This is a genomic window from Paraburkholderia sartisoli, from assembly GCF_900107685.1.
GTDB lineage: Bacteria > Pseudomonadota > Gammaproteobacteria > Burkholderiales > Burkholderiaceae > Paraburkholderia > Paraburkholderia sartisoli.
On sequence record NZ_FNRQ01000012.1, the window covers coordinates 1 to 110,077 of the forward strand.

Annotated in this window: 101 protein-coding genes; 53 read left to right on the plus strand and 48 right to left on the minus strand. The window is 64.8% G+C overall.

Annotated elements, in window-relative coordinates; genetic code table 11:
- The 5 genes from BLV45_RS24975 to BLV45_RS24995 all read right to left on the minus strand — a co-directional run.
- Window positions 1–390, minus strand: a 390-nt coding sequence (locus BLV45_RS24975) for an amidohydrolase family protein (RefSeq protein WP_176954246.1), incomplete at its 3' end; no start/stop codon positions are given.
- Window positions 391–455: 65 nt separating this feature from the next.
- A complete protein-coding gene (locus tag BLV45_RS24980) occupies window positions 456–1,805 on the minus strand; it encodes an MFS transporter (protein ID WP_090537681.1) in 1,350 nt (449 codons plus the stop codon).
- Window positions 1,806–1,957: 152 nt separating this feature from the next.
- Window positions 1,958–3,259, minus strand: a complete 1,302-nt coding sequence (locus BLV45_RS24985; RefSeq protein WP_090537683.1) for a gallate dioxygenase — start codon at window positions 3,257–3,259, stop codon at window positions 1,958–1,960.
- Window positions 3,260–3,901: 642 nt separating this feature from the next.
- Window positions 3,902–4,384: an OsmC family protein gene (locus BLV45_RS24990; RefSeq protein WP_090537686.1), complete on the minus strand. Its 483-nt coding sequence runs from the start codon at window positions 4,382–4,384 to the stop codon at window positions 3,902–3,904.
- A 42-nt stretch (window positions 4,385–4,426) separates the two neighbouring features.
- Entirely contained in the window at window positions 4,427–5,359 is a 933-nt protein-coding gene (locus BLV45_RS24995; protein ID WP_090537688.1) for a 2-hydroxyacid dehydrogenase, read from the minus strand.
- Between the two features lie 301 nt (window positions 5,360–5,660).
- On the opposite strand from BLV45_RS24995, the gene BLV45_RS25000 reads away from it, so the two are divergent.
- Both BLV45_RS25000 and BLV45_RS25005 read left to right on the plus strand, forming a co-directional pair.
- Window positions 5,661–6,338, plus strand: a complete 678-nt coding sequence (locus BLV45_RS25000) for a heavy metal response regulator transcription factor (RefSeq protein ID WP_090537691.1) — start codon at window positions 5,661–5,663, stop codon at window positions 6,336–6,338.
- Window positions 6,338–7,753 carry a heavy metal sensor histidine kinase gene (locus BLV45_RS25005; protein WP_090537693.1) on the plus strand — a complete coding sequence of 472 codons (1,416 nt, stop codon included), beginning with the start codon at window positions 6,338–6,340 and terminating at the stop codon, window positions 7,751–7,753. Before BLV45_RS25000 ends, BLV45_RS25005 begins: the two co-directional genes overlap by 1 nt.
- Here BLV45_RS25005 and BLV45_RS25010 read toward each other — a convergent pair.
- From BLV45_RS25010 to BLV45_RS25020, 3 genes are read right to left on the minus strand one after another with little or no spacing between them, the layout of a single operon-like run.
- Complete coding sequence (locus tag BLV45_RS25010; protein WP_090537695.1) at window positions 7,728–9,182, minus strand: efflux transporter outer membrane subunit; 1,455 nt, start codon at window positions 9,180–9,182, stop codon at window positions 7,728–7,730. The two genes, BLV45_RS25005 and BLV45_RS25010, sit on opposite strands and share 26 nt — an antisense overlap.
- 12 nt (window positions 9,183–9,194) lie before the next feature.
- Window positions 9,195–10,427 carry an efflux RND transporter periplasmic adaptor subunit gene (locus BLV45_RS25015; RefSeq protein WP_090537697.1) on the minus strand — a complete coding sequence of 411 codons (1,233 nt, stop codon included), beginning with the start codon at window positions 10,425–10,427 and terminating at the stop codon, window positions 9,195–9,197.
- 9 nt (window positions 10,428–10,436) lie between these two features.
- Window positions 10,437–13,631 carry an efflux RND transporter permease subunit gene (locus BLV45_RS25020; RefSeq protein ID WP_090537699.1) on the minus strand — a complete coding sequence of 1,065 codons (3,195 nt, stop codon included), beginning with the start codon at window positions 13,629–13,631 and terminating at the stop codon, window positions 10,437–10,439.
- Between the two features lie 375 nt (window positions 13,632–14,006).
- On the opposite strand from BLV45_RS25020, the gene BLV45_RS25025 reads away from it, so the two are divergent.
- Both BLV45_RS25025 and BLV45_RS25030 read left to right on the plus strand, forming a co-directional pair.
- Window positions 14,007–14,333 (plus strand): DUF4148 domain-containing protein, encoded by a 327-nt coding sequence (locus BLV45_RS25025; protein ID WP_090537701.1) that lies wholly within the window; start codon window positions 14,007–14,009, stop codon window positions 14,331–14,333.
- A 213-nt stretch (window positions 14,334–14,546) separates the two neighbouring features.
- Window positions 14,547–16,037 carry a sensor domain-containing diguanylate cyclase gene (locus tag BLV45_RS25030; RefSeq protein ID WP_090537703.1) on the plus strand — a complete coding sequence of 497 codons (1,491 nt, stop codon included), beginning with the start codon at window positions 14,547–14,549 and terminating at the stop codon, window positions 16,035–16,037.
- A 52-nt stretch (window positions 16,038–16,089) separates the two neighbouring features.
- Here BLV45_RS25030 and BLV45_RS25035 read toward each other — a convergent pair whose 3' ends face one another.
- Both BLV45_RS25035 and BLV45_RS25040 read right to left on the minus strand, forming a co-directional pair.
- Window positions 16,090–16,419, minus strand: coding sequence for a VOC family protein (locus BLV45_RS25035; protein ID WP_090537705.1), 330 nt, complete (start codon window positions 16,417–16,419; stop codon window positions 16,090–16,092).
- A gap of 112 nt (window positions 16,420–16,531) precedes the next feature.
- Complete coding sequence (locus BLV45_RS25040) at window positions 16,532–17,449, minus strand: AraC family transcriptional regulator (RefSeq protein ID WP_143130477.1); 918 nt, start codon at window positions 17,447–17,449, stop codon at window positions 16,532–16,534.
- 342 nt (window positions 17,450–17,791) lie between these two features.
- On the opposite strand from BLV45_RS25040, the gene BLV45_RS25045 reads away from it, so the two are divergent.
- Together BLV45_RS25045 and BLV45_RS25050 are read left to right on the plus strand one after the other, a co-directional pair.
- On the plus strand, window positions 17,792–18,844 hold the full coding sequence (locus BLV45_RS25045; RefSeq protein ID WP_090537708.1) for an NAD(P)-dependent alcohol dehydrogenase: 1,053 nt from the start codon (window positions 17,792–17,794) through the stop codon (window positions 18,842–18,844).
- 333 nt (window positions 18,845–19,177) lie between these two features.
- On the plus strand, window positions 19,178–20,143 hold the full coding sequence (locus BLV45_RS25050; RefSeq protein ID WP_090537710.1) for a LysR family transcriptional regulator: 966 nt from the start codon (window positions 19,178–19,180) through the stop codon (window positions 20,141–20,143).
- A 132-nt stretch (window positions 20,144–20,275) separates the two neighbouring features.
- Here BLV45_RS25050 and zwf read toward each other — a convergent pair whose 3' ends face one another.
- The 5 genes from zwf to BLV45_RS25075 form a co-directional block, all read right to left on the minus strand.
- On the minus strand, window positions 20,276–21,751 hold the full coding sequence (gene zwf / locus BLV45_RS25055; RefSeq protein ID WP_090537712.1) for a glucose-6-phosphate dehydrogenase: 1,476 nt from the start codon (window positions 21,749–21,751) through the stop codon (window positions 20,276–20,278).
- A 220-nt stretch (window positions 21,752–21,971) separates the two neighbouring features.
- Window positions 21,972–22,904 (minus strand): bifunctional Delta(1)-pyrroline-2-carboxylate/Delta(1)-piperideine-2-carboxylate reductase, encoded by a 933-nt coding sequence (gene lhpI / locus BLV45_RS25060; RefSeq protein ID WP_090537714.1) that lies wholly within the window; start codon window positions 22,902–22,904, stop codon window positions 21,972–21,974.
- A gap of 38 nt (window positions 22,905–22,942) precedes the next feature.
- Entirely contained in the window at window positions 22,943–23,950 is a 1,008-nt protein-coding gene (gene lhpH / locus BLV45_RS25065) for a trans-3-hydroxy-L-proline dehydratase (protein WP_090537716.1), read from the minus strand.
- A gap of 90 nt (window positions 23,951–24,040) precedes the next feature.
- Window positions 24,041–25,132 carry a potassium channel family protein gene (locus BLV45_RS25070; RefSeq protein ID WP_090537718.1) on the minus strand — a complete coding sequence of 364 codons (1,092 nt, stop codon included), beginning with the start codon at window positions 25,130–25,132 and terminating at the stop codon, window positions 24,041–24,043.
- Window positions 25,133–25,276: 144 nt separating this feature from the next.
- Window positions 25,277–25,531 carry a hypothetical protein gene (locus BLV45_RS25075; RefSeq protein ID WP_245753540.1) on the minus strand — a complete coding sequence of 85 codons (255 nt, stop codon included), beginning with the start codon at window positions 25,529–25,531 and terminating at the stop codon, window positions 25,277–25,279.
- Window positions 25,532–25,633: 102 nt separating this feature from the next.
- On the opposite strand from BLV45_RS25075, the gene BLV45_RS27320 reads away from it, so the two are divergent.
- Window positions 25,634–25,840, plus strand: a complete 207-nt coding sequence (locus tag BLV45_RS27320; RefSeq protein ID WP_143130474.1) for a hypothetical protein — start codon at window positions 25,634–25,636, stop codon at window positions 25,838–25,840.
- A 15-nt stretch (window positions 25,841–25,855) separates the two neighbouring features.
- On the opposite strand, the gene BLV45_RS25080 is transcribed toward BLV45_RS27320, so the two are convergent.
- Both BLV45_RS25080 and BLV45_RS25085 read right to left on the minus strand, forming a co-directional pair.
- Window positions 25,856–26,506 carry a C39 family peptidase gene (locus BLV45_RS25080; RefSeq protein WP_090537720.1) on the minus strand — a complete coding sequence of 217 codons (651 nt, stop codon included), beginning with the start codon at window positions 26,504–26,506 and terminating at the stop codon, window positions 25,856–25,858.
- Between the two features lie 123 nt (window positions 26,507–26,629).
- A complete protein-coding gene (locus tag BLV45_RS25085) occupies window positions 26,630–27,970 on the minus strand; it encodes an NAD(P)/FAD-dependent oxidoreductase (protein ID WP_090537723.1) in 1,341 nt (446 codons plus the stop codon).
- A 476-nt stretch (window positions 27,971–28,446) separates the two neighbouring features.
- On the opposite strand from BLV45_RS25085, the gene BLV45_RS25090 reads away from it, so the two are divergent.
- A complete protein-coding gene (locus BLV45_RS25090) occupies window positions 28,447–29,301 on the plus strand; it encodes a helix-turn-helix domain-containing protein (protein WP_090537725.1) in 855 nt (284 codons plus the stop codon).
- Window positions 29,302–29,317: 16 nt separating this feature from the next.
- On the opposite strand, the gene BLV45_RS25095 is transcribed toward BLV45_RS25090, so the two are convergent.
- The 3 genes from BLV45_RS25095 to BLV45_RS25105 are packed head-to-tail and all read right to left on the minus strand — an operon-like array spanning window position 29,318 to window position 33,353.
- Window positions 29,318–31,171 (minus strand): ATP-binding response regulator, encoded by a 1,854-nt coding sequence (locus tag BLV45_RS25095; RefSeq protein ID WP_090537727.1) that lies wholly within the window; start codon window positions 31,169–31,171, stop codon window positions 29,318–29,320.
- Window positions 31,141–31,635 (minus strand): molybdopterin-dependent oxidoreductase, encoded by a 495-nt coding sequence (locus tag BLV45_RS25100; RefSeq protein WP_090537729.1) that lies wholly within the window; start codon window positions 31,633–31,635, stop codon window positions 31,141–31,143. The genes BLV45_RS25095 and BLV45_RS25100 overlap by 31 nt, the downstream gene beginning before the upstream one ends.
- A gap of 56 nt (window positions 31,636–31,691) precedes the next feature.
- Window positions 31,692–33,353 (minus strand): ATP-binding domain-containing protein, encoded by a 1,662-nt coding sequence (locus BLV45_RS25105; protein WP_090537731.1) that lies wholly within the window; start codon window positions 33,351–33,353, stop codon window positions 31,692–31,694.
- A 140-nt stretch (window positions 33,354–33,493) separates the two neighbouring features.
- Here BLV45_RS25105 and BLV45_RS25110 point away from each other — a divergent pair, with 140 nt between their 5' ends.
- Together BLV45_RS25110 and BLV45_RS25115 are read left to right on the plus strand one after the other, a co-directional pair.
- A complete protein-coding gene (locus BLV45_RS25110; RefSeq protein WP_090537733.1) occupies window positions 33,494–34,123 on the plus strand; it encodes a glutathione S-transferase family protein in 630 nt (209 codons plus the stop codon).
- An 88-nt stretch (window positions 34,124–34,211) separates the two neighbouring features.
- The gene (locus BLV45_RS25115) at window positions 34,212–34,775 is read left to right on the plus strand and encodes a Fur family transcriptional regulator (protein WP_245753547.1); all 564 of its coding nucleotides are present in this window, start codon (window positions 34,212–34,214) and stop codon (window positions 34,773–34,775) included.
- 120 nt (window positions 34,776–34,895) lie between these two features.
- Here BLV45_RS25115 and BLV45_RS25120 read toward each other — a convergent pair whose 3' ends face one another.
- Both BLV45_RS25120 and BLV45_RS25125 read right to left on the minus strand, forming a co-directional pair.
- A complete protein-coding gene (locus tag BLV45_RS25120) occupies window positions 34,896–35,306 on the minus strand; it encodes a response regulator (protein WP_090537735.1) in 411 nt (136 codons plus the stop codon).
- A 535-nt stretch (window positions 35,307–35,841) separates the two neighbouring features.
- Window positions 35,842–36,594: a TetR/AcrR family transcriptional regulator gene (locus BLV45_RS25125; RefSeq protein ID WP_090537737.1), complete on the minus strand. Its 753-nt coding sequence runs from the start codon at window positions 36,592–36,594 to the stop codon at window positions 35,842–35,844.
- A 90-nt stretch (window positions 36,595–36,684) separates the two neighbouring features.
- Between BLV45_RS25125 and BLV45_RS25130 the strand changes: the two genes are divergently transcribed.
- From BLV45_RS25130 to BLV45_RS25140, 3 genes are all read left to right on the plus strand, one after another.
- Window positions 36,685–38,223 (plus strand): MDR family MFS transporter, encoded by a 1,539-nt coding sequence (locus BLV45_RS25130; protein ID WP_090537739.1) that lies wholly within the window; start codon window positions 36,685–36,687, stop codon window positions 38,221–38,223.
- A gap of 307 nt (window positions 38,224–38,530) precedes the next feature.
- Complete coding sequence (locus tag BLV45_RS25135) at window positions 38,531–39,919, plus strand: tetratricopeptide repeat protein (protein WP_143130475.1); 1,389 nt, start codon at window positions 38,531–38,533, stop codon at window positions 39,917–39,919.
- Between the two features lie 136 nt (window positions 39,920–40,055).
- Complete coding sequence (locus tag BLV45_RS25140; RefSeq protein ID WP_090537743.1) at window positions 40,056–41,150, plus strand: TAXI family TRAP transporter solute-binding subunit; 1,095 nt, start codon at window positions 40,056–40,058, stop codon at window positions 41,148–41,150.
- A gap of 11 nt (window positions 41,151–41,161) precedes the next feature.
- On the opposite strand, the gene BLV45_RS25145 is transcribed toward BLV45_RS25140, so the two are convergent.
- Complete coding sequence (locus BLV45_RS25145; protein WP_090537745.1) at window positions 41,162–42,583, minus strand: aminotransferase-like domain-containing protein; 1,422 nt, start codon at window positions 42,581–42,583, stop codon at window positions 41,162–41,164.
- Window positions 42,584–42,695: 112 nt separating this feature from the next.
- Between BLV45_RS25145 and BLV45_RS25150 the strand changes: the two genes are divergently transcribed.
- Entirely contained in the window at window positions 42,696–43,586 is an 891-nt protein-coding gene (locus tag BLV45_RS25150; protein WP_090537858.1) for a DMT family transporter, read from the plus strand.
- Window positions 43,587–43,670: 84 nt separating this feature from the next.
- On the opposite strand, the gene BLV45_RS25155 is transcribed toward BLV45_RS25150, so the two are convergent.
- Window positions 43,671–43,964 (minus strand): hypothetical protein, encoded by a 294-nt coding sequence (locus BLV45_RS25155; RefSeq protein WP_090537748.1) that lies wholly within the window; start codon window positions 43,962–43,964, stop codon window positions 43,671–43,673.
- Window positions 43,965–44,049: 85 nt separating this feature from the next.
- The gene (locus BLV45_RS25160) at window positions 44,050–44,532 is read right to left on the minus strand and encodes a Spy/CpxP family protein refolding chaperone (protein ID WP_176954247.1); all 483 of its coding nucleotides are present in this window, start codon (window positions 44,530–44,532) and stop codon (window positions 44,050–44,052) included.
- Window positions 44,533–44,769: 237 nt separating this feature from the next.
- Between BLV45_RS25160 and BLV45_RS25165 the strand changes: the two genes are divergently transcribed.
- Window positions 44,770–45,342 carry a GNAT family N-acetyltransferase gene (locus tag BLV45_RS25165; protein WP_090537752.1) on the plus strand — a complete coding sequence of 191 codons (573 nt, stop codon included), beginning with the start codon at window positions 44,770–44,772 and terminating at the stop codon, window positions 45,340–45,342.
- 79 nt (window positions 45,343–45,421) lie between these two features.
- Here the strand turns inward: BLV45_RS25165 and BLV45_RS25170 are convergent, their stop codons facing one another.
- The gene (locus BLV45_RS25170; protein WP_090537754.1) at window positions 45,422–45,979 is read right to left on the minus strand and encodes a putative glycolipid-binding domain-containing protein; all 558 of its coding nucleotides are present in this window, start codon (window positions 45,977–45,979) and stop codon (window positions 45,422–45,424) included.
- A gap of 152 nt (window positions 45,980–46,131) precedes the next feature.
- Here BLV45_RS25170 and BLV45_RS25175 point away from each other — a divergent pair, with 152 nt between their 5' ends.
- From BLV45_RS25175 to BLV45_RS25195, 5 genes are all read left to right on the plus strand, one after another.
- Window positions 46,132–47,037, plus strand: a complete 906-nt coding sequence (locus BLV45_RS25175) for an urea transporter (RefSeq protein ID WP_090537860.1) — start codon at window positions 46,132–46,134, stop codon at window positions 47,035–47,037.
- A 271-nt stretch (window positions 47,038–47,308) separates the two neighbouring features.
- Entirely contained in the window at window positions 47,309–48,721 is a 1,413-nt protein-coding gene (locus BLV45_RS25180; RefSeq protein WP_090537755.1) for a cytochrome ubiquinol oxidase subunit I, read from the plus strand.
- Between the two features lie 28 nt (window positions 48,722–48,749).
- Window positions 48,750–49,751, plus strand: a complete 1,002-nt coding sequence (gene cydB / locus BLV45_RS25185) for a cytochrome d ubiquinol oxidase subunit II (RefSeq protein WP_090537756.1) — start codon at window positions 48,750–48,752, stop codon at window positions 49,749–49,751.
- Between the two features lie 95 nt (window positions 49,752–49,846).
- Entirely contained in the window at window positions 49,847–50,023 is a 177-nt protein-coding gene (locus tag BLV45_RS27675; protein ID WP_090537757.1) for a hypothetical protein, read from the plus strand.
- Between the two features lie 332 nt (window positions 50,024–50,355).
- Window positions 50,356–51,093: a response regulator transcription factor gene (locus BLV45_RS25195; RefSeq protein ID WP_090537759.1), complete on the plus strand. Its 738-nt coding sequence runs from the start codon at window positions 50,356–50,358 to the stop codon at window positions 51,091–51,093.
- A 64-nt stretch (window positions 51,094–51,157) separates the two neighbouring features.
- On the opposite strand, the gene BLV45_RS25200 is transcribed toward BLV45_RS25195, so the two are convergent.
- Window positions 51,158–53,002, minus strand: a complete 1,845-nt coding sequence (locus tag BLV45_RS25200) for an ATP-binding response regulator (RefSeq protein WP_090537761.1) — start codon at window positions 53,000–53,002, stop codon at window positions 51,158–51,160.
- Window positions 53,003–53,279: 277 nt separating this feature from the next.
- Here BLV45_RS25200 and BLV45_RS25205 point away from each other — a divergent pair, with 277 nt between their 5' ends.
- Together BLV45_RS25205 and BLV45_RS27680 are read left to right on the plus strand one after the other, a co-directional pair.
- Complete coding sequence (locus BLV45_RS25205; RefSeq protein WP_090537763.1) at window positions 53,280–54,071, plus strand: hypothetical protein; 792 nt, start codon at window positions 53,280–53,282, stop codon at window positions 54,069–54,071.
- Between the two features lie 15 nt (window positions 54,072–54,086).
- Window positions 54,087–54,350 (plus strand): hypothetical protein, encoded by a 264-nt coding sequence (locus BLV45_RS27680; protein WP_176954248.1) that lies wholly within the window; start codon window positions 54,087–54,089, stop codon window positions 54,348–54,350.
- A gap of 14 nt (window positions 54,351–54,364) precedes the next feature.
- On the opposite strand, the gene BLV45_RS25215 is transcribed toward BLV45_RS27680, so the two are convergent.
- Window positions 54,365–54,562, minus strand: a complete 198-nt coding sequence (locus BLV45_RS25215; RefSeq protein WP_090537765.1) for a type II toxin-antitoxin system VapB family antitoxin — start codon at window positions 54,560–54,562, stop codon at window positions 54,365–54,367.
- Window positions 54,563–54,903: 341 nt separating this feature from the next.
- On the opposite strand from BLV45_RS25215, the gene BLV45_RS25220 reads away from it, so the two are divergent.
- Both BLV45_RS25220 and BLV45_RS25225 read left to right on the plus strand, forming a co-directional pair.
- Window positions 54,904–55,779, plus strand: coding sequence for a sulfite exporter TauE/SafE family protein (locus tag BLV45_RS25220; protein WP_143130476.1), 876 nt, complete (start codon window positions 54,904–54,906; stop codon window positions 55,777–55,779).
- A gap of 133 nt (window positions 55,780–55,912) precedes the next feature.
- Complete coding sequence (locus BLV45_RS25225; RefSeq protein WP_090537769.1) at window positions 55,913–59,284, plus strand: alpha/beta fold hydrolase; 3,372 nt, start codon at window positions 55,913–55,915, stop codon at window positions 59,282–59,284.
- 33 nt (window positions 59,285–59,317) lie between these two features.
- Here the strand turns inward: BLV45_RS25225 and BLV45_RS25230 are convergent, their stop codons facing one another.
- Complete coding sequence (locus tag BLV45_RS25230; protein WP_090537771.1) at window positions 59,318–60,721, minus strand: FAD-binding oxidoreductase; 1,404 nt, start codon at window positions 60,719–60,721, stop codon at window positions 59,318–59,320.
- Entirely contained in the window at window positions 60,718–61,704 is a 987-nt protein-coding gene (locus BLV45_RS25235; RefSeq protein WP_090537773.1) for an isopenicillin N synthase family dioxygenase, read from the minus strand. Before BLV45_RS25235 ends, BLV45_RS25230 begins: the two co-directional genes overlap by 4 nt.
- A gap of 256 nt (window positions 61,705–61,960) precedes the next feature.
- On the opposite strand from BLV45_RS25235, the gene BLV45_RS25240 reads away from it, so the two are divergent.
- From BLV45_RS25240 to hutC (BLV45_RS25260), 5 genes are all read left to right on the plus strand, one after another.
- Window positions 61,961–62,791, plus strand: coding sequence for a transporter substrate-binding domain-containing protein (locus BLV45_RS25240; protein WP_090537775.1), 831 nt, complete (start codon window positions 61,961–61,963; stop codon window positions 62,789–62,791).
- Window positions 62,792–62,890: 99 nt separating this feature from the next.
- The gene (locus tag BLV45_RS25245; protein WP_090537778.1) at window positions 62,891–63,541 is read left to right on the plus strand and encodes an amino acid ABC transporter permease; all 651 of its coding nucleotides are present in this window, start codon (window positions 62,891–62,893) and stop codon (window positions 63,539–63,541) included.
- A gap of 10 nt (window positions 63,542–63,551) precedes the next feature.
- The gene (locus tag BLV45_RS25250; protein WP_090537780.1) at window positions 63,552–64,214 is read left to right on the plus strand and encodes an amino acid ABC transporter permease; all 663 of its coding nucleotides are present in this window, start codon (window positions 63,552–63,554) and stop codon (window positions 64,212–64,214) included.
- A 26-nt stretch (window positions 64,215–64,240) separates the two neighbouring features.
- Entirely contained in the window at window positions 64,241–65,110 is an 870-nt protein-coding gene (locus tag BLV45_RS25255) for an amino acid ABC transporter ATP-binding protein (protein WP_090537782.1), read from the plus strand.
- Window positions 65,107–65,886 (plus strand): histidine utilization repressor, encoded by a 780-nt coding sequence (gene hutC / locus BLV45_RS25260; RefSeq protein WP_090537784.1) that lies wholly within the window; start codon window positions 65,107–65,109, stop codon window positions 65,884–65,886. Before BLV45_RS25255 ends, hutC (BLV45_RS25260) begins: the two co-directional genes overlap by 4 nt.
- 27 nt (window positions 65,887–65,913) lie before the next feature.
- Here hutC (BLV45_RS25260) and hutC (BLV45_RS25265) read toward each other — a convergent pair whose 3' ends face one another.
- The 8 genes from hutC (BLV45_RS25265) to BLV45_RS25300 all read right to left on the minus strand — a co-directional run bounded on the left by hutC (BLV45_RS25265) (window position 65,914) and on the right by BLV45_RS25300 (window position 73,591).
- Entirely contained in the window at window positions 65,914–66,606 is a 693-nt protein-coding gene (gene hutC / locus BLV45_RS25265; RefSeq protein WP_090537862.1) for a histidine utilization repressor, read from the minus strand.
- 161 nt (window positions 66,607–66,767) lie between these two features.
- Window positions 66,768–68,396, minus strand: a complete 1,629-nt coding sequence (locus BLV45_RS25270; RefSeq protein WP_090537786.1) for an HAL/PAL/TAL family ammonia-lyase — start codon at window positions 68,394–68,396, stop codon at window positions 66,768–66,770.
- An 8-nt stretch (window positions 68,397–68,404) separates the two neighbouring features.
- Complete coding sequence (locus BLV45_RS25275) at window positions 68,405–69,196, minus strand: ABC transporter ATP-binding protein (protein ID WP_090537787.1); 792 nt, start codon at window positions 69,194–69,196, stop codon at window positions 68,405–68,407.
- A 39-nt stretch (window positions 69,197–69,235) separates the two neighbouring features.
- Entirely contained in the window at window positions 69,236–69,988 is a 753-nt protein-coding gene (locus BLV45_RS25280) for an ABC transporter permease (RefSeq protein ID WP_090537789.1), read from the minus strand.
- 16 nt (window positions 69,989–70,004) lie between these two features.
- On the minus strand, window positions 70,005–70,727 hold the full coding sequence (locus BLV45_RS25285) for an ABC transporter permease (RefSeq protein ID WP_090537791.1): 723 nt from the start codon (window positions 70,725–70,727) through the stop codon (window positions 70,005–70,007).
- A gap of 153 nt (window positions 70,728–70,880) precedes the next feature.
- On the minus strand, window positions 70,881–71,741 hold the full coding sequence (locus BLV45_RS25290; protein ID WP_090537793.1) for a transporter substrate-binding domain-containing protein: 861 nt from the start codon (window positions 71,739–71,741) through the stop codon (window positions 70,881–70,883).
- 330 nt (window positions 71,742–72,071) lie between these two features.
- The gene (locus BLV45_RS25295) at window positions 72,072–72,749 is read right to left on the minus strand and encodes a methyltransferase family protein (protein ID WP_090537795.1); all 678 of its coding nucleotides are present in this window, start codon (window positions 72,747–72,749) and stop codon (window positions 72,072–72,074) included.
- Window positions 72,746–73,591: an arylamine N-acetyltransferase family protein gene (locus BLV45_RS25300; RefSeq protein WP_090537797.1), complete on the minus strand. Its 846-nt coding sequence runs from the start codon at window positions 73,589–73,591 to the stop codon at window positions 72,746–72,748. The genes BLV45_RS25295 and BLV45_RS25300 overlap by 4 nt, the downstream gene beginning before the upstream one ends.
- Window positions 73,592–73,623: 32 nt before the next feature.
- Here BLV45_RS25300 and BLV45_RS25305 point away from each other — a divergent pair, with 32 nt between their 5' ends.
- The 7 genes from BLV45_RS25305 (at window position 73,624) to BLV45_RS25335 (ending at window position 82,116) form a co-directional block, all read left to right on the plus strand.
- On the plus strand, window positions 73,624–73,872 hold the full coding sequence (locus BLV45_RS25305; protein ID WP_090537799.1) for a hypothetical protein: 249 nt from the start codon (window positions 73,624–73,626) through the stop codon (window positions 73,870–73,872).
- A 302-nt stretch (window positions 73,873–74,174) separates the two neighbouring features.
- Window positions 74,175–75,617, plus strand: a complete 1,443-nt coding sequence (locus BLV45_RS25310; protein ID WP_245753550.1) for a carbohydrate porin — start codon at window positions 74,175–74,177, stop codon at window positions 75,615–75,617.
- A gap of 79 nt (window positions 75,618–75,696) precedes the next feature.
- Window positions 75,697–76,848 carry an NHL repeat-containing protein gene (locus BLV45_RS25315; protein ID WP_407671057.1) on the plus strand — a complete coding sequence of 384 codons (1,152 nt, stop codon included), beginning with the start codon at window positions 75,697–75,699 and terminating at the stop codon, window positions 76,846–76,848.
- Between the two features lie 5 nt (window positions 76,849–76,853).
- The gene (efeB, locus tag BLV45_RS25320; RefSeq protein WP_090537805.1) at window positions 76,854–78,152 is read left to right on the plus strand and encodes an iron uptake transporter deferrochelatase/peroxidase subunit; all 1,299 of its coding nucleotides are present in this window, start codon (window positions 76,854–76,856) and stop codon (window positions 78,150–78,152) included.
- A gap of 85 nt (window positions 78,153–78,237) precedes the next feature.
- On the plus strand, window positions 78,238–79,260 hold the full coding sequence (locus tag BLV45_RS25325; protein WP_090537806.1) for an iron ABC transporter substrate-binding protein: 1,023 nt from the start codon (window positions 78,238–78,240) through the stop codon (window positions 79,258–79,260).
- A gap of 10 nt (window positions 79,261–79,270) precedes the next feature.
- The gene (locus BLV45_RS25330) at window positions 79,271–80,944 is read left to right on the plus strand and encodes an ABC transporter permease (protein WP_090537808.1); all 1,674 of its coding nucleotides are present in this window, start codon (window positions 79,271–79,273) and stop codon (window positions 80,942–80,944) included.
- An 80-nt stretch (window positions 80,945–81,024) separates the two neighbouring features.
- A complete protein-coding gene (locus tag BLV45_RS25335; RefSeq protein ID WP_090537810.1) occupies window positions 81,025–82,116 on the plus strand; it encodes an ABC transporter ATP-binding protein in 1,092 nt (363 codons plus the stop codon).
- On the opposite strand, the gene BLV45_RS25340 is transcribed toward BLV45_RS25335, so the two are convergent.
- Window positions 82,101–82,973 (minus strand): LysR substrate-binding domain-containing protein, encoded by an 873-nt coding sequence (locus tag BLV45_RS25340; protein WP_090537812.1) that lies wholly within the window; start codon window positions 82,971–82,973, stop codon window positions 82,101–82,103. The genes BLV45_RS25335 and BLV45_RS25340 overlap by 16 nt on opposite strands.
- Before the next feature lie 105 nt (window positions 82,974–83,078).
- Between BLV45_RS25340 and BLV45_RS25345 the strand changes: the two genes are divergently transcribed.
- Window positions 83,079–84,011 (plus strand): DMT family transporter, encoded by a 933-nt coding sequence (locus tag BLV45_RS25345; RefSeq protein ID WP_090537814.1) that lies wholly within the window; start codon window positions 83,079–83,081, stop codon window positions 84,009–84,011.
- A 68-nt stretch (window positions 84,012–84,079) separates the two neighbouring features.
- On the opposite strand, the gene BLV45_RS25350 is transcribed toward BLV45_RS25345, so the two are convergent.
- The 3 genes from BLV45_RS25350 to BLV45_RS25360 form a co-directional block, all read right to left on the minus strand.
- On the minus strand, window positions 84,080–84,382 hold the full coding sequence (locus BLV45_RS25350) for a Txe/YoeB family addiction module toxin (protein ID WP_090537815.1): 303 nt from the start codon (window positions 84,380–84,382) through the stop codon (window positions 84,080–84,082).
- Entirely contained in the window at window positions 84,339–84,632 is a 294-nt protein-coding gene (locus BLV45_RS25355; protein ID WP_090537818.1) for a type II toxin-antitoxin system Phd/YefM family antitoxin, read from the minus strand. Before BLV45_RS25355 ends, BLV45_RS25350 begins: the two co-directional genes overlap by 44 nt.
- A 298-nt stretch (window positions 84,633–84,930) precedes the next feature.
- Window positions 84,931–86,229, minus strand: coding sequence for an MFS transporter (locus BLV45_RS25360; RefSeq protein WP_176954249.1), 1,299 nt, complete (start codon window positions 86,227–86,229; stop codon window positions 84,931–84,933).
- A 249-nt stretch (window positions 86,230–86,478) separates the two neighbouring features.
- On the opposite strand from BLV45_RS25360, the gene BLV45_RS25365 reads away from it, so the two are divergent.
- From BLV45_RS25365 to mdcH, 8 genes are read left to right on the plus strand one after another with little or no spacing between them, the layout of a single operon-like run.
- Window positions 86,479–87,249 carry a GntR family transcriptional regulator gene (locus tag BLV45_RS25365; RefSeq protein WP_090537822.1) on the plus strand — a complete coding sequence of 257 codons (771 nt, stop codon included), beginning with the start codon at window positions 86,479–86,481 and terminating at the stop codon, window positions 87,247–87,249.
- A 21-nt stretch (window positions 87,250–87,270) separates the two neighbouring features.
- Window positions 87,271–88,962, plus strand: a complete 1,692-nt coding sequence (gene mdcA / locus BLV45_RS25370) for a malonate decarboxylase subunit alpha (protein WP_090537824.1) — start codon at window positions 87,271–87,273, stop codon at window positions 88,960–88,962.
- 4 nt (window positions 88,963–88,966) lie between these two features.
- Window positions 88,967–89,911, plus strand: coding sequence for a triphosphoribosyl-dephospho-CoA synthase (locus BLV45_RS25375; RefSeq protein ID WP_090537826.1), 945 nt, complete (start codon window positions 88,967–88,969; stop codon window positions 89,909–89,911).
- Complete coding sequence (locus BLV45_RS25380) at window positions 89,899–90,204, plus strand: malonate decarboxylase subunit delta (RefSeq protein ID WP_090537827.1); 306 nt, start codon at window positions 89,899–89,901, stop codon at window positions 90,202–90,204. Before BLV45_RS25375 ends, BLV45_RS25380 begins: the two co-directional genes overlap by 13 nt.
- Window positions 90,201–91,082, plus strand: coding sequence for a biotin-independent malonate decarboxylase subunit beta (locus BLV45_RS25385; RefSeq protein ID WP_090537829.1), 882 nt, complete (start codon window positions 90,201–90,203; stop codon window positions 91,080–91,082). Before BLV45_RS25380 ends, BLV45_RS25385 begins: the two co-directional genes overlap by 4 nt.
- Window positions 91,079–91,891 carry a biotin-independent malonate decarboxylase subunit gamma gene (mdcE, locus tag BLV45_RS25390; protein ID WP_090537831.1) on the plus strand — a complete coding sequence of 271 codons (813 nt, stop codon included), beginning with the start codon at window positions 91,079–91,081 and terminating at the stop codon, window positions 91,889–91,891. The genes BLV45_RS25385 and mdcE overlap by 4 nt, the downstream gene beginning before the upstream one ends.
- Window positions 91,891–92,601 carry a malonate decarboxylase holo-ACP synthase gene (locus tag BLV45_RS25395; RefSeq protein ID WP_090537864.1) on the plus strand — a complete coding sequence of 237 codons (711 nt, stop codon included), beginning with the start codon at window positions 91,891–91,893 and terminating at the stop codon, window positions 92,599–92,601. Before mdcE ends, BLV45_RS25395 begins: the two co-directional genes overlap by 1 nt.
- The gene (mdcH, locus tag BLV45_RS25400) at window positions 92,601–93,539 is read left to right on the plus strand and encodes a malonate decarboxylase subunit epsilon (RefSeq protein WP_090537833.1); all 939 of its coding nucleotides are present in this window, start codon (window positions 92,601–92,603) and stop codon (window positions 93,537–93,539) included. Before BLV45_RS25395 ends, mdcH begins: the two co-directional genes overlap by 1 nt.
- A 94-nt stretch (window positions 93,540–93,633) precedes the next feature.
- Here the strand turns inward: mdcH and yjfF are convergent, their stop codons facing one another.
- The 5 genes from yjfF to BLV45_RS25425 form a co-directional block, all read right to left on the minus strand.
- A complete protein-coding gene (yjfF, locus tag BLV45_RS25405) occupies window positions 93,634–94,749 on the minus strand; it encodes a galactofuranose ABC transporter, permease protein YjfF (RefSeq protein WP_090537835.1) in 1,116 nt (371 codons plus the stop codon).
- On the minus strand, window positions 94,746–95,777 hold the full coding sequence (locus BLV45_RS25410; RefSeq protein WP_090537837.1) for an ABC transporter permease: 1,032 nt from the start codon (window positions 95,775–95,777) through the stop codon (window positions 94,746–94,748). The genes yjfF and BLV45_RS25410 overlap by 4 nt, the downstream gene beginning before the upstream one ends.
- On the minus strand, window positions 95,774–97,360 hold the full coding sequence (locus tag BLV45_RS25415) for a sugar ABC transporter ATP-binding protein (RefSeq protein ID WP_090537839.1): 1,587 nt from the start codon (window positions 97,358–97,360) through the stop codon (window positions 95,774–95,776). Before BLV45_RS25415 ends, BLV45_RS25410 begins: the two co-directional genes overlap by 4 nt.
- Before the next feature lie 105 nt (window positions 97,361–97,465).
- Window positions 97,466–98,443 (minus strand): ABC transporter substrate-binding protein, encoded by a 978-nt coding sequence (locus BLV45_RS25420; protein ID WP_090537840.1) that lies wholly within the window; start codon window positions 98,441–98,443, stop codon window positions 97,466–97,468.
- Between the two features lie 190 nt (window positions 98,444–98,633).
- Window positions 98,634–99,224: an alpha-ketoglutarate-dependent dioxygenase AlkB family protein gene (locus tag BLV45_RS25425; RefSeq protein ID WP_090537842.1), complete on the minus strand. Its 591-nt coding sequence runs from the start codon at window positions 99,222–99,224 to the stop codon at window positions 98,634–98,636.
- A gap of 132 nt (window positions 99,225–99,356) precedes the next feature.
- Here BLV45_RS25425 and BLV45_RS25430 point away from each other — a divergent pair, with 132 nt between their 5' ends.
- On the plus strand, window positions 99,357–99,941 hold the full coding sequence (locus tag BLV45_RS25430) for a malonic semialdehyde reductase (RefSeq protein WP_090537844.1): 585 nt from the start codon (window positions 99,357–99,359) through the stop codon (window positions 99,939–99,941).
- 59 nt (window positions 99,942–100,000) lie between these two features.
- Here BLV45_RS25430 and BLV45_RS25435 read toward each other — a convergent pair whose 3' ends face one another.
- Window positions 100,001–100,348 carry a hypothetical protein gene (locus BLV45_RS25435; RefSeq protein ID WP_407671059.1) on the minus strand — a complete coding sequence of 116 codons (348 nt, stop codon included), beginning with the start codon at window positions 100,346–100,348 and terminating at the stop codon, window positions 100,001–100,003.
- Between the two features lie 405 nt (window positions 100,349–100,753).
- Between BLV45_RS25435 and BLV45_RS25440 the strand changes: the two genes are divergently transcribed.
- The 7 genes from BLV45_RS25440 (at window position 100,754) to BLV45_RS25465 (ending at window position 109,701) form a co-directional block, all read left to right on the plus strand.
- A complete protein-coding gene (locus BLV45_RS25440; RefSeq protein WP_090537848.1) occupies window positions 100,754–101,920 on the plus strand; it encodes a metallophosphoesterase in 1,167 nt (388 codons plus the stop codon).
- Window positions 101,921–102,031: 111 nt separating this feature from the next.
- Window positions 102,032–102,202 (plus strand): hypothetical protein, encoded by a 171-nt coding sequence (locus BLV45_RS27685; protein WP_176954250.1) that lies wholly within the window; start codon window positions 102,032–102,034, stop codon window positions 102,200–102,202.
- Window positions 102,203–102,363: 161 nt separating this feature from the next.
- Window positions 102,364–104,559 (plus strand): glycogen debranching protein GlgX, encoded by a 2,196-nt coding sequence (glgX, locus tag BLV45_RS25445; RefSeq protein ID WP_090537850.1) that lies wholly within the window; start codon window positions 102,364–102,366, stop codon window positions 104,557–104,559.
- 140 nt (window positions 104,560–104,699) lie between these two features.
- Window positions 104,700–105,767 (plus strand): AI-2E family transporter, encoded by a 1,068-nt coding sequence (locus BLV45_RS25450; RefSeq protein WP_090537866.1) that lies wholly within the window; start codon window positions 104,700–104,702, stop codon window positions 105,765–105,767.
- Window positions 105,768–106,270: 503 nt separating this feature from the next.
- Window positions 106,271–106,978: an MgtC/SapB family protein gene (locus tag BLV45_RS25455; protein ID WP_090537852.1), complete on the plus strand. Its 708-nt coding sequence runs from the start codon at window positions 106,271–106,273 to the stop codon at window positions 106,976–106,978.
- A gap of 648 nt (window positions 106,979–107,626) precedes the next feature.
- Window positions 107,627–109,021, plus strand: coding sequence for a selenium-binding family protein (locus BLV45_RS25460; RefSeq protein WP_090537854.1), 1,395 nt, complete (start codon window positions 107,627–107,629; stop codon window positions 109,019–109,021).
- A gap of 83 nt (window positions 109,022–109,104) precedes the next feature.
- Window positions 109,105–109,701: a hypothetical protein gene (locus tag BLV45_RS25465; protein ID WP_245753552.1), complete on the plus strand. Its 597-nt coding sequence runs from the start codon at window positions 109,105–109,107 to the stop codon at window positions 109,699–109,701.
- Window positions 109,702–110,077: the final 376 nt, after the last annotated feature.

The window sequence follows — 110,077 nt, forward strand, 5'->3', positions numbered from 1 at the left end:
TCTGACGAGTTCGGGAATGCAGGTGGCGACGTCCACGCCGGGGCTTTGCGGCAGCATCGCGGCGGGCACGAAGTGCTCGGGAAACAGCTGGCTCACGCGGTAACACAGCTCGTTGCAGATCGCGGCCCACGTGCTCGAGACCTGGAAGTCGCCGATGTGATGCGCCATGAAGCTCGCGCGCGGGCTGAAGATGGTCAGGTCGAGGCCGCGCTCGCGCATGAGCTTCAGCTGGTTGCTTTCGATCGACTCGCACAGCGCGTCGTCGCTGATCTGCAGCTCGGAGACCTTCGGCGTCTCCGAAGGACTGCCGATGCCCGCGATCTGGCGGTTGCGCCACGCCTCCAGCGCTTTTGGCGCGGTGGTGTAGTGGCCGTGAATATCGATGATCATCGTCGCTCCTGACAACTGGGTTGGTTACCGGCGCGATGTCACGAATGCCGTGCGCGCCGCCTTCTTCAATGTGCCGCGGTGGGTTGAGCGCTCGTTTCCCCTGCTCTCACGCGCTGTGCGAGCAGAATGGCGATCGCGGCCAGCGTGGCGGGAACGGCCAGCATCGCGAGGATCGCGCCGAACTGCCAGCCGAGCCCGAGCAGCGCGCCGCCAATCGCCGAACCAAAGATGCTGCCGAAGCGGCCCATGCCGAGCATCCAGCTGACGCCGGTGGCGCGCGCGACCGTCGGGTAACGGCTCGGCGCAAAGGCGTTCAGGCCGGTCTGCGCGCCGCTCATGCAGAAGCCCGCGGCGAAAACGAGCAGGGTCAGCGACGAGGACAACGCGCCGATCCAGCCCAGCGCGAGCACGCACAGGCCGCCGCCCACATAGGCCGCGCTGATCACGGGTGCCGGACGGACCTTGTCCATCAGCCAGCCGACGCAGATCGCGCCAATCGTGCCGCCGATCTGGAACATCGCCGTCACGTTCGCGGCCGTGGTGACCGTGAGCCCGGCGTCCTTCATCAGCGTCGGCAGCCAGCCGGTCAGCAGATAGATGACGAGCAGGCCCATGAAGTACGTGACCCACAGCGCGCCCGTCATCAAGCCGTATCCCTGCGAGAACAGCACGCCAATAGGCTTGCGCGTCGGCAGCGGCGGTTCGCTGGAGACGAACACTTCGTCACCGGCAAAACGGGCGCCGCTCACCCGGCCGAGCACCGCGCCAATCCGCGCGGGGGACGCACCGCGCACCGCCAGCAGACGCGCCGACTCGGGAAGCAGCCAGATTTGCAGCGGGATCAGCACAAGCGGCAACGCGCCGCCAAAAATCAGCACCGAGCGCCAGCCATGTGCCGGAATCAGCCAGCCGGCGGCAAAACCGATCAGGGCCGAGCCCAGGTTGAAGCCGGTGAACATGATGGTGATCAGGAGCGCGCGCTTGCGCTGCGGCGCGTATTCCGAGAGCAGCGTCGTCGTGTTCGGCATGGCGGCGCCGAGGCCGATGCCCGACAGCAGTCGCAGTACCGCCATCTCCATCGGCGAGTGCGTCGATGCCGTCATGATCGTGAAGACGCCGAACAGAAACACCGAGGCAATCAACACCCACTTGCGTCCGATGCGGTCCGAAGCGGGGCCGGCCACCAGCGCGCCGATCACGAGACCGAGCGGCGCCGCGCTCATCACGAGGCCGAACTCAGGACGCGAAATCCCCCAGTCGTGAATGATCGACGGCGCGACGAAGCCCATGATGGCGACGTCCATGCCATCCGCCATGACGATGAGAAAGCACAGCGCCACCAGCAACCACTGGTACGGCGAGATGCCGCGTGCGTCGATAAAAGCCTTGATATCAATTGTTTTTCCACTTGTCATCGCTGTTCTCCTGTCTCCCTTGTTCTGGTTTCATGGCGCGACTGTGATCGTCGTTGCCGGGTGCATGCGTCCCCGCGCACTTGTTGCGCTCTCGTTGCCTTTCAGGCCCAAACCGCACGACGAACGAAACGCGCCCGGAATCGATCCGCCAGTCAGCGCTTCTCTTTTTCTCCGCTGTCCCAGTCCAGCTTTCCGGCCGTCTTGCCCGCCACCGAATACAGCGCGCCGGGCGCATTACGCGTGCGCTGAAACGCTTCCAGCGTTTCGCCGCGCATCGCTGCGTAGATGTGCAGGTTCGACACGCCGGTCACGGCGCCGAGCTTCTCGAGCATGAAGAAGATCACGCCGTAGTGCAGAAGGCCGCGCCAGTCGCGTCGGCGAACCAGGTCCCGCTCTTCTTCGGTCAACGCCGCCGCCTCGAAGCTCGCTTCCGGATCGCGCAGGAACGCCTCGCGATGCGCCGGCTCGATCATGCGATGCAGGTAGTCGTTGATCCGGTAGGCGCGGACCGCGACTTCGATCGTGAACGGATACGTGCCTTCGAGTTTCCCGATGCCGTCCAGCTCGCTCGCCATATGACGCCGGTGACGCTCGAGCGCGGCGGGTGCCGTATCGCTGCCCTCGCCTTCGTAGATGGCGGTTGCGATGCCGGCCATCGAAGGCAGGTAGTAGCTGCGATGCGTACACACGACGTTCGCCGACAGCGCGCCGCGCATCGTCAGCCACATCACCACCTCCGAGCCCTCGTAGCCGCCCAGCTCCGCGTATTCGGCGATCGTCATCCCGGCGAGCTGCTCGGGGTCGCGCTCCAGCAGGTCGAGAAAGCGCTGGTCCCATTCCGTGTTGTTGAAACCGGCGCGCTCTCCATGCACCTGATGCGACAAGCCACCGGTCGCGACAATCGCGACCTTGAGATCTTCCGGATAGCTTTCGATGGCACGCCGCAGCGCCTGCCCGAGCCTGTAAAACCGGCGGGCAGACGGGACCGGCATTTGCAGCACGCCCATCTGCAGCGGCACCAGTTTCACGGGCCATTCGGGCTTGTGCGGGCACAGCATCGACAGCGGCGAAAAGCAGCCGTGATCGAGCGCCTTGTTCTGGAAGAAGGACATGTCGAACTCGTCGGCCATCAGCGATGCGCCGATGTGCGCGGCAAGCGCCGGATGCCCGTTGACTGGCGGCAGGTCGCGCGCGCCGCCGCCCTCGTCGGCGACCTGCCATTGCTGCCCGACGCCCAGCGTGAACGCCGAATAGTGGTCGAAGAAAAACGAGGTAACGTGATCGTTGTAGATCAGCAGGATCACGTCGGGCTTGCGGTCGGCGAGCCAGTCCGCGAGCGGTGCGAAATTCTCGAAGATCGGCGCCCATACGGGGTCGTCACGCTTGTTCTTGTCGAACGCAAAGCCGATGGTGGGGGTGTGCGAGGCCGCAATGCCTCCGATGATTCGTGCCATGCCTCTACTCCTTAAAGCGCATTCATACGTTCGGGCCAACTCACCCGTCAGCCCTGGGCAAACCACCGATGCGCGTGATCTCCGCATGCGTGTTGAAACCGCGATGCCTGTCATGAACGCCGCTTCGCGCGCCAGCGTCATCGTGGATTTCGATCGGGCTGTGCCGTTACGTGCCTGGGCCGAATGTAGTCAGACGGCCTCATCGCCGGAAGGGCGGGTTAACGAGATGCGTTGGCGAAAATGAGCTGTTTCCGGCTCATCCACCTATCGCGGCAGAGGATCGTGAATCTCGCTGGAGCCCCACGCATCAAGGCTTCAAGGCAGGTTCAGATATCTGAAGGATAAAATTTGCCGCGTCATCGCTGAAACACCAGCCGATAAACAGAACAGATGGGATGGAAATCAAGTCGCAACAGGACGGGCGCGCGCCAGCGCGGCGATGCCGGTGGATGGTGGAAGGATGTAGCGGTGAGGTAATGGCCGATGGACCATCAAGCCAGCGAACGAGCGCGGCCTGTGCGCTTTGCACGCGGGGATCCAGCGTGAAGCGTGGATTCATCGGGGGAAACCGGGCTATCGCAACCCAGGAGCAATCGCCAGCCCGGATCGGGCTGGCAGCGTGGGCGCGCCTTAAGTAAGGCTTTAACGGGCCGTGTCGTACGCCCAGGTCCCCTCGACGTCGATCCGCGTCTTGACCGAGTTCGCCAGATAGCACGCATCGTGTGCGGCGTGATGCAGTTGATGCAGCGCGTCGTCGGTGGGCATTTTTTCGCCGGTAAACGTGACGAGCGGCTTCAGCACCACGCGCGTGACGACTTCCTTGCCTTCGTCGTTTTTCGCCATCGCGCCTTCTGCTTCATCGCGATACGCCGCGACCGCATAGCCCCGTTGCGCCGCGATCGACAGAAACCACAGCATGTGACAACTCGACAGCGCGGCCACATAAGCCTCTTCCGGATCGACAGCAGCGGGATCCGAAAACGGCACGCGCACGACATGCGGTGAACTCGACGCAGGCACGACCGCACCGCCGTCGAACGTCCAGCGATGCGCGCGGCTGTAGCGATTATCGGTAAACGTGCTGCCGTTACCGTTCCATTCGACGACTGCTGTATGCAAGGTCATGTGAGCAATTCCCAGGGTCGGAAACCAGAGCAGCGAAACCGGTCAGATCGGCGTGAGCACCGGTTCGCCCGCGAAATGGCGCGTGGCGTTGTCGATGAAGTTGCGCACCGTCGCCGCGACCGATTCCGGCGAAGTCCCGCCGACGTGCGGCGTCAGCACGACGTTCGGCAATGCGATCAGCGCCTCCGGCGGTTGCGGCTCGCTTTCGTAGACGTCGAGCCCGGCGCCGGCAATCGCGCCCGTCTTCAACGCCGCCGCGAGCGCGGCCGTATCGACCACGCTGCCGCGCGACACGTTGACGAGAAAGCCCGCCGGCCCGAGCGCATCGAGCACGGTCCGGTCGATCAGATGACGGGTCGACGCGCCGCCCGGCGTCGTCACGACGAGGTAGTCGCTCCACTGCGCGAGCGACAGCACGCTGTCGAAATAACGGCACGTCGCGCCTTCACGCGGTTTGCGATTGTGATAACCGGTTTCGAGATCGAAGCCGGCCGCGCGCCGCGCGACCTTCTCGCCGATGTTGCCGAGACCGACAATGCCAAGCCGCTTGCCGGACACCGTCGGACGCATCGGCAGCACGTCGCGCCACACGCCCTCGCGGGTGGCGCGATCGCGCCGCGGCACGTCGCGCACGGCCGCCAGCAGCAGCGCGAACGCGTGATCGGCGACGCAGTTGTCGTTGGCTCCCGCGCCGTTCACCGTCACGATGCCGCGTGTACGCGTATGATCGAGCGCGACGTTTTCGTAGCCGGCGCCGAGCGCGCTGACGAATTCGAGTTGCGCGAGCCGGTCGATTTCGTCGGCGGTCAGCCCCGTCGTGCCGTTGGTCAGCACAGCCCGGATCGCGTCGCCGTGACGGGCGATGGCCTCGGTGCGCTGCGCCGGTGTGGGTGCGTGGATGAGATCGAACGATGCGGAGATGTCCGCGAGACTCTCCCCGTCAAGGGGAATCAGGACCAGCAAGGAAGGCTTCATGACCCGGCGGCGATCGTGGTTGAAAACGCTGGTTGAGAAAGCTGTGGCTGGAGAAGTATACCTGCGTCACCGCGCAGGGAGCCGGCGGGTCTTTCGCCGGATGCTCGAACGCGGGCATCCCCCCGACGACTGGGCGCGACTCCTGTCCGACGGACTGACAGCGTCTTCACGCCTGCAACAGGTCACGGATCAAAGTGCCGGAAAGCGTTGACGATTGAACGCCGACCCGCGCGGCGTGCGGGCATTGAACGTACGATGCCCGTAAAATTGGTCGATTGATCCATTGCCGCCGGAGCCTGTCATGCGAATCCTGGTTGTCGAAGACGAACCGAAAACGGGCGCGTACCTGAAGAAGGGACTCGAGGAGTCGGGGTATTCCGTCGACGTCGCCAGCGACGGCGCCGATGGCCTGCTGCTCGCGCAGGAACAGAACTACGACGTGATCGTGCTCGACGTGATGCTGCCGACCATGGATGGCTGGGCCGTGCTGAAAGCGTTGCGCGCCACGCACGCCACGCCCGTGCTGTTCCTCACCGCGCGTGACGACGTCAGCGATCGTGTGCGCGGCCTCGAACTGGGCGGCGACGACTATCTCGTGAAGCCGTTCGCCTTCGTCGAACTGCTCGCGCGGGTGCGCACGCTGGCTCGGCGCGGCCCACCGCGCGAGAGCGAATTGCTGAAGGTGGGCGATCTGGAAGTCGACGTGAACCGCCGGCGCGTGCGGCGCGGCAACACGCGCATCGATCTGACGCCGCGCGAATTCTCGCTGCTGCAACTGCTCGCGCGCCGTCAGGGTGAAGTGCTGAGCCGCACGCAGATCGCGTCGTATGTGTGGGACATGAACTTCGACAGCGACACGAACGTGGTTGAAGTGGCGATTCGCCGGCTGCGCGCGAAGATCGACGACGACTTCCCGGTCAAGCTGATCCAGACGGTGCGCGGCGTCGGCTACGTCATCGAAGTGAAAGAGGCCGATTGATGGTCGCGCGCTCGCTGACCACGGCGCTTGCGCTTGCCTTCGCCGGGACGACGCTGGTGGTGTTCGCGCTGGTGGGCAGCGTGCTGTATTTCGCGATCGACCGCCAGGTGAAGCAGCAGGACGACCTCGACATCGTGCTGATCTCACGCCATACCCGACGTCTCGCGCAGGAGCTCGGCACGCTTGCCGATTTGCGCGGCCATGCGGACCGGTTGACGAGCCAGGTGCTGGGCAACCTCGCGATGTCGATGGCCGTGCGCGACCAGGACCGCAACCTTGTGTTCGAGCACAACACGGCGGGCATCGCCGACCCGGGGGTGCCTTCGCCCGCACTGGCGAGCCGCCTCGGCGCGTCGCAGCGCATCACGGAGAGCGACATCGTCGAATGGCACACCGCGCTGGGCGTGCCGGTGCGCGGGCTGGCAGCCGATACGGTGCTGCGCGACGGCACGCCCGTCACGCTGGTCATCGCGCGCAACATGACGGACCGCTGGCGGCTGCTCGATCGCTATCGCGAGCGTCTGTATGGCGCGGGTTTTGCCGGCGTGCTGCTTGCGTTCCTGATGAGCTGGATGCTGGTGCGCGAATCGCTGCGGCCCTTGCGCAACATGGCGGGCAGCGCCGCGACGATCACCGTCGACAGGCTCGACACGCGTATACCGGCCGATAACGTGCCGAATGAACTCGCCGCGCTGGTCGTCTCGCTGAACGCGATGCTCGACCGTCTGCATGGCGGCTTTCAACGCATGTCGCAATACACGGCCGATCTCGCGCACGATCTGCGCACGCCGCTAGGCAACCTGCGCGGCTCAACGGAAGTGGCGCTCGCGCGTCCGCGCTCCGCCGACGAGTATCAGTCGCTGCTGGCGTCGAACCTCGAAGAATGCGAGCGGATGTCGCGAATGATCGAAAGCGTGCTGTTTCTCGCGCGCGCCGAACATCCGCGGTTCGTCACGACGCTGAGCGAACTGGATGCCGCGAAGGAACTCGAGCGCATCGCCGAATACTTCGAAGGCGTGGCCGACGATGCAGGCGTGCGCCTGCAGGTGACGGGCGGCGGCCGTCTGCGTGCCGACGTCGAACTGTTCCGCCGCGCGCTCGGCAATCTGCTCGCCAACGCGATCCGCTATACGCCGCGTGGCGGCACGATCACCCTGGGCGCGGAAGAAACGCCGCACGGGCTGCGCGTGACCGTCGCGAACCAGGGCGCGCCGATCGATCCTTCGTTGCTCGAGCGGGTTTTCGACCGCTTTTATCGCGCCGACCCTTCGCGCAGGAGCGATCCGAAGGCGACGGGTTCGACCGGACTCGGGCTCGCGATCGTCCGCACGATCATGGACCTGCACGGCGGCACGGCACACGCCGAAAGCGACGCGGCCAGCACGCGCTTCATTCTGACGTTCGTGCGTCGGTAAGCGTCGCGCGATCCCAGCCGCCGCCCAGTGCCTTGAGCAACTGCACGCTCGCATCGACGCGGCGCGCGTCGATCTGGTCGGCCGTGCGCTCGTTGGTGAGCGCGATGGTCTGCGCGGTGACGACGTCGAGATAGCTGACCGCGCCGGCCTGATAACGGTTCATCGTGAGCTTCAGCGACAGTTCTGCCGCCGACGTCGCACGCTGCTGGCTATCCGCTTCACTCGCGAGCGTGGTGATCGCGCAGAGGTTGTCCTCGACCTGTTGAAACGCAACCAGCACCGTTTGCCGGTAACCGGCGACCGCGCCGTCGTACTGCGCGTTTGCGCCTTTCAGCGCGGCGTCGCGGCGACCGCCGTCGAACAGCGTGCCGGCCAGTTGCGCGCCGATCGACCAGAACAGGCTCGGCGCGGTGAGCCACGGTGCGAAGAACGTGCTCTCGAGCCCCGCTGTGGCGGAGAGCGTCAGGTCGGGATAGAACGCCGCATGGGCCTCGCCGACCTGCGCGTTGGCCGCCGCGACGCGCCGCTCGGCAGCGGCGATGTCCGGCCTGCGTTCGAGCAGTTGCGACGGCAGGCCCACGGGTATCCGCGGCAACGCGATGTCGCGTACCTGCTGCCGAAGCGCGAACGACGAAGCGGGCACACCGATTAGCGTCGCGATCGCGTGTTGCAGCTGGGCGCGTTGCACGTCGATGTCGCTGTCCATCGTGCGCGTGCTTTCGAGCTGCGTCTGGGCTTGCGCGACGGCGGAGGCATCGATTGCGCCGTCTTTCAGCTGCTGTTGCACGATGTTCAATGCGGCGGCGTACGCGGTGACGGAATCGTCGAGCAGTTTCTTTTGCCGGTCGAGCGAGCGCAGGTCGAAGTAGTCGAGCGCGAGATCGCTCGCGACCGACAGGCGCACCGATTCCAGATCGGCCTCGCTTGCCTGTGCGTTGTCGCGCGCGTTGACGGTTGCATCCTTCACGCGGCCGAACAGGTCCGGCTCCCAGCTCGCCGATACACCCACGGAATAATCGGGCACGGTCTGGCCAGCAAGCGAATGGCCGAGCACGTTCTGCGACAGGCGCGTGCGCGACTGCGCGGCGCCGGCGGCGATCACGGGCGCGTAGCCCGAGCGCTGATAGTCGACCATGGCACGCGCGGCCTGCAATTGCGCGACCGCTTTGGCCACGGTCTGGTTGGACACGTCGATGCGGGCTTCGAGACGGTTCAGCTCGTCGTCGTTGAATAGCGTCCACCAGGGGCCGCGCGGCTGCGCGTCGGCGGGCACGGCGACGGTCCAGCCAGGCGCGGCCGTGCCCGCATAGTGGTCGGGCACGGCGACATCGGGCTTCGTGTACGAAGGCAGTGTGGAGCACGCTGTCAGCGCGCAGGCAACGCCGGCCGCGAGCGTCTTGCGAAGGAACGGAACGGACAGGGTTAGCATGACCGGCCTCGCCTAGCGGTGGAGCGCAGCGATGCGCACCGCTTCGCCGCTGCTGATCGCGTCGCCGGGATTGTTGATTACCCGGTCCGTTGCATCGACGCCTGTCGCCACTTCCACATACGTGCCGAAGTCGCGGCCGATCGTTACCGTTTTCAGCTGCACTGTGTCGTTCTGGCCGACCACCGCGACAGTCACGCCATCGGGCCTGAACAGCAACGCGCTGACGGGGAGCTCGAGTGCGGGATGTGCGGTCCGCAGCGCGAGATGCACCTGCGCATACGCGCCCGGCATTAACGCACCGTTGTGATTGTCGACGTCGACCTCGACGCGCAACGTCCGGCTGACGGGATCGATCGCATCGGCGGTGCGCGCCACGGTGGCGGTGAACCGGCGCCCGGGATATTGCTGCGTCGTCAGATAGACCTGCGTGCCGACCGGGATGTTGCTGGCGTCGTCCTGGGGCACGTTGACGAAGATGCGCAGGCGGCCGGTCTGTTCGATATGGAAGAGTTCGCCCGGCATGCCCGCGAGCCCAGGCGAGCCACCCGACGTCACCAGTGCGCCCACGTCGACGTTGCGTATCGTGACGACGCCGTCGAACGGCGCGGTGACTTTCTCGTACGACACCATTTCGGCGAGCCGCGCGACGTTCGCCTGCGCGGCCTGCAGCGCCGCGCGCTTTGCCTCGCTGTCGCTCGTCTTCGCATCGGTGTCCTGCTGCGAAACAGACTGTGTTTTCAGCATCGTCTGCCAGCGCTGCGCGGTGCTGTTCGCGAACGCGTAGTTGGCTTTTGCCGTGGCTTCGTCGGCGCGCGCCTGCTTCAGCTGCGCGTCGAGCTCGGGCGTTTCGATGTCCGCAAGCGTCTGACCGGCCTTGACCTTCGTGCCAATGTCCGCGTACCAGTGCTGGATATAGCCGCTCGTGCGCGCATAGATCGACGCGTCGGCGTACGGCATCACGGAGCCGGGCAACAACAGTTCCTGCGAAACCGGTGCGCGTGCCGGCGTGACCGTTTCGACGGTCAGTTCGCGCTGCGCGTCGACCTGCTGCGTGAGCGCCGTGCCTGCATGCAGACGCGGCACGATGCCGATGGCCAGCAACGCGGCGACGACTGCCGCGAGCGCGACCGGCAACATGAAGCGGCGGCGCTTCACGGGCTCCGTGTTCGCAGCGGCGGGCGAAACGGGCACGACGTCCGTACACGTGGACGCGTCGCGCTTCGACGACAGATCGGGCGTAGTCATGGCGGTTCCTTATTGAGCGTGTGTGGTCAGCGATGCATCGGCGGGACGGTGCGCGTGGCGCTTTGCTAGCCACGCATGCACCATCCCGAACACGACGGGCACGAACATCAGCGTCGACAGCGTGCCGATCGCGAGGCCGCCGATCACCGCGCGTCCGAGCGGCGCGTTCTGCTCGCCGCCGTCGCCGAGGCCGAGCGCCATCGGCAGCATGCCGATCAGCATCGCGAGCGCCGTCATCAACACGGGACGAAAGCGGTTGAAGCCCGCATCGAGCGCGGCCGCGAGCGGCTCGACACCGCGTTGCAGCGACTCGCGGGCGGTGTTGATCACGAGGATGCTGTTCGCCGTTGCGATGCCGATGCAGAGGATGGTTCCCGTCAGCGCGGGCACGCTCAACGTCGTGTGCGTCACGAACAGCATCCACGCAATGCCCGCCAGCGAGCTCGGCAGACCGCTGATGATGATCAGCGGATCGAGCCACGACTGAAAGTTCACGACCATCAGCAGGTAGACGAGCGCAATCGCGAACGCAAGCCCTGCGCCGAGACCAGCGAACGATTCGTTCATCGATTGCACCTGCCCGCGAATCACGATCGACGAGCCGGGCGGCAACTGCGCGCGCGCCTCATCGACGAGCTTCGTGACGTCGGACGCGACGCCGCCCAGATCGCGTCCTTGCGTCGACGCGAAAATGTCGAGCACGGGTTGCACGTTGTAGTGCGAGACGACGGCCTGTTGCGAGCCGCGCGACATCGTGCCGAGCGCGCCGAGCTGGTTTTGCGGACCGGCCGTGACCTGGCGGGTCGTCAACGGAATGTTCGAGAGCGTTTGCAGCGAATGAATGTCGTATTGCGGCACTTCGGCCATCAGCGGATAGCTGACGCCGTTTTTCGGGTCGAGCCAGAAGTTCGGCGTGGTCTGCGAGCTGCCGGAGAGCGCGATCAACAGGTTCTGCGCGACGTCGCGCTGCGTGAGGCCCGCCTGCATCGCCTTCGTACGGTCGACGTCGACGTTGATGGCTGGTTCGTCGCCGGGCTGCTGGATACGCGCGTCGACAAGGCCGCGCACGCCGCGCAGTCGTGCCAGCAGACGGTTGGCGACAACACGGTTTTCCGCGAGCCTGTTGCCGACGATCTGCACGTCGATCGGCGCGGGCAGCCCGAAGTTCAGGATCTGGCTGACGATGTCGGCGGGCAGGAACGCGAACGTCACACCCGGAAATGCCGCGGACAGCATGTTGCGCAGTTGCGCGACATATTGCGCGGTGGGTTTGTGGTTCGGCTTCAGCGTGATCATGATGTCGGCGTCTTCGGAGCCAATCGGGTCCGACGAGTCGTATGTCAGGTTGATGCCGCTCACCGGCACGCCGATGTTGTCGAGCACGGCGGCCTGCTCCGACTTCGGAATCACCGTGCGGATCTTCGCTTCGACCTGATCGGTCAGGCGCGCGGTTTCCTCGATTCGCGTGCCTGTCGGTGCGCGCAGATGCAGACGGATTTCTCCCGTGTCGACAGCGGGAAAGAAGTCGCGGCCCGCGAACGGAATCAGCGCGAGCGAAGCAAGACAGAGCGCGAAATAGATCGGGAGAAAGCGCCGGCGCGTCGTGATCGCACGTTGCAGCACGGTGCGATAGCGGTTGCGCAGCGCCTCGAAGCGATGCTCGAAGCGGACCTGAAAGCGGGCAAACGCGTTGCGGCGGCGCGGCGCCGGAACACCAGATTTCGATGGCGCGCGCATCAGATACATCGCGAGCGTCGGCACCAGCGTGCGCGAGAAAAAGTACGACGCGCACATCGCGAACACGACTGCCTCGGCCATCGGCACGAACAGATAACGCGCAACACCGGATAGCAGGAACATCGGCACGAACACGATGCAGATCGACAGCGTCGAAACGAAAGTGGGCACCGCGATTTCGCCGGAACCGTTCAGAATCGCGTCATGCAGCGACTCGCCCTTTTCGAGGTGATGCGTGATGTTTTCGATCGCGACGGTCGCGTCGTCGACCAGAATGCCGACCGCGAGCGCGAGTCCGCCGAGCGTCATGATATTGATGGTCTGGCCGAGCGCGGCCAGTGCGATCAGCGACGTCAACACCGCGAGCGGAATCGACACGGCGATGATGAGCGTCGCGCGCCAGCTGCCGAGAAACAGCAGGATCATCGCGGCCGTGAGACACGCGGCGATCAGGGCTTCGCGCACGACTCCGGAAATCGCGGCCTTCACGAACACCGACTGGTCCGACAGTGGCGTGATTTTCAGGGCCTTCGGCAGACCGGCCGCGATCTTCGGCAGCATGGCCTTGACCTGCTGGATAATCGTCAGCGTCGACGCGCTTCCCGTTTTTTCGACCTGCAGCAAAGCTGCGCGCTTGCCGTCGCTGCGCACGATGTTGGTCTGCGGCGCGTAGCCGTCGATCACGTGCGCGACGTCGCGCACATACACGACGCCACCCTTGACCGTCTTGATGGGCAGATCGTTGAGCTTCGCGACCGTGTCCGGGCTGCCGTTCATCTCGACGTTGTATTCGCGCGAGCCGATCTTCGCGGTGCCTCCCGGCAGTATCAGGTTTTGCGCGTTGACTGCGTTGACCACGTCGATGGGAGCCAGCCCCTTTGCCTGCAGCGCTTTCGGGTCGAGCTCGACCATGATCTGACGGATCTTGCCGCCGAACGGCAGCGGCACGGCGGCGCCCTGAACCGTGGCGAGCTGCGTGCGGATGAAACTGTTGCCGAGATCGTAGAGCGACTGTTCGGGCAGCGTGTCGCTGGAGAGGCCAAGCTGCAGCACCGGCACGGTCGATGCGTTGTACGTGATGATGTTGGGCGGCAGCGTGCCGGGCGGCAGCACGCGCAGAATCGACGCGGAGTTCGACGCCGCTTCCGCGATGGCGCGGTTGATGTCGGCGCCCGGGTGAAAGAATATCTTCACCACCGACACGCCGTTCAACGACTGCGATTCGATGTGCTCGATGTCGTCCACGTCGGAAGTCAGCGCGCGCTCGTAGTTCGACGTGATCCGACGCGCCATGTCTTCGGCGGAAAAGCCGTTGTACGACCAGACGATGCTGACGACGGGGATGTCGATGTTCGGAAAGATGTCCGTCGGCGTGCGCATGATCGCGAGCGGCCCAAGGATGAACAGCAGCACGGCCAGCACGATGAACGTGTAAGGCCGCTGCAGCGCGAGTCTGACGATCCACATGACGTTTCCCCTGGACGATGGGTGGTCCGGATGCCCCGTGCGAAAAGATGCAACGGGGCTTCGTGATGGGGGGCAGTGTGACGGGCGGGCACTTACCCGCGAGTAACGAACGCATTACAAGTCCGTCATCTGCGCGGATGAGAAAACCGCAACCCACGGGCCGGATTTTCGATCGCCTGGCGTTGCAACAAGGGTTTTGACCGGGTGCGTCGGATTCGATGAAAGGGAAAAGATAACAAGCATGTAATGCGCGGGACAGCATCGGGTCAGCAGCGGTTGCACAGAATGGCATCAACCCTTCCCGATTAGCGATGAAGGGCGCCAAGGCTGCGTTCATCGTGAACGCAGCCGCTACTCAACAATGGGTGAATCATCATGAAAGCACTGCTCAAGGCTGTCCTCGTCTCCTGTGCCCTCGCCGCACCTGCGCTTGCCTTTGCGCAAACCACCAATGGTCCCGTCACGCGCGCCGAAGTGCGGGCCGATCTCGTGCGTCTCGAACAGGCGGGTTACCGGCCGGCCGCCACCGATCCGCACTATCCCGCCGCCATCCAGGCTGCCGAAGCGAAAGTCGCCGCGCAGGATTCGGCGGCCGGCCAGACGTCGGTGGGCGGCGTTGCGATGAACGGCTCGTCGCAGTCGGGCATATCGGCCGCCCCCCTTTCATCGGGCAACGATAATTCGATCTACTTCGGCCATTGAAAACGGCGCGGGACTCGGGGCGGCCCAGCCGGTCAGCATGACAACCGCGAAGAACGGAGTCCGTCCGGAGCCATCCGCTGAAACCCGCCGATGCGGCTAAAGACACCCCCGCCCCGTGCCCTGATCACGCATCCGGCCTTGTATCCGCCTGCCGGACTACTGGCGACGCCGAACTCGCCTTAAAATAGGCGCACTTTCGACTACGGATGCGTCATGCCGGATAACCTCAGTAAGCAAGGTGAATTGCGCGATCGCCCGCTCGCGAGCGACGACACCGAAATGTTCGAGCTGGCGCCGGTTTCGCTATGGCTCGAGGACTTCAGCGGTGTGCAGGCGCTCTTCGACGGCTGGAAAGCGGAAGGCGTCACCGATCTGCGGGCATTTTTCGCGGAAGATCTCGCGCGCGTGGCGCAATGCTCGTCGTGCATACGGGTAATCAAGGTCAACCGGCGCACGCTGGCGCAATTCGAAGCGGCCGACCTGGACGCGCTGACCGACAACCTCGCCAGCGTGTTTCGCGACGACATGCTGAAAACCCATATCGAGGAGCTATGCCAGTTGTGGGACGGTCAAACCCACTTCGTGAGCAAGACGGTCAATTACACGCTGGGTGGCCGCCGGCTCGACGTGCTCGTGAAGGGCAACGTGCTGCCGGGCCACGAGGCGCGTCTCGACCGCGTGCTGGTGGCCGTCGAGGACATCACCGAACTGGAAGGCGCGCGCCGCCGCATCGCCGACGGCGAACTGTACGCGCGCGGCCTGTTCGAGCATTCGCCGGTCTCGCTGTGGGTCGAGGATTTCAGCGCGGTCAAGCGCCTGCTTGACGGCGCGCGCGCGGCGGGCATCGTCGATTTTCGTGTGTTCACGGATGTGCATCCGGAGTTTGTCGAGCGCTGCATGCAGGAAATTCACGTGATCGACGTGAACCAGCACACGCTCGAAATGTTCGTCGCGCCCGACAAGAAAACGCTGCTCGCGCGCCTGCAGGACGTGTTTCGCGACGACATGCGCCCGCATTTTCGCGACCAGCTGATCGATCTGTGGGAGAACAAGCTGTTCCAGCAACGCGAGGTGCTCAACTATTCGCTGGAAGGCAACGAGCTGCACGTACACCTGCAGTTTTCCGTGTTGCCGGGCCACGAACAGAAATGGGACCTCGTGCTCGTCGCGCTGACCGATATCACCGCGCGCAAAAAGGCCGAGGCCTACCTCGAGTTCCTCGGCAAGCACGACGTGCTGACGAAGCTGCGCAACCGCTCGTTCTATGTCGATGAACTGAACCGCCTCGAGCGCAAGGGGCCGTTCCCGGTGACGGTCATCATGGCCGACCTCAACGGCCTGAAACGCGTCAACGACCAGCTCGGCCATGCCGCCGGCGACGCGCTCTTGCGCCGCGCCGGCGAAGTGCTGGCGAAGGCGCTTGAAACGCCGTTTCACGCGGCGCGGATCGGCGGCGACGAATTCGCGATCCTGCTGCCCGCCACCGACGAACGCGGCGGCGCGGCGATGATCGACACGATCCGGCAACTCGTCGACCTGAACAACCAGTTCTATCCGGGCTCGACGCTGAGTTTCTCGATGGGCATGGCGACGTGCCCGCAGGGCGACCGGATCGAAGCCGCCGTGCAGCGCGCGGACCTGCTGATGTACGAGGAGAAACGCGCGCACTACGCGAACCAGAACGGCGATACCCCGGCGACCTGACGAGCGCCCTGAGCGCCACGCGACGCCGCCGTTCAGCGGCTCGCGCGCACCGTTATGTCCGTGAATCCGGCATGCGGACCGCTTCGCCATAGGTGCTGACGATCCGGCGGTCCTGCTCGGCTGCGGAGAACAGTTCCCACTCGAGCCCGTTGACGTCCGCGCTCTTCGCGTAGCCGTCAAAGGCATCGTTTTCGAAGCCGACATGGCGTAACTGCCCGGCTTTTTCCGGCGTCTCGTTGATCGAGAAGTTGAGCAGGTCGGTGCGCCACATGGCGTAGAGGCCGGGCACGACGGCCGTCGGCGGCTGGCCGAGGCGCTCGCTGTAGTCGGCGATCGAGGCGTCGAGGTTCGCCACGGCAAGCGCGATGTGAAAACGTTTCATGATCAGGGTCTCCGTTCGAAAAGCGTGACGCCATCGTATCGGCGCTTTGCGACCGTAACCAGTTGCCGGATCATGCTGGTATCCGCATTACCCGTATCGCGAACGCGCGCGCTTACGCCGCCGTCACATGCCGCAGCGCCGGCGTGGGCACGCGCGGCGGCGACACTTCGAACGTCGTGCGCATGCGCCGCACTTCTTCCACGGGACTGCACCCGAACAGCCGCTTGAATTCGCGACTGAACTGCGACGCGCTTTCATACCCGACGCGCGCCGCCGCCGCGCCCGCGTTCAGGTTGTCCTGCACCATCAGAAGACGTGCGTGATGCAGCCGCGTCGCCTTCACGTACTGCATCGGCGACGTCGACGTGACCTGCTTGAACTGCGCATGGAATACCGCGAGGCTCATGCCGGCTTCGCGCGCGAGCATGTCGACGTCGAGATCGCCCTGGTAGTCCACATGAATCAGCCGGAGCGCTTTCGCGATGCGGCCGAAGTGGTGCTGATGCGTGAGCGCCGCGCGCAGCGCGTCGCCCTGCTCGCTTTTCAGCACGCGATAGAAAATCTCCCGCACGATCGACGCACCCAGAATGCGCGCATCGAGCGGCGAGCCGAGCGCTTCGAGCAGACGCAGCACCGCATCGCTTAATGGCTGGTCGAGCGCGGTCGAATAGATGCCCTTCGGCTCGATACGCTGCGTGCCGCGCGTATCGTTCAACGCCATCAGCAACTCGGCGATGGTGGTGAGATCGACGCGGATCTTGATGGCGAGCATCGGTTCCTGCTCGCTCGCCTCGGTCTCGCTTTCGAACGGCAGCGGCACGGACAGCACGAGAAACTGCTGCGCGTCGTAGACAAAAACTTCGTCGCCAAGATAACCGCGCTTGCGTCCCTGACAGACGATCACGATGCACGGTTCGTACATCACGGGCATGCGGGGAATCGACCGGTTCGAGCGCATGAAGCTCACGCCTTCGAGGCACGAATGGGTATAGCCTTCGGCGGGCGCGAGCGTGCCAAGCAACCCGACCATGCGCTTCTGCGCGGGGCTGATGAATCCGCCGCACGGGGCGGTTGCCGGTTGGGGTGTCGACGGGGTTTTTGACGGGGTTTTTGATTGAGTCAGATTCATGACGGTGCCTGTCCAGAGCAGCCTGGCGGGTTCGATGCCCGTCAGGAGAATAAGGCTCCGAATCTAGCACCAATCCACCGCCAACGTGCATGTCCAGGAGAATCAGGCAAACCTTCAAGACGATCAGGTCTATCCCCGAGTGACCGCGAGCCCTACGATGGGAACCCTGCCGGCACGCCCGGCAACCCATCGGCACTCCCCCTCGACACCCGCTGTCGCGCTTACATTTTTCCTGGAGGTCTTGTGAACACGACTCATGCCTACGCCGCGCACGACGCCACATCGAAGCTCGCTCCGTTCGAGCTACAGCGCCGCGCGCTGCGCGATCACGACGTGCAGATGGACGTGCTGTTCTGCGGAGTGTGTCACTCCGACCTGCATACAGCGCGCGATGAATGGAAGAACACCGTGTATCCGGCCGTTCCGGGTCACGAGATCGTCGGCTGCGTGACGGCCGTCGGCCCGCAGGTTTCGAACTACAAAGTCGGCGACCTGGTGGGCGTCGGCTGTCTCGTCGATTCGTGCCGCACGTGTCCGAGTTGCAAGGAAGGTCTCGAGCAGTACTGCGAGGTCGGCTTTGTCGGCACGTATAACGGCCAGGATCGCGTGACTGGCGAAAACACGTACGGCGGCTATTCGACGGCCATCGTCGTCGATGAAGCATTTGTGCTGCGCGTGCCGAAGAATCTCGATCCCGCCGGCGTCGCGCCGCTGCTGTGCGCGGGCATCACCACGTATTCGCCGCTGCGCCAGTGGGGCGCGGGCCCGGGCAAGAAGGTCGGCATCGTGGGCCTCGGCGGGCTCGGCCACATGGGCGTGAAGCTCGCGCATGCGATGGGTGCGCACGTCGTGCTGTTCACGACATCGACATCGAAGATCGAAGACGCGAAGCGCCTCGGCGCCGACGAAGTCGTGATCTCGCGGAACCCGGACGAGATGGCGGCGCATGCGAACAGCTTCGACCTGATCGTCAACACCGTGGCCGCGCCGCACGACCTGAACCCGTTCATCAACCTGCTCAGGCGCGACGGCACGATGACGCTGGTCGGCGCACCGGAGCACGATCACCCGTCGCCGCAGGTGTTCAACCTGATCATGAAGCGTCGCCGTCTTGCGGGCTCGCTGATCGGCGGCATCGCGGAAACGCAGGAAATGCTCGACTTCTGCGGCGAGCACGGCATCACGTCCGACATCGAGATGATCCCGATGCAGAAGGTCAACGAGGCGTATGAGCGCATGCTGAAGAGCGACGTGAAATACCGCTTCGTGATCGACATCGATTCGATGCGCAAGTAATCGCGCAACTGAAGCGGCAGTCTTGCGGCTCGATGCAGGCCGCGCGGTTCGATCGCGCGGCCTGCTGCTTTTGGTGGTCATTCGCCTCCGCGATGACACCGTTGTCCCCTTTTCGTTCTAAACGCATGTGATGCACCCGCATCACGTCCCTGTCTTTAGCGCTTCAACGCTGTTTCTCCTGAATCCAGGAGAAACAGGCAAATCGTCCGGAGTCTTGGCCATTCCCTGAAGCACGGCGGGCCCGTACGATATACACACTGCCCGAGCATCCGTATTGCGTCACACGGCTGGTCTTTGGCACGTCCCTAGTCCGTCTTGACCAGGAGATTGCCCGTGATTGATCGTATTCAGGCGATGCGTACTTTTATCCGCATCGTCGATACCAATAGTTTTACCCGCGCGGCCCAGTCGCTCGACATGCCGCGCGCCACTGTCACCACCACTGTCCAGAATCTCGAAGCGCTACTCGGCACACAACTACTCGTGCGTACGACGCGGCGTCTCAGCCTGACCGTCGAAGGCGCGGCGTACTACGAACGTTGCGCGCAGATTCTTGCCGACATCGACGAAATGGAAGCGAGCCTGCATCAGGCAACCGACCGGCTCAGCGGCCGTCTGCGCGTCGAGATGCCGGGCACCGTGGCGACCGCGCTCGTGCTACCCGCGCTCGACGATTTTCATATGCGCTATCCGAACGTCGATCTCACGATCGGCGTGAGCAACCGCGCGGTCGATCTCGTCGGCGAAGCGGTGGATTGCAGCATCCAGCTGGGCGAGCTGCCCGACTCGGGGCTCGCCGCGCGCCGGCTCGGCATGCTCGAACACGTCACCTGCGCGAGCCCGGCGTATCTCGAACGCCATGGCATGCCGGCGAGCCTCGACGAGTTCGACAACCACGTCGCGGTCAATTGCATGTCGGCGCACAACGGCCGCGCGGTGGATTTCGATTTCGAGGTGGGCGGCAAGGCGCTCAACGTGAAGGTCAACGGCTTCGTCAAGGTGACCGACGAGCTGGCGTATCTGACCTGCGGCCTGCGCGGGCTCGGCATGATCCAGCCCGCACGGATCGCCGCGCAGCCGTATCTCGACTCCGGCCAGTTGCGCGAGATACTGCCGCAATGGAAGCCTTCGCCGATGCCGGTTTCGGTCGCGTATGTGAAGAACCGCCAGGTGTCGCCGCGCGTGCGTGCGTTCGTCGACTGGCTCGCCGAGCTGTTCGAACGCACGGAGCACGCAAGCGAGGACATGTCGCGCGTGCGTCAGCTATTGCGTGGCGTGCATCCCGACGAAGTGAGGTGATGAAGAGGACAGACACGGTGGCCGCGCGCATGGCGGCTCACCGAAGGCACGAAACACGGTCGCTGTAACGGAGCGTGTCTGCATCGACGGCCGGACTGCCGCATGCGCGGGCAGTCCGGCGTTTAACCGCGATTACGACTCTTCCGACCACGCGTTGTTTTCACGCGCCATCAACGCCGACGACGCCGCGGGCCCGAACGTTCCCGCGGTGTAGTTGCGCGGCCTGTCGCCCGAGCGCTGCCAGCCCTCGATGATCGGCTCGACCCACGTCCATGCGGCTTCGAGTTCGTCGCGACGCATGAAGTGCGTGAGGCGGCCACGCACCACGTCGATCAGGAGACGCTCATACGCTTCCGCGCGACGCTCGGTGAACGCCTGTTCGAGATCGAGGTTCAGGTTCACCGGCAGCATCTTGAGACCGCTGCCCGGTTCTTTCGCGAGCATCTGCAACTGGATCGACTCAGCCGGCTGCAACTGGATCACGAGACGGTTGCCATAGTTGCGTGGGCCGGCCGGAATGATCGCGAACGGCAGATCGGCAAACTCGATGACGATTTCCGACACCTTCTTCTGCATGCGCTTGCCGGTGCGCAGATAGAACGGCACGTTCGCCCAGCGCCAGTTGTTGATATGCGCGCGCAACGCGACGAAGGTTTCCGCGCGGCTGTCGGCCGGCACGTTGTCTTCCTGCAGATAGCCCTTCACCGGCTCGCCGCCGACCGCGCCCGCGGTGTACTGGCCACGCACCGTGTCGCGTGCGATGTCCTCATCGGTCATGCGGCGCAGCGAGCGCAGCACCTTCAGCTTCTCGTCGCGCACCGCGTCGGGATCGAGCGACACCGGCGGCTCCATCGCGACGATGCACAGCAGTTGCAGCAGGTGGTTCTGCACCATGTCGCGCAGCGCGCCGGTTTCATCGTAGAAGCCCGCGCGGCTGCCCACGCCGACGTCTTCCGCCACCGTGATCTGCACGCTCTTGATGTATGGCGCCTGCCACAGCGGCCCGAAAATCGCGTTGCCGAAGCGCAGCACCATCAGGTTCTGCACCGTTTCCTTGCCGAGGTAATGGTCGATGCGATAGATCTGCGTTTCCGCGAAGTGCTGGCCCACCGAATGGTTGATCGCCCGCGCCGAAGCCAGATCGTGACCCAGCGGCTTTTCCAGCACGACGCGCGAATGTTCGTCGACGAGACCGACCGCGGCGAGGTTGTCGCAGATCGTCGTGAAGAGCGCGGGCGCGGTGGCGAGATAGAACACGCGGCGCACGCCCGCGCGCGACGCTTCGGCGAGACGCGCGTAATCGGCGGCGGAGTCGACGTCGATGCGCACGTATTCGAAGAGCGACAGGAATTTGTCCCATGACGTCGGGTCGAGCGCCTTGTGTTCGACGAACGGCTTCGAATGCTCTTCCATGAACGCGAGATAGTCGTCGCGCGTCCAGTTTTTACGGCCGATCGCCAGAATGCGCGTGTTCGCGGGCAGATTGCAGTGCTGGTGCGCCATGTACAGCGCGGGCAGCAGCTTGCGGGCCGACAGGTCGCCGCCGCCCCCGAAGATGATCATGTCGAGCGGCAATTCGGGCGAGGCCTGGGTGGTCTGGTTCGTCATAGCGCAATGCACCGGTAAGAATGTCGGTCAGAAGCGGAAAAAAGCACGGTGTGCCGGGCGTTTTTTCGCAAACGCCTATGGTGCAACGTTTTGAGATTGTTTGCACGCGCGGCGCGCCCCGGTCGTGGTCGCGGGTCCTCGGTTCGGCACGCTTTGCCGCGCTTTGTCACGATTCGCCCTGGCGCGAACGGAATCGCGGGCGCCTGGCGTGAAAGATTTGTCAGCCGTCGCTTAACGCGGCCCGTGCGACGCGGCAGGCTGCCAGATCCCACGCCGCGCAGCCCACCGTCTTGAACACGACCGGCGTGCCGCTCGCGACCCTCGCGACCGGAGAAGTTCCGGCGGCCAGCACGGATGCAATCGCCGTCACCGCGTTCCAGTCGACGCCGGCCTGGATGTAATCGCCGGCTTCGTGCTTCGCGCCCACGAGGTCATCGACGAAGAGCGCGCTGCCCAGCACCGTACGCGCGCCGATCTCCACCGCATCCGGCGTGAACGCGCCGACGCCGATCACGAGCCGGTCCGCGCGCGGCCCTTCGTCGTAGACCGCTGTCTTGCTGGTGGTCAGCGTGATCACGAGGTCGACGGAATCCGGCACGTGCGCGTCCTGCTGCGGCTGCGCGCGCGGCGCCACGGCACGGTGTGCGTCGCAGAACGCCTGCGCGCGCGCCGCGGAACTGCCGCGCACGCGGATGAGCGCATCCGGAAACAACTCTGCGATCGCCTCCAGATGATTCGCCGACTGCGTGCCCGCGCCGATCAGAAGGACGTCGCGCGGCGCGGCGGGCAGAAACGTCTGGATGCCGAGCATCGTCATCGCGGCGGTGCGGCGGCCGGTGACCGTCGGGCCGTCGAGAATGAAGCGCGTCTCGCCCGTATCGGCGTCGCTTGCCATCACCTGGCCGTGAATGGTCGGCAACCCGCGCGTGCGGTTCGCCGGGCACACGTTCACGAGTTTGTGAATCGCGAGGTCGGGCGCGGTGGCGGGCATCGACAGCATCACGCCCCCCGCGTTCAACGGCACGACGAGCCGCTCGGGGCTCGCGATGCGGCCCTGCGCGTAATCCGCCGCGGCCGCTTTCAGCGCGTCGACCAGCGAAGCGTACGGCGTAAGCCGCGCGGTCTGCGCGGCGTCGAAAATGCGGGTCATCATTTGATTGGGGTCCTTTGCGTCGAGGCATGCGGCGCGCGTTAGCGCACGAGGAAACCGTACGTCAGCGGATCGCGTTCGTCGATGATCCAGTTCGCGAAGCCGCAGATATAGGCTTCGCCGGCAATCTCCGGAATCACGGCGTCGAAGCGGTCGAGTTTCGTTTCCGACAGCACGCGCCCGCGAAAGATCGTGCCGATCACCGATTCGTTGACGAGCGTTTCGTCGCGGCCCAGCTGGCCGCGCAGATACAGTTGCGCGACGCGGCCGGCCGTGCCCGAACCGGTCGGCGAGCGATCCACTTCGCGATCCGCGAACACACAGCAGTTCGCCTGCGTCGAGCCGGCGAAACGCGGTTCGTTGTCAATGATCGTGCCGTAGATGTGATTGATTTCGGGGATGTGCGGATGTTCGACCTTGAACGCCTCGTTCGCCGCGCGCTTCACTTCCGCGCCGAACTGGATCAGCCGCTCGACGTCTGCCTCGCGCACCGCCAGCCCGAACGGCTTGCCGGACGTATAGAAATAAAACGCGCCGCCGAACGCGATATCGCCCGTGACCTCGCCGAACGACGGCGTGCTGACCGTCACGTCGCGCTGCCAGATGAACGACGGCACGTTGACAAAGCGCACGCCGCCCGCATGATCGCCGTCCCATTCGACGAACGCTTCGATAAAGCCGCACGGCGCGTCGATGCCGACGCGCGTCTCCGGCTCCGTGCGCTCGACCCAGCCAAGCGAGACGGCAGCTGTCGCGAGTGCGATCACGCCGTGGCCGCAATGGTCGCTGTAGCCTTCGTTGTGAACGAAGATGATGCCGAAGTCGGCGCCTTCGCTCACCGGCCCGGTCAGATAGCCGCCGTACATGTCGGCGTGGCCGCGCGGTTCGAACATCAGTGCGCGGCGCAGCGGTTCGCCATGTTCCTTCAGCCACGCACGGCGCTCGACGATCGTCGTGCCGGGAATCTTCGGCAGTCCGCTCGTGACGATCCGGAACGGCTCGCCGCCGGTATGGACTTCAACGGTGCTGATCACGCGATTCAACTTCATGATGCAAACGCACTCCTCTTTGCGATCAACGCCTGTGCAGCTGTCATCCTGTTCTCCTCCAGACTGTTTTATCGATGTGCCAATCTGCCCTCAACCCCGCGTGCCGCCCGTCGGGCGGGTCGACTGGATCAGGAACAGCAGATCCCCTGTCTCGATCAGACACGGTGGGTCTTCATAAAACGACCGCACGTGCCCTTCGCGCGCGAGGCCGATCACCAGCGCGCCGGGCACCGTGTTGCTCTGGCATCCCACTTCGTGCGGCTGCGCGAGCCGCTCCACCAGATTCACCCGCCCCCGCGACGACAGCAGGTCGCTCACGAACGGCACGATGTAATTGCTGCCGATGGCGTCGGCCATCAACAGGCCGCCGATCTTCGTCGACGAAATGATGACGTCGGCGCCGGCCTGACGCAATTGCCGCTGAAACGTCTGCTCCTGGATGCGCGCGACGATCTTCGTTTCCGGCGCCACGCTGCGCACGGTCAGCGTCAGCAGGATCGCGGTGGCGTCATCCTGCACCGCGATGATCACGGCTTTCGCGAGACGCGCATGCACCTGCTGCAGCAGGTCCTCGCGCGACGGATCGCCGAGCAGCCCCGCCACGCCAAGCGTGATCGCCGCCTCGAGTGCCTGTTGCTGCGGATCGATCACCACGATCGAATCCGGATCGACGCCGCTTTCAAGCAGCTCGCGCACGGCAACCGACCCGCACAGGCCAAACCCGCACACGACGATGTGATCGCGCAACTGTCTTTGCAGGCGTTTCATGCGGTATTCCTCGATGACGCGTTGAATGACGAACTGGTACGCGGTGCCCAGAAAGATAAACCAGATGATGATGCGAATCGGCACGATAAAGAACGCATCGATGAGCCGCGCGCGGGCGGTCACGGGCACGATGTCGCCGTAGCCCACTGTCGCGACGGTGACCATCGTGAAGTACATCAGATCGACGACGCCGAGCACCTGCTTGGTCGCATCGCGCAGGCCGGTGCGATCGAGATACAGCACGGTGAACGCGAGCACGCAGAGCGCCGCGACGAGGCAAAGCCGCCGCAGGAGCACGCGTTGCGGCGAAGCGGCCGGACGGGTGAAGAGCGTGCGGACGCGCGGCGGCTGCCACGCGAGACGGGCGCGCCGCGACAGACGGAAGCGGGATGGGTTGCGTCGCTTTTCGGGCACGCCGCGCTCCAGAACCAGGGACACTGATTCTACGACGACTGCCGGCCCGAACGGTACACCCGGGGTCGGATCGCTATCCGGGATCACGCGCCGCTCATTGCCGGCGAAGCGTACACCGCCCGAAAACGCGATGAAACCTGAGCGTTATTGATCGCCGGTGTCCTGCTTTTTGCCTTCGTCGAACATCGCCCTGCATCCCGGAGTCAATTCGGACATGTGCTGCTTCATGCAGGCGATGATCTTCTGCCTGCTCGGAATTTCCGCCTTGCAGAAATGAAGGGCGTCGCCGCGACAGGCCTTTGCCTGATGGTCGCCCGACGTGGCGGCGGCCGCGTTCGTGGCGCAGAGCGTGACCAGCATGGACACGCCAGGGCTCAGCAGGATGGAATGCCGGTTCATGTTCTTGTCTCCTGATTCCTGACTCCTGATGACCGCCAGCGGCGGGCGCGCTGCCGTCGTATAATGGTTAACACTTAGGTATTAACCACTAGTTAATCGATCATGTCCACCCAGTCCGTTTCTTCCCGTTCCACGCCTGCTGCCCGTCCTGCCGTTTCGTCGTTCAAGGCGGCGTTCCTGAGTTTTGCGCAGGACATGTGGCATTCGTACATGCGCCACAGCCAGTATCAGATGCTGCTTTCGTCCGGCAATTCGCATCGCACACCGCAGGAAACCGCCCGCCAGGGGCGCCGCGCCAGCCAGCGTTAAGCGGCGCGAGCCGGTTCAATCCGCGGCGCGGGCCGGGCGCCTGAGCGTCAGGCCACGCCCGGCGTAGAACCGCTTCACCGTATCGAACGGCAACCAGGCATCCGCCTGAAACGGCGCCACGCCCGACGGGTTGTGAAACCACACCCCACGCTCGTCCCGTCCGTGCAGCAGGATCAGATGCCCGCCGCGCGTTTCGTTGTGCCGGTCCGGGTAGCGGATTTCCGGGCTGACGGAGACGATCGCCAGCGTGTCGGCGTCGATGCGCGCGGCGATCTCCTCGATCCCGATTCGCGGCAGCACATCGACGTGCAAACCGAAAGCCTCCCCAGCCCACTGCGCAAACGGACGGTATATCAAGCCATCGACACCGCCGTCGTCGCGCATCTTGTACACGTCGTGGCGCAATGCTTCGTCCAGCAACGCCGCGCGGCCCGCGTGCCCGATTCCCCAAAAGTCCAGCGCCGATTCGAGGCAGGTCAGCCCGCATAACCGCTTCGCCCAGAACCGGTAGCGCTCCGGCTCGGTAAAGCCGCTGCGACGCCAGGCGGGGTCGTCGCAGGGATCGGCGGCGTCCTCGACGATCGCGCGCACCCACTCCGGGCTGCCCCATTGCGTGTAATACGGCACGCCAGAATGGCGTAATGCCGTTACTGGTTTTTCACTCATGCGCATGATTCCCGTATTTCGACAGCGGATCACCCGATCTTAACCGCGGCCACGCATCCTTTATGATGCCGGCCCAGATCGCAGCCAGCCGGACGCGCCGCCACAAGCAGCGTGCGCGGCGCTTCACAGCATGCTGCGCGGCCGTTTCATCGTCCCGTCGACAAACCGCTGCAGGCGGAATGCCGCGAGATCGAGCGACGGCCTGCCTTCATCGATCCACTCGGCGAGCAGCTTGCCGGCAATCGGCCCCATCGCGAAACCGTGGCCGCAAAAGCCCGTCGCGATCATCAGGCCGCGCACGTCCGAAGGCGCATCGATGACGGGAATGCCGTCGGGCAGCACGTCGATGAGACCGGCCCATGCCTCGGTGATCTGCGCGTCCTTCAGTGCGGGAAACAGCGCCTTGAGCTTGCGCAGCGCACGCGGCGCATGACTGCGCTCGGGCTGCGGCTGCGGGTCGCGCGGATGCAGCACGCGTTCGGCATCCGGCACGCCGCCGGGCAGACGCTCGCGCAGGTCGCGCAACATCGCGCCGTTCAGATGAAAGCTGAATTTCTCGCGCTGCTTCCACAGTTCCGGCAAGAACCACTTCAGCGCCCGCAGATGACCGAGCGTCATGTCGACGTCGACCTGCATGTCGTCGGCGAGATTGATCATGCCGTTCGCCCGCTGACGGATGCCGAGGCCATGGCCCCAGAACGTCGCCGCCGTCACCTGCGGCAGCGCGTTCGTGCGCATGCAGGTGCCGCGCACCGCCTGCTGCGGCAGTTCGAGACCGAGCGTCTTCAGGAGCCGCCAGCTGCTCGCGCCCGCCGCGCAGATCAGCCGCGACGTGCGAATCGTGCCACGTTCGGTCACGACGCCCGTGATCGCGCCCGCCGCCCGTTCGATCGCCACCACGCTGCATCCTTCGAAAAAACGCGCGCCGCTTTCGATCGCGCGCGCGGCGAACGCCGCCGCGACGCGGCGCGGTTCAGCCTGGCCGTCGGTCGGCGTGTAGAGGCCGCCCAGCACCGCGCCCTGCATGCCGTGTACGTGTGTGTCGATCTGCGCGCGGTTCAGCACGCGCGTATCGAGCCCGTACTGGCGCGCGACGTCGGTCCATTGCTGGAACGACGCCCAGTCGCGCTCGTCGCTCGCGACGTACATGCATCCGCCCTGGCGCCATTCGAGGTCGAAATCGAGTGTGCGTTCGAGCTGTTCCCATAGACGCATGCCGGCCATCATCAGCGGCACTTCGGCGGCTTCGCGCCCCTGCTGGCGCACGAATCCCCACGCGCGCGACGACTGCTGGCCGGCGATCCGGGACTTGTCGAGCACCACCGCCTTCAGGCCGCGCCGCGCGAGGTAATACGCCGCCGCGCAGCCCATGATGCCGGCGCCGGCAATCACGACGTCGGCTTCGGCGGAAAAGGGTTCGTCGGCGCGGGTCAGCCCGGCGTGCAGCGGATAGGTTGTCGTCATCGTGTGAGTCGGGAGAAAAAGGCGTGCGGCGGCATCTTCGCAGGCGCGCCGCCCGGCCGCAACCCTGAATGCGCGCCGGCGTGGCCTTCGTGGCTAGCCCGGTTCTTCCTGCGCCTTTCGAACTCCCGATGCCTTTCGGCGTCAACCAAAGAACCCACTGACATCTTACGTTTATGCGGTTTAGATATTTTCATCGGTAAAATGGCGCCCTTGACCGAGCCGGTGCCAGGGCCCGGCAAGCGCGCGCGGATGACCGGAACGCCTCGCTTTACGCGGTGTCCGGGGATAGCGGATACTCACAGGCCAGCCGCATGACGGTCGGGGCGCGCCCGGGCAGGCAGGCGGACGAACCTGACAGTTCCCTGCCAGCCCGTGCGTCCGCGCTGTCTCCGCACTGTAATCCCGCCGGATTGTCCGGCACCCGTAGCGTCCATCATCCTGTTACGACAACCTACATCGACGGATACGCACGCAGCATGCCCAACGACGCAACCTCCCCCGACTCGATCGCCGTCGCCGAACGTGTGCGCGAACTGATGAGCCGGCACGGCATCGGCAAGCGCCAGCAGACAACCGAACTGTGTCGCATCCTCGATCTGAGTTTTTCGCAGGGGCACCGCAAGCTGCGCGGCAACAGCCCGTGGACGCTCTCGCAGATCAAGAAAGTCGCCGAGGCCTTCGGCGAGCCCGCCGCGCAGCTGTTTGGCGCGCAGTCGCTCGATCCGGGCATGGTCGGCGCGATCGCCCGGGAAGCGGTGTTCTCGATCGGCGCGATCGATCTCGCGTGTACCGCTTGGGTCGGCGCCGCGCTCGAAGCGGGCAGCCGCCCGGAGTTCATCGCGTTTTCGAAGCTCGGCCAATGGCGCGTCGTGCGGCACGACGGCGCGCTCTATCAGAACGCGTTCGAGGTTCACAAGATCGAGATTTACCCGCGGCGCGCGGAAACGGACAAACCGCTGATCGCGGTCGTCGACGACGATCAGGCTTCCGCCGACAACCTGCGCGACTATCTGGAGCGCAGCGGCTTCTGCGCGACGGCGTTTTACGGCCTGAGTGCATTCGCGGATGCGTTGCAGACCCAGGTGTTCGACGGCGTTGTGATCGACTGGCTGTTCGGCACGCAGACATCCGCTGCGGCGATCCACGCGGTGCGTGCATCGGAAAACCCGGATGCGCAGATCTTCGTGCTCACGGGCGAGCTGCTGACGGGCAAGGCCAGCGAATCGGAAATCAGTGACGTGATCCGCAACTTCAACGTCGCCTGTTACGAGAAGCCCGCGCGCATGGCGATTCTCGTCGCCGATCTGTCGAAGCGGCTGAACCGCATCTAGGCGTGGTCCGTATGCGTCACGCCGTGTGACGCGCCGCCAGCGCGCGCTGCACCACGACGCGCAACTCCTCGAAATGCACGGGCTTCGACAGGCAGTCGAAGAACGGCGCGCGCGCATCGGCGGCTGGCGCGTCGGCGCTGACCGCGATCACGGGTGCGTGGCCCGTGGGCACGTCGCGCGCGGCGAACGCTTCGACGAACGCATAGCCATCCTTGCCCGGCATCGACAGATCGAGCAGGATCACGTCGCAGCGGTGCGTGTCGAGCCAGACCAGCGCGGCGTCGACGGTCGCGCAGGAGGCCGCTTCGCACTGCAGGTGCATGATCATTTCGCTCAGCGATTCGCGCACGAGCGGGTTGTCGTCGACGATCAGCACGCGGGCCGGCGCGCCGCCGGCGGGTATGCTGGCTTCGGTATCGGCCGCGGCGGCGGGCGCCACGGAAACGACCGGAATCGTCACGCGAAACGTCGTGCCCTCGCCGACGCGACTCTCGACCTGAATGCTGCCGCCGAACAGGTCGACGAGCCCCTTCACGATCGACAGCCCCATTCCCGCGCCCTCGAAACGTCGCGCGCGTGAAGCATCGAGCTGCGTGAATTCCCTGAAGATCAGCGGAATCTGGTCCTCGTGTACACCCGGCCCGGTGTCGCGGACGAAAATCGACAGCAGCGTCGGCCCCTGCACGAGCTGCAGGCGCACGCCACCCGTCTCCGTATAGCGGATCGCGTTGGTCACGAGGTTGTTCACGATCTGCCGGATGCGATGCGGATCCGACTCGACGAGACCGGTATCGCCGACCGCGTCGCTTTCGAACGCGAGACCTTTCGCGCCTGCCGCGGGTGCATGCTGGTCGGCAATCGAGCTGATCAGCTCGCGCGGATCGAACCGCTCGTGCCGCAACTCGAGCCTGCCCGCGCCGAGGCGCGCGTAGTCGGTCAGATCCTTCATCTGCGCTTCGAGCTGGCGCGCGGCGGTTTCGAGCCGGCGGATCACGTTGCGATCGGCCTCCGAATGCACATTCAAACCGAGCAGCTCGATCGACGACACGATCGCGTGCAGCGGCGTGCGCAACTCATGGCTGATCATGCCGAGAAAAGCGTCTTTCGCGAGACCCGATTCGCGCGCGGCGCGACTCGCCTGATGTTCCGCGGCCAGCGCGGCGCGCTGCTGGCGGATCAGCCGCGTTCGACGATATCCGTTCAGCACGAGCAGCACCGTCGCCGCCGCCGAAAGCAGCAGCAGCATCATCCCCGTTGCAAAAAGCAGACGCCGCTTGGCGAGGAAATCGTGATTCATCGCCTCGCGATCGTAGACGTCCGCGTCACGACGGCTGAGCGCGAGACCGTTGACCTCCTCCCAGTGCGCGCGCAGCGTGCCCACGATGCCGTCGGCGCGGCCCGGATCGTGTTCCAGCGCCTCGATATCCGGATCGAGCAGCGCGAGCAGCGCCGTGATTTTCTGGATCTCGTTCTTCTGGTGCCCGGCCAGCGTGGGCCGCGACGCGAGCATGCGCGTGGAACCGTCCATCACGTGCAGCTTCGACTGCAGCACCTGATAGCTCAGCTGGAGCGCCGCGTAATCGGGGTCCTCGCCGGTCTGGTAAAGCAGCAACTGCGTCTGGAAGCGCGAATACGCGATCTGCAACTGCGCGGCGTCCCAGTAGAAACCGTCATACGTGCCGCTTGTCTGAAGCGTGATCTGCGGATTGAGCAGGTTGACGCAGAGAAAATAGCCGACCGCCGCGACCGGCGGTGCGAGCGCGGCCAGCCAGATCAGGACGAGCAGGAAGCGCCGCCACGAACGCCCCGGCATGGCCATTTCATGCGGCGGTGGCGTTTTCATTTGACGATGATCGACTTGATCTGCCATGCGAATTTCGCGTCGCCGGCCGCGCCGTCGAGCTCCGCCGGGAACGCATCGCGCGGATAGATGAGAAACAGCGGGCCAAAATCGCTGACCTTCAGGCGCTTGCCGTTCATGTCGTACGCGACGATCACGCCATATCGGGCTGCGTCCGCCACGGGAACCGTGCAGACGTAATCATCCAGCGTGTGGATTTCCAGCATCGTGCCGTGTGCGCCGACCTTCGCGAGAACGTCCGACAGCGACGGCCCGGTGAACGTGGATTGCGGCGTCCATGCGGTGGAGGTCGTGATGGAATGCACCGGCAACGCGAGCAGCTGGGCTTCCGAGAAATGAAAGACGGTGTGCGCGGCGTCGTTCGTCTGCGTGATCGCGCCCATGACGTCGAGCGTCAACGGCGCGGCCCACGCGGCGTTCGCAGCCGTAGCCAGTACAAGGAAGGCCCACAGCAGGGCTCTCGGGTAACGCATGGTCAACGATCCTTTTGTTTTTTACGGTTCCGGCCGCGTGCGCCGGCCGTCAACGCTCAGTCGGTCTGCGGCGCCTTCAGGTGCCGCGCCGCGCGCCCTGTCGCGACGACCATCAGTTTCATCGTCGCGCGCGTCGCGCCGACAAACAGTTTGCGCGCGATGCGCTCGTCGAACCGGTCGAAATCGACTTCGGTGAGAATCACGCACGGCGCGGATTGTCCCTTGAAACGGTAGATCGACTCCAGCAGCACGTCGCCTTCGCGATATTCCGGATTGCCGAACAGGTCGTAGCGGCCCGTGAAACTGCGCAGACGGTGCGGGCCGAGTTGATCGAGCGACGTCATCGCCGAGCCTTCACGCCCGCGAAACGACAGCACCGCGATGTCCTGCCTGCGAAAGCCGAGCCCGAGCGCGTGCGTGATCGCGCGCTTGGTCGCGTCGATGCTGCCCTCGGTTGCGTTGGTTTCGTCGTAGGTGGAAAACGAAATGTCCGAGCCGTCGAACGGACTGCCGGCCGTCAGTCCGGCCGCGAGCGGCGTCGTGGTGCCGACGAGCTCACGCACATAATCGAGGATATCGCGCGGGCTGCGGTAGTTCGTGGTTTCCTTCAGCGTCGTCCAGCCGGGCAGCTCGACCGGCGCGCGCATGTACAGGTTCTGCAGCGGGTCTTCGAGCCACCACCAGGCGGCCCCCGGCCGCAGCAGACGTTCGAGCGCCGCGACCCACGGCTGCTGGAAATCCTGCCCTTCATCGACGATCAGCACGTCGAACTGCCAGCGCGCATCGACCGGCGATTGCGCGAACGTGGCTTCGAGCTGTTCGAACACGTTCGGCGCATCGAAGTCCGGCGCGCGGCCCGCGTCGCGTGCGATCCAGTCGCAGAGCTGATGGTAGTTCGCGACCTTCGCCCCGGGCGGCGCCACGCGCGCGATGTGATCCGCGAGCGGCCGGTTGAAGCACACGTATAACGTGCGCCTGCCTTCGGCGAGCGCGTCTTTCATCACCTGCACCGCGAGCTGCGTCTTGCCGGAGCCCGCCGTGCCCGTCACGCGCAAACGGAATGGCGTGAATTCGAGCCGCCGGGCCCACGTCGCAAGACCGCCCGCGAGTCGCGTGACCAGCGTGCCGGCCTGGCCGACGAGCGCGCTCGCGTCGGGCGTCAGCGCGAGTTCGTCGGCGAGAAAGTGGTGGATTTTCGCCGCGCACGCGAGACGCGGCTCATCCGCGGGAAGCGCCTCGCGGATGATCGCGGCGAGGCGATCCTTGCGCGTTGCGTCGACGATACGGGCCGGGGCCACGCCGGCAATCGCGGCATCCTTCACGACGTGGTCGGGGCAATACAGCAGTTCCTCGATGAAAAACGAGTTCGCGCCGAGCGCCGCGGTGAAACGGCGGTGCATGCCTTCGACGGTGCGCGCAAGCGCGATCGCGACGTTGCGCTCGGTCTGCATGTGAACTTTCACGAGCCCCTTGGGCGTCTCGCGCAGAAAGCCGGTTTTCTGCTCGACGATCATCACGCGGCCCGACGGGCTCACGATCACGAAATCCGCTTCGCCGAACACCGAAAAGCCCTGGTTCAGGCGCGTCCAGTGAACGCCGTGATACACGGTGTAATCGTCGGGCAACGCGTGTTCGAGCAACGCGAGCGTTTCGCGCTCGCGCGAAGCGGCACCGGTGGCAGCGAGATTTTTCCAGTCGTCGGGGGCGATGCGGGCCATGCGATGCCTCGTCACGTTGAAGTGGGCATATTGTACGCAGCGATCTGGCTGTAGCCGGTAAAAAACGCCTTCTTCGTGTATCGTTTACGGTTCGACGCCGCGACCATGCGCGGCGCTTTGCTTTCCAGGAGAACCGCCGAATGATCACGATCTGGGGACGCGCCAATTCCGTGAACGTCCAGAAAGTCCTGTGGTGCTGCGATGAGCTGTCGCTGCCCTACGAGCGCATCGATGCCGGCATGCAGTTCGGCCGCAACAACACGCCCGACTATCTGGCGATGAATCCGACCGGCAAGGTCCCGACGCTCGTCGACGGCGATTACGTGCTGTGGGAGTCGAACTCGATTCTGCGCTATCTGACGATGCAGTACGGGCCGCCGTCGCGCATCCTCTATCCCGTCGACCCGAAAATCCGCGCGGGCATCGACCGCTGGCTCGACTGGGCGCTGAGCACCCTGCAACCGGCCGAGCGCCCGGTGTTCTGGTCGCTCGTGCGCACGCCGGCCGCCGCGCGCGACCTCGCCGCGCTCGAACGGGACGTCGAGGCCGTGGGCGTACTCTGGAAACAGCTCGACACGCATCTGGTGGGCCGCTTCTTCCTGGAAACCGACCACTTCACGCTTGCTGACATCGTGCTCGGCGCGTACGCGAAACGCTGGTTCGGCCTGGAAGGCATCGAACGCGGCTCGATGCCGAATCTGGAACGCTGGTATTCGCGGCTCGAAACCCGTCCCGGATTCCAGAAGTACATCGATCTGCCCCTGACGTGACCGGCCCGGCTGCGCGGCATGGCGAAACGGGAATGGGGCCTCGACGGCCCGTTCGATCGAAGTTCGCGATGCCCCGTATAATCGACGCATGAAGAACGCTTCCCCCACGACCGCGCACCACCACCACGCCGACCCTGCGCCCGCCGGCGCGGGTTCGCCGGAGGCCGCGCTCGCACTGGCAGAAGAATATTGCCGCGAACGCGGCGAGAAGCTGACTCCGATCCGCCGCAAGGTGCTGGAACTGCTGCTTGCTTCGGGCCGGGCAACGAAGGCGTATTCGCTGCTCGACGACATGCGCCAGATTCATCCCGGCTCGGCGCCGCCCACGGTGTATCGCGCGCTCGATTTTCTGCTGTCCGCGGGGCTGGTTCACCGGATCGAATCGATCAACGCGTTCACGGTGTGCCATGACCTGACGCAATGTCAACATGGCATCCTGGTCGTCTGCCAGCAGTGCGGCAACGTCACCGAACTGCATCAGCCGAAGCTGCGCCAGGCGCTCGTCGCGCAGATCGAAGACGCGGGCTACAGCCTCGCCAGCGATGAAATCGAGCTGAAAGGTCTGTGCGCTGCCTGCCAGGCGGAAAACGCAGCGAAAAACGCCTTACCTGAAGGCAAACCTGCGAAGAGCGCGGAAGTCGCCCGCGGCTGATAACGCACCTCATCGATCACGCGCAGGCTTTGCGCGTGATTTCCTGCACTGCACGCATGGTGGCACCGCGTCCGCAGCGCGGGTGGCCACATCGCCGTACCCCCCTCTCATCTCCACGATTCAACCTGCCGCGCGCGCCTCGATCGCATCGCGCAACAGCGTGACGAGCGCGTCTGGCCGTGCCGGTTTCGTCATGAAGTGCTGAAAACCTTCGCCGATGCTTCGCAGGCGGTAGGCGTCGTCGGTGTGGCCGGTGAGCGCCACCGCCACCGAAGGGGCGTGGTCGCCGCGAATCTCGTGGTCGCGCAATCGCTGGATCAGGTAGAACCCGTCCATGGTGGGCAAATCGATATCGCAGACGATGGCGTCCGGTAACAACCGGACCGCCGCCTCGACACCTTCTTCCGCGTCCGCGACCGCGACGACGCGTGCCCCTTCTGATTCAAGCAGGCTCGCCAGCGATTCCCGACTCTGCGGGTCATCCTCGACGAGTACGATGGTTGCCTGATCGAGTCTCAACTCTCCGTTCATTTTGCTTTGTGGCTTATAGAAAGGTTAGGCGGTCACGCGCAGCTGTTATCTGGGCGAACCGGTGCGCTACGTTCGGGTAGACCTCGTTTCGCGCGACGGGTTGCAGCCATTTTGCGTTGCGCGGCGTGTGAACTGCATCGCGTTATCCACCGTTGCCGGCCGGAGCCGGCACTGCGCCGCTGTGTCAGGCGCAGCGGACAATAGCGCCGGATCAAGACGAAGACATGAAAACGCGGTGGAAATCCCGCGTGAAAAAAAGACGCACTGTACGCGTTTTTACAAGGTCTCGTGTCGTCGTGACATCCCTCTCACAGATCGCCGTCGCGATGATCCGGCTGTGCAAAAAGGCACGTCCGGTCTCTTTCAGTACGCCGATCCGTTCGAACTCCGCGCCAGCCCGCAGTTGCAATGCGGGCCCGAGCAAACGGCCACCGGATACGCACCCGGCGCCATGCGAATCGACGTTCTGAATTCAATCCTGTCGAGCACAATGCGTGCCGAATCGGGCTACGGATCCGAGCTGCTGCGTCCGCGCTCAGCGTGTGACGTCGTGTGGTCCGACGCCCTGCACAAGCAGCGCGATGGCATGGCGCGCGATATCGTCGCCAGTGATCTGACGACGGACCGGATCGTTGCGCCATTCTTTAGACGTCGCGAGCGGGAGGATCGTCAATCCAAGTAACGAAAGAAACACGAGCGACGGCTCCAGCCCAGCGTTGAGCCGCCCCGCTTTCTGCCACTTCGCGATGCAGTCGATCGACGCCAGTTGCTGCGCATTGCCAAACCGTGCGTGCATGCGCTGCTTGAGCAGCCCGCCCTCGCTGATCACTTCGCGTACCCACAGCGGCGGGAACCACGGATATTCGATCGAAATATCCACGAGCCGCCGCGCCAGGTGCGTGATGGCGGCAACGGGATCGTCCGGATTGGCCTGGAACGCGCCGCCCAGCGCGGTACGCAACGGCATGAAGCGCTCGTCGATCAGTACGTCGAGCAGCTGGTCGCGCGTCTTGAAGTAGTAATGGACCATCGCTGGCGTGACGCCCGCTTCACGCGCGATCGCGCCGAGCGTCGTATCGACGATGCCCTGGCGTGCGAACAGCGCGAGCGCCACGTCAAGCAGCCGCGTGCGCTGCCCGGGCCCGCCGTGCGTACTGCCCGCGGGCCGGCCTGGGCGGCGCGGCGCGGCGCCGGCGGGCGCAGGGCCATCAGCGGGTGTCGCCGTGACGGCCGCCCCCACCCGGAGCGCGCCACGCGCCCGGCCATCATCCGTTTTTCTCTGTGCCATATCCGTATCAACGATTCCCGTTTGACGATTCGTTCGTTATCGCATATATTAATCTCCTTGTTAATTAATATCAAGCAACCCCACTCACACATGGATCAGCCTCCTTCACTGAGCGCAGACGAAAGCGGCTTCGGCGAACCCCACATCGATTCGCCCGCGTCCGCGCATCCGCCGCTGCGCATCCTGTTTCCCGCGCTGCTGCTTGTCATGCTGCTCGCCGCGCTCGACCAGACGATCGTCTCGACCGCCCTGCCGACCATCGTCGGCGAACTGGGGGGTCTCGACAATCTGTCGTGGGTGGTCACCGCGTATCTGCTCGCCTCGACGATCGTCGTGCCGCTGTACGGCAAGTTCGGCGACCTGTTCGGCCGCAAGATCGTGCTGCAGACGGCCATCGTGCTGTTCCTCGTCGGCTCCGCGCTGTGCGGCGCGGCGCAGAACATGACGCAGCTGATCGTGCTGCGCGCGCTTCAGGGTCTCGGCGGCGGCGGTCTTCTGGTCGTCACGATGGCCGCCATCGGCGACGTGATTCCGCCGGCCGACCGTGGCCGCTATCAGGGCATGTTCGGCGGCGTGTTCGGTCTCGCGACGGTCATCGGCCCGCTGCTCGGCGGCTTTCTCGTCGAGCATCTGTCATGGCGCTGGATTTTCTACATCAACCTGCCGCTCGGCATCGGCGCGCTGCTCGTGATCGCCGCGGTTTTCAAACCGCATACGAAGCACATCAAACACGCAATCGACTACATGGGCGCCGGATTCCTCGCGACCGCGCTTGTCTGCATCATCCTGTTCACCAGCCAGGGCGGCACGATACTGCCGTGGAGCTCGCCGCAACTGTGGTTCACGCTCGCGGTGGGCCTCGTGTGCATCGGCGGCTTTATCTATGAGGAACGTCTTGCCGAAGAGCCGATCATGCCGCTCGGGCTCTTCAAGGACCGCACGTTCCTGCTGGCCTGTCTGATTGGTTTCATCGTCGGCGTGTCGCTGTTCGGATCCGTCACGTTTTTGCCGGTGTACCTGCAGGTCGTCAAGAATTCGACGCCCTCTGAAGCCGGCATGCAGATGCTGCCGATGATGGGCGGGCTGCTCGTGATGTCTGTCGTCACGGGCCGCGTGATCAGCAGGATCGGCCGGTACCGGATGTTTCCGGTTGCCGGCACGTTTCTCGTTGCCGTCGCGATGATCCTGCTGGCACGCATCGGGATTTCCACGCCGCTCTACGTGATGTATCTGTACATGGGCCTGCTCGGCTGCGGCCTCGGCATGGTCATGCAGGTGCTGATTCTCGCCGTGCAGAATGCGGTCGAATTCCGGCACATGGGCGTGGCGACGTCCGGTGCGACGCTCTTTCGTTCGATTGGCGGCTCGGTGGGTGTCGCGGCGTTCGGCGCGGTGTTTTCAAGCCAGCTTCATTCGCGCCTGAGCCAACTCATTCCGGCCGGAACGGAGTTGCCGCAGTCGCTCGGACCGGCCACGATCCACGCGTTGCCCCCTGCGTTGCGCGACGATTATCTGCAGGCGTTCGCGGGTGCGCTGCACACGGTGTATTTCGTCGCCGCCTGCGTGGTCGTGCTGGCGTTCGTGCTCGCGTGGATGCTCAGGGACATCCCGCTGCGCAAGCATCATTGACGAACGTCTGCCCTCTTTCTTCCTGACTGTCGCGCGACTGGACGCACGCCGCGTCCGGTCGCGCAGTCAGTCGACATTCATCTGACCAGACAGTCGAAATCCGCCCCATTGCGATGGAGTGCGTACAAAAATCGTCTGTATAAATCGTTCTCCTCACGTGTGCGCAACCAATGTCTACATTAGACAAGAACGGCGATTGACGTTGGCGCGGAAACGACACATATTGCATTCAGGCGCCCTCCCGAAACTGCTTCGGCAAGGCCGCTGACCAGTGCGTATGTACCGTGAAGTATCGTGAGTCACGCAGGTGCGGGTCGTCCTGACGGCGATCCGTAACGTGCCGTCCAAAGGCACCGCGTATAACTGGTGGGTTGAACGCATGTCCACCCAGACGAGTCCCGGCCGGACGTTCCCGACACCCTGCAAACGGTGCGGCGGCGCACTGTATCCGCCTGACGAAACCTGTCCGTGGTGCGGCGCGAGTCATGCCGTCGCCTACGGCGTGCGGTTGAAGGCTGCTCCCCATGCGCAGGCCCACGCGCCGGTTCCGCCCGAGGTCGCGCCGGACATGCCCGCCGATGTCGCGCAGCCCGCTGGACACGCGCAGCCGCTCATGCTGCCCGATACACCCATTCCTCCGCTCGATATGCCCGAGCCCGTCTGGCGCAGCGTGGGTCGATGGATTTTCAGCAAGGGGCTCGTGCTGACGTTCTTTCTATTCGCGCTCGGCTATGCGGGCTATACGCTCTTTAGCGAACACAAGTCCGATACGGCCAGCGACGAGCCGGCCGCCACCAGTACGAGTGGCAGCATCCAGCCGTATCAGGGCGCGCCGTCAGCGCGGCCTTCACAAGGCGTCACTTCGATCGCCCCTGTGACACCCGCGCCCGCTGCACCCGTTGCACCCGTTGCACCGGCACCGTCGACGCGGCGCCAGGCAGCCGCTGCCTCGCCATCGATACCGCCGATTCCAACGCTGCCGCCGTTGCCCGACGCTGCTGTCGCGGTGACACCCGTCGTGCCTCCGGTGCCACCATTCCCCACGCGCACACTCACGCGCAATCGCGATGTGCCCGGAAGCCTGCAGGCGGCGCGCGCCAGCCTGCAGACAAACGATCTGGCAAGCGCGCAGGCCGCGCTCTCGGAAGCGCTCGCCACACAACCCGACAACGCCGATGCGCGACTCATGCAGCAGGATCTGCTGCAACGTCAGCTCAAGCGCGATGCGTTTGTGCGCGCGGCCAACGTCTGCGTGCAGGACCGGCTGTGGAGTTGCGTGCAGCACAACGCATCCGATGCACTCGCCGTCGATTCATCCAGTAACGGCGCGAAAACCCTGCTCGAACGTTCGATCCGCGAGGCTGGCTGGAACTCGCCCGCGCTGCCGACGGCGCGCGGCGGCGCGCAGGCCACCGCACCCGGCGCGGCAGTCGCGGCTGCGGCGCCTCCCGCGCGCACGCCGCGTCCCGCTGCACCGCGCGCGCCCGCCGCCGCGGTTGCGCCACCGGCACCGGCACCGGTGAATGTGCCCGCGCCCGCAGCGGCAAGAACACCCGCACCGCCGTCGCCCGCTGCGACCCAGGCAACGGACGCGAACAGCATCGACGCGCGGGAACGCGCGATCCGCGAATCGGGCTGGAGTCATCCAGCAACGCGTGGCGCGTCCGCGACCTCAACGACCTCGCCGACCCATTGACACGATCACGTCATGACACGACACACCCGACACATCGGACAGCACGCATCGTTCAGGACACTTCGCTAACGACATCACAAACCTGATTCAACGCTACGCGAGTATCAGTTACAACCACGAAGAAAAGGTGGAGACCATGTTCAAGATCATTCTGGCGGGATGTGTCGGGCTGGTACTGGCGTCGTCGGCGGCGCTGGCGGATAACGCGCACTACAAGATCGTTACCGGACCGGAGCGCGGCACGTACATCCAGATCGGCGCGGACCTCGCGAAATGGGTCGCGCCGCAGGCGGGCATCGACCTCGAAGTCATGCCGTCCAAAGGCTCCGCCGAAAACGTGCAGCGCATGCGCTTCGAACCCGGCGTGAAGCTCGCCCTCGTGCAGTCGGACGTCTATCAGGCTTACGTCGACATGGCGAACAGCGGCAACGCCGATGCGGGCACGACGATCCGTCCGCTGCGCCTCATCATGCCGCTCTATGACGAAGAGATCTATTTCGTCGTGCGCGCCGATTCTCCGCTGAAGACCATCAACGAGATCAAGAACCAGAACATGAGCGTCGGCCTGATCGGCAGCGGCACCGCGCAATCCGCCACCACGCTGTACCGGCTGATGTTCGGCACACCGGTTCCCGATCAGTACGCGCAGCACCTGTCGAACGAAGACGCGCTTGCCGCATTGATCGTGAAGAAGATCGACGTCGCGGTGATCGTCGCGGGGCAGCCGGCCAGGCTCTTCACCGATATGAATCCCGAACTGCTGCAACAGATCCGCGTGCTCAGACTCGATCCCGCCGCGCCCGAAACGGCGCGCGCGAAACAGACGTATTTTCCCGCGACGATCCGCGTGTCGAGCTATCCGAACTGGCTCAAGCAGGACGTGCCGACGCTCACCGTGAAAGCCTTCCTTGTCACATACGACTACAACCTGCGCGGCACCGTCGGCAATCTCAACCGGTTCGCGGATTCGCTGTGTACAAACTTCGACAACCTCCAGGAACACGGCCATCCGAAGTGGAAACAGGTGAAGATGGAACTGCCGAATCTCGGCAAGGGATGGAAGTACTATCCGCCGGTCGAAAAGCGCCTGCGCGCGTGCTTCGCGCACAAGACCGCCGTCGCGGCAACGAACGGTCCAGGCCCCGCCACAACGGATGATCCGGCGAAATCGCCAAAGCGCCCCTGTACCGACGAGGAACGGCTGCTGCTCCTCTGCGGAGGAAAGCAGTGACGCGCGCAGCGTCACGTATCGCGTGATGCTCGCTCCATCGCGCGTTGCAATGCTTCGTAGACCCTGGGCCGCGTGCATTGCGACGCGTTGAACCGCAGAAAACCCGTCGCCGATTGCGATGCGCTGAACACGTTGCCCGGTGCGAACACCACGTTCTCCGCCAGCGCATGACGCGCGACCCGCGCGGCGTCGAGCGAATCGGGCAACTGCGCCCAGATGAACATGCCGCCGCGCGGCCGCGTCCAGATGTGCAAGCCTGCCTGCGCGAGACGCCGCGCGGTGTCGCCCATCGCATCGGCGAGCCGCGTGCGCATGGTTTCGAGATGGCGCCGGTACGTGCCGTCCACCAGCAGGCGATGCACGACGCCCGCGGCGAGTTCGCCGTTGCCGAACGACGTCGCGAGCTTCAGGTCGATGAGCGGTTCGACCCAGTCGCCGCGCGCCGCGATATAGCCGCAGCGCACGGCCGCCGACAGCGTCTTCGAATAGCTGCCGATCGACACCACGCGCGCAAGGCCGTCGAATGCGGCAAGCCGCGGCGCGGGTTCGTCTTCGAAGTCGGCGAAGATGTCGTCCTCGACGATCAGCAGATCGTGTTCGCCCGCCAGCTTGAGCAGACGATGCGCGATTGCCGGCGCGAGCGTCGCGCCCGTCGGATTGTGGATCGCGGAGTTCGTCACATAAAGCCGCGGACGATGCGTGATCAGCGCCTGCTCGAACTGCGCAAGATCGGGCCCCGACGACGTATACGGCACGCTCACCATCCGCACCCGGTGAGCCCGCAGTAGCGCCTGAAAATTGAAGTAACAGGGATCGTCGATCAACACTGTGTCGCCGGGTTCGAGCAGGAAGCGGCATACGAGATCGAGCGCATGCGTGCCGCCATCGGTGAGCACGATCTGCTCGGGCGGCGCGTCGACGCCGTTTTGCGACAGCCGCCATGCGATCTGCTGGCGTAGCGCGGGCAGGCCGCGCGGCGACGCGTATTCGACGAGCGGCCCATGCGCGTCGCGCGCGACGGCGCGTAGCGCACGGCGCACGCCCTCCTCGGGCATCCACGCGGCCGGCATCCAGCCGCAGCCGGGGCGCAGCGCTTTCGCGTCGCTTTCGAGCGACTGACGCGTGAGCCACAAGGGGTCGACATCGCGATCGCGCGGCGGCCCGATATCCGCGAGCGCGAATGGCGGCGCGTGGCCGGAGACGAAAAACCCCGAGCCACGCCGCGCCACGATCGCGCCTTCGGCAACCAGCCGGTCATACGCGTCGACCACCGTCGACTTCGACACGCCGAGCGTGTCGGTCATCGAGCGGATCGACGGCACGCGCGCGCCCGGCATCAGCGCGCGGCTCGCGATGCGCTCGCGCAATGTGTTCATGACCAGCGCGACGCGCGTGCCGGTGGCCACTGAACTGATCCTGTCATCTTCCGCCATCCGTACTGCTCCTTGACCGGTACAGTTTGTCTGAATTGTACTGATCCGTAGCTTACTCTTTTCCGGGTAACGGAGGATGCTCGACGTTTTCATGCGGCATCGGACACTCTTCATGACGAAAACAGGCAACGGCTGGCTGAGCGGACTGGCCGGCGTACTTATTTTCAGCGGCTCGCTGCCCGCGACGCGCATCGCCGTCCAGGGCCTTGATCCGTTCTTTTTGACCGTCGCGCGCGCGTCGATTGCCGGCACGCTCGCGTTCGCGTTGCTGCTGCTGTTTCGCGAAACCCGCCCTTCCCGGCGCGACCTGCTGCCGCTCGTCGTGGTCACGCTCGGCGTGGTGGTCGGTTTTCCGCTACTGACCGCGTTTGCGCTGGAGCACATCACGGCCGCGCACGCGGTGGTGTTCATCGGCCTGCTGCCGCTTTCGACGGCGATCTTTGGCGTGCTGCGCGGCGGCGAACGGCCGCAGCCCGCGTTCTGGCTCTTTTCCGCGATCGGCAGCGCATCGGTCGTGGCGTTCGCGCTGCGCAACGGCGTTCATGCTTCACCGCTCGGCGACACGTTGATGGTGGCCGCGATCGTCGTCTGCGGGCTGGGCTATGCGGAAGGCGCGCGACTGTCGTGTCATCTCGGCGGCTGGCAGGTGATTTCGTGGGCGCTCGTGCTGGCGTTGCCGGTGATGCTGCCGCTCACGTGGTGGGCGTCGCCCGCATCGTTTGCGGGTGTGAGTCACGCGGCGCTCTGGGGGCTCGCGTACGTCTCGCTCTTCAGCATGCTGATCGGCTTCGTGTTCTGGTATCGCGGGCTGGCGCTGGGCGGCATCGCGGGCGTCGGACAGTTGCAGCTTCTGCAGCCGTTCTTCGGACTCGTGCTCGCCGCGCTGCTTCTGCACGAACAGGTGCCGCCCGCGATGATCGCGGTGACGGTCATCGTGGTGGCGTGCGTGGGCGGCGCGCGACGCTTCGCGAAAAGCGCGCCGGTGCAGCGGCGCGCGACCTGAACAGGCATCGCGTGCCGTACCGGACTACGTGTTCACACAGATAAAGCGCGTCGCCAACGCGTCGACGCGCCGATGTGCCGGACGCTAGTGACGCCGTGGCGGCGGCGGACGATGTGGACGCGGCGGAGGCGGCGGTGGACGCCGGTAAGGCCGGTGGTAATGCGGCGGCGGCCGGTTCCATCCGGGCCCGTAATAGCCGTTGTAGACGACAGGCGGCGGCACGTAGTACCCAGGCGGCACATACACCACCGGCGGCGGTGGCGCGGCGACGAGACCAGGCAGTCCGATCACGACGTTCACGTCGGTGCGCGCCTCGGCACCCTGAACGGCTGCCAGCACGCTCAATCCGGCGATCACCGCGGCAACATGATGTTTCATCGAGATCCTCCGTGATCGCGGGTTCAGGATGACGCGACCTGTCCGCGCATCCCGCTTCGTAACGCATCGAGCACGCTACGCCCGCTCACTTCTTCTTCGACGGTTTGTGCGCCGGCCGGTGCGTTTCGGGACGCCGGAAAACCTGATCGGCGATTTTCTTCTGCACGTCGGGCATGCCGTCATAAAGCGGCTGGAACGCCGCGAGCAGCGCCTTGTTGCCGTCGGCGTGCGCCTGCGCGATATCGCCCCACGACTTCAGGTTTTCGACCGCCGTTTCGCTCGCCATACCGCTATGCCGCGCTTCAAAGAGATCGTGCATCGTGCGCGCGTTGTCCCGCATCGAGTCCGCGACCTTTGCCCATTGCGTCTCCTGATCAGGGGTGATCTTGAGTTCTGAATGGAGTTCGCTGATGCGTGCCTCGACATGACTGTCGCGCGCGGCCGGCTTCGCGCCGACCGTGCCCGAGGCCACGTTGGGACTGGCCGCGCTGGCTGGCGATGCGGCCGGCGTCTGGGCGCCCACGTTCGTTGCAAGCGCAAGGATTGTTAAGGCAAGGACAGATTTCATGCATGCTCCCGTCAGGTTCATGAATTACATCTCGTACGAAGGTATATACCACGCGGATGACACGCGCAAACGCCACGTGTCCCGCCGGCTATGCGCCATGGCTTACGTTTTCATGCTTTTCATGCACACGCTGGCTCATCGCAAGCCGTGCTGTTTTTTTGAGCAGCTTCAAATTCGTGCGCACTACGGGCATAGTAAAAGCTCGCACCCGGCCTCCCCATTTCGTTCCGGACACGCATGAACACCACATCCCGTATCGAGCCCAACGCCGCCCCACACGTGCGCGACGCAACCGAAGCCGATCTGCCCACGATCCAGGCCATCTACGCGCACCATGTGCTGACAGGCGTCGCGTCGTTCGAGGAAACGCCGCCTTCGGTCGACGATCTGCGCGCCCGTCGCGAATCGGTGCTCGGCCATGGCCTGCCTTACATGGTGGCGGAAATCGACGGCGTCGTGGCCGGCTACTGCTACGCGACGCCCTACCGGCCGCGTGCCGCGTATCGCCACACGATCGAAGATTCGATCTATGTCGACGATGCGTTTCGCGGGCGCGGCATCGGCCGCACCCTGCTCAGCGCGCTGATCGAGCGTTGCGAATCGGGACCGTGGCGACAGATGATCGCCGTGATCGCCGATGGTGGAAGCGGCGGCTCGATGTCGCTGCACGGCAGCCTCGGCTTTGAGCTGACCGGTACGCTCAAGGCCGTCGGTTTCAAGCACGGCCGATGGCTCGATACAACGCTCATGCAACGCACGCTCGGCCAGGGCGCCGACGCCCCTCCGCAGGACTTCGGCGGCAAGGAATAAGCACCCGCTCGCCAGGCCGGAAAGAAAGAACGCAAAACGTCGTGCATTAAACCCGAAGACGACGCGCGCCACGCCGTGTTCAACGATCCGGAATCGGCAGACGTCTGAATAGCGACGGATAGTCGATGACGAGACCGTCTTCATCGATCGTCATGGCCGCCGTGAAATTGCGGAAGATGCCTTCGTAGCGATACTCGCGATCGGGTTCGATGCATGTGTACGCCTGCTCGACGTGGCTCACCACGAGATCCGGCGTCGAAATATAAGCGACGGAAATCGGCAGACGTACGCCCTTTGCCAGTTGCAGCCGGCGGATCGGCAATGTGTTCGTAAACGGCGTGGCGGCGATGTCGATGTCGATACAACCTTCGATTTCGTCCAGCGCGCGGCCGTTGCCGTCGCGCCAGTGGCCCGCGCCATCGCCGCGCAGTTCCAGCTCGCCGCCGCCCACGATCTTCAGCCACGCATGCGTCGCGCGCCACTGCACGTCGCAGGTCATGCTGTAGAAGAGGCCATAGGAACGCCCATATCGCTGCCCGACGACGACGCTCTCGACATGGAACCCGTCACCGCGCGCATCGAACGCGAGGTGCTCGATGCCGTCTCCTTCTTCCGATGCCCAGCGGACTTCACGCATATCGATGCCTCCTGTGAGTCGACTTCAACGATGACGCTGCAAATAGCCATTATCAACGCCGGCGCATGCCGCGTGCAGCGCGGCTGGCCTATGCTCGCGGTTTCAATCCGCCAGTCGCGCCGGTGCTTCGCGCGATCTTCTCATCATCCCGTATGTACGCGACAACCACGCCGACCGGATTCACGGCGCTACGCACCCTGCTGCGCAGTCTGGGGCAGATCGTCCTGCAAGGGAACGCCGCGACGGGCGCGTGCGTGCTCGCGGCGCTCGTCATCTGCGATCCCAGGCTTGCCTGCGCGGCGCTCATCGGTGTCGTCAGCGCGAACATCAGCGCCGTGCTCGCGGGCTGTGAAGAGCAGGATACACGCGCAGGCCTGCACGGTTTCAACGGCGCGCTCGCCGCACTGGCCGCCTTCACGTTCATCGCCGACAATGCGACCGCCGCCGCCATCGCCATTCTTGCCGCGACCGCCACGGCATGGATGCTCGATCCGTGGTCGCGATTCCTGCAAAGGTTTCACTTCTGCGGCTACTCGAGCCCCTGTCTGATCGTGACGTGGATATGGCTTGCACTGGTCGGGCCTGTCGCGCATACGGCTGCACCGCATGGCGCCAGTGCCACAACAAGCGTGATTTCGTCGATGGACGTGCTGCATGGCGTGCTCGCCGGCGTCGCGCAGACGACGTTCGCTTCGGGCGCGTTGCCGGGCATGCTGGTCGTCGCGGGCATCGCGGCCTCGTCGCGACGACGCGCCTGCTGGACGCTCGCTGGCGCCGCGCTCGCAACGGTCGGGCAGGTGTTGTCCGGCGTGACGCTCTCTTCGCTCGACGCGGGTCTGCCAGGTTTCAACGGCGCGCTCACCGCGCTTGCGGTGGCGGACTGCGGCGCCATCGCCACCATCGCGGCCGTCGCGCTATCGGTGCTGCTGCAACAGCTTGCGAGCCACTTCGGCTGGCCCGCCATGACCGCGCCGTTTGTGATCGCGGCTTGGTGCGCACATGGGATTACGCGCGTCACGACCCGTCAAGGCAGCACTTCACACATCCCCTCGATCTAGTGCGACGACCCGCGCTCAAACAGCGCGGTCGATTGCCGCACATCCCCCTGCGACAGCACGCCGCGGCGCACAAACCCACGCCGCAAAAACTCCAATACTGATCAACGGTTTATCGCGATAACGTCCGTGTGTTGTGCCACACACGCGCCGCCGCGTGCCGTTCCGCGTCGCAGCAAATCCGCGCGCATTCCCCTACGCTTCCATCCATCTGCATATCGCGGTGCGTTTCGACAGCGGTCGACGCGCGTAGTCTGATTTTCGCAACGAGCCCATGAACACTGCACTCTCGGCATTCGACCTCGCCCGGCTTCAGTTCGCATTCACGATTTCCTTTCACATCATCTTTCCGGCGCTCAGCATCGGGCTTGCCAGCTTCATCGCCGTGCTCGAATGGCGCTGGCTCAAAACCGGCAAGACGTACTACAAAGACCTTTGTCTCTTCTGGTCGAAGATCTTTGCGGTCGCCTTCGGCATGGGCGTCGTTTCCGGCGTCGTGATGAGCTACGAGTTCGGCACGAACTGGTCCGGCTTCTCCAGTTTCGCGGGCCCTGTCACCGGCCCGCTTCTGATGTACGAAGTGATGACCGCGTTCTTTCTCGAAGCGGGCTTCCTCGGCATCATGCTGTTCGGCTGGCAGCGCGTCAGCGCGCGTGCGCACTTCGGCGCGACGCTGATGGTCGCGCTCGGCACGCTGATCTCGACGTTCTGGATTCTCGCGTCCAATAGCTGGATGCAGACGCCGCAAGGCTTCGAGGTCGTCAACGACCAGGTCGTGCCGCTCGACTGGTTCAAGATCATCTTCAACCCGTCGTTTCCGTACCGGCTCGCGCATATGTCGATCGCCGCGTTCATCGTCGGCGCGCTCGTCGTCGCGGCCGTGGGCGCGTGGCATCTGCTGAAGGGCCGGCGCGACGCGGGTATCCGGAAGATGTTCTCGATGGCGCTCTGGATGCTGCTGGTTCTCACGCCGGTTCAGGCGTTTGTCGGCGACCAGCACGGCATCAACACGCGTGAATATCAACCGGCGAAGATCGCCGCGATCGAGGGCCTGTGGGACACGGAGAAAGGCGGCACGGCGCTCAACCTCTTCGGCCTGCCCGACATGAAGGCGGAAACGACCCGCTACGCGGTGTCGATTCCGCACCTCGGCAGCCTGATCCTCACGCATAGCTGGGACGGCGAGATTCGCGGACTCAAAAGCTTCCCCCCGCAGGACCGGCCGAATTCAACGATCGTGTTCTGGAGTTTTCGCGTGATGGTCGGGCTCGGCGTGCTGATGATCCTGATGTCGCTGATCGCGTGGGCACTGCGACGCGGCGACCGTCTCTATGAATCAAAGTGGTTCCTGCGCTTTGTCGTCGCGATGGGGCCGACGGGGTTCGTCACGCTGCTCGCGGGCTGGATCACGACCGAAGTCGGACGCCAGCCATGGGTAGTCTACGGCGTGATGCGTACGGTGCAAGCCGTTTCGCCATTGACGGCGCAACAGGTCGGCATCTCGCTGATGGCATTCGTGATCGTCTATTTTCTCGTGTTCGGCACCGGGGTCTATTACATCCTGAAGCTGATGCGCGCCGGCCCCACGCTGCCGGGTCACACGCATGACGCGTTGCCGGGCAGCACACCCGATCACACCGCACGCAGGCCGCTTTCGGCCGCGGACGCGATGATCGACGCCGCATAAAACCCCTGTATTTCAAGGCTGAAACGAAATGGACGTTACCGTAGTGTGGGCCGGGATCATCGCACTGGGCCTCTTCATGTATGTCGTGCTGGACGGCTTCGATCTCGGCATCGGCATTGTGTTTCCGTTCTTCCCCGACGGGAAGGAACGCGACCTGATGATGAACACCGTCGCGCCCGTGTGGGACGGCAACGAAACGTGGCTCGTGCTCGGTGGCGCCGGCCTCTTCGCGGTGTTCCCGATCGTCTATTCGACGGTGCTCTCGGCGCTGTATCTGCCGCTCGTGTTCATGCTTGCGTGCCTGATTTTTCGTGGCGTGTCGTTCGAAATCCGCTCGAAGGCGAACCGCACGAAGCATCTGTGGGACCTCGCGTTCATCGGCGGCTCGGCGGGCGCGGCGTTCTTTCAGGGCATTGTTCTTGGCGCGTTCCTGCAGGGCATTCCCGTCGTGGACGGCAGCTACGCAGGCGATGCGTTCGGCTGGCTCACGCCGTTCAGCCTGCTGACGGGTCTCGGGCTGGTTGCCACGTATGCGCTGCTCGGCTGCTGCTGGCTCGTCGCGAAGACCGAGGGCGACCTGCAGCGGCGCCTGCATCGCGTGGTCTGGCCGCTCACCGTGGTGCTGCTCGGGTTCATCGCCGTGGTCAGCCTGTGGACGCCGCTGCAAGACCCGACGATCGCCGCGCGCTGGTTCCATGACGGGCTCTTTTATCGCCTGCTGCCGGTGCCGTTCCTCGTCGCGATCTGCGCGTTCTTCATGCGGCGCGCCGTGCGGGATCGTCACCACAACACGCCGTTCGCGCTCGCGCTCGGGCTCGTGCTGCTCGGCTACGTCGGCTTGCTGGTGAGCCTGTGGCCGTATGCGATCCCGTCGAGCATGACGCTCTGGGAAGCCGCCGCGCCGCGTTCGAGCCAGGTGTTCACGCTGGTGGGCGCCGCGGTGATCCTGCCCGTCATCCTCGTGTATACGACGATGGGATATTGGGTATTTCGCGGCAAGGTTCGCCACGGCGACACCCACTACCACTAAGCCACTGAGCCACCCGGCCACCGAAAACCGGGAACCGCCACCGGGTATCCGCTGGCGAAACCGGAACACACGTCGCACCCATCATCGTCCACCCTATGCGCCTCATTGCCCCGCCCCGTTTCCGCGCCCGTGAGCGCGGCGCCACACGCTCCCGTCTGCCAGGCTGGGTCTGGTTCGTGCTGCTGTGGGGTGGCGGCGTTGCGGCCGCCGTGTCGCTCGGTTTCGTGTTCCGGATCTTCATGAACGCGACGCTCTTCGCGGTCTCGCAGTAACGCGATAACGCGGGAAAACAGGCGGCCAGCGCCACGAAAAGCGTCGCTTTGAAGCGTGCCGCATATTCTGCAATGCCAGGTGTGGAACGCTTCAAAATCGCTTCAATCTGCTCGTCTACCTGGTAAGCCATGCGAGGATGTCCGCGTGGCCTGTTGCGCGCGTTGCCGGGGTCACGCCTCGCGCTGATGCAACCAGGCGACATAGGGAGAAGACGGACGCGCATTGGCTCGCCGCATCGGGCAGAATAACCCTACTGCGGCGCTGACCGGTTCCGGCCGTCGGACAACAACAGTAGCAGCACAAACCGGCTGGGCCCACACGCGGAGACATCATGAAGTTTCTTGTGGCCGACGACCATGAACTGATCCGCCAGGGCGTCAAGGGCCTCCTGCGCGGACTCGATGCCGATGCCCAGTTCGACGAGGCCGATACGTGGGAGACGCTCGCCGCCGCCGCGCGGCCCGACGCCAACCATGACCTCGCGATTGTCGATCTGCACATGCCTGGCATGGAGGGAGCGGGATCGCTGGAAATCCTGCTCAAGGCAAATCCGGCGTTGCCGGTGGTCGTGCTTTCCGCCGAGGAGTCGCCCGACGAGATGCGCGCCGTGCTCGCGGCCGGCGCGCTCGGTTTCGTGCCGAAGCGTCAGCCCGCGAGCGTGATGTTGAAGGCGATCGAACTGGTGCTGTCCGGCGGCGCCTATGTGCCGATGGAAGCGCTCAGCCTGCTCGGCACGCGCGAGGCGGCCGGCGCGACGGCCGCGCGTTCTCCCGCCGGCGCCGAGGCGGGCGCCGCGGTTGCGACGCCCGTCCTCGAAACCGTGCCGCCCGCGCATCAGTTGCAGCCGCATCAGCGGCATCTGCTGGAAAACCTGTCGCCGCGCCAGCAGGACATCATGCGGCTCGTGCATCGCGGCTGGACCAACAAGATGATCGCGCGCGAACTCGGTGTCGCCGAAGGAACCGTGAAGGTGCATCTGTCGGTGATTTTCCGCGCGCTGGGCGTGCATAACCGGTCCACCGCGATCGCCGTGATCAACGGCTGGCTCGAAGCTGGCAAGACGCTTTAAAGCAGGGATCGTACATATCGCGGCCCATACGGCCCATGCGGCGCCGCGATCGCGCGCAGTGCGTTCAGTGCTGTCCGTCGACGGCGACAGGGGGCTGTGCACCAGCGGACGCTCCGCCGCCTGTCGTGGCCGATCCGGCGCCGCTTTTCGCCGCGGGCTGCTGCCACAGGCTTTCGAGCGTGCGACGCAGGCGCGCCGGCGTCACCGGTTTGTGCAGCACCGGAATACCCTTCGCCGAAAGCGCCTCCAGATCGGGCGAAGCCATGTCGCCGGTAATCAGCAGCGTGACGACCTCGCCGTGCCCCGCGTGGCGCAGCGCATCGCGCACGGCGGAGAGCGCCTGCGCGCCCGTTCGATGGTTCGCCAGCTGATAGTCGCACAGCACGGCATCCGGCACGAACCCTTCGTCGACCGCCTGCAGCGCCTGGATTTCGTCCGGTACACCGCGCACGACGCAGCCCCAGCGACCGAGCAACGCCGACAGCCCTTCGAGAATCGACGGATCGTCGTCGATGCACAGCACACGCCGCCCTTCGGTCGTGGAACTGTTCGCCACGGTGTCGCCGAGACTCGACACGATCCGCGCCGGGTCACCCGCCTGGACGAGGAACCGGAACGTCGAGCCGCGCCCCGGCGCCGAGTTCATCTGCAATTCGCCGCCGAGGAGACCCACCAGCCGGCGCACGGTCGGTAGCCCGAGGCCGTGCCCCTGGCGCGCGTCGCGTTGCGGATTGGCGACCTGATAGAACTCCTCGAAAACGCGCTCCTGTTCGGCGCGCGGAATGCCGATACCCGAATCGCGCACTTCGACATAGCCGCCCGAGCGACGCCCCGCGCGACGAAAACCCAGCCAGATCGCGCCCTCCTCGGTATAACGCACCGCGTTGGACAGCAGGTTGCTCAGCACGCGTTCGAGCAGCACCGGATCGTCATGCACCACCACGGAAGTCGGCGCGATCCGCAGCGCCAGCCCTTTCGCGGCGGCCTGCGGCCGGTACTGGCTGCCGATGCGCTCGAACAGCTCGTCGAGCCGGAAATGCAGCCGGATCACCTGCGTCACCCCGCTCTCGAGCCGCGCGAGGTCGAGCACCTGGTTGAACAGCTGGTTGAGCGCCTCGACGTTGCGCACGATATGGTCGGCGGTTTTCGCGTGCTGCGCGGGCGCGACGGTGCCGTCGTTGAGCGACGCCGCGAGCAGCCCGATCGCGTGCAGCGGCTGCCGCAGATCGTGACTTGCGGCCGCGAAAAACCGTGTCTTCGCGAGGCTCGCCTCCTCGGCGACCAGCTTCTGAGCGGCGAGCGATTCGGCCAGATACTGCTGATCGACGCGCGCCTCGACCACCCGGCGGAACAGCTTCCGGTAACTCAGCGCATACACGTTGATCGCGCAGAAGAAAAACGCGAGGACGATCGCGAGTATCGTGCGGTCGAACGTGTGGACGCTGAAGTGGAGCGCGATGGCCGGCAGCAGCAGGAACGGGATCGCGGTCACGAAGTTGAGGAAATCGAAACCGTTCGACATGAACACGCCGGCTGCGAGCGTGACGAGCATCACCGTGTGCAGCAGCGGCAGGTCGGCATGGACGCTCTGGAACGCGAACCAGATCGCGGCGCCCGGCGCCGCGTAAAGCAGCGCGCCGCGCAGCGCGTGCAGGTTGATCCACGCGCGTGGCGAAAACGCCGTGGGCCAGCGGCGGTTGCACAGCCACAGTGCGAGCCCCGCGCAGTTGGCGACGCCGTAAAAGCCGAAACACAGCGCGAACAGATGGGGAGACGGGATGTCGGGCCAGTAGATCGCGACCAGCACGACGATCGAAAACCAGTGCGACACGAAGGCAATCGGATCCTGCGCATACAGGACCGGCACGAGATCTTCGTCAATGGCGCGCTGGATGGGATCGGCCCGCATCGTGCGGTCTCCTTGCCGGAAGCCGGCGGTCTGGACGGCGAACCGTGCGGGTTGCACGCCCCGTCATGCCATTTCGTAGCGATGGTTTACCCGACAGTTTACCCATCAGCTAACACTTAATCCATATAGGCGAAGCCGCCGGCAAAAATCATACTGGTTGCAACTTACCAGCGCGGCCAAAGCCTTTCGGGGCTTTTCAGACAGCCTGATCCAGGGCTTCCCGGCGGATTATCCGCCTCCCCGCGCTCCACGCCCCAAACAATCGACGGAGGCTTTCATGGGCGCCATTGCGGGCTGCGAACTGGCACGACATCTTGACGACGCGATCCTGCCCGATCTGTGGCGGCGTCGCACCCAACTCTCGCACGACGAAATGGCATCGATGTACGACCTCGTGCGGCGCGCGCTGCGGACCTATCATCCCGTCGAGCTGCAGGCGCTCGGCGAAGACAAGGAAGAACTCGTCGCGCAGTTCATCTATACGAAGGTGCTGCGTCTCGCGCCGGGGCACACCGAATCGCAGGCCTGCCCGGAAAGCGCGCCTTCGAGCAGCTATGCGCTCTGTGCGTACTTCCGCCGTTATCTGATCGACTGTCTGCGCAGTGCAAGTCATCAACGTAACGTCTCCATGGAAAACGACGGCATGGAACAGGAAATCGACCTGCACGCGCAGGCGCTCGAAGATCCCGTCGACAGCGTGCTGACCGATTACGGTCTCAACGAGCATTGCGTGCGCCGCGCCGCCCGGGCCTTTATCGCGAGCCTCGACGAACCCGAGCAGATCGTGCTGGCCGGCAGCCTTGGCTGGTGCTCCGAATGCAAGGGCGGTCTTTCGGCGGTTGCCACGCGGTTCAGCGTGCCGTCGTACCACTATCGCGCCGTCAAACTCGGCGTCACCATGAAAAAGACGGCCGACGCCGGTGATTTTTCCAATACGAAGATCGGCCGCTGGCTCACCGACGTGCTCGACATCGAAATCAGCCTCGACAACCGCGACGCGATTCTCGTCGTGCTGAACCTGCTCGCCGCGGAGTCGAACGCGCAGGAAATGAATGAAGCAGCCGCATAACTGAAGCGCAGCTGGATGCAGTCCTTCGTGTGCGGACCGGCCGCACGGAGGGCTGCGTTTTTTGTGCATCCGGAAAGTTATTGCAAGAAGCGGCTTCGCTGCGATTTCGCCGAGGGCTTTGATGTCTTGCTGGACGTCATTCACTACGCCCTTCTGCCTTTCCGGTATCTCGTGCGCGAGCATCGAGCCGAGGTTAAGTTCATCGGCAACGCTCTTCAACCGCTTGTCGCGCGTCCAGATAGTGATGCCGGGTTGCAGGCGCGCGGATGCCAGCAGTGATGTGTCGGCAAGAATCATTCAACGTCCTGCCGGCGCCGCGGCGCCCCCTTGATACCCGGCTGGCTACCGCCATGATTCACGAGTCGCATCGCGGCTTCACGCTGGATCAACGCCTTTAGCGCTGCGCGCACGAGTGCGGTTTTTTCCTCTATGCCTGTATAGGCCTGCGCCCTGGCGATCAAGTCGTCATCGAGCGCAATAGTCGTACGCATGGGAATTCCCGTAAATAAGAGCGTCAGTTATAGCATCGCTTGATGCCTTTAATTGTGCATTTACGTCCCCTAAAGAGCGCATCCCGGGCTGGCAGCCGAAATCGGACAACCCGGCTTGCAAGGGGCAGTGGCGAAATTGGCGGCTTCACACATTCCCCCGAAGTGTGCGGTACCGCACACTTCAGGAATCAAGCTGAAAGTCTCGTGGTCTATCTTTGCTCAGACATTTCGCCCCCGGCTGCCAGGCTTCGGGTATCGCATCCGCGAGCCTCGCGTCGCAGCACCAACAGGACTGGCAGGGCCACGTCCTTCCAGCAGCGTGCCAACCGGGGGACCGTGCGATGGAGGTCGAGCCACAGCCTGAACCGGAAAGCGCCACTGGATCAGCGCTCTCGCCGGGCACGGCACTCAACTGGAGTGTCTGGCGGAGCAAGATTCAGTGGTCGATACTCCTCGTTGCCACTGCGATCTGCCTCACCTTTTCCAGCCAGAGCGGACTCAAACCGGTTGTCATCGGCGCCATTTTTCTTGCGTCTGCCGTTTCCAGCATCGCGGGATTCGCCTTCTCCGCTGTCTGCGGCGCCATGCTGTTCCATCTAGCCGGCGACCCCGTGCAGATCGTCCAGATCATGATCGTCTGCAGTATCGCCAACCAGACCGCGATGGTCTGCTCACTCAGACGAGTGATCCGCTGGCGAGAACTTGCTCCTTTCCTGATTGGCGGCGCATTCGGCCTGCCGGTTGGCATAGCGGTATTGCTGAAGCTGGATCGTCATGTTTACACCCATGTGCTCGGCGTATTTCTTGTCGCTTATGGCTGTTACATGCTCGTCTGCAAGCCTTTGGTTATCCGTCGTCAGAACATGGCCTTCGATGTCCTTGCGGGACTTCTCGGGGGAATCACAGGGGGTGCCGCCGGGTTTCCGGGCGCATTTGTCACCATCTGGTGCGGCTTCAAGGGATGGAGCAAGGAGCGCCAGCGCGCCATGTATCAGCCGTTCATCTTGATCACACAGATAGCCGCCCTCGCAACGATCAGCCTGTTGCGCCATTCCGCCGGCAAGGTCGGGTTCGAGCCGGCGGACCTGCTCTGCATACCCGCTGCGCTTCTCGGAACCGCTGCTGGCATGACGCTCTACAAGCGGCTGTCAGACAATCATTTCGCGCGCGCCGTGAACCTGCTCATGATCGCCTCGGGAATCAGCTACTTCGGGTAGTCGAGCTTTCCGTTTTTTTAATCGCGCCGGCGTGCGCCGTCTAAGATAAATGGGCGCGCCGCGCCTTCCCGTCCGTTCCGTCCAGTCCTGCCAGGGTTTCTCCGCCCTGCGTACGTGCATGCGAGGTGATCGTATGAACCGCTTGTCCAGCTCCATTGCCGCGATAGAGCCGCATTACGAGGTCGTTGTCGTCGGGTCCGGTTACGGCGGCGCCATTGCCGCGAGCCGCATGGCGCGGGCGAACCGCAAGGTGTGCCTGCTCGAGCGCGGACGTGAATTCATGGCGGGCGAGTTTCCGGCGACGCCCCTCGAAGGGATCGGGCAGGTTCAGTACAACACCGCGTTCAAACAGATCGGCTCGCCGCTCGCGCTGCTGGAGGTACACCTCAACGCCGAAGTGAACGCGGTGGTCGGCTGCGGGCTTGGCGGCACGTCGCTCATCAATGCGAACGTCGCGCTGCACCCCGACCCGCGTCTGTGGGACGATCCGCGCTGGCCCGTCGCGGTGCGCAACGACAAGGACGGTCTCGACAAGGGGTACGCCCGTGCCGTCGCCATGCTGAGCCCGTCGCCGGTGCCGCCGGACTATCCGCGTCTGCCGAAACTCGATGCGCTCGAACTGTCGGCGAAGGCGCTCGGCATGGAAAACCGCTTTTACCGGCCGCCGGTCACCGTCACGTTCACGACCGGACCCAACGCGGCCGGCGTGCATCAGGAGCGATGCATCGGCTGTGGCGACTGCAATTCCGGCTGCAATCACGAAGCAAAGAATTCGACGCACATGAACTATCTGCCCGATGCCGTCGCGCACGGCGCGCAGATCTTCACGGGCGCGGCCGTGCATTCCGTCGTGCGCGATGCCGCCACGCAGAAATGGAGGGTGCGCTACCAGGTGGTCGACGTCGGCCGGGAAATCTACGACGCACCCGATCTCTTCGTGCTCGCCGATCACGTGATCCTGTCGGCCGGCACGATCGGCTCAAGCGCGATTCTGTTGCGCTCGAAGCAGGCGGGGCTCAACGTGTCGCCGCAACTCGGTCATCATTTCACCGGCAATGGCGACGTCCTCGCGTTCGCGTTCAACACCGACACGGAAATCAACGGCGTCGGCTGGGGCACGCACAAGCCGGGCGACATCCCGCCGGTGGGCCCGACGATCTGCGGCATCATCGATCATCGCGACACGCCCAACGTGAAGGATGGCTTCGTGATCGAGGAAGGATCGCTCGCGGCGCCGATCGGCGGCATGATGATGGGCGTGCTCGGCGTCACGGCGCCGGCCGCTGGCGTGGACGTGCCGGATCTGCCCGGCGAAGGCCCGCTCGACAGCGAGGCGCGCATTATCGAAAGTGTGCTGCGCGGGCCCTATCACGGCGCGATGCGCAACACGCAGACGTATCTCGTGATGGCCCACGACGACGAAAGCGGCGAGATTTCGGTCGAAGACGGCCGGCCGCGCATCAGCTGGCCGAACGCGGGCAAGCAGCCGATCTACGCGACCGTCGAAAAATCGCTCGAAGGCGCGACCGTCGCGCTGGGTGGCGAATATGTGCGCAACCCGATCTCGCTCGACGCGTTCAAGGACCGGCTCGTCACCGTGCATCCGCTCGGCGGATGCAGCATGGCCGAGGATGCCGCGAACGGCGTCGTCGATCAGGCCGGCCGCGTGTTCAGCGGCGCGGCGGGCAACGCGGTACACGACGGGCTCTACGTGATGGATGGCGCCGTGATGCCGATGTCGCTCGGCGTCAATCCACTGCTGACGATTTCCGCGCTGGCCGAGCGCAACTGCGCGCAGCTGGCCGCGTCACAGGGCTGGAACATCGACTATGAATCGGCGGGCACATCCGCGCCGCCGCCGCAACCAAAGGTCGGCATCCGCTTCACCGAAACGATGATCGGCGACTACACGCCCACTGGCGCGAAGGATGCCATCAAGATGCAGTTCACGGCGACCATCAAGTCGGACGATCTCGACGACATGATGAAGAATCCGCAGCATCAGGCGGGCATGGCCGGCACGATGACGTGCGCTGCATTGTCGGCGCAACCGCTCACGATCAGCGAGGGACGCTTCAACCTCTTCGTCGTCGACAAGGACAATGTCGACCGGCGCGACATGAATTACCGGATGACGCTCGAATCCGTCGAAGGCAAAACGTACTACTTCTTCGGCCAGAAAATCATCACGCACACGTCGCTGCTCGAACTGTGGACGCAGACCAACACACTCTACGGCCAGATGCGCGAATCGTCCGACGAAGACGCGCCCGTGACCGGAACGGCGACACTCATCATCACGTTCGAAAATTTCCTGAAGCAGTCGCGCACCTACGACATCACCAACGCACCCGACGCCGAAACGCGGCTCGCATGGGCGGTGAAGTTCGGCAAGTTCTTCAGCGGCGTGCTGTTCAACGAATATGGCGGCGTCGCGGCGCCGTTGCAGTATTTCGACCCTGACGCCACGCCGCGCGTGAAGCGGGCCTTGCGCGCGCCGGTGCCGCAGGTTTCGTTCTTCAACACCGAAGACGGCAAGACGCTGCGGCTCACGCGCTTTCACGGCGGCAACAAGGGACCCGTGCTGCTGGTTCACGGTTCCGGCGTGTCGAGCCGCATCTATTCGACGGACCTCATCGATACCAATCTCGTCGAGTTCCTGTGCGCCACGCAGCACGACGTCTGGCTCGTCGATCTGCGCGTGAGCATCGAGCTGCCGAGTGCGCCCGACCCGACGACCGCCGACGCCGTCGCGCGCTACGATATTCCTGCAGCCGTCGCGAAAGTGCGCGAGCTGTCGGGCGCGGACAGCATCCAGATCTTCGCGCACTGCTTTGGCGCCGTGGCCTGCACGATGTCGCTGCTTTCGGGATTGAAGGGCGTGCGCTCCGTGGTGCTCTCGCAGGTCTCCGCGCATCTCGTGCCACCGCTGCCCGCGCGAATCAAGGCGGGCCTGCACCTGCCCGACATGCTCAAGCGCATCGGTATCAAGGACATGACCGCGTACACGCAACGCGACACGTGGCCGAAGAATCTGGTCGACGACGCGCTGAAGTTCTATCCGGTGGAAGACGATGAAGAGTGTACGAACGCGGTGTGCCATCGCGCGACGTTCCTGTATGGGCTGCTTTACGAACACGCGCAACTCGACGATCTGCTGCATTCGAACCTGCAGGAACTGTTCGGCGTACACGACGTGGAACTCTTCGACCAGCTGGCCGGAATGATCCGCAAGGGACATCTCGTCAGCGCCGATGGCGACGATATCTACATGCCGAATATCGCCGGCATGAATCTGCCGGTCGCGTTCATCCATGGCTCGGAAAACCGCGTTTATCTGCCTGAGAGCACGGAGAAAACGTACAACCTGCTGGTCGAGCGGTTCGGGCCGGATAACTTCGAGCGCCACATCATCAACGGATACGGGCACATCGACTGCATATTCGGCAAGCGGGCCGCGATCGATGTCTATCCGGTGATTGCAAGGCATCTGCTCGCGCATTGAATGAAGTGTTCAATGCGCGAGCGGCGCTCGCGTCTAAAGCAGTTTGCCCGGATTCAGGATGCCGTTCGGGTCGAGTGCATGCTTGATCGCGCGCATCGCCGCAAGCTCCTCTGGCGAGCGCGAGATCGGCAGAAACTCGCGCTTGAGAAGCCCGACGCCATGTTCCGCCGACACCGAGCCGTTCAGCGGCCCCAGCATCTCGTAGACGAACGCGTAGATCGCATGATGTCCGACGCCCGGCACCGAATGACCGTCGACGGTTACATGCAGGTTCGAATCGCCGATATGGCCAAAGAAATATGAACGGTTGCCCGGCCACTTTTGATCGAGCGCGGCACGACACCGGTCGACAAAGCGGCCGATCTCGCCAATCGAAAGGCTCACGTCGAAATTCACCGGATCGAGCTTCGATGGAAACTCCGCCGTGCATTCGCGGATCGCCCACAACGCGCGCGCGTCGGCGACCGATTGCGCGATCACCGCGTCGCGGATCGCACGCGATTCCAGCGCATCGCCAAGCGCGGATGCGAAGCGCTCGCCGTCGTCGGCGGCATCGAAACTTGCGTGTTCGATCAGCGCGTAAAGCGGATGGGGCTGCGCAAACGGCGAACGCGCTTCGGCGGTAAGCGCGACGCCAAAGTCGAAGAAGTCCGGCCACATGATTTCGAACGCACCGATATCGTTACCGAATCGCTTCGACAGACGGCGCAGCAGGTCGACCGCCGCATCGTAGCCATCGAGCGCGACGAGCGCCGTATGACGCGACGCACGCGGCGGATGCAGCTTCAGCACCGCGCGCGTGATGATGCCAAGCGTGCCCTCCGAGCCGATGAAAAGATGCTTGAGGTCGTAGCCCGTGTTGTTCTTGACCATCCGGCTCATCGATGTCAGCACCGCGCCGGTTGCCAGCACGGCTTCGAGCCCCAGCACCTGCTCGCGCGCGGTGCCCGACTGGATCACGCGATTGCCGCCTGCGTTCGTCGCGAGGTTGCCGCCGATCTGGCATGAACCGCGCGCGCCGAGATCGAGCGTCAGCTCGAAACCCGCCTGCCCCGCGGCATCCTGCGCGACCTGCAACGTAGTGCCGGCGCATACGGACATCGTCGCCGAGGCGACGTCGATGTCCTCGACGCCGCTCATGCGATCGAGCGAGATCGCGATATCGGTTGCTCGGGGAATCGCGCCGCCCGCCAGTCCCGTCATGCCCCCTTGCGGCACGACGCCTTGATGCGCGTCGTTGCAGATCATCAGCGCGCGCGCCACCTGCTGCGTCGTGCGCGGCAACAGCAGCGCGGCGGGACGCATCGGCGCGTGGCGCGTGTAGTCGGTCATCGACCGCTCGCCGATTTCGTCGCCGGTGCGCACCGCGTCGTCGCCGATTGCCTCGCGCAGTGCGTTGAGCGTTGCCGCCAGCGCCGCGCCGTGTTCCATCGTCATGCCGTTGTTCCCTGGGTTGCGTGTTTTTTCCGGTAGCCCATCGAATCGTTGATGCGCCCAAGGATGTAATCGCCGGCCGCGACGGGTTCATAACGCCGTTCCGCTTCGCTCACACCCAGATCGCGCGGATCGACCCGCGCGTCATAGGTCGGATCATAGAACGTCGCGATCGAATAGCGCTCGCGACCCGACGCGTTGATCACGCGATGCAGCGTCGAGCGAAAGCGGTCGTTGGTCCAGCGCGCGAGCAGGTCGCCGACATTGACGACGAAGCTGCCCGGAACCGGCGGCGCATCGACCCAGGTGTCGTTCGCGATTTCGCGCACCTGCAGGCCGCCCACCTGATCCTGCCACAACAGCGTGATGCAACCGTAGTCGGTGTGCGGGGCAACTCCGAACTGGTCGGCGTCGGACTGCGGCGGCTGCGGTGGGTAGTACACCATCTGCGTGCGCTGCATCCGCTTCGTATAGCGCGACGCAAAAAAATCCTCGTCGATCCCGAGACCGGCCGCCACCGCGCGCAGCAGGTCGGCGCCGCATGGGGCCACCGCCTCGTAATAGCCGTACAGCGCGGGACGCAGTTCGGGCATGAAGTCCGGCCAGTTGTTCGGGCCGCGCAACGCCTGGCCCGCGCGCACATCGGGATCGTCCTCCGGCAACTCCAGCCCGACGCTGAAAAACTCCTTGTAGTCAGGCCGTTTCGCCTGATACATCGTGGCGTCGCCGAGCGCATTGAAACCACGATGACGCTGGTTCACCGCGGCACGCCGCTTCGTTTCGACGGGAAACGCGAAGAACGTGCGCGCGGCGTGTTCCGCTGCATCGATCGCCGACTGCGGCACACCGTGATTCACGACGTAGAAGAAGCCGATCGTCGTGCAGGCGTCGTAAATCTCGCGGCCCACGCGCGCGAGCGCCTGCGGATTCTCACCGCCGTGCAGGCCAGCAAGGTCGATGATCGGAATGCGGGTGACAGGTGGCATCGCAACGCTCCGTGCAGGTCCTGCGCGCATGGGCCTCACGCACAGGCGGGAAAAGACATCGTGGCTCCATCGTTGTATATACCGCCAAAAGCGTCTTCGCAAGGTGCCGTGCAACGCCGGGCAGCACCCAATGATCAGACAGCTGACGTCAACATGCGCTTTATTTTTTTCGCGCCAAAACTGCGGTATATACTGCCTCGAATGGCTCGCGTCGACCCTCATTCGCGCGACACCGCTTTGCCCACTGGAGAATCTCATGAGCATCCTTGCAGGCTGGAAGTGTCGTCTGATGGCGTTGACGTTGTGTGCCGCGAGCGTCGGCAGCGCGTATGCGGACGATCAACTCGCGAAAGTGAAGAAGGCCGGCGAACTCGTCGTCGGCACGGAAATGCAGTTCGCGCCGTTCGATTTTCTCGAGAACGGCCAGCAGGCAGGCTTCAACAAAGACCTGTTCGCGGAAGTCGGCAAGGAACTCGGCGTGAAGGTCCGCTTCATCGACCTGCCGTGGCCGAGCGTGCTGCCTGGCCTCGAAGCCGGCAAGTTCGACATGGTCGGCGGCCCGCTGACGGTGACGAAGGCGCGCATGGAACGCTACACGTATACCCTGCCCATCGCTGACGCCACCGACGCGCTCCTCAAGCGCGCGAACGACACGGGCCTCAAGCAGTCGTCCGATATCGCCGGCAAGACCGTCGGCGCGGGCAAGGGCTCGGCGCAGCTCGACCAGCTGAAGGCCTATGTGGCAACGCTGCCCAAGCCGCCTGAAATCCGCGAATACGTCGACAACAACCAGGCTTACGCCGATCTCGCCGCCGGCCGTATCGCGGCGGTCGCGAACTCGATGACGAACATCGCGTACGTCGCGAAGCAGCGTCCGGAAGCGTTCGCCGTCGTGATGCCGCCGTTCGGCGCGAAGGTGTACTTCGCGTATTGCCTGCGCAAGGATGCCGACAGCAAGTCGCTCGCCGATGCGTTCAACGCGGCGCTCGTGAAGATGCACGGCGACGGCCGTCTCACCGCGCTGCAGAAGAAGTGGTTCGGCGTCGCCATGGATGCGCCGACCACGATGCCCACGCCGAACTACTGATGCGCTGATGCAATGCGCGGTGCGTGTCCAGCTTGAGCCGCTTGAGCCACTTGAGCGGCACGGCACGCATCGCGCAAACCGACTTCGCCTGCAGGTGCCATGTTCAGCCCAACCGTCTTCGCACAGGGCCTGCCGCTGCTGCTTCATGCGGCGCTCGCCACCGTCGGCATCTCGCTGACCGGACTTCTGATCGGCTTCTTTGTCGCCGTGGGCGTGTGCTCGGCGCGGCTCTCCGCGCATCGCGCCGCACGCATGGTCGGCGGCGCCTACGTGTTTTTCTTTCGCGGCGTCCCGATGCTGGTGCAGTTGCTGCTCGTCTATTACCTGCTGCCGTTCGTGGGTATCAACGTGTCGCCGCTCGTCGCCGCGATCAGCACAGTCTCGCTCTGTTCGGCCTCGTATATCGCGGAGATCCTGCGCGGCGGCTTTCTCAGCATTCCGCCCGGACAGATCGAAGCCGCGCGCATGCTCGGCCTGTCGCCGCTCGACATGCTGCGGCGTATTCAGGTACCGCAGGCGTTCCGCCTGACGCTGCCTTCGCTCGTGAATGAAATGGTGCTGCTCATCAAGGCGTCTTCGCTGATCTCGGTGGTCGGCGTCGCCGAAATCACGCGCACGGCGCAGAATATCGCCGCCAGCACGTACCGGCCGCTCGAAGCGTACGTCGCCGCGGGGCTCATCTACTTCGTGATCTGCGGTGTACTGTCGCTCGTCGCGCACGCCGCCGAACACCGTTTGCAGAACGCCTGAGGCCATCGCGATGCAACAGTTCGATCCCACCGTCATCACGCACAATCTCCAGCCGATCGCAGCCGGGCTCCTCACGACGCTCGGCACGTGGCTCGCGGGCGTGCTGATCGGTCTCGCGCTCGGATTCGTGATCGCGGTCCTGCAACTCTTTGGCGGACGCTGGATGCGTGGCGTGCTGCGCGCGTATATCGAACTCTTTCGCGGCACGCCGTTTCTCGTGCAACTGTTTCTGCTCTATTACGGCGGCCCGTCGTTCGGTCTCACGCTCGAACCGATGACCGCCGGCGTGCTCGGCCTGGGTCTTTACGGAAGCGCCTATTTCGCGGAGGCTTTCCGCTCCGGCTTTCAGTCCATTCCGCGTGGCCATCTCGAAGCGGCGTCATGCCTCGGGCTTTCGCGCTGGCAAACGGTCGTGCGCATCCAGGTGCCGCAAATGCTCGTGCTGATCGTGCCCGCGCTCACGAATCTGATCATCGTGCTCAGCAAGGAAACCGCCGTGCTGTCGATCGTCACCGTGCCCGAACTCACGTTCGTGCTGACCGGCATCGGTTCGGCCACGTTCGCGTTCGTCGAAACGCTGCTGGTGCTGTGCGTCTGCTATCTCGCGCTGGTCGAGCTGACGTCGCGCGCGGGCATGTGGGCCGAGCACCGTCTCTCCCGCTTCATGGCATGAAACCTGGCACGACACCGGACGTCCATATGAATGCAATGACCGACATGCCCTCTTCTCTTTCTTCGTCCGGTTCGTCACGCGCCGCCTCCGCGCCGCTCATCGAAGTGCGCGACCTGCGCAAGCGCTTCGGTGAAAACGAAGTGCTGCGCGGGGTCAACCTCGACATCGGAAAATCCGAAGTGGTCTGCATCATCGGGCCGTCGGGTTCGGGCAAGAGCACGTTGCTGCGCTGTCTCGCCGCGCTCGAAACCTACGATCAGGGCGACGTGCGCATCGAGGGCGAACTGCTCGGCTACAGCGAGCGCAACGGCAAACGCGTGCGCGCTTCGCAGGGCGACATCAATCGCGTGCGGCGCAACGTCGGCATGGTGTTCCAGCAGTTCAACCTGTGGCCGCACATGACGGCGCTCGGCAACGTCATGGAAGCGCTGCGGCGCGTGCGCAACCTGTCGGGCGACGTCGCCCGCACGCGTGCGCTCGCGATGCTCGACACGGTCGGTCTCGCGCACAAGGGCGACGCGTATCCGGCGAAGCTTTCCGGCGGCCAGCAGCAGCGCGTCGCGATTGCGCGCGCGCTCGCGATGGAGCCGCACATCATGCTGTTCGACGAGCCGACTTCCGCGCTCGATCCGGAACTCGTCGGCGAAGTACTGCAGGTGATGAAACAGCTCGCGCGCGACGGCATGACGATGGCGGTTGTCACGCATGAAATGGGCTTCGCCGCGCAGGTGGCGGACAAGGTTGTGTTTATCGATGAGGGCCGCATTGCCGTCGAGGGCAATCCGCGCGACGTATTCCACGATGCCCGGCAACCGCGCCTGCGGCAGTTCCTGCAGAACTACATCGACCGCAACGCGTTCTGGACGCAAAGCAGCGCCGATGGAGAACCCGCGTGAGCAGCGGCGCCTCGCGTAGCGGAAGTGGAAGCGGCAGCGCAAACGCCGCGCGCGCCACGGCCACGCGCTACGAACAGGTGAAGCGCCATATCCGCGACACGATCGAATCCGGCGCGCGCCAGCCGGGCGACCGCATTCCGTCTGAACTCGATCTCGTCGCGTCACTCGGCGTTTCGCGGATGACGGTCAATCGCGCGCTGCGCGAACTCACAAGCGAAGGGTTGCTCACCCGTGTGTCCGGCGTCGGCACGTTCGTCGCCGAAACGAAGCCGCAGTCCACGCTTCTCATGATCGCGCACATCGGCGACGAAATCCGCTCGCGCGGCCACGACTACACCTGCGACACGCTGCTCACGCAACGCGAGACCGCGCCGGCCGGCGTATCGAACGCGCTCGGGCTCGCGCCGGGCGCGTCGGTGTTTCATGTGATCTGCGTGCATCGCGAGAACGGCCTGCCGGTGCAGCTCGAAGACCGCTACGTCAACCCGGCGACCGCGCCCGACTTCATCCAGCAGGACTTCTCCGCCATCCGGCCTTCGGAATATCTGTACGCGACAGTTCCCGCACACGACATCGAACATATCGTCGACGCCGGACTGCCGACGCGCGCCGAAGCCGGGTTGCTCAAAATCGCGCTGGAAGAGCCGTGCCTGACGCTCGTGCGACGCACGTGGACGAGTGGTGTCGCGGTCACGTACGCACGCTTCGTGCATCCAGGGTCGCGTTACCGGTTGGGTTGCCGGTTCGCACCCGATACGTCGTTACATCAAGGATAAAAGCGGGGATAAGCGGGTTCAAAGACGTCACACGTGCCCGGCCAGGTGGAAACGCGAAGCCGGGTGCCACAGGCGCACCGACGTCGCGACATCGTCGCCGACCCACGTCCTGCGCCACAGCATCAGGCACGGCTCGCCGATGTCCATCATCAGATGACGCCGCACGTTGGCGTCCGGCTTCTGCGCGTAGATGCGAAACTCGGCCCGCTGGATCGGCGCGACGCGCACCATGTAGTGATTCGGCGTTTCGAGCGTGAAGTCCTGTTCGAGATACGCCGGGAACACCTTCGGGTTCACGAAGCGGTCTTCGTACTGGATCGGCTCGCCCTCCTCGGCGTGTACGATGCACGAATGAAACGCGGGGCCCGTGTCGAGCCCGAGCGCCTCGAGCGAAAGCGGATCGTCGCTTGGCTCAAGTGTCAGGAGGCGCGCCGTGTGATGGTGGCCGCGCGCGGCGATCTCGTCGGCGATACTGCGGATCTCCAGCACGGTCGACTCGTAGCGCTGCGGCGCGACGAAGGTGCCCGAGCCCTGCACGCGCGTCAGCACACGCTCGGTGGTGAGTTCGCGCAGCGCGCGCGAAACCGTCATGCGCGCGACGCCGAATTCCTTCACCAGCTCGGTTTCGGACGGAATCAGCCCGCCCGGCTTCCACACGCCCTCCGAGATGCGCTTCACCACGTAACGCTTGATCTGCTCATAGGCAGGCAGCGCCTTCATCGATACGGCCGCAGGCGCGCTGTCCGTCCGGTGTTCTTTTAGTTCTGTGCTTTCGTTCAGATTCACGTCGACCTCGTGGGTTGTACGCAAGTGCCGGCGGGCGGGCCGGTTGGGCCGCCACCGGGTCAATCCAGCTCGTCTGGCTCGCTCATCTGGCTCGATCAGCCGGCGCCAGCCATCGAATGAGGATCGTTCGCCGCGATGTTAGCAGCGTCCGATGGGGCGATGTTCGAATTGCTGGCAAGCGGTGTACGCGCAGCGTCGTCCGCCGGCGGCGTGGCGGGCCGGCCAGGTGTCGGGAAAAGCGGTGGCGCCGCCTCGGCGATCAGGTGGAACGCGGCGGCCATGTCGTCGGCAAGCGGACGGTCGTCGCGGTACGCCGGCACGAGGCTGCGCACCCGGCGCCACAGTGCGTCGGTATGCGGCGCGCGGGCGGCGTCGATGGTTTGCAGGTCGTAGGCCTGCGCCGCGGCCAGTAGTTCGATCGCGACAATACGGCCCGCGTTGTCGACGATCTCCAGCGCCTTCAGCGCGGCCGGCGTCGCGTGACACAGATGGTCCTCCTGCAGCCCCGACGTAATGCCGCCATCGAGACTCGCGGGCGCCGCGAGCCGCCGGTTCTGCGCGACGAGCGAGGCCGCCGTGTACTGCGCGATCATGAAGCCGGAGCACGTGCCGCCCGGCTCCGCGAGAAACGCGGGCAGGCCGCTGACAAGCGGATTGACGAGCCGGTCGAGGCGACGCTCGGCCATCGCCGCGACCTGCGCGATCGCAGTGGCAAGGCTGTCCATGGCGAGCGCAATCGATGCGCCCACCGCGTGCGCCTGCGAAAACACGCGCGGCGCCTCGGGCGTACCGGCGACGATCGGGTTGTCGGTGATCGAGGCGAGCTCGCGATTGACGACATCCGCCGTGGCGACGAGCACGTCGCGGGCCGCGCCGTGTACATGGGGAATGGTCCGCATGCTGAGCGGGTCCTGCGTGCGCTGCCCGATGACCGCCGCGAGAATGCCGCTGTCGGCAAGCGCATTGCGCATCCGCTCGCCGACGACGTTCAGCCCCGGCGAAACGCGCAACGCGAGCGAATCGGCGTCGAACGCGGCGAGTTGCCCGCGCAGGTTCTCGAAGCTCATCGCCGCGACGGCGTCCGTCCAGTCGAGCAGACGTTCGGCCCGCGCGAGCGCCAGCGCGGCGAGACCCGTGACGCAGGGCGTGCCGTTGATCAGGCTCAGGCCTTCTTTCGCTTCGAGCACGAGCGGTTCGCGCCCGAGACGGCGCAGCGCCTCGCGCCCGCTGATGCGTTCGCCGCGATGACGCGCGTGCCCTTCCCCGATGCACACCAGCGCGATGTGCGCCATGTGGCTCAGATAACCGACCGAGCCGAAGGCCGGCACTTCAGGCAGACAGTCGCCGTCGAGCAGCGCGACGAGCTGGTCGGCCACTTCGGGGCGAATGCCGGAATGGCCGTGCGCGAAATTGTTGACGGCCGCCGCGATGATCGCGCGCGTTTCCGCGACGCCGAGCGGCGCGCCCACACCCACCGCGTGGCTCATCAGGATATTGCGCGACAGCACACGCTGCTCGGAGGGCGAAACGATCACGTCGCACAACGCGCCGACGCCGGTATTCACGCCATACGCGCGAATTCCGCGCTCGACGATCTGCTCGACGAGCACGCGCGCCGCCGCAATGCGCTCGCGCGCGCCGGCGGAGAGCGCCAGTGGCTCGCCGCCAGCAATCGCGGCAACCTGACGCCAGTCGAGAGGACGATCGGAACGGATCACGGCCATGATGGTGCTCAGTTTGCGGTACGGTGGTGGTGGCTCGAAACGAACTGCTTGAAGCGCTCGGATTTGAGTTCGCCGAAAACTTCGTCCGGCGTGCCGTCGGCTTCCACCTGCCCCTGATGCAGGAACATCACGCGATTCGACACGTGCCGCGCAAAACCCATTTCGTGCGTGACCACCAGCATCGTGCGGCCCTCTTCAGCGAGCGCACGCATCACGCGCAGCACTTCGCCGACCAGCTCCGGATCGAGCGCCGAAGTCGGCTCGTCGAACAGCATGACCTTCGGATGCATGGCAAGCGCGCGTGCGATCGCGACGCGCTGCTGCTGGCCGCCCGACAGATGCGCCGGATAGTGGGCGCGCTTTTCCGCGAGGCCCACCTTCGCCAGCAGCGCCTCGGCCTCTTCGATCGATTCGGCGCGCGTGCGCTTCAGGACGCGCATCGGGCCTTCGATCAGATTCTCGAGTACCGTCATGTGCGACCAGAGGTTGAAGTTCTGGAACACCATGCCGAGCTGCGAACGGATCCGGTCCACCTGACGCCGGTCGCGCGGCTGCAGTCTGCCGTCGCCGCGACGCTTCATTTCCAGTTCTTCGCCGGCGAGCGACACCGAACCGTCGTCCGGTGTTTCGAGCAGGTTCAGGCAGCGCAGGAACGTGCTCTTGCCCGAACCGCTCGCGCCGAGGATCGAGATCACGTCGCCTTCGTGCGCATCGAGCGAGATGCCCTTCAGCACGTGATGCTCGCCAAACGACTTGTGTATGTTCTTGACCGACAATGCAACGGGTGCCGTAGCGTTCATGTGATTCTCCAGAATGACTGCCGTTCAGGGTGCGGCACTTCAGGGTGCGGCACGGCGGGCTTCGCTGGTGGCGGAAACCGGGCGCGGCGCGGCTGCGGCCGGCGCCTCGCGCAGATGGTGCGACAGGTGGCGTTCAAGCAGGCCGAGCAGCCGCACGACGACGAAGTTAAGGAACAGATAGATCAGCGCTGCACAGATGAACACTTCGGTCGTGCGATAGGTCTGCTGGATGATCTGCTGCGCGACGCCCGTCACTTCCCACACGGTGACGAGACTCGCCAGCGCGGTCGACTTGACGAGCAGCACGGCTTCGGTCGAATACGCGGGCAGGCACTGACGCAGCGCGATCGGGCCGATCACGCGGCGCAGCAGCGCGAAACCCGAGAGGCCGATCGAATAGCCCGCCTCGATCTGTCCGATCGGCACCGCTATCAGGCCGCCGCGAATGATCTCCGCCGTATAACCCGCGGTACACAGCGCGAGCGACAGCACGGCGCACATGTACGGCTCACGCAGCAGCGGCCACATGAAGCTCTCGCGGATCACGCCGAACTGGCCGAGCCCGTAGTACACGAGGAACATCTGGATCAGTAGCGGCGAGCCGCGAAACACCAGGATATAGGCGCGCGCGAAGCGGTTCGGCAGCCAGTGCGGCGACACGCGCATCGTCACGATCACGAGCGAAAGCAGTCCGCCCAGGATGAGCGACGAAAAGAACAGGCCGAGCGTGACCGGAACGGCGCCGAGCAGCTGGCGCAGCGTGTCGAAAAGAAAATCGAAGTCGAAATGCATGATGGCGGCGTTCCTGTCAGTTGCGCGCGAAGTTGCGCTTGAACGACCGGCCGACCCGCGCTTCCGCACGGTTGAAGACGCGGTTCGAGATGCCCGTCATCAGCAGATACAGCGCGCCGCCCACGACGAAGAACGTGAAGTACTGATGGGTCGATCCCGCTGCGATCTGGCTCACGCGCAGCAGTTCGGCGAGCCCCGTGACGGAAATCAGCGCCGAGTCCTTGAGGCTCAGCTGCCATACGTTGCCGATGCCCGGCAACGCGAAGCGCAGCACCTGCGGAATCAGGATGCGGCGCGCGACCAGCAGCGTCGGCATGCCGGTGGCGCGGGCCGCCTCGAGTTCGCCCTTCGACACCGCCAGCACCGCCGAGCGGTAGACCTCCGCCTGATACGCACCGGAAATCATGCCGACGGCCAGTGCGCCGATGACGAACGGCGGCACGCCAACGAAGCCTTCCGCGCCGAACCATTGGCCGACCGTGGTGACGAGCGTCGAACCGCCGAAGTAAAACAGATAGATGACGAGGAGTTCGGGCACGCCGCGAAACACCGTCGTGTAGAAATCGCCGATCACGCGCAACGTGCGATGGCGCGACAGTTTCGCCGCGGCGACGAGCCCGCCGAACACGGCGCCCACGGCAAGCGCGGCGAGCGTCAGCGCGACTGTCATCAACGCCGCGAGCAGCACCACGCCGCCCCAGCCCTCCGGCCCGAAGCCGAGCATCCCGATCAGAGCCATTCGCTACTCCTCAACCAGTACATCGATGAACCCGTGGTTCGCGCCGCATGCCACGCCTGCCACGCCTGCCGGGCGAACCGTTACAGCGATACCGCATCCGGGCGCCGCCCGCCGTGACCCATGCGGCGCGGCGCGGTCATGCCGGCTGGCCACTCAGGGCGTGACGTCGGTCTTGAACCACTTGTCAGCAAGCTTTTTCACCGTGCCGTCCGCCAGCGCGGCGCTGATCGCCGTGTCGAACTTCGCTCTCAGGTCGGCGTCCTGCTTGCGGAACGCGAGGCCTTCGCCCGGGCCCCAGATCGGGCCGCCGATCTTCGGTCCAGCCAGCATGATCGACGCGTTCTCTTTCTTGTCGTTGTTCGCGGCGTAGTACGTCACGTCGTCAAACGACGCGTCGATGCGGCCCGCGACCAGATCCAGATCGCGTTCCGGCGAGGTCTTGTAGACGCGGATCGTCGCGATGTCCTTGAAGCTGTCGTTGATGAACTTCGTGTAGACGGTGCCCGACTGGATACCGATCGTCCGGCCCTTCAGCAGCTTGCGCAGTGCGTCGACGGTCGGCTGGTCGGTTTTCGGGTCGCCCGTCAGCTTGACGGGCGCAGCCGTGGGCGAGGCCTTCGGCAGCACCTTCGGATCGGTCACGGCGAACGTGGCGGGCGTGGCGGCGTACGGCTTCGAGAACGCGATGATCTTTTCGCGCTCGGGCGTGATCGAGATCGCGTCCATCAGCACGTCGAACTTGCCAGCCTGCAGGCCGGGAATCATGCCGTCCCAGTCCTGGGCCACGAGGTTGCATTGAATCTTGATGCGGGTACACAGGTTCGCGACCAGCTCCGGTTCGAAGCCACCCAGCTTGCCGCCTGGCAGCGTCAGGTTCCACGGCGCGTAACCGCCTTCGAGTGCGACCGTGACGGACTTCCATTCCTTCGCCTGCACGGGTGCCGCGATGACTGCCGCAGTGCAGAGAACTGCGCCAACCAATGTCTTTGCCAACGTAGTGCGCTTGACCTTCACGTCGAATCTCCATGGATTGAGGAACCACCGGCTCACCTGACAAGCGATTACCCGCCCGGCGAATTTGTATAGACAAGTCTGCACGAGACAAAAAGCAGTCGCAAGAAAATTTGTCGAAAAATCGCTGGATGTTCGGGTAAGCCCTATATATAAAGGCTTTCAGGGGCACTTTCGGGAAGAAATCTGCCGGTGGATCGTGAGGATATCCGCGCCACGATGGGGCATTTTGTCTAGACAGGTTGGTGCAGACACACTCGCCAATGCGTCAGGCTGCCGCACCGTCGAGTGCGTCTCGCCGTTCACGGTCGACGTGGGCGCGTTGCCAGGGGCTCACCAGATGCCCGGCACCAGCCGGTATCTGACGCGCGCGGCGTAGTCCACATAGCCCGGCAACTGCGTGGCGAGCGTGCGCTCCTCCATCACGGCGCGCCATCCAATGCCTGCCACGAGCACCGGCACGCACGCGAGCCCCCACCAGGAGCCGAGCAACAGCGGCGAGCCGACGAAAAACAGGATCGCCGCCGCATACATCGGGTGGCGCACCCACGCATACGGGCCGGTGTCGCAGACGCGATGTCCGCGTCCGGCCTGCACCTTGACGACGGGCGCGGCGAAGCTGTTCGCACGGAACACGTACCCTGTCATCCAGACGCACAGAAACATCGCGACCGCGCCGGCAACGTGCAGCCACGACGGCATGAACGACCACTGCCAGCGGCGCGCGTCGAGCGCCATCAGCACGAGCCACGCGCACCACACGAGCGCGACGGCGGCCATGAAAAGCTTGTCCCAGCTGCTCTGGTCGCGCTGCACGAGCGGCTTGAGACGTTCTTCGAGGAGACCCGGATCTTCCCGCGCGAGCCGCAGGCCGATCCACAACCCGAGCGCCCCCATCTCAACCAGGTAAAACCACCCCGCCGCCCACGCCCATGTGCCGGCCGCGACGAACAGCAGCACGGCCATGCCCGCGAGCCACAGCACGGTCTGGACGACGAGCCGCGTGATCATCGCTTCCCCCCCTGCGTGCGCGCCGCGCGCCCTTTCACGCGCTCGAACACGGCCGCGACATCGATGTCGCCGGTGTCGATGCCGAAGAGGCCGCGCAGCACGTCGGCGAGTTCACTCGCATCGCCCAGCCACCGTTCGGTCACGTGGCCCGCTTTCGTGCGCAGGGTCAGGCGATCGTCGAGGAGATTCGCGCGGCCTTCGGGCACCACGCGCGTCACCACGAGATCCGTCATGAAGAGCGACGTGGGGTACGTCGACGTGTACCAGTTGCCGACTTCGTAATCGATCCACTCGACGCGGTTCAGATCGAAGCGATACACCTTCGCCCAGGTGTCGCCCGTTTGCACTTCGAGGTCGAACGCGCCGTGCGGGGCGTTCGCGAGCCGGAACGGTTCGAGCGTGGTCTGCTGCACTTTGCCCGCGATCAGGCGCAGCGGTGAGGTCAGCGTCGCCGCGCCGAAACCGGCATCGGCTATCCACGGCTCGCCGTCGAGATCGACGCGCATCAGCATGTGCGTGCGCGCCGGCACGATGTCCGGATCGCGGCCCCATAACACGCGCGCGATCAGCGGCGTCACGGCAAAACCGAGTTGCATCAGCGCGTGCGCGAACAGCCGGTTCTGCTCGAAGCAGTACCCCCCGCGGCGGCGCGCGACCAGCTTGTCGACCACGTCGTCCAGTTCGAGCGAGACCCGGCGGCCCGTCAGCGGATCGAGGTTTTCGAATGGAATCGCCTGTGCGTGCAGACGCTGCACGTCGCTCAGGACATCGAGCGTCGGCGTTCGCGGGCCGGCGTAGCCGATCCGCGCGAAATAGCGGTCGAGGTCGAGTGAAGGGGGCATCGGGTCTCCTGCCGGGTCGCACCGGAATCAGAATGGGAGAAAGCAGCGCGGGCAGACTCGAACGGTCGCGCTGCGCAAGCGATCTTAACGCCGCGCGGCGGCGCGCGCTGGCCGGTTTTCCGTACGCGCCGCGTGCCGTTTCGCAGGCGAGCGTGCAATGCGTTCTCACGCTCACTCCATTGCGTCGCGCGAATATCGGCGATTTGATGCGCCGTTATCGAGTCTTCCCTTCCAATGAAACCGGCCGTTTCTTTCCGATTAATTACGTTAATCTTTCTTAAACATTACTTTGAAATGAATTTCATTGGAGTTCGTCAATCTTTTGTATATATAAAAGTAATCTATATGCGAATCATTCTCATTTGTGTTGACTGTACTATGCTGGGTGCGTACGATTCGAAGCATCCGCAGTGCGTCATGTCGTCGAGCGCTGCTGCGACCTGATTTCCGGCCATTGCATCTCCTGCCTCGAAAATCGTTGCGCACATACCAACAAACAAGGATTTCGATGAAGCTCGCCCGGTCCACCCGACCCGCTCGTGCAGCGCGTGCGCGTGTACAAGCCCCATCGCGTATTCGCGCGATGCGCCTCCCGCCCCTTCGCCGTGCGGCGTTCTATACAGCGTTCGCACTGGCGAGCCTGACCGGCAGCGCGGCTTACGCAGCCGCTAGTCCGGATGCCACACCCGAAGCACCCGAAGCCGACCTGAATATCAAGGCAGAGCCGGCAGGTCAGTGGACCGGTGTGTGGACACGCCAAACGCTGCTGGGCGACATCGGCGGCATCCGTCCGTGGCTCGGCAAATACGGCGTGACGTTCGGCCTCACCGAAACCAGTGAATATCTCGCGAACCTGCGCGGCGGCCTCGCGCGCGGCGGCGATTACGACGGCCTGACCACGGCCACCGTCCAGGTCGATACGCAAAAGGCGTTCGGTCTGCCAGGCGGTACGTTCAATGCCAGCGCGCTGCAGATTCACGGCCGCAATCTGAGCACCGACAAGCTCGGCACGCTGAACACGGCGAGCGGTATCGAAGCGGATGCCACGACCCGTCTGTGGGAGTTGTGGTACCAGCAGTCGCTGCTCAACAAGCGTGTCGACATCAAGGTCGGTCAGCAAAGTATCGACCAGGAGTTCATGACCAGCCAGTATTCGGCGCTCTTCGTGAACACGATGTTCGGCTGGCCGGGTGTGCCTTCGTATGACATGCCGTCGGGTGGCCCGGCGTATCCGCTCGCGGATCTCGGCGTGCGCGTGCGCGGACAGATCACGCCTTCGCTGACGGCGCTGGCCGGCGTGTTCGACGGCGATCCGCTCGGCAACAATCCGGGCAACCTCAGCGGCACGAACTTCAACCTGCATAACGGCACGCTCTTCATCGGCGAGCTGCAGTACGCGATCAACCAGCCGGCCGACGGCGAAATGGTCGGCGCGGGCCAGAACGGTTTGCCCGGCACGTACAAGGTCGGCGTCTGGTACAACAGCGGCCGCTTCGACGACCAGCGCTTCGACAACACGGGCGTGCCGCTCGCGAACACGGCGCTCTCGACGGGCACGCCGCAGTCGCATCACGGCGACTACAGCTTCTACGCCGTCGCCGACCAGATGGTCTGGCGCCCCGATCCGGACGGACCGCGCAGCCTCGGCGTGTTCATGCGCGTGATGGGCGCGCCGGGCGACCGCAACCTGATCAGCGCCAGCGCCAACCTCGGCCTCGTGCTGAAGGCGCCGTTCGCCGGCCGCGACAACGACTCCGCCGGCATCGCGCTGACGTACATCAAGGTCGGCAGCCACGCCCGCGATTTCGACCGCGACAACCTCGCGTTCAGCGGCGGCCCGTACCCGATCCGCAACAGCGAAACCGTGCTGGAGGCAACCTATCAGTATCAGGTCACGCCGTGGTGGCAGTTGCAGGCCGACGCGCAGTACACGTTCAACGCAGGCGCTGGTCAGAACCCGAACGACCCGACCCAGGCACTGCGCAATACGTTTGTGATCGGCGTGCGAACCAACATCACGTTCTAACGCTTACCTTACTCAACCGGACCCTACGCATTCGATCATGACGGAATCCACGTTTTGCGCGAGCGGCACGCAGACATGCATGACCGGTCCCACGCGCCAGGCAGCACGCCGCATGGCAGGCGCCACGCTCACCGCCGCGCTGACCCTCGCCGCACTGTTCGCCGCGGGCGCGGCGCAGGCAGAACCGAAGGGCTTTCTCGAGACGCTGAAGCATCACGAGACGCTCATCAACACGGTGCCCGACAACGGCGACCAGAACCCGTACGCGATTGTCGTCGCGCCCGTTTCCGCGGGCACGGTCAAACAGGGCGATGTGCTGGTCGGCAACTTCAACAACGCGACGAACCTGCAGGGTACCGGCAGCACGATCGTCGACTACCACCCCGACACGAAACAGATGTCGACGTTCGCCACCGTGCCGCGCGACCTGAAGGAATGCCCGGGCGGCATCGGCCTGTCGACCGCGATGACGATGCTGAAGTCCGGCTGGGTGATCGTCGGCAGCACGCCGAGCAATGACGGCACCACCGGCACGAAGGGCGCCGGCTGCCTGATCGTGCTCGATGCGCAGGGCAAGGTGGCATCGACGATCGTGAGCCCGAACATCAACGACCCGTGGGGCAACATGGCCGTCGTCGACAACGGCACGAGCGCGACGCTCTTCGTGAGCAACGCGGGCTTCGGCGTCGGTGGCGCCGATGGCACGCCGCCCGTGTTCAAGCAGGCCACGGTGCTGCGGCTCGACCTCGACGTTCCTCAAGGCAAGCCGCCGGTCGTGAAGAAGGAAACGGTCGTCGGCAGCGGCTTTGGCGCGCAGGCCGACAAGGGCGTGTTCCTCGTCGGACCGACGGGTCTCGCGCTGTCGAAAGACCAGTCGCAGCTGTATGTGTCCGATGCGATCGGCAACCGCGTGACGGAAATCGACGAACCGATGACACGCGACACGAGCGCGGGCGTCGGCCGCCAGGTGAGCGCCGACGGCCTGCTGCACCGCCCGCTCGCGATGGTGACGGCGCCCAACGGCCACCTGCTCGTGACGAACGCGCTCAACGGCCAGGTCGTCGAAATCGATCCGGTCGAAGGCAAGCAGTTATACGCGCGCTGGATCGACACGGACAAGGCGCAATCGCCGCCGGGCAATGGCGACCTGTTCGGCATTGCAATGACGCCGCAAGGCGATGGCTTCTACTACGTACAGGATGACGTGAACACGCTCGTGCTCGCGAAGTAAGCATCATGGCAAACGACCCAACATCCCCATCGCGCCCGTCGCGACGCGGGTTTCTGAAGGCAGGCGGCGCCGCGGTGGCGGCGGGCGCCGGGCTTGGCACGGCGGGCGTCGCGCAGGCGGCCCAGGCCGCGCCCGGCAAGACGCATGCGGACGATCCGCAGCACGCCGTCGAGCCGTTCTTCGGCGCGCATCAGGGCGGCATCGTCACGCCGCAGCAAAGCCACACGTATGTCGCGGCGTTCGATCTCACGACGGACAAACGCGACGACGTGACCGGCCTCCTGCGCGCATGGACCGATGCCGCCGCGCGCATGACGCAGGGCGCGACCGCCGCCCCGCTCGACACGCCCGACGACAAACCCGCGCCCGATTCGGCGGATATCCTCGGCCTCGGTCCGCAGGGTCTCACGATCACGTTCGGTTTCGGCCCCGGTCTTTTCACGCAGGAAGGCCGCGACCGCTACGGCATCGCGAATCGCCGGCCGGCCGCGCTCGTCGACCTGCCGCGCTTTAACGGCGACCAGTTGGTCGCGCAGAAGACCGGCGGCGACCTCTACATCCAGGCGTGCGCGAACGATCCGCAGGTCGCGTTCCACGCGGTGCGGCAACTCGCGCGCATGGGCTACGGCGCGATCGCGATGCGCTGGGGCCAGGCGGGTTTCCTGTCCGGTCCGCGCGGGCAGACGCCACGCAACCTGATGGGTTTCAAGGACGGCACGAACAATCCTTCGACGGCGAAGCCGCCGCTGATGAACCAGTTCGTCTGGGCCAACGCCGCCGACGCGCCGTGGATGCAGGGCGGCACGTACACGGTCGTGCGCCGTATCCGCATCACGCTCGAACACTGGGACCAGATGGAACTCGGCTTCCAGGAAGAAGTGTTCGGCCGGCACAAGTACAGCGGCGCGCCGATCGGCATGAAACACGAGTTCGACGCGCTCGACCTGAAAGCCGCGGACAAGGACGGCAATCCGGTCATCGCGCAGAACGCGCACGTGCGGCTGTCGAACGAGGCGTCGAACAACGGCGCGCAGATTCTGCGCCGCTCGTATTCGTATAACGACGGCACGAATTTCTACATCGAGCGCTGGCCGCCATGGCGCCAGGAAACGGAGTACGACGCCGGCCTGATCTTCATCGCGCACCAGGGCGACCCGCGCACCGGCTTCATCCCGATCAACGAAAAGCTTGCGAAGTTCGACATGATGAACCAGTTCACGACGCACGTCGGCAGCGCGATATTCGCCTGCCCGCCGGGCGCGCGACAGGGTTCGTACATCGGCGCGAGGCTGTTCGAAGCGTAAGCCGCGCGGGCCGCATGTGCGCCGCGCACACCACACATTGCACGCAGCACGCATTGAATCAACACATCAAGGGGATTTAAGAATCATGGCTCAATCCTGGTTTCGCGCGCGCCTTGGCGCGTCCTGCATCGCCGCGGCCCTGTCGCTGACGCTGACGGCGCCTGCCGCGCACGCTGCTTCGATCGTGCTGTACAGCGCGCAGCACGAGCAGGTCGTCAACATGCTCGCGAAGGATTTCGAAAAGGAATCGGGCATTTCGGTGAAGATCCGCAGCGGCGAAGGTCCGGCGCTCGCGGCACAGCTCGTCGCGGAAGGTTCCGCTACGCCGGCTGACGTGTACTTCACGGAAAACTCGCCCGAGCTGATGCTGCTCGAGGAAAAGGGCATGCTCGCGAAGGTCGACCCCACGACGCTCGCGACGATCCCCGCGCGTTTCAACTCGCCGGCGGGCCAGTGGGTCGGCGTGACGGCGCGTGAAAGCGTGCTCGCGTACAACACGACGAAGGTGCAGCCGTCGCAACTGCCGCCCTCGCTGTTCGATCTGACGAAGCCCGAATGGAAAGGCCGCGTCGGCATCGCACCGAGCGACGGTGACTTCCTGCCGCTCGTGAGCGCCGTGCTCGCGCTGAAGGGTCAGCAAGAGACGCTGCAATGGCTCAAGGGCCTGAAAAAGAACGCGCAGATTTTCGATGACGACGAAGGCGTGGTCGCCGCCGTCAACCGGGGCGGCGTCGCCACCGGCATCATCAACAACTACTACTGGGCGCGCCTGCATACCGAACTCGGCGACAAGGCCACGCGCAGCGCGATCTATCACTACGGCAACGGCGACGTGGGCGCACTCGTGAACGTGTCGGGCGCGGCCGTGCTGAAAACCGCGCACAACCCGGATGGCGCACAGCAGTTCCTGAAGTACCTGGTCGGCGAACGCGCACAGAGCCTGATGGCGAAGAGCCGCGTCAGCTACGAATATCCGCTGCACGCGGGCGTCGCGGCCGACCCGATCCTCAAGCCGCTCGCTGAACTGACGCCGCCGGCGCTCACACTCGAACAGCTCGGCGACGACAGCCAGGCCGGCAAGCTGCTGCGTCAGGCGGGCCTGCTGTAACGCGCCTTCGATGAGCGAAATAGTCATTGCCGCCACGGCGGCTCCCGCACCGGCGCGCGCCACGAAACGCGCGCCGCGCGGTCTGCTGGCGGCAGCCGCACTCAGCGCATTGCTGGTGCTGCTGCCGCTCGCGTTTACGTTTTATCGCGCGACGACGTTCGGTTTCGACGACACGATCGAACTCGTGTTCAGGCCGCTCGTCGGCGAACTGTTTGTGAATACGCTGATGATCACCGTCAGCGCGACGCTTGCGTGCAGCATGATCGGTACGGCCGTCGCGTGGTTCGTCGAACGCACGCATGTGCCGGGGCGTCGCGTGTGGGCCGTGCTCGCCGCCGCGCCGCTCGCGATGCCGCCGTTCATCACGAGTTACGCGTGGATGTCGCTGAGCCTCGATCTGCAGGACTTCGCGGGCGCGCTGCTCGTGATCACGTCCGCGTATTTTCCGCTTGTGTATCTGCCGGTGGCCGCCTCGCTGCGCGGCATGGACCCGGCGCTCGAGGAAAGCGCACGCGCGCTCGGCTGCGGACGCTACGCCACCTTCACGCGTGTCGTGCTGCCGCAACTGCGCCCCGCTCTCCTCGGCGGCATGCTGCTCGTCGCGCTCGGCGTGCTGTCCGAGTTCGGCGCGTTCCAGCTGCTGCGCTTTCGCACGTTCACGACGCAGATCTACGCGCAGTTCCGCACGAGCTTCGACAGCAGCGGTGCCTCGGTGATGGCGTGCCTGCTGATCGCGCTGTGTCTCGTGTGCCTCGCGTTCGAATTTCGCGTGCGCGGCGGTGCGCGCTATGAGCGCGTCGACCGCGGCGCGCGCCGCGCCGCGCTGCGCTATGAGCTCGGCAAGTGGCGCTGGATCGTGAGCGGCGGCTTCGCCGCGCTCGCGATCGTCACGCTCGGCGTGCCGCTTGGCATGATCGGCTTCTGGCTCACCCAGAACGGCGCCGCGGCGGTCACGCCGGCCGACGTGTCGCCAGAACTGCTGTTCAACGCGACGATGTCGTCGGTCGGTTTTGGGCTTGCCGCCGCGATCGTCACGACCGTGCTCGTCGTTCCGCTCGCGTTTCTGCTCGTGCGTTTTCCCGGGCGGCTCGCGACCGTCTTCGAGCGCACGGTGTTTCTCGCGCAGGGCGTGCCCGGGCTCGTGATCGCGCTCGCGATCGTCTCGCTCGCCGTGCATGCGCTGCAGCCGCTGTATCAGGGCGCGACGCTGCTCGTGATCGCCTACGCGATCCTCTTCATGCCGCTCGCGCTCGTCAGCGTGCGCGCCGCGCTCGCGCAGGCGCAGCCGCGCCTCGAGGAAACCGCCCGCGCGCTCGGTCTGAACTGGACACAGACGTTCCTTCGCGTGCTGCTGCCGCTGGCGGGTCCAGGCCTCGGCGCGGCGGCTTCGATGGTTTTCATTTCGGTCGTCACCGAACTCAACGCGACGCTGCTGCTCTCGCCGATCGGCACGCACACGCTCGCGACGCAGGTGTGGTCCGATACGTCGACGCTCGCGTTCGCCGCCGCCGCGCCTTACGCCGCGCTGTTGACGGCCATTTCGCTGTGCGCCTCCGGCCTGCTGTTCGCGCTGCTCGGCCGCTCGGCGCTGCTCGGGCGCGATCACAATCCTGCTTTGCAGTCGGCTGACTCACAGCCCGCGTCACCGTCAGTCTCGCGCCAAAGCCGCGCCGCAGATCGCTGACGGACACGGAATCGACGCATAATTGCGCACACGCACGCGTCACCAACGCCCCGACGCCCCGCCTTTTCTATCCGGTTCACATGAGCAATCTTCGTATCAGCGGGCTGCACAAGTCCTTCGACGGTCACACCGTGCTGCACGGCGTCGATCTTTCAGTCGAGCGCGGCACGCTGCTGGCACTGCTGGGCCCGTCCGGCAGCGGCAAGACCACGCTCCTGCGCGTGCTGTGCGGCTTCGAGCGCGCCGATAGCGGCACGATCGAAATCGACGGCCGCCGGGTCGCGGGCGACAACCTGCACTTGCCTTCCGAGCTGCGGCGTATCGGCTATGTGCCGCAGGAAGGCGCGCTCTTTCCCCATCTTTCGGTTGCCGACAACATCGTGTTCGGCCTGCCGCGCGGACAGCGTCGCGCACAGCATCGCGTCGCGGAACTGCTGGAACTCGTGGGCCTCGCGCCCGATTATGCGAACCGCGCGCCACAGCAACTGTCCGGCGGGCAGCAGCAGCGTGTCGCACTGGCCCGCGCGCTCGCGCCCTCGCCGACGCTCGTGATGCTCGACGAGCCGTTCTCGTCGCTCGATGCCGCGCTGCGGCTCGAAACGCGCCAGGCGGTGGCGGATGCGCTCGCCGCCGCGGGTGCGACCGCGGTGCTCGTCACGCATGATCAGTCTGAAGCGCTTTCGCTCGGGCACGAAGTCGCCGTGTTGTGGAACGGCAAGCTGATCCAGACCGCGACGCCGGAGACGCTTTACCGGCGACCTGTCTCGCGCGAACTCGCTTCGTTCGTCGGCGAAGCGGTGCTGCTGCCAGGCGTTGCGTCAGGCGACGTCGCCCAGTGCGCGCTCGGCGAACTGAAGCTGTCGGCACCCGTCGCGGACGGTCCAATCGACGTCATGGTGCGTCCCGAACAGATTCACGTGCTGCACGCACACGACCTGGCTCGCGACGGCGTGCCGACGTTCGGCGCGGTCGTGCGCGAAGTGACGTTCAACGGACAGGACGCAAGCGTCGTATTGCAGCTGCTGGACGATGGCGCCGCGCATGCAAACGCGAACACGAACGCAAACAGCACCGCGATTCGCGCCCGCGTGCCGGGTTATCGCAGCCCGCAGCCAGGCGAGCACGTACGGCTCGCCGTCGATGGCGAAGTGACGGGCTATACGCGCGCCTGAGTGCGCACCGACAGATCCTGCATCATCTGCGCGGCGAGATAGTCGCACGTCGGGCGGTCGGATTTCGCGCTGCGGGCAACGACGATCTCCAGCGGCTCGATGAACGGCAGCCCCTGCGCCTCGCCGTAAATCGACAGCCGCGACGGCACGCTGCAACGCGCGAGCGCCACGACGGCGAGCCCCGCATCGACGGTTGCCACGAGCCCCAGCAGGCTCGCGCTGCTATACGCGGCGCGGTACTTGATGCCCGCGCCGTTGAGCGCCGCGAGCGTATGCGCCCGCGCCACGCAACCATGCTCGTATAGCCCGACCGGTAGCGGCGAGGTCGCGAGCACCGAGGTGTCGTCGGGCGCGCCGACCCACACCATTTCCTCCCGGCGCACGAGATCGCCGCGCAGCCTGCGGTCCCGCGTGACGAACGCGAGATCGATCTTGTTGTCGGCCAGCATCGGCGCGAGCGCCGTGCTCTGCGCGCAGACGATCTCGATCTCCACGCGCGGATACAGGTTCGAAAAGCGCCGCAACACCGGCGAAAGCAGCGACGACACGTAATCATCCGGCGCCCCGAGCACGACGCGCCCGCTGACATCCGGCCGTGCGATTGCCGACCACGCTTCCTCATGCAGATCGAGCATCCGCCGCGCGTATTCGAGCAGCGTGTTGCCCGGACGCGTCAGCGCGAGATTGCGCGTGTCGCGCATGAAGAGCGTCGTGCCGAGCATGTGCTCCAGCCGCTTGATCTGCATGCTGACGGCCGCCTGCGACCGGTGTACCACCACCGACGCCTTCGTGAAACTGCCCGCCTCCACCACCGCGACGAACGTGCGCAACAGATCGACATCGAATTCGGGGTGCATGATTTATCAATTTGGCTTATGGAATTTCTCAATTTAATTCGTTTGTGAGTACACGGCAAGTCATCGATACTCCGTTCGTCAACGTCTGTCAGGGAGCCGTGTTTCATGAACATCACCGAACGCCAGCAGGGAGCCGTCACACTGGCCGCCGGCGGACTGCTGATGGGCACCATCGGGATCTTTGTCGAAGAGGCGCGGCTCGGCGCGCTCACGCTGGTGTTTTTCCGCTGCCTGTTCGGCTTTCTCGCGCTCTTCGCATACTGCGCGTGGAAGGGCTTCTTCGCGCGCCGCTTTTTCACCCGACGCACGGTGACGCTCGCCGTCATATCGGGCGTGCTGATGGTCACGCAGTGGGTCGGCTTCTTCGATGCGATTCATCGCACGAGCATCGCCGTCGCGACGGTCGTCTTTCACGTGCAGCCGTTCTGGGTCGTGCTGATCGGCGCGGCGCTCTTCAACGAGCGGCTCGGCATCGACCGCCTCGGCTGGATCGCCAGCGCGTTCGTCGGGCTCGTTCTCGCTTCGGGCGTGATCGCGAGCGGGAACGTGCAGGGGCATGCGAGCTATCTGATCGGGATCGGCGAAGCGCTCGCCGGCTCGGTGCTGTACGCGAGCGTCACGCTGATCGCGAAGAGCCTCGGCGATATGCGCCCGCATCTGTTGACGCTCGCGCAATGCCTCGTGGGCGTGGTCTGTCTGCCTGTGATTGCCGCGTTCGTCGCACCGCTCGGGTCGGTACACCTTTCGCCGCAGCAGTGGTTCTGGGTTGTCGGCATGGGCGTGCTCCACACCGGCCTTTCCTACGTGCTGATCTACGGCGCGTTGCCGAAGCTGGCGACGCCCGTCATCGCCGTGCTGCTGTTCGTCTATCCGCTCACGGCCATTGCCGTCGACGCACTCGTCTACGGCCGCGCGCTCTCGCCGCTGCAACTCGCCGGCATGGCGTTGATCGTCGCCGCGAGCCTCGGCGTGAATCTCGGCTGGCCGCTGCTTTCGGTCGTGCTGCCCGGCATGCGGACCCGTTCCCGTTCCAGTTGAGCCGCGAGACGATCGCGCGTCCGGCACGTTCGGCGCGGTTTCGTCACCGCGCCGCCACGCTCACTCGCTCATTCGTAGTGGAAACGGCAGGCGAGCACGTAGATCAAACCGTCTTCCGGCAGATACACGAGACGGTCGGCCCGCGTGATGCGCCTCGACCAGAAGCCGGTCAGATTGCCCACCAGCGGCTCCGGCTTGCCGGTTCCCCTGAACGGATCGCGCCGGCACTCCTCGAGCAGTACGTTGATGTTGCGCAGAACCTTGTGGTCCGTCTGCTGCCAGTGCAGATAGTCTTCCCACGCTTCGTCCGTGAAGGCGAACGCGGCATCAGCCCTTGCGGCCTCTTTGTTGCGGCTCTTCTGATTGCTCATGTGTCAGCAGGTTGCGTCGAACCGCCTTGCCGGCCTTCACCTGGGCAATGGAACGCGCAAGCCGTTCGGCGTTTTTCGGAGAGCTCAACAGATACAGGGTTTCCTGCATCGCATTGAAATCATCGAGCGACACCATCACGACATGCTCGCCGCTTTGCCGCGTGATCATCATCGGCGTATGGTCGCGGCACACGTCATCCATTGCCTGCTTGAAGCCGGCACGCGCCTCGCTATAAGTTAGAACGTTCATTTTCGGGTTTCCGACCTGAGTGGTTTCGCTCCGGTCGCTCCTGTCAGATTGGGTTGGCAGCGCTGCTTTCACGGGCCTCCCTGGCGGGAAAACATGTTGGACAAGACAGCTATCCATCGGATGAACCATTGTACAGAACGCCGTACAACAAAACAATCCGCCGCCAGTGCCGCGTCTGCCTGCAACCTTGAGGCAAATCATGACATCTGGCGGCGTCGACTGACAGTCGGCCGGTTGGCTAGTTAATCAGGCATCGCAAACGTGCGGCGCGGCGTATCACGCCCGCGCCGCCGTCCGGTCATTGCGGCAGGACTTCGCCTTTGGTCTCCGGCGCGAACGGAATGATGAACAGGCCGATCACGAAGACAACCGCCGTGATCGCGACCGGCACGCCGAGCGTGTGCATGTTCAGCACGGCGGCGCCGAGCAGGAAGTTCACGCCCGCGCCCACGAACCGTCCGAACGACGTGCAGAACGCGAACGCCGTCGCGCGCACGCGGGTTTCGAACTGCTCCGGCAGCCACAGGCTGAAGAGCGCGAAATTGCCGCCGAAGAAACCCAGCACGACCAGCCACGCGATGAACGGCGCGAGGCCGTTCGGCAGATAGAACGCCCAGCCGAACGCGCCCACGATCGACACCGCCATGCCGGCGAAATAGATCGCGAGCGTCTTCTTGCGTCCGATGCGCTCGGCAAGCGGCGGCAACGCGAGACAGCCGATGATCGTCGCGATCGAAAGCAGCCCGGTCGCGATCGACGCCATCTTGATCGCCTCGGGTTTTGCCATGCCGGCCCGCGTCGCGAGCTGGATCACCGCCGATGGCTCGTACACCGCGCCCGCCCACAGCCCGATGATCGCAATGGTCAGGAGCGCGCATGCCACCCACGTGCGGCGGCGGTAAGCCGGCCCGAGAATCTCGCGCAGCGGTTTGGTGCGCGTGGCCTGCGCTTCGGTCTTCGACCATTTCTCCGGCTCTTTCACGCGCAGCAGGATCAGGATCGCGCACACGACCGGCACCGCGCCCGTCAGGAACATCGCGCGCCAGCCGTAATGCACGCCGACCGTGTAGTTCAGCGCGGCGGCCAGAAAGAAGCCCGCGTAATAACCGGTCTGAAGATAGCCCGCGCCCATCTTGCGACGGTCTTCCGGCCACGCTTCGGCAACGTAGGTACCGGCCAGCGCCCATTCGCCGCCGATCCCGACACCGGCAATGAAGCGGTAGATGCCGAGTTCCCACACGTTGTGCGCGGTCGCTGAGAGCCCCGTGAAAATCGCGAACGTGAAGATCGTGCCGGCCAGCACCTTGGTGCGGCCGAAGCGGTCGGCGAGCGGCCCCCAGATAAACGACAGCCCCCAGCCGACGAGAAACAGCGCAAACAGAATCGAGCCCGCGAGACCGACGTTAGCCGGCGTCGCGGCATACCCGGAATTCGGCAGCAGTTCGGTGAGCGCGGGCGTGAGGACAAGCGCGTAGATGAACGAGTCCATCCCGTCGAGTGTCCAGCCTGCCCACGCGCCCCAGAAACCCGCGATCTGCGAGCGGTTGAGCGGTGTGCGATGCCGCGCGCCAGCCGCGCGGTCCGTCAGTGAATTCATCATGCTCCTCCGGTAATACGGTTGGAATACGTGCTTCTGAACGACCGTGCAGCGTGTCTGCCAGACAAAAACCGGCAGTCTTGCCGCTATGATCCACGGGTGGCAGCCGACCCTGAATTCATCGACGATGCCGTTGCGCGGCGCGTGGCCGGTGCAGCGGGAAGCCGGTGAAACGGGACGTAAGACGAGGTGGAGACCCGGGTTTCTCCTGCTGGAGAACACATCATTTCATATATAATATTTGATCTTATGAGCGAAGCAACGAGTGGTTTTCCCTTACACGACGGCACCGCGGGCTCTCTGCTTCCAGAGGCCGCGGTGCCGCGGGCCAGCACGTCCCGTGTCATCGCGGACGCGCTGCGCTCGGCGATCGTCGAAGGCACGCTGGCGCCGGGCGCGCCGCTGCGGCAGGACGCGATCGCCCGGCATTTCTCGGTGAGCGCGATCCCCGTGCGCGAGGCGCTGCGGCAACTGGAAAGCGAAGGCTGGGCGAGAGTCGAGATACACAAGGGTGCGACGGTCGCGCCGCTCTCGGCGGCCGAGGCGCGGGAAATCTACGAAATCCGCTCGGCGCTCGAAAGTCTCGCGATCGGGCTCGCCATTCCGCGTCACACGGCGGCAACGCTGAACGAATGCGAAAGGCTCTGCAAGATCGCCGAACAGGAACCCGATTCCGCGCTTTACGCGGCCCGCAACCGCGCGTTCCACATGAGCCTTTACGCGCCGGCCGGCCGGCCGCAGCTCGAAGAGCTGATGGCTACGCTGCACCGACGCGGTGAACGGTATCTGCGGCTCAAACTGGGTTTGCCGAGCTACAAGGGCGAATCCGACCAGGAACACGTCGCCCTGCTCGACGCCGTGCGCCGGCATGACATTGCCGCCGCGCAGGCGCTCGTCGTGCGCCATCTGCTTGGCACGGGCGAACTGCTTTTTCGCTTCATCACCGAGCGCGTCCAGGCCGAGGCCAACGCCGCGCAACCGAAAACCCGCCGGCCGCGCGCGTCCCGCAAGCCGACCTGAACCGGGAGTTGAGAACCGTCGATGAACCTGCAAGCCCCCACGCCAACCGCTTCATCCTCGTCACCTCCCGCCGCGTCCGCCGCGCGTTCCTGGACCACCCGTCGCGACGAAAAGAACCGGCGCCTTGCCGCCGTCGCGCCGTGGCTGAAGGACGGCATCCTGCCTGCGGCGCGCATCGTCGATGCACTGGAAACGCTGATCTGTCCGGGCGACCGCGTCGCGCTCGAAGGCGACAACCAGAAGCAGGCAGATTTCCTGTCGCGCTCGCTCGCGAAGGTCGATCCGAAGAAAGTCCACGACGTGCATCTGCTGATTTCGACGATCAGCCGGCCCGAGCAGCTGACGCTGTTCGAACGGGGCATCGCCCACAAGGTCGATTTCTCGTTTGCCGGGCCGCAGAGCCTGCGCGTCGCGCAACTGCTCGAAGACGGGCAATTAGAGATCGGTGCGATCTATACGTACGTCGAACTGTATGCGCGGATGTTCGTCGACCTGACGCCGCAGGTGGCGCTGCTGTGCGCGGAAAAGGCCGACCGGCACGGCAACCTGTACACCGGGCCGAATACCGAAGACACGCCCACCATCGCCGAAGCCGCCGCGTTCCGGCACGGCATCGTGATCGTGCAGGTGAACGAGATCGTCGATGAACTGCCGCGCGTCGATATTCCGGGCTCGTGGGTGGACGTCGTCGTGGAGGCCGACCGGCCGTTCGCCGTCGAGCCGCTTTTCACGCGCGATCCGCGCCATATCGGCGATCTGCAGGTGCTGACCGCGATGATGGTGATTCGCGGCATCTACGAGCCGTATGGGATTACGTCGCTGAATCACGGCATCGGTTTCGATACCGCCGCGATCGAACTGCTGCTGCCCACGTATGGCGAGTCGCTCGGGCTGAAAGGCCACATCTGCCGCAACTGGACGCTCAATCCGCATCCCACGCTGATCCCCGCGATCGAGTCGGGCTGGGTCGAAAGCGTGCATTGTTTCGGCAGCGAAGTCGGCATGGAGCGGTATATCGAGGCGCGTCCCGACGTGTTTTTCACGGGCAGCGACGGCACCCTGCGCTCGAACCGCGTGCTGTGCCAGCTGGCCGGGCAATATGGCGTCGATCTTTTCATCGGCTCGACGCTGCAGCTCGACGGCGACGCGAATTCGTCGACCGTGACCCGTGGCCGGCTTGCGGGCTTCGGCGGTGCGCCGAACATGGGCCACGATCCGCGCGGCAGGCGTCATTCGAGCGAGGCGTGGCTCAAGCTGCTGAAGGATCAGGGGCCGGTTTCGCGCGGCCACAAGCTGGTCGTGCAGCTTGCGGAGACGTACAAGAAAGGCGGCGAGCCGACCTTCGTCGATGAGCTCGACGCCATCGCGGTCGGCCGGAACAGCCGCATGCCGGTCGCGCCCGTGATGATCTACGGCGACGACGTGAGCCATGTCGTCACCGAGGAAGGCATCGCGCATCTGCACAAGGCCGAAGGCGTCGACGAACGGCGCGCGGCGCTCGCCGCGGTGGCCGGCGTGACGCCGGTCGGCCTGCGCGCGAAACCCGAAAAGACCGCCGAGCTGCGCCGGCGCGGCATCGTCGCGTATCCGGAAGATCTCGGCATCCGGCGTGGCGAAGCCAAGCGCTCGCTGCTGGCCGCGCGCAGCATCGACGATCTCGTCACGTGGTCGGGCGGCCTGTACGCGCCCCCGGCACGCTTCAGAAGCTGGTGACGCGATGGGCGCTTCCAGTCATGCTGCCCTCGTCCCCGCGCGAGTGTCTATTCATCGCGCGATCCACGACGATCTCGCCGTGGCCGCGCGACCGCTTTTCGACACCCAACTCGCTGCGTTCGCCGTTGCCGCGCTGATCGACGAAGCGCAGCTCACGCCGAAGCCCGCGCTCGTCGACCGGCGCGGAAGCGGCGCGCACCGCGACCTCGATCTCGCGAAGATGATCCGCTCGGCCGAAGCGCTCGAACCGACGTTCGCCGCCCTCGCACGCGTTTCGCGCGGACGTGCGCCGTCCGCGACGCTGCGCGCCGAACTGGCGCAGATCGGCCGCGCGGGCGAAATCGCGATGATGCAGGCCACCGACGGCAGTAACGCGCATCGCGGCGCCATCTGGATTCTCGGGCTGCTGGTGGCCGCAGCGGCAATGGGTACGACACAAGCAACGATCTGTGCGACCGCCGCGCAGATTGCCTGCTTTCCAGACCGCTTCGCCGCGCCTGCGAGCGACAGCAACGGCGAACGCGTGCGCCGGCGCTATCACGTCGGCGGTGCGCGGCGCGAGGCGCAGGACGGCTTTCCGCATGTCGTCGACGTCGGCCTGCCCGCGCTCGATCGCGCGCGCGCCAGCGGCATCCCGGAAGACGCCGTGCGCATCGACACGCTGCTCGCGATCATGGCGTCGCTCGACGACACGTGTCTGCTGCATCGCGCCGGCTTGCCCGGGCTCACCGCGGGCAGGCAGGGCGCGCTGCGCGTGCTCGCCTGCGGCGGCAGCGCCACCACGCAAGGCCGCGCGGCGCTCGCTACGCTCGAACGCGAACTGATGGCGCTCAACGCGTCGCCTGGCGGCTCGGCCGACCTGCTCGCCGCCACTCTTTTCATCGACACGCTCATTCAACGCAACGCCAGCAGAAACCCCAGCGGGAGTGCTGCACCATGGAACATCTGACTTTCGACTATCCGGCGCGACGCGCCGTCACGACACGCGCGCACGTGGGCGTCGTCGGCTCCGGCGATCTGGAGGTGCTGCTCTCGCCTGCGGATGCGATGACGGCGCAGGTGGTCGTGCGCACGAGCGTCGACGGCTACAGCCACATCTGGAAACACGTGCTCGACCGCTTTTTCTCGCGCTATGACGGCGCGGCGCGGATCGAGATCAACGACTTCGGCGCGACGCCGGGCGTGGTCGCGCTGCGCCTCGCCGAGGCCGTCGAGGAAGCCGGCCCGGGAGACGCCGCATGAGCACAACCGACACGGATGTTATGGCGGCTCCCGCGCTGCTGCACGACAGCTTCATCGAGCTGTCCGCGCGCACACGTGCGCGCGCCGTGCTCGACGCCGGTACGTTCCGCGAACTGCTCGGCCCGTTCGACCGCATCGAATCGCCGTGGCTGCCGATGCAGGGCATCGTCTGCCAGGCCGACGACGGCGCGGTGATCGCGCGCGGCACGATCGACGGCAAACCCGCCGTCGTGGCCGCGATCGAATCGGCGTTCCAGGGCGGCAGCATCGGCGAGGTGTCGGGCAGCAAGATCGCCGGCGCGCTCGAACTGGCGTTGCGCGACTGCGAGCGCGGCAGGATCGTGCGGCCCGTCGTGCTGTTCGAAACCGGCGGCGTGCGGCTGCAGGAAGCGAATCTCGGCCTCGCGGTGATCGCCGAGATCCAGGCGGCGATCGTCGCGTTGCGGCGCCACGTACCGGTGGTCGGCGTGATTGCGGGCATGGTCGGCTGCTTTGGCGGGATGTCGCTGGCAGCGGCGCTGTGCTCGTATCTCGTGGTGACGAAACAGGGACGGCTCGGCATGAACGGCCCCGAGGTCATCGAACAGGAAGCCGGCATCGACGAACTCGACGCGAGCGACCGGCGTCGCATCTGGCAACTGATCGGCGGCGAACAGCGCGCGGCGACCGGCCTCGCCGACATGCTGGTCCCGGACGACACCGACGCTGTGTACGACGCCGTGCGGCAGGCGTTTGCGCGCGGCGTGCCGGCTACGCATCGCAGCGAGGACGTCGCGGCGTATCTCGCCCGGCTCGGTGAAATCGATCCGGCGACGGTCTCGCCTGAATCGATGCGTGCGGTTTTCCATTCAACCGCCGGCAGCAAGGGGGACGCATGAACGACACGACAATGACGCGCGGCGCGCGATGGTTTCAAGCGCTGGCCGGTGAAACGTTGACGGTGGCGCCCGTGTGGAGCGCCGATGCCGCGCTCGGCGGTGAAACCGCGCGCTTCATCGCGGTCGTGCCGGATGCACGGAACCGTTTCCCGCGCGCGACTGACAACGTCGTCGGTCTCGAACAGGGATGGCTGCTCGCCCGCGCGGTGCGCGAGACGATCGCGGCCGATGCGCACGCCGCGCAGCGCCGGCCGATCGTCGCGATCGTCGACGTGAAGAGCCAGGCATACGGCTATCGTGAGGAGATGCTCGGCATCCACCTCGCCTGCGCGGCGGCCGTCGATGCGTACGCGTGCGCACGCGACGCCGGTCACCCGGTGGTGGCGCTGATCGTCGGGCCGGCGATGTCCGGCGCGTTTCTCGCGCACGGTTATCAGGCGAGTCGCATCGTCGCACTCGACGCGCCCGGCACGATGGTTCACGCGATGGGCAAGGACGCCGCCGCGCGCGTCACGCGACGCACCGTCGAGGCACTCGACGCGCTCGGCGAAAAGATCGTGCCGATGTCGTATTCGATGGCGTCGTTCGCGAAGCTGGGGCTGCTCGACGAGTTGATCGAAGGCATCGATGCCGATGCGCCCAGCGAGGCGCAGATCGAACGCGTGCGTCAGGTGCTGGCGGATTCGGCGCGAGCGGCACGTGAGGGATCGCGCGATCTGTCTCACCGGCTCCAGTCCGGCAACGCGAAAGCAACGCGTGCGGCTTCGATCGAAGTGCGCCGCCGCCTCGCCGAACAGTGGGATGCGTGATGCGGAGCTGCATCGCGCCGCCGGTGGTAGACCTCGCCTTCGATGAATCGACGCGAGCCGCGCATTCGTGCGGGGTGCAGCGGCGCGCACACGATCTACTGAAACTGCGCGGCCTGCATCACTTCGACGGCGAACCTGCGTGGGTGCGCGATGCGTTCTCGCGCGCGCCGTTTGGCGTCGTGCGGCGCGCGCAGGTCGCGGCGGGTTTCATCGCGATCGGCATCCGGGGAAAGAGCCGGGCCGAGCGCCACAGCGCGTGGGCTCACGATGCGGACGTCGAAGCCGTGTTCTCGCCTGAAGATCTCGTTGACGTTACGCCCGCGCCGGACCGTCATACGCTACCCGCCTTCGCCGCGCTCGCGGCATTGCGGCGCGACGCGGTCATCCTCAACGGGCTCGCCTGGGGACCGGCCGGCAGCGCGGGCTTCGAGCTTGCGACGCAGGTACCCACCGTGACGTCATCGAGCGATCTCGATCTGCTGATACGCGCGCCGGAGCGCCTGTCACATGACGCCGCACTCGCGTTGCTGGCGGAACTGCACGCGCATGCCGGACACACAGGCGTTCGCATCGACGCGCAACTCGAAACACCCGCGGGCGGCATCGCGCTCGCCGAGCTTGCCGCGGGCCGTGCACGCGTGATGGCGCGTCACGCGCACGGCCCGCGTCTCGTTGCCGATGCGTGGTCCGTCAGGATGGAGCCCGCGTGATGCTCGCGTTTGTCTTCCCCGGCCAGGGCGCGCAGCAGGAAGGTTATCTGCGCCGCCTCGCCGCCTATGCGCCAGCCAAACCGACATTCGACGAAGCGTCACATGTGCTGAACCTCGATGTGCTGACACTCGACACGGCCGAAGCGCTTCGCTCGACTGTGGCCGTACAGATCGGGATGGTCGTCGCGGGCGTCGCGACCGTGCGTACGCTCGCTGCGGAACATCTGACGCCGGACGTGAGCGCCGGGCTTTCCGTCGGTGCGTATGCGGCAGCGGTGAGCTGCGGCGCGCTCGCGTTCGACGACGCGCTTCGCATGGTGCGCAGGCGCGCCGAGCTGATGGAAACCGCGTATCCGTCGGGTTACGGCCTGACCGCGGTCAGCGGGTTGACCGAACACGAGCTGGAGAAGCTCGCCGCCGGTCACGCACGCGAAAGCGGCACACAGGTGTATATCGGCAACGTCAACGCGCCGCGCCAGATCGTGATGGCGGGCGCCGACGCGGCACTCGATATGTTCATCGAACGCGCGCTTCACGCGGGCGCGCGCAGGGCGACCCGGCTCGCGGTCAGCGTGCCTTCGCACTGTGAACTGCTCGCGCACGCAAGCGACGCGCTGCTCGACTTCGCGAAAGAAATTCCGTTTAGCGCGCCCATCAGTACGTACGTGGGCAATCGCGGCGGCCGCCCGCTGCACACCGCCGACGCGATTCGCGACGATCTCGCGACCAACATGCGCTACACCGTGCGCTGGTTCGACGCGCTGACGGTCATGATCGAAATGGGTACGCGTGTCGTGCTCGAAGCGTCGCCAGGGCAGGTGTTGACCGACATCACACGGGAAGCCTTTCCGGACGTCTCCGCGCTCGCGGCGAACACCATCGCGTTCGACCGGCTCGGCGCGACGTTGCGCCGTCGTATCGAGGCAGCCGGGCGCTGAGTGCCCGGGTTCGTCAAAACCGCCGGCAACGGCAACTCACTGCCGCAACGCGTTCAATACACGAACAGCGCAACGGCCAGGCCATGTCACCCGCTTATCTTCCCGCGTTCTGCAGGCCGCCCATCGCGTCGGGCCTTGAACCGGAATCGGCCGGCGCCTCATCGCGGGACGCGTGAACGCGACTGCGATCCACCGTCGCAACCGAAGGCGTCCCGCCGGCCCGGCGCGCACCGCGCGCGTGGCGCTCGATCAACCGTTGCAGCAGGCAGAACGCGCACAGCAGCGCGCCGATCACGATGCGCGTCCACCACGAACTGAGGGTGCCGTCGAAGGTGATCAGCGTCTGGATCGTGCCGAGAATGCCGACGCCGAACAGCGAACCGATCACATAACCGACGCCGCCCGTCAGCAGCGTTCCGCCGATCACCGTGGCCGCGATCGCGTCGAGTTCCATGCCCTGCCCCTGCAAGCCGTATCCCGACAGCACATAGAACGTGAAGACCGCGCCGCCCAGCGCGGAACAGAATCCGCTCAGCGCATAGACGCCGACTTTCGTGCGCGCAACCGGCAGCCCCATCAGCAGCGCCGAACGCTCGTTGCCGCCAATCGCGTAGACGTTGCGCCCGAAGCGCGTGAAATGCGCGATGAAGATCGCCGCGACGAGCGCCGCGAGCGCGATCAGCACGTTTGCGCTCACGGAGCCGGTGCCGATCTTCAGGCGATAGGCGGAAATGGCCTTGAAGGTCGGATCGGAAATCGTGATCGATTGCGTGGTGATGAGAAAGCACATGCCGCGCGCGAAAAACATCCCCGCGAGCGTCACGATGAACGGCTGCAACCGGAAGAAATGAATCAGCGCGCCCTGCACCGCGCCGAACAGCGCGCCCATCACGAGCACGACCGGCAGGATGACCCACACCGACAGATGCATGTGCTCGGAGAGCACCGCTTCGACGATCGTCGTGAGCGCAACCACCGAGCCCACCGACAGATCGATACCGCCGGCGATGATCACAAACGTCATGCCGATCGCGACAATCAGCAGGAACGCGTTGTCGACGAGCAGATCGAGCAGCACCTGCCACGAGAAGAACCCGGTGTACATCACCGAACCGAAGCCGAAGAGCGCGCAGAAAAGCGCGATCGTCACGGCAAGCGGCAAGGTGCGCGGATCGAACACGCGCGCGAACACGGCTGAAACGCGGCTCATCGTGCCACCCCGCGCTGCGTGAAGAGCGTCATCGCCATTGCACGCGCCGAAGGCGACTGGATCACGCTGACCGCCAGCACGACCGCCGCCTTGACGACGAGCGTCGCCTCGGGCGGCACGCCGATCGAATACGTGGTGTACGTGAGCGTCTGGATGATGAGCGCGCCGAGCACCGTCCCGGCGAAACTGAAGCGCCCGCCCAGCAGCGACGTGCCGCCGAGCGTCACGGCGAGAATCGCGTCGAGTTCGAGCAGGAGGCCGGCGTTGTTGCCGTCGGCGCTGCGCACGTTCGAGCTGATCAGGATGCCGGCGATCGCCGCCGTCAGCCCGGAAAACCCGTACACCGCAAAGACAATCGCCTTCGAGCGCAAACCGACCAGCCGCGTCGCGACAGGATTCACGCCGATCGCACGGATAAAGAGCCCGAGCGCCGTGCCTTCGACCAGCAGCGCCGTTGCCAGCACCGCGATGGTCGCGACCCAGACCGAAAACGGGATGCCGAACAGATAGCCGCCGCCGACGAACAGATAGCCGGGCGCGCCGATCGGAATGATCTGTCCGGCCGTAAGCAACTGGGCGACGCCGCGTCCGGCCACCATCAGGATCAGCGTCGCGATGATCGGCTGCATGCCGACGAACGACACCAGCAACCCGTTCCACATTCCGCTCAGCACGCCGACCACGAGCGCCGCGCACAGCGCCTGCGCGACGAGCCCAGGCGTCGGTATCGCGCTGGTGGACAGCGTCGCGGCGGCCGCCGCGCCGGCGATCGCGACCACTGCGCCGACCGAGATGTCGATGCCGCGCGTCGCGATCACGAGCGTCATGCCGGTCGCGACGAGCGCGAGCGGCGCCGCGCGGTTCAGGATGTCGATCGGCGCGCCAAACAGATGACCGTCGAGCATGCGGATCGACAGGAAACCCGGATTGACCCACAGGTCGAGCAGAAACAGCAGCACGAGCGTCACGCACGGCCAGAGAAGCTGTCGTTCGGCGCCTTCGCGCCCCAGCCAGTTGGGTGTCTTCATTCGGCGCTTCCTGCAATGAGTCGATAGATGTCGTCTTCGTTCGAGACGTTGCCCGCCACTTCCGCGATCTTGCGGCGGTCGCGCAGCACCGCGACGCGATGGCTCACGCGCACGACCTCACTGACTTCCGACGAGATGAACAGAATGCCGAGCCCCTTGCCGCACAGCGCGAGCATGCGGTCCATGATGTCGAACTTCGCGGCGACGTCGATGCCGCGCGTGGGCTCGTCGAGGATCAGGATTTTCGGTTCGGTGGCGAGCCAGCGCGCCAGCAGCGCCTTCTGCTGGTTGCCACCCGAGAGCAGGCCGATGGGCTGCTCCGCATCGGCGGCCTTGATGCCGAGGCGCTCGATCCACATGTCGGCCATCTCTCGCGCGCGGTGACGGCTGATCTTGCGCAGCCAGCCGCGCTTCGCCTGCAGCGCGAGCATGATGTTTTCGCGAATCGACAGCTCGGCGATGATGCCTTCCTTCTTGCGATCTTCCGGGCAATAGCCGATGCCGTGACGCACCGCATCGTGCGGCGAACGCAGCCGCACCACGCGGCCGTCGATGGTGATCGTGCCGCTGTCGGCGCGATCCGCGCCAAACAGAAGCCGTGCCGTTTCCGTGCGCCCGGAGCCGAGCAGGCCGGCAAGGCCGAGAATCTGCCCGGGCTGCACGTCGATATCGATCGGCTGGATCATCCCGCGTCGCCCGACGCCGCACAGTTCGACAAACGGCGGCACCGCCGACCTGTCCGCCGGCGCTTCGCGCGCGGCGTCCTTCAGGCGCGTGCTCATCCGTTCGTGCCCGACCATCTTCGACACCAGTTGGTCCGCCGACAGTTCGCTCGCGAGGTATTCGCCCTCGCGCTCGCCGTTGCGCATCACCGTGATGCGATCGGAAATCGCGTACGTCTGCTCGAGAAAGTGCGTGACGAACAGGATCGCGATACCTGACTGCTTAAGATTCCGAAGTATTTCGAAGAGTTGCGCGACTTCACCGTCGTCGAGGCTCGAGGTCGGTTCGTCGAGAATCAGCACGCGCGCGTCGACGGAGATCGCGCGCGCGATCGCCACCATCTGCTGCACGGCGATCGGATACGCGTCGAGCGATTTCGTCACGTCGAGCGCGACGTTCAGGCGCGCAAGCGCGGCCTCGGCGCGCTGCCGGATCACGCGCCAGTCGATGCGCCCGAACCGCTTCGGCTGGCGCCCCGCGAAAATGTTCTCCGCGACCGAAAGATTCGGGCACAGGTTCACCTCCTGATACAGCGTGCGGATGCCGGCCGCTTCCGCTTCCTGCGGCGACGAGAACTGCACGGCCGCGCCGCCCAGGTGGATTTCGCCGCCATCGGGCGCGAACACACCGGTGAGCACGTTGATCAGCGTCGATTTGCCCGCGCCGTTCTGTCCCATCAGCGTGTGAACCTCGCCGGGATACAGGCGGAAATCGACGTTCTGCAGCGCCTTTACGCCAGGAAACGTCTTGCTGATGCCGCGGGTTTCGAGGACCGGCACGCGTTCGCCCGCGGACGCCGGAACGGTTTCGGGCGCCGGGCGGGCGTCGGGGAATGGGGATTCAGAAGTCGAATGGGCCATAGACCTTGGATGGTCGGTTGAAAAGACGCCGTCCGTTGTCACAGCAACGGACGGCGTTGAGGCACCACACTGGAGAAACCTGCTACGACCTGTCCGAAAGCGCGATCAGTATTTACGCGTGGGCAGCGTCTGTGCCGCGACGCTCATCGGGAACACGGTCTCTTCGGTCAGAATGCGCTTCGGCAACGGCTTGCCGGCCACCACGTCCTTCACCGCCGACATCAGCTGCGGCCCGAGCAGCGGGCTGCACTCGACATCGACATTCATCTTGCCTGCCGCCATCGCCTGGAAGCCACCCTTCGTCGCATCGAACGAAACGACGACTACATCCTTGCCCGGATGCATGCCGGCTTCTTCCATGGCCTGGATCGCACCCAGCGCCATGTCATCGTTATGCGCATAAACTAAATTAATTTTATTTCCGTAAGTTTTGATAAACGCTTCCATGACCTGCTTGCCGCCCGCCAGCGTGAAGTCACCGCTTTGCGACGCGATGATCTTGAATTTCGGATCGTTCTTGATCACTTCGATCAGGCCGGAATGGCGGTCGTTCGCCGGTGCGGAACCGACGGTTCCCTGTAGTTCGGCGATGTTGACGGGGCCTTTGTCGTTTTTATAGTGATCTTCGATCCAGCGGCCGCCGCGCCGGCCTTCTTCCATGAAGTCGGAGCCGATCATCGTCACGTAGAGCGACTTGTCTTTCACGTCGATGTTGCGATCGGTCAGGATCACCGGGATTTTCGCGGCCTTCGCTTCGAGCAGCACCGGTTCCCAGCCCGACTCGACCACCGGCGAGAACGCTATGACGTCGACCTTCTGGGCGATGTACGAGCGGATCGCCTTGATCTGGTTTTCCTGCTTTTGCTGGGCGTCGGAGAATTTGAGGTTGATCTTCGCGTCCGCGGCGGCGGACTTCACCGATTCGGTGTTGGCCGTGCGCCAGGCGCTTTCGGCACCTACCTGCGCAAAGCCCAGGGTGATCTTCTTGTCCTCCGCCTGCGCGCTGAAGGCGGAGAGAGTGAGCGTGCTCGCGCCCACGCAGGCCGCGATTACACGCAACGCGGTGCGTCGTGAAATGGTCATGACTGTCTCCTGATCTTTGTTCTGTGTAGGTTCGCCCCGCCTGCTGGCCGTGCCGGCCGGGGACGAAACCAAGCGTAGTGGCTCCCCTCCTCATCGTCCAATCATTAGATTTGCGCAACCCATACCAATTCTGGTATCGACACGCGCTCCGCATTGCAGGAAGCGGGATCGCGGCGGCGAAGGCCGGCCGCTATTCGCGCGGTGTCACGAGACGAAACGTCAGATTGATGCGCTCGCCCTGCACGCGCGGCTCTTTCGGCACGCGATGCCGCCATTGCGCCTGCGTTTCGCCGCGCATCACGAGCAGGCTGCCGCCCTTGAGCGCATACGACTGCACGACGCCGGTCCGGTTGTGCTTCAGGTCGAACGTGCGCGCGACGCCCAGACTCACCGACGCAATCACCGGCTGCGCGCCGAGTTCGGCCTCGCGATCGGCGTGCCAGCCCATGCTGTCGTTGCCGCCGCGATAGCGGTTAAGCAGCACGCTGTTGAATCGCGCGCGGCAGGTGGCCTCGGCGGCGGCCTTCAGTTCGGCGACGGCCGGCGTCCACGCATCCGGCACGTTGCGGATTCCCGAGTACACGTAGACCGCGTCTGGCTCGCCCTGCCACGCGGTCAGCCGGGGCAGCGGCACACGGCCGGCGGGCGTCATCATCGTGTCCTGCTTCCACGCGACTTCGTCGACGATTTGCGCGAGCGTCGCGGCGGCGATTTCGGGCGAAAGCCAGTCGGGATACCAGTCGACGTCGGGGGCGGGAAGATCGTTGAAGAGGCCGGACATAAATACACTTCAGGCGAACACGTCACCGTGAATTCGTTAAAGGGAAACCCTCGTTATCATGAAGGCCGAAACTGGCGTGCGTCGTCCGCCATTTTGCGCTTTCATTTCGTCTTCTCACCTTGCGAGGTTTTCATGACGCTCTCGAACGAAGCACTCGATCAACTGTTTCGCACCGCCCGGACGCACAACCGCTGGCTGCCGAAACCCGTCGACGACACGCTGCTGCGGCAGCTCATCGAACTCACGCAGCTTGGCCCGACGTCCGCGAATTCGAGTCCTGGCCGCTTTGTGTTCGTGAAGACGCCCGAGGGCAAGGAAAAGCTGCGTCCGGCGCTCGCGCCCGGCAACCTGGACAAGACCATGGCCGCGCCGGTCACCGTGATCGCGGCAATGGACACCGCGTTCTACGAGCATCTGCCGAGGCTCTTTCCGCAGGTCGATGCGCGCAGCTGGTTCGTCGGCAACGAAACGCTCATCGCCGACACCGCGTTTCGCAACGCGACGCTGCAAGGCGGCTATCTGATCATGGCCGCGCGGGCGCTCGGTCTCGACGCGGGCCCGATGTCCGGCTTCGACCAGAAAACGGTCGATGCGGCGTTCTTCGCCGGCACGACGGTGAAGTCGAATTTCCTGATCAATCTGGGTTATGGCGACGCGACGAAACTGCATGCGCGCAACCCGCGTCTCACGTTCGACGAAGCCGCGAAAATCGTTTGAGCCGGCGCTCCCGCGAATGCAGGCGTGACCGTGTCAGCCAGGTCATGGCGCGCCGGCATTCAGGTGAGAAGCGCCACGTAGAAAACCGCTGCGCCGATCAGGGCGCCGACAAAGCAGAAGCCCTCTTCCGCCTCGTCACCGTTCGAGCGTAGCCACGCGCCCACGAAGCCGAAGAATCCGGCGATACCCAGCGCGACGCAGACCATCACGACGTCGAAGAGCGCGCTTCGGCCGAGTTCGGAGAATTCGATCTGCCGGACGCCGAAATACAGCGCGAGCGCCATCAGCGAGAGCACCACCAGCGGCAGCATCACGTGGCTACCTTCGCGACCCACGTGATGCACGTGGTGCCCCGCATGACCGTCCGTGTGGCCGTCATGCGCAACCGTCCGTGTCGTTTTCATCATCCGTCTCCCGCATCGCCCGCTGAATCTGGCGATAGATCGAACCATGAACGTCATCGGTATGGACCGTCGCGGCGCCGGACAAAAATCCCGCTCCGCGAGACGGACAACACGCTCAGCCGTCACACGGTTCAATTTGAGAATAGTCGATCTCGACACGCAATTCAAAACCTGTTTAGTTCACAAACGCGCGAACGTCCGCGGCGCTCCGCATGCTGCGATGCAGGAAATCCGGCGTGCGTCACGACGCGCCTGCCCGGCCGCCCGAGGCCGTTGACAGAACCGGTTCTGGCGGTCGCCGGCACCGCTATCGAACTCTCGGTAGAATGATCTGCCTGCAATTCATCTCCAGGTACCGCGGCGCGTCATCCAGCGCCAGTGCTTCCTTCCGCGTCCCTGACCTTCCCTATGCGCCGATCATTTTCGTTTCTGGCCCGCTTCATCTTCGTCGGTATCCTGCTGCACATTTACGTCGGATTTCGCCTGATTCCGGATCTGCCGGTCAGCACGACATGGCGTGTGCTCGCCGCGCTGTGGCTGGTGCTTTCGGTGTTCGTGATTCCGCTCGGGATGCTCGCGCGCACGATCAGGCGCCAGCCGCTCGCCGATCGTCTCGCGTGGATCGGCCTGATGGGCATGGGCTTCTTCTCGTCGCTGCTGGTGCTCACGCTCGCGCGCGATCTGCTGCTCGCCTCGCTGCTGACGATCGACGCAATCTGGCCGCATGCGCTCGCGCTCGCGGCCTGGCGAACCAGCACGGCCGCGGCCGTTCCGCTGCTTGCGCTGCTCTCCACCGCGATCGGACTTTTCAACGCGCGTCGCCGGGCACGCGTGGTCACGATCGATGTGCCCATCGACAACCTGCCCGCCGCGCTCGACGGCTTCACGATCGTCCAGATCAGCGACATTCACGTCGGCCCGACCATCAAGCGCAGCTACGTCGATGCAATCGTCGATGCGGTCAACAAGCTGACGCCCGACCTGATCGCAGTGACGGGCGATGTCGTCGACGGCAGCGTCGAGCAGCTGGCGGTGCACACGCGTCCGCTGTCGCGGCTTTCCGCGTTGCACGGCACGTATCTCGTGACGGGCAACCACGAGTACTACTCCGGCGCGCATGCGTGGATCGACGAATTTCGCCGGCTTGGCCTGACGGTGCTGATGAACGAACACGTCGTGGTCGAGCACAAGGGCGCCCAGGCCATCATCGCGGGCGTGACCGACTATTCCGCCGGACATTTCGATCCCGCGCATCGCAGCGATCCGGCCGCCGCATTGACAGGCGCGCCTGGCGACGTGCTGATTCGCGTGCTGCTCGCGCACCAGCCGCGCAGCGCGGAAGCCGCCGCCGACGCCGGCTTCACGCTGCAGCTCTCGGGACATACGCACGGTGGCCAGTTCTTCCCATGGAATTTCTTCGTGCGGCTTCAGCAGCCGTTCACGGCGGGCCTCGCGCGCATGAACGGCCTGTGGGTCTATACGAGCCGCGGCACCGGCTACTGGGGGCCGCCAAAGCGACTCGGCGCGCCCTCGGAAATCACCCGCGTGCGGCTCGTACACGCTGAAGGCATCTGACACACCGGGCCGGCCGCAATGGCCGGCTGTATCTCGCGTTCCAAGCACGAGGCGTAACGCCAGGCCCGATCCTTGCGTCAGTCATCGCGGTGATTATCGATGGAGCCCGCAATGACAACCCAAGCACGCACGACACCCCCGGATCTCGAGCATCCGGAACCCGCCACGCACAGCGACAACGAGAAGAGCAGGATGCCTGAGCGCCGGGACGAAGGGCGCAAGCAGGCGCCGAACGACCGTCCCGGCAAGAAGCCCGGCGAAGGCGAGACACCCGTCGGCTGAAAAATCTACACGCGACGGGTAGTTCAGGCGGCAAATTCCGCGGTTCCGCATGCGGCGCGTCCGCGCAACGGCGGCTCCGCTCCCTGAGCGCATACGATCAGCTTCACGGCAAAAAACCACACCGGCCAAAGAAGGCCCACTCATCCAGCCCGGACTCTTTCATGGCCAACGATATCCGCATCGCCGAAGGCTCGCCGTTCCCGCTCGGCGCCACGTGGGACGGACGCGGAGTCAACTTCGCGCTGTTCTCCGCCAACGCGACGAAAGTCGAATTGTGTCTCTTCGACGAGCGCGGCGAGAAGGAACTGCAGCGCATCGAGCTGCCTGAATACACTGACGAAGTCTGGCACGTCTACCTGCACGATCCCGGACCCGGCGCCGTGTACGGCTACCGTGTACACGGGCCGTATGAACCTGAAGCGGGCCACCGCTTCAACGCGAACAAGCTGCTGCTCGACCCGTATGCGAAGGCGCATGTCGGCACGCTGAAATGGGATCCGGCCGTGTTCGGCTACACGCTGAACGCCGAAGGCGACGACCTCACGTTCGACGAGCGCGACAGCGCGCCCTTCATGCAGAAATGCCAGGTCGTCGACCAGTCGTTTACCTGGACGCACGCGACTCGCGTACGCGTGCCGTGGGAACGCACGATCTTCTACGAGACGCACGTGCGTGGCTACACGAAGCGACATCCCGCCGTGCCGGAGTCGCTGCGCGGCACGTTCGCCGGGTTGACGCAGAAGGAAGTCGTCGACCATATCAGGCGGCTCGGCGTTACGTCGGTGGAACTGATGCCGATCCAGTCGTTCGTCAACGACAGCTATCTGCTCGACAAGGGACTCACGAACTACTGGGGCTACAACACGATCGGCTTCTTCGCGGCGGACCCGCGTTTTTTTTCGCGCGGGGGCGGGCAGATCGCCGAGTTCAAGGAGATGGTCGACCATCTGCACGAGGCCGGCCTCGAAGTGATTCTCGACGTCGTGTACAACCACACCGCCGAAGGCAACGAGCGCGGCGCGACGCTGTCGTTTCGCGGCATCGACAACGCGTCGTACTACCGGCTGATGCCTGACGAGCCGCGCTATTACATCAACGATACCGGCACCGGCAACACGTTGAACCTGGCGCATCCGCGCGTGCTGCAGATGGTCACCGACAGCCTGCGCTACTGGGTGACGGAGATGAACGTCGACGGTTTCCGCTTCGATCTGGCGACGATTCTCGGCCGCGAGGATCACGGCTTCGACGAAGGCGGCGGCTTTCTCGACAGTTGCCGGCAGGACCCCATCCTGTCGAGCGTGAAGCTGATCGCCGAGCCGTGGGACTGCGGCCCGGGCGGCTATCAGGTGGGCGGTTTTCCGCCAGGCTGGGCCGAGTGGAACGACCGCTTTCGCGACACGACGCGCGCATTCTGGAAAGGCGACGAAGGGATCGCATCCGAACTCGCCGCGCGCATGACCGCCTCCGGCGACAGGTTCAACCGGCGCGGCCGGCGCCCGTGGTCGAGCGTCAACTTCGTCACCGCGCACGACGGCTACACGCTGACCGATCTGGTCTCGTACAACGACAGGCACAACGAGGCAAACGGCGAAGACAACAAGGACGGCCACTCCGACAACCGCTCATGGAATTGCGGCGTCGAAGGTCCCACTGACGACGCGGACATCCGCACGTTGCGCGAGCGGCAAAAGCGCAACCTGCTCGCGACGCTGCTGCTGTCGCAGGGCACGCCCATGCTGCTTGCGGGCGATGAATCCGGGCGCACGCAACACGGCAACAACAACGCGTATTGTCAGGATAACGAGGTGAGCTGGCTCGACTGGGAAGGCATCGACGCCGACGGCCACGCGCTGACCGACTTCGTCAACAAGCTCACCACGCTGCGGCACGCACTGCCCGTCTTGCGACGCGGCCGTTTTCTGGTCGGCGAATACAACGAGGCGCTCGACGTCACCGACGTCAAATGGATGAGCCCATCGGGCGAGGAACTCTCGCCCGGACAATGGGACGATCCGTCGATGCGCTGCTTCTGCATGCTGATCGACGGCCGCGCGCAGGCGACCGGCATCCGTCGCCCCGCTGCCGACGCGACGCTGCTGATCGCGATGAACGCGCATCATGACGTGGTCGGCGTGAAGCTGCCTGAGATCGCGGGCAGCCAGCAATGGACCTGCCTCATCGACACCAATATGCCAGTGCGCGAAGAACTGCCGGAATACGACTCGGGCGATATCTATCAGATCACGGGTCGCTCGCTCGTGCTGTTCGCGCTGCACGCGCGCGGCAGCACACAGCGCGTGTTCGACCGTCTCGCGGAAAACCTGGTCGAGGATCCGGCCAGCGGCGGGAAGTAATCAGAAACGGAAGAAGGCGATGAACGCCCTGGCATCGCCGCGGCCGTCGAAGACGCCCAATGCACCGCTCAGGCGCCCCGACACCCCGCGTCGTGGTAAAACGCATGCTGACCCAGCATCGAAAGGACAAGAACCGCATCATGGATGGCAACAAATCGCTGCATCAAACATCGTTTTATCTGCTGCTGTTCGCTGTGTCCGTTGCGCTGTGCTTTATCCTCGCTCCGTTTTTCAACACGATTTTCTGGGGCACCATTCTTGCCCTCATCTTTCAGCCCGTGCAGCGCCGGCTTCTGGTCCGCCTCGGCCGTCGCCGCAATCTGGCGGCGTTCATCACGCTGCTGCTGTGTGTCGTCATCGTGATCCTGCCCCTGACGCTGGTTGCCGGCACGCTCGTGCAACAGGGCTCGCTCGTGTACAGCCAGATGAAGTCGGGCAACCTGAACTTCGGCAATTACTTCGACCACATCGTGCATGCGCTGCCGCTCTCCGTGCAGCATGTACTCGGTCAGGTCGGACTCACCGACATCTCCGACCTGCAGCGCAAGCTCACGGCCGGCGCGGCGCAGATCAGCCAGTTTCTCGCGGGCCAGGCGTTGAGCATCGGGCAGAACACGCTGCAGTTTCTGGTCAGCTTCGGCGTCATGCTTTATCTGCTGTTTTTTCTCGTGCGCGACGGGCGCGAAATATCCCGCCTGATCCGCGAAGCCATTCCACTCGACGAAAACCGCAAGCAACATCTGCTGCGCAAATTCACGACCGTCGTGCGCGCCACCGTCAAGGGCAACGTCGCGGTGGCGCTCGTGCAGGGCGGCCTGGGCGGGATCGCATTCTGGGTCATCGGCATCCAGGGCGCGCTGCTGTGGGGCGTGATGATGGCGTTTCTTTCGCTGCTGCCGGCGATCGGCGCGGCGCTGATCTGGGGACCCGTCGCGATCTATTTCCTGCTGACGGGCGCGCTCGCCAAAGGGCTCGGGCTGATCGCGTTCTGCGCGATCGTGATCGGCATGGTGGATAACGTGCTGCGCCCGATACTCGTCGGCAAGGACACGAAGATGCCCGACTGGGTCGTGCTGATCTCGACGCTGGGCGGCATGGCGCTCCTCGGCATCAACGGATTTGTGATCGGTCCGCTCGTCGCTGCACTGTTCATGAGCTGCTGGGATCTGTTCACGCGCGACAAACACGGCGCTTCGATTGAAGAATGAGGCGCTGCGGGGTCGCGTGGCTTCGTGCGGCGCGGCCCTGGATTCGCCTGGGTGGGCGGCCTTACGGATGTCGCCTTATGGGTTGACCCGCGTCGGCGCAAAGGCCTAAAATCGCGCCATTCTTTTTTAACAGGAAACCATCGTGGACAGTAGTTCGAGTCGAACCTCGATCCAGCAGGCCGCCTGACGGCAAGACTTCCGCGACAACGTTTCACTGCCGCCGTCTTGCCCTCTGGCAGACGGTGCGCGTCAAATTCTTTCCCGTGTACTGTTTCTGATTTCGGCATCCTGCCGCGGAGCGATTGCGTTCGACCTTTTGCTTCGCAAGCTCACGCTCGCAAGCATCGCGGCACCTGACGTCGCGCGCTGATATTCGCGCAACTGTCACGTGTTTCGTTCAACCTGCAAGTTTTGCCCGCGCATTCCCCGATTGCACGACGCGTTGCTGCGTTGTCCCATCGTCACGTCTCGCGCGGGCGGGCATGAACAGTCGTACTCCAATCATGACATTCGACCTTGTCCTGCGGCTCGCGGCCGCTTTCATCTGTGGCGTCGCGATCGGTCTCGAACGCCAGATGCGCCAGCGCAACGCCGGCCTTCGCACCATCACGCTCGTCGCGAGCGGCGCGTGTCTCTTCGTCCTGCTCGGCGTGCTGACCGGCAACGGCACCGCGGGTGTCACGCAGATCGCCGCCTATGTCGTCTCCGGCGTCGGCTTTCTCGGCGGCGGCGTAATCATGCGCGACAAGGGCTCTATTCAGGGCATCAACACCGCCGCGACGCTGTGGTGTTCCGCGGCGGTCGGCGTGCTGTGCGGCGCCGGGCACTATGGCCCGGCGCTCGCCGGCACCGTCGTCGTACTGCTGACGAACACCCTTCTGCGCGGGGTAAGCCGCATGATCAACTCGATACCCGTGTCGAACGCGGACCTCGTGCGCGAGTACGCACTGACGGTCGTCTGCCGCGAGGACAGCGAAATCCACATCCGTACCCTGCTGTCGAATTCGATGTACTCGACGCCGCTGTCGTTTCAGAGCCTCCTCAGCGAGGACGTCGACAACCAGACTGGACGTATCCGCGTCACGGCAACGCTCAAGCTGCATCCGAAAGACCAGCCCAAGCTCGAACAGATGGCGAGCCGCATCAGCATGGAGAAAAGTGTGTCGAGCGTAAGCTGGGTCGCGAAAGAAGCCGAGCCCACTCCAGAGTGACGCGGTCCTTTCTTGCGTGAATCGGCGTATTTCGACGTACCCGTCACGCGGATTTTTTGCTTCGACGATGGGCACGCCCCGCTCCGTTAGCGTGATCGTTCACGCTAAAAACATAGGAGTGCATCGTACGAAATATGACGTCGTTGTCTGGGTGATCGGCGCGATCACGGGCTGGCTGGCTTGCTGGCATCCTTGCGGAAGATGACGTCCGGACTGCTCGTCGACATTGTTATCGGTGTCGTCGGCGCGTTTGTCGACGGCAGACTTGTGCGCGCGCCCGGCATTTCAACCGGCAGTGGGTAAATCACTTCGATCGATAACACTGTGATCCGCGCCGTGGTTCTACTCGTGATCAAACCGGCCTGAAGCTGGCTGCCGGCGGTTACCTGATCGTGATTGGCAGAAGTCAGGCGATCACAGTCGCCTGACTTCTGCCGCTTCCACCGCGAGACCTACGATGCCAACGATGCAATCGTGTTGCGGTGCAGCGTATGTCGTTCCGATACATCAGGTCGGCGTGAAAACTATGGGTTTCGCACGAGCCATGAATTTGCTTATGCGACATTGATCTATACCGCGCGCCTGGAGCGGCTACAGTTGATGTGTGCCATTCCATCGTGCTGAGTGATCGACACCGGGAGGAACGCCATGAGCATCTGGAAGCCGGACCCGAGTTTTTATCCGTCGCCCCGACTCGCCGCGCAGGCTCCGCCCGAAAAGCTCGCATACGTCGCGGCTTTCGATCCCGATCGCAATCTGCCGGACGCTATCGAAATCGTCGACGTCGATCCGGGTTCACCGGATTACGCCAGCATCGTCGGCACGTTGCCGATGCCGAATACCGGCGACGAGCTGCATCATTTTGGGTGGAACGCGTGCTCGTCGTGTCTGTGTCCGAATGCGCCGCATCCGCACACCGAGCGACGCTATCTGGTCGTGCCAGGACTACGCTCGTCGCGCATCTACATCATCGACACGAAGGCCGATCCGCTTAAACCGGGCATCGTCAAGATCATCGAGCCGGAGGCGATCGCGAACCGCACCGGCTATTCGCGGCCGCATACGGTGCATTGCGGGCCGGGCGGCATCTACGTGACGGCGCTGGGAAGCGCTGACGGCGGCGCACCAGGCGGAATTTTCCTGCTCGATCCACAAAGCTTCGAGCCGCTGGGGCGCTGGGAAGTCGATCGCGGCCCACAGCAGCTCGCTTACGACGGCTGGTGGCACCTCGGCTACGACACGCTCGTGACGAGCGAATGGGGAACGCCCGACACGTTCGAAAACGGCCTGATTCCTGAAGTGCTGTTAGGTGGGCGCTACGGCCGCAAGCTGCATTTCTGGGACCTGACGCGACGCAAGCATCTGCAGGAAATCGATTTCGGTCCCGAGTATCAACTCGTTTTCGAACTACGGCCGGCACACGATCCGACCAAGACTTATGGTTTCGTCAACTGCGTGATCAGCCTGAAGGATCTGTCGTCGTCGATATGGGTCTGGTATCGCGACGGCAATGCGTGGGCGGTGCGCAAGATCATCGATATTCCCGCTGAGCCGGCCAGTGCAGACGTCCTGCCACCCGTTCTGCAGTCGTTCGGCGCCGTGCCGCCGCTCGTGACAGACATTGATCTCTCGATGGACGACCGCTTTCTGTACGTTTCGTGCTGGGGCACCGGCGACCTGCTGCAATACGACGTATCGGACCCATTCGCACCAAAGCTGACAGGCAAGGTCCGGATTGGCGGCATTGTTTCGCGCGCTTCGCATCCGACCGCACCGGACAACGCGCTAAACGGCGGCCCGCAAATGGTGGAGATCAGCCGCGACGGCAAGCGCGTGTATTTCACCAACTCGCTGTACGGCGCCGTCGATCCGCAATTTTATCCGGAGGGCATCGACGGCTGGATGGTCAAGCTAGACGCCGATGCCGATGGCGGCCTCGCGTTCGATCCAAAATTCTTTCTCGAATGGCCTGCGGGACATCGGCCTCACCAGATCCGGCTGCAAGGCGGCGACTGTTCGTCCGATTCCTACTGCTACCCGTGACATCAATAGATCTTTCGACGTCGCCGTGGTGGACGTGGGCTGTCGTCGCCGGGCTCGGCGTGTTTCACGGACTCAACCCGGCGATGGGCTGGCTTTTCGCAGTCGCGCTCGGTCTTTACCGCCGAAGTCGACGTGTCGTGCTGCTCTCGCTGATCCCGATTGCGCTTGGTCACGCGATGGCTGCTGCGTGTGTACTGGTTGCGGGCCTGTCATTGAGCATGTCGATCGATCATCATGTACTGAACAGGATTTGCGGCGTGGTCCTGATCGGATGGGCTGCCTGGCACGCACTACGCGGACATCAGATGCGCTCGCGAGTGGGCATGCAAGCGAAATTCGCAGGACTGACGGCGTGGTCTTTCATCATGTCCGGCGTACACGGTGCGGGACTCATGCTGATTCCGGCGCTCCTGCCCGTTTGCGATGGTTTTTCGGGCGTGTCGTCGACGTCAGCGCTGCCAGGTGTGCGTGGGCTGCTTGCTGACGTCGGGCCTGTCGCTGCCGTTGCAGTTGCCGCTTTGACAGTTCACACAATGGCGATGCTTCTCACGACGGGGATTGTGTCGCTACTGGTTTTCGACCAGTTCGGCGTGGCGTGTCTGCGTACGAAATGGATAAACTTCGATTTGATGTGGACTGCATCGCTCGCTGGATGCGGAGTCATACAACTCGGAATTTAGGCGAGTTCGAGTCTAAATAAATGGTGTTGGCGACAATTTCCCCGACGGAACGTTGTAACGTCAATGATGCCCTTCTGCCGGTTGGGTCGACGTACTGGGTGCGTCTGTCGCAGCGCTATCTGGGGCGGGCGGGGTGAGTTGAGGGGGATGGTGGAGACGCGGACGGAGGGTGAGGCTCCGCGCCGTCCGGCTGGACCTGCCGCAGGGGGCCTGAGGTCGGCCACGCTATATGGATGGCCGGGGGCCGTAATAGGTAATGGCCGTAAACGCAGAAACCCCACCTTTAGGGGGTGGGGTTTCTGTTGCTGCTGGGGAGCCTGACGATTACCTACTTTCACACGGGCAATCCGCACTATCATCGGCGTGGAGTCGTTTC

What these genes read in the sequence shown, in the direction of transcription:
- BLV45_RS24980 (WP_090537681.1), bottom strand. Translation starts at nt 1,805, where the DNA reads ATGACAAGTGGAAAAACAATTGATATCAAGGCTTTTATCGACGCACGC.
- BLV45_RS24985 (WP_090537683.1), bottom strand. Translation starts at nt 3,259, where the DNA reads ATGGCACGAATCATCGGAGGCATTGCGGCCTCGCACACCCCCACCATC.
- BLV45_RS24990 (WP_090537686.1), bottom strand. Translation starts at nt 4,384, where the DNA reads ATGACCTTGCATACAGCAGTCGTCGAATGGAACGGTAACGGCAGCACG.
- BLV45_RS24995 (WP_090537688.1), bottom strand. Translation starts at nt 5,359, where the DNA reads ATGAAGCCTTCCTTGCTGGTCCTGATTCCCCTTGACGGGGAGAGTCTC.
- BLV45_RS25000 (WP_090537691.1), top strand. Translation starts at nt 5,661, where the DNA reads ATGCGAATCCTGGTTGTCGAAGACGAACCGAAAACGGGCGCGTACCTG.
- BLV45_RS25005 (WP_090537693.1), top strand. Translation starts at nt 6,338, where the DNA reads ATGGTCGCGCGCTCGCTGACCACGGCGCTTGCGCTTGCCTTCGCCGGG.
- BLV45_RS25010 (WP_090537695.1), bottom strand. Translation starts at nt 9,182, where the DNA reads ATGCTAACCCTGTCCGTTCCGTTCCTTCGCAAGACGCTCGCGGCCGGC.
- BLV45_RS25015 (WP_090537697.1), bottom strand. Translation starts at nt 10,427, where the DNA reads ATGACTACGCCCGATCTGTCGTCGAAGCGCGACGCGTCCACGTGTACG.
- BLV45_RS25020 (WP_090537699.1), bottom strand. Translation starts at nt 13,631, where the DNA reads ATGTGGATCGTCAGACTCGCGCTGCAGCGGCCTTACACGTTCATCGTG.
- BLV45_RS25025 (WP_090537701.1), top strand. Translation starts at nt 14,007, where the DNA reads ATGAAAGCACTGCTCAAGGCTGTCCTCGTCTCCTGTGCCCTCGCCGCA.
- BLV45_RS25030 (WP_090537703.1), top strand. Translation starts at nt 14,547, where the DNA reads ATGCCGGATAACCTCAGTAAGCAAGGTGAATTGCGCGATCGCCCGCTC.
- BLV45_RS25035 (WP_090537705.1), bottom strand. Translation starts at nt 16,419, where the DNA reads ATGAAACGTTTTCACATCGCGCTTGCCGTGGCGAACCTCGACGCCTCG.
- BLV45_RS25040 (WP_143130477.1), bottom strand. Translation starts at nt 17,449, where the DNA reads ATGGTCGGGTTGCTTGGCACGCTCGCGCCCGCCGAAGGCTATACCCAT.
- zwf (WP_090537712.1), bottom strand. Translation starts at nt 21,751, where the DNA reads ATGACGAACCAGACCACCCAGGCCTCGCCCGAATTGCCGCTCGACATG.
- lhpI (WP_090537714.1), bottom strand. Translation starts at nt 22,904, where the DNA reads ATGATGACCCGCATTTTCGACGCCGCGCAGACCGCGCGGCTTACGCCG.
- lhpH (WP_090537716.1), bottom strand. Translation starts at nt 23,950, where the DNA reads ATGAAGTTGAATCGCGTGATCAGCACCGTTGAAGTCCATACCGGCGGC.
- BLV45_RS25075 (WP_245753540.1), bottom strand. Translation starts at nt 25,531, where the DNA reads ATGAACCGGCATTCCATCCTGCTGAGCCCTGGCGTGTCCATGCTGGTC.
- BLV45_RS27320 (WP_143130474.1), top strand. Translation starts at nt 25,634, where the DNA reads ATGTCCACCCAGTCCGTTTCTTCCCGTTCCACGCCTGCTGCCCGTCCT.
- BLV45_RS25080 (WP_090537720.1), bottom strand. Translation starts at nt 26,506, where the DNA reads ATGAGTGAAAAACCAGTAACGGCATTACGCCATTCTGGCGTGCCGTAT.
- BLV45_RS25085 (WP_090537723.1), bottom strand. Translation starts at nt 27,970, where the DNA reads ATGACGACAACCTATCCGCTGCACGCCGGGCTGACCCGCGCCGACGAA.
- BLV45_RS25090 (WP_090537725.1), top strand. Translation starts at nt 28,447, where the DNA reads ATGCCCAACGACGCAACCTCCCCCGACTCGATCGCCGTCGCCGAACGT.
- BLV45_RS25095 (WP_090537727.1), bottom strand. Translation starts at nt 31,171, where the DNA reads ATGGCAGATCAAGTCGATCATCGTCAAATGAAAACGCCACCGCCGCAT.
- BLV45_RS25100 (WP_090537729.1), bottom strand. Translation starts at nt 31,635, where the DNA reads ATGCGTTACCCGAGAGCCCTGCTGTGGGCCTTCCTTGTACTGGCTACG.
- BLV45_RS25105 (WP_090537731.1), bottom strand. Translation starts at nt 33,353, where the DNA reads ATGGCCCGCATCGCCCCCGACGACTGGAAAAATCTCGCTGCCACCGGT.
- BLV45_RS25110 (WP_090537733.1), top strand. Translation starts at nt 33,494, where the DNA reads ATGATCACGATCTGGGGACGCGCCAATTCCGTGAACGTCCAGAAAGTC.
- BLV45_RS25115 (WP_245753547.1), top strand. Translation starts at nt 34,212, where the DNA reads ATGAAGAACGCTTCCCCCACGACCGCGCACCACCACCACGCCGACCCT.
- BLV45_RS25120 (WP_090537735.1), bottom strand. Translation starts at nt 35,306, where the DNA reads ATGAACGGAGAGTTGAGACTCGATCAGGCAACCATCGTACTCGTCGAG.
- BLV45_RS25125 (WP_090537737.1), bottom strand. Translation starts at nt 36,594, where the DNA reads ATGGCACAGAGAAAAACGGATGATGGCCGGGCGCGTGGCGCGCTCCGG.
- BLV45_RS25130 (WP_090537739.1), top strand. Translation starts at nt 36,685, where the DNA reads ATGGATCAGCCTCCTTCACTGAGCGCAGACGAAAGCGGCTTCGGCGAA.
- BLV45_RS25140 (WP_090537743.1), top strand. Translation starts at nt 40,056, where the DNA reads ATGTTCAAGATCATTCTGGCGGGATGTGTCGGGCTGGTACTGGCGTCG.
- BLV45_RS25145 (WP_090537745.1), bottom strand. Translation starts at nt 42,583, where the DNA reads ATGGCGGAAGATGACAGGATCAGTTCAGTGGCCACCGGCACGCGCGTC.
- BLV45_RS25150 (WP_090537858.1), top strand. Translation starts at nt 42,696, where the DNA reads ATGACGAAAACAGGCAACGGCTGGCTGAGCGGACTGGCCGGCGTACTT.
- BLV45_RS25155 (WP_090537748.1), bottom strand. Translation starts at nt 43,964, where the DNA reads ATGAAACATCATGTTGCCGCGGTGATCGCCGGATTGAGCGTGCTGGCA.
- BLV45_RS25160 (WP_176954247.1), bottom strand. Translation starts at nt 44,532, where the DNA reads ATGAAATCTGTCCTTGCCTTAACAATCCTTGCGCTTGCAACGAACGTG.
- BLV45_RS25165 (WP_090537752.1), top strand. Translation starts at nt 44,770, where the DNA reads ATGAACACCACATCCCGTATCGAGCCCAACGCCGCCCCACACGTGCGC.
- BLV45_RS25170 (WP_090537754.1), bottom strand. Translation starts at nt 45,979, where the DNA reads ATGCGTGAAGTCCGCTGGGCATCGGAAGAAGGAGACGGCATCGAGCAC.
- BLV45_RS25175 (WP_090537860.1), top strand. Translation starts at nt 46,132, where the DNA reads ATGTACGCGACAACCACGCCGACCGGATTCACGGCGCTACGCACCCTG.
- BLV45_RS25180 (WP_090537755.1), top strand. Translation starts at nt 47,309, where the DNA reads ATGAACACTGCACTCTCGGCATTCGACCTCGCCCGGCTTCAGTTCGCA.
- cydB (WP_090537756.1), top strand. Translation starts at nt 48,750, where the DNA reads ATGGACGTTACCGTAGTGTGGGCCGGGATCATCGCACTGGGCCTCTTC.
- BLV45_RS27675 (WP_090537757.1), top strand. Translation starts at nt 49,847, where the DNA reads ATGCGCCTCATTGCCCCGCCCCGTTTCCGCGCCCGTGAGCGCGGCGCC.
- BLV45_RS25195 (WP_090537759.1), top strand. Translation starts at nt 50,356, where the DNA reads ATGAAGTTTCTTGTGGCCGACGACCATGAACTGATCCGCCAGGGCGTC.
- BLV45_RS25200 (WP_090537761.1), bottom strand. Translation starts at nt 53,002, where the DNA reads ATGCGGGCCGATCCCATCCAGCGCGCCATTGACGAAGATCTCGTGCCG.
- BLV45_RS25205 (WP_090537763.1), top strand. Translation starts at nt 53,280, where the DNA reads ATGGGCGCCATTGCGGGCTGCGAACTGGCACGACATCTTGACGACGCG.
- BLV45_RS27680 (WP_176954248.1), top strand. Translation starts at nt 54,087, where the DNA reads ATGCAGTCCTTCGTGTGCGGACCGGCCGCACGGAGGGCTGCGTTTTTT.
- BLV45_RS25215 (WP_090537765.1), bottom strand. Translation starts at nt 54,562, where the DNA reads ATGCGTACGACTATTGCGCTCGATGACGACTTGATCGCCAGGGCGCAG.
- BLV45_RS25220 (WP_143130476.1), top strand. Translation starts at nt 54,904, where the DNA reads ATGGAGGTCGAGCCACAGCCTGAACCGGAAAGCGCCACTGGATCAGCG.
- BLV45_RS25225 (WP_090537769.1), top strand. Translation starts at nt 55,913, where the DNA reads ATGAACCGCTTGTCCAGCTCCATTGCCGCGATAGAGCCGCATTACGAG.
- BLV45_RS25230 (WP_090537771.1), bottom strand. Translation starts at nt 60,721, where the DNA reads ATGACGATGGAACACGGCGCGGCGCTGGCGGCAACGCTCAACGCACTG.
- BLV45_RS25235 (WP_090537773.1), bottom strand. Translation starts at nt 61,704, where the DNA reads ATGCCACCTGTCACCCGCATTCCGATCATCGACCTTGCTGGCCTGCAC.
- BLV45_RS25240 (WP_090537775.1), top strand. Translation starts at nt 61,961, where the DNA reads ATGAGCATCCTTGCAGGCTGGAAGTGTCGTCTGATGGCGTTGACGTTG.
- BLV45_RS25245 (WP_090537778.1), top strand. Translation starts at nt 62,891, where the DNA reads ATGTTCAGCCCAACCGTCTTCGCACAGGGCCTGCCGCTGCTGCTTCAT.
- BLV45_RS25250 (WP_090537780.1), top strand. Translation starts at nt 63,552, where the DNA reads ATGCAACAGTTCGATCCCACCGTCATCACGCACAATCTCCAGCCGATC.
- BLV45_RS25255 (WP_090537782.1), top strand. Translation starts at nt 64,241, where the DNA reads ATGAATGCAATGACCGACATGCCCTCTTCTCTTTCTTCGTCCGGTTCG.
- hutC (WP_090537862.1), bottom strand. Translation starts at nt 66,606, where the DNA reads ATGAAGGCGCTGCCTGCCTATGAGCAGATCAAGCGTTACGTGGTGAAG.
- BLV45_RS25270 (WP_090537786.1), bottom strand. Translation starts at nt 68,396, where the DNA reads ATGGCCGTGATCCGTTCCGATCGTCCTCTCGACTGGCGTCAGGTTGCC.
- BLV45_RS25275 (WP_090537787.1), bottom strand. Translation starts at nt 69,196, where the DNA reads ATGAACGCTACGGCACCCGTTGCATTGTCGGTCAAGAACATACACAAG.
- BLV45_RS25280 (WP_090537789.1), bottom strand. Translation starts at nt 69,988, where the DNA reads ATGCATTTCGACTTCGATTTTCTTTTCGACACGCTGCGCCAGCTGCTC.
- BLV45_RS25285 (WP_090537791.1), bottom strand. Translation starts at nt 70,727, where the DNA reads ATGGCTCTGATCGGGATGCTCGGCTTCGGGCCGGAGGGCTGGGGCGGC.
- BLV45_RS25295 (WP_090537795.1), bottom strand. Translation starts at nt 72,749, where the DNA reads ATGATCACGCGGCTCGTCGTCCAGACCGTGCTGTGGCTCGCGGGCATG.
- BLV45_RS25300 (WP_090537797.1), bottom strand. Translation starts at nt 73,591, where the DNA reads ATGCCCCCTTCACTCGACCTCGACCGCTATTTCGCGCGGATCGGCTAC.
- BLV45_RS25305 (WP_090537799.1), top strand. Translation starts at nt 73,624, where the DNA reads ATGGGAGAAAGCAGCGCGGGCAGACTCGAACGGTCGCGCTGCGCAAGC.
- BLV45_RS25310 (WP_245753550.1), top strand. Translation starts at nt 74,175, where the DNA reads ATGCGCCTCCCGCCCCTTCGCCGTGCGGCGTTCTATACAGCGTTCGCA.
- BLV45_RS25315 (WP_407671057.1), top strand. Translation starts at nt 75,697, where the DNA reads ATGACCGGTCCCACGCGCCAGGCAGCACGCCGCATGGCAGGCGCCACG.
- efeB (WP_090537805.1), top strand. Translation starts at nt 76,854, where the DNA reads ATGGCAAACGACCCAACATCCCCATCGCGCCCGTCGCGACGCGGGTTT.
- BLV45_RS25325 (WP_090537806.1), top strand. Translation starts at nt 78,238, where the DNA reads ATGGCTCAATCCTGGTTTCGCGCGCGCCTTGGCGCGTCCTGCATCGCC.
- BLV45_RS25330 (WP_090537808.1), top strand. Translation starts at nt 79,271, where the DNA reads ATGAGCGAAATAGTCATTGCCGCCACGGCGGCTCCCGCACCGGCGCGC.
- BLV45_RS25335 (WP_090537810.1), top strand. Translation starts at nt 81,025, where the DNA reads ATGAGCAATCTTCGTATCAGCGGGCTGCACAAGTCCTTCGACGGTCAC.
- BLV45_RS25340 (WP_090537812.1), bottom strand. Translation starts at nt 82,973, where the DNA reads ATGCACCCCGAATTCGATGTCGATCTGTTGCGCACGTTCGTCGCGGTG.
- BLV45_RS25345 (WP_090537814.1), top strand. Translation starts at nt 83,079, where the DNA reads ATGAACATCACCGAACGCCAGCAGGGAGCCGTCACACTGGCCGCCGGC.
- BLV45_RS25350 (WP_090537815.1), bottom strand. Translation starts at nt 84,382, where the DNA reads ATGAGCAATCAGAAGAGCCGCAACAAAGAGGCCGCAAGGGCTGATGCC.
- BLV45_RS25355 (WP_090537818.1), bottom strand. Translation starts at nt 84,632, where the DNA reads ATGAACGTTCTAACTTATAGCGAGGCGCGTGCCGGCTTCAAGCAGGCA.
- BLV45_RS25360 (WP_176954249.1), bottom strand. Translation starts at nt 86,229, where the DNA reads ATGAATTCACTGACGGACCGCGCGGCTGGCGCGCGGCATCGCACACCG.
- BLV45_RS25365 (WP_090537822.1), top strand. Translation starts at nt 86,479, where the DNA reads ATGAGCGAAGCAACGAGTGGTTTTCCCTTACACGACGGCACCGCGGGC.
- mdcA (WP_090537824.1), top strand. Translation starts at nt 87,271, where the DNA reads ATGAACCTGCAAGCCCCCACGCCAACCGCTTCATCCTCGTCACCTCCC.
- BLV45_RS25375 (WP_090537826.1), top strand. Translation starts at nt 88,967, where the DNA reads ATGGGCGCTTCCAGTCATGCTGCCCTCGTCCCCGCGCGAGTGTCTATT.
- BLV45_RS25380 (WP_090537827.1), top strand. Translation starts at nt 89,899, where the DNA reads ATGGAACATCTGACTTTCGACTATCCGGCGCGACGCGCCGTCACGACA.
- BLV45_RS25385 (WP_090537829.1), top strand. Translation starts at nt 90,201, where the DNA reads ATGAGCACAACCGACACGGATGTTATGGCGGCTCCCGCGCTGCTGCAC.
- mdcE (WP_090537831.1), top strand. Translation starts at nt 91,079, where the DNA reads ATGAACGACACGACAATGACGCGCGGCGCGCGATGGTTTCAAGCGCTG.
- BLV45_RS25395 (WP_090537864.1), top strand. Translation starts at nt 91,891, where the DNA reads ATGCGGAGCTGCATCGCGCCGCCGGTGGTAGACCTCGCCTTCGATGAA.
- mdcH (WP_090537833.1), top strand. Translation starts at nt 92,601, where the DNA reads ATGCTCGCGTTTGTCTTCCCCGGCCAGGGCGCGCAGCAGGAAGGTTAT.
- yjfF (WP_090537835.1), bottom strand. Translation starts at nt 94,749, where the DNA reads ATGAGCCGCGTTTCAGCCGTGTTCGCGCGCGTGTTCGATCCGCGCACC.
- BLV45_RS25410 (WP_090537837.1), bottom strand. Translation starts at nt 95,777, where the DNA reads ATGAAGACACCCAACTGGCTGGGGCGCGAAGGCGCCGAACGACAGCTT.
- BLV45_RS25415 (WP_090537839.1), bottom strand. Translation starts at nt 97,360, where the DNA reads ATGGCCCATTCGACTTCTGAATCCCCATTCCCCGACGCCCGCCCGGCG.
- BLV45_RS25420 (WP_090537840.1), bottom strand. Translation starts at nt 98,443, where the DNA reads ATGACCATTTCACGACGCACCGCGTTGCGTGTAATCGCGGCCTGCGTG.
- BLV45_RS25425 (WP_090537842.1), bottom strand. Translation starts at nt 99,224, where the DNA reads ATGTCCGGCCTCTTCAACGATCTTCCCGCCCCCGACGTCGACTGGTAT.
- BLV45_RS25430 (WP_090537844.1), top strand. Translation starts at nt 99,357, where the DNA reads ATGACGCTCTCGAACGAAGCACTCGATCAACTGTTTCGCACCGCCCGG.
- BLV45_RS25435 (WP_407671059.1), bottom strand. Translation starts at nt 100,348, where the DNA reads ATGATGAAAACGACACGGACGGTTGCGCATGACGGCCACACGGACGGT.
- BLV45_RS25440 (WP_090537848.1), top strand. Translation starts at nt 100,754, where the DNA reads ATGCGCCGATCATTTTCGTTTCTGGCCCGCTTCATCTTCGTCGGTATC.
- BLV45_RS27685 (WP_176954250.1), top strand. Translation starts at nt 102,032, where the DNA reads ATGACAACCCAAGCACGCACGACACCCCCGGATCTCGAGCATCCGGAA.
- glgX (WP_090537850.1), top strand. Translation starts at nt 102,364, where the DNA reads ATGGCCAACGATATCCGCATCGCCGAAGGCTCGCCGTTCCCGCTCGGC.
- BLV45_RS25450 (WP_090537866.1), top strand. Translation starts at nt 104,700, where the DNA reads ATGGATGGCAACAAATCGCTGCATCAAACATCGTTTTATCTGCTGCTG.
- BLV45_RS25455 (WP_090537852.1), top strand. Translation starts at nt 106,271, where the DNA reads ATGACATTCGACCTTGTCCTGCGGCTCGCGGCCGCTTTCATCTGTGGC.
- BLV45_RS25460 (WP_090537854.1), top strand. Translation starts at nt 107,627, where the DNA reads ATGAGCATCTGGAAGCCGGACCCGAGTTTTTATCCGTCGCCCCGACTC.
- BLV45_RS25465 (WP_245753552.1), top strand. Translation starts at nt 109,105, where the DNA reads ATGGGCTGGCTTTTCGCAGTCGCGCTCGGTCTTTACCGCCGAAGTCGA.